Below are 81003 nucleotides of genomic sequence, written 5' to 3'. Positions count from 1 at the left end.
CTATTCGGGTTCACTTCAAACTATTTGTTCATACTGGGTGTTTTTATCCCATATTAACGGGGATGCCCCCGATTGATTACAATTTCACCTTATATTGTTGGAATATTTTTCTCATAATATTCTTCTGCAATTTCTTCGTAAAAAGCTGCAGATGTTGTATAGAAATATGGAATTAACCATAAGAATCCAATTCCTAATGTAATACAACTTAATATAAACCAACCAATAAAACTTAAACATAAAATGAAATACTCCATCTTATGTCCATCCATCATACGACGACTTTCTGTAATAGCTTGGTTCAGCGAATACTCAGGATGATCATTTATAATGAAATACGTCATTGCATAAGAAAATGATTTAATAATACCTGGAATAATGAACAATAGCGTCCATAAGAAAAGATAAAGATTTACTAATAAATATAATAAAAATGATTTTAGAAATCTCTTTCCCTCTGAAAACCAAATGAATACATTACCGATACTAGCTTGCTTTTCACGAAGGATATTTAAACCAAGGTAATATCCACCTAAAGTTAACGGTCCAGTAACAAAAAATGTAAGAATATTTATTGGAAGTGAACCATTTGTTTTTTGCCAACCAAAAATTAAAGAAAATCCCCAATCAACACTAAAATCAAAAGCTGTGATAAGAATTGAAATGAGTAGTGTAGCCCCGACAGCTAATCCCCATTTCCCTTCTAATGAATCTAGTGCTTCTCCTTTTAAATCACTAATCATACGTAGCCTCGCCTCCTATACACAATAATTCTATTAGTATAGCATGTTCCTATTGCAATTCGCCTTTTGAAATGTAGCGATAAAAGTGTGCTGTCGTTGTACTCATATACGGACTAAGCCAAAGAAATCCTATTCCAAAAGTAAGAAGCGCTAAAACAGCCCATCCTATGAAGCTCAGCCATAAAAGAAACAAATCTAACTTATGATCCTTCATAAGATTCTTACTCTCCTTCATCGCCTGCGAAACACTATATTCTGGATTTTCAATCATCACATAGTACGTCAGCGCATAAGAAAAATACATCACAATCATACCACCAATTGAAATTGCTAATAGTACGAAGAAAGCTATTGCAAATGACGTATTTCCTTCTTCACCTAACAATGCGAATAAGCCTATTAACAACATCGGAATCCATGTACCTGTATATAACAAAATCGCAAGCATTGCCCACATTGTTTTCATCATTCTTTTAAAGCCACGAAACCCTTCGAATAAGTGATCTACTTTAGCATCTTCTCGTTTACTAATCTGCAAAAATACATTCGTATAACCATATGATGTAATTCCATAAGATGCATTACTCAAAATTATCATAACGCAATAAAAAATCCCAAATGTAATACCTGCTCCAATTGACATCGTTTCCTTTTCAACTGATCCAGTTACGGTAACAACTAAGAAAAATATAATAATTCCTGGAATTAATAGTATAAGCATTGCAGCCATTGAAACGACATAACTTAAAATAAAATATAAAATCGTTGATCCAACACCTAGTCCCCATTTTCCCTTTAAAGAGTCCAACGCTTCTCGTTTCATTTCACCGATCATTGATTCATCCCCTTCATGAAATATAAATTGTTGTACACTTCTACTTATACAAGCATCAATATAATTATACCAGTTTTGTAAAATTATCCATAAAATTCACATAAAAAAATCCGTAAAGGCAAAGCCCTTACGGATTTTTTTATTTCATATCGGAAACGTTTAAACGGTTCACGGCACGTTGCAAGGCCATTTCTGCACGTTTAAAGTCAACATGTGCTTGTTTATCTTGCATACGTTGCTCAGCGCGACGCTTCGCTTCATTTGCGCGATGGATATCGATATGGTTTGCTTCTTCAGCAGATGATGATAATACAGTCACTTTATCTGGACGAACTTCGATAAAGCCACCGCTTACTGCTACATAATCAGTGTGTCCACCATTTTTCAGACGAACTGCACTAATTTTTAATGGTGCAACAGTTGGAATGTGACCTGGTAAGATCCCCATTTCCCCACTCTCTGCTTTTACACTTACCATTTCTACTTCTTTTTCGTAAACCGGTCCATCAGGAGTTACAATACTGACTGGAAATGTCTTCATACTTCGTCCCTCCTAAGGCCTTACGCCATCATTTTCTTCGCGTTTTCAATAACTTCTTCAATGCCACCAACTAAACGGAATGCATCTTCTGGAAGGTCATCATATTTTCCTTCTAGAATTTCTTTGAAACCACTAACTGTATTTTTTACAGGTACATAAGAACCTTTTTGACCTGTAAACTGCTCAGCTACGTGGAAGTTCTGAGATAAGAAGAATTGAATACGACGAGCACGATGTACAACTAACTTATCTTCTTCAGATAACTCATCCATACCTAAGATAGCGATGATATCTTGAAGCTCTTTGTAACGTTGTAAAGTTTGCTGTACTTGACGAGCTACTTCATAATGCTCTTCTCCTACGATTTCTGGAGAAAGTGCACGAGATGTAGATGCTAATGGATCTACGGCTGGGTAAATACCCATTTGTGTTAAACGACGCTCTAAGTTTGTTGTTGCATCTAAGTGAGCGAACGTTGTAGCTGGTGCTGGATCAGTATAGTCATCGGCTGGTACATATACCGCTTGGATAGACGTGATAGACCCTTTATTTGTAGATGTAATACGCTCTTGTAATTGACCCATTTCTGTTGCAAGTGTTGGTTGGTAACCTACCGCAGATGGCATACGACCAAGAAGGGCAGATACTTCAGAACCCGCTTGCGTGAAACGGAAGATGTTATCGATGAACAATAATACGTCTTGTCCTTGCTCATCACGGAAATGCTCAGCCATTGTTAAACCTGTTAATGCAACACGTTGACGTGCTCCAGGTGGCTCGTTCATTTGTCCGAATACCATCGCAGTTTTCTTGATTACGCCAGAATCGCTCATTTCGTGGTATAAGTCATTACCCTCACGAGTACGCTCACCTACACCAGCGAATACAGAGATACCACCGTGCTCTTGTGCGATGTTATTGATTAACTCCTGAATTAATACTGTTTTACCTACACCGGCACCACCGAATAGACCAATCTTACCACCCTTAATATAAGGAGCAAGTAAGTCTACTACTTTAATACCAGTTTCAAGAATTTCTACTTTAGTAGATAATTCTTCGAATGCAGGTGCTTGACGGTGAATTGGATCACGACGTACATCCGCAGGAACATCACCATCTAAGTCAATTGCATCACCTAATACGTTGAATACACGACCAAGTGTTGCATCACCAACTGGTACAGAGATTGCTTTACCAGTATCTTCTACTTCTGTGCCACGAACAAGTCCATCTGTGGAAGACATCGCAACTGTACGAACTGTGTCATCACCTAAATGAAGTGCAACTTCAAATGTTAAGTTAATGCTTGCTCCGTTTTCGTTGCTTTGTTTTACCGTAAGGGCGTTGTAGATTTCTGGTAGCTTTCCGCCATCAAACTTAACGTCTACAACCGGACCCATGATTTGCGTAACGCGCCCTTTATTCATCGGGTTCCCTCCTAGCTTTCTTTTAATTAGCCAGCTTTCTAAGAGAAGTCGGCTTTTAATTTTTTATTAGTTTAGCTTACGCGACTCTTTTGAAAGAGCCGCTTCCACTTTTTATTACTATTCTAACGCTGCTGCTCCACCAACGATTTCCGTAATTTCTTGCGTAATCGCTGCCTGACGCGCACGGTTGAATGAAAGTGTAAGTGAATCGATAACTTCCATTGCGTTGTCTGTAGCACTCTTCATTGCTGTCATACGCGCTGCGTGCTCACTTGCTTTACCATCTAGTAATGCACCGTACACTAAGCTTTCTGCGTATTGTGGCAATAGTACTTTTAAAATTTCTTCTTCAGAAGGTTCGAATTCATAAGCTGTCGTCGGTTTATCAGACGCCACATCAGTAAGCGGTAAAATTTTATTTTCCGTTACTTCTTGTGAAATTTTACTTACGTAATGGTTGTAGTAAATATACAGCTCATCATAAGCACCATCTGCAAACATCGCAATTGCTCGAGAAGCAAGATCTTTAATATCAGTAAATGATGGGTGGTCAGATAATCCAACTACTTCATCAATGATGTTAAAGCCGCGACGTTTTAAATAATCACGTCCTAGTCGTCCAAGCACAATAATTGAATATTGGTTTGAATCCATATTATGACGTTCACGAATTACGTTACTCACTGTACGTAATACGTTACTGTTATAACCACCTGCTAGTCCGCGATCAGATGTAATAACGATGTATCCTGTACGCTTTACAGGACGCGCATTTAGCATCGGATGATTAATCCCTTTGCTTCCTTGCGCAATGCTCGCTACTACTTCTTGAATCTTTTCCATATACGGAACGAAAGATTTAGCATTTTGTTCTGCACGATTTAACTTAGATGCAGATACCATCTCCATCGCTTTCGTAATTTGACTCGTCTTCTTTGTCGAGGTAATCTTCGCTTTTATATCGCGTAAAGATGCCACAGGTTTTCACCACCTTTTTTCCGGAAGTTGGCACGATTAGTAAGAATTCTCTTCCTAATCTACGTTGCAAGATATTCTTGCTCATGATTGAAGGAAAAGAATAGGTGCACCTACTCTTTTCCTTTACATAACCGTCAGCAATCTCAAAGCCTGAGATGCCTATATATATTATTATCTAGCTCCAGCGGCTTGAATGTTCGGTGGCTTCACTTCTTCCTACGAGGCAAAGACCGCCTCTTCGTCAGAAGCTCCATCCCCCTCACATTCAGGACGAGCCGCTTCCGCTTTTATTATTCAGAAGCTACGAATACTTTTTTAAATCCATTAATAGCTGCTGCAAATTTGTCGTCATCCGCAAGTTTCTTAGTTGTGCGGATTTCTTCTAATAAGTCAGTCGCATTAGAATCTAACCAAGCATGGAATTCTTCTTCGAAACGAGTGATATCTACTACTGGGATATCATCTAGGAATCCACGTGTTAAAGCATAAAGAATGATAACTTGTTTCTCTACACGTAACGGTTTGTGTAATCCTTGTTTTAATACCTCAACAGTACGAGCACCACGGTTTAATTTCGCTTGAGTTGCTTTATCAAGGTCAGAACCGAACTGAGCGAACGCTTCTAACTCACGGTAAGATGCAAGGTCAAGACGAAGTGTACCTGATACTTTACTCATTGCTTTAATCTGAGCAGATCCACCAACACGAGATACAGAAGTACCCGCATCGATCGCTGGACGTACGCCAGAGAAGAATAGGTCAGATTGTAAGAAGATTTGTCCATCCGTAATCGAGATTACGTTTGTTGGGATGTAAGCTGATACGTCCCCTGCTTGTGTTTCGATGAAAGGTAGTGCAGTTAAAGAACCGCCGCCTCTTGCATCACTTAATTTTGCTGCACGCTCTAATAAGCGAGAATGTAAGTAGAATACATCCCCTGGATATGCTTCACGACCTGGAGGACGACGTAATAGTAATGAAAGCTCACGGTAAGCCGCTGCTTGTTTTGATAAGTCATCATATACTACTAATACGTGTTTACCATTGTACATGAACTCTTCACCCATTGTTACACCAGCATAAGCCGCTAAGTATAATAATGGAGCTGGTTGAGAAGCTGATGCAGTTACAACGATTGTGTAATCTAATGCACCGTGCTTACGTAGTGTTTCTACTACGTTACGTACAGTTGACTCTTTTTGTCCGATAGCTACATAGATACAAATCATATCTTCATCTTTTTGGTTAATGATTGTATCAAGTGCAACTGCTGTTTTACCTGTTTGGCGGTCACCAATGATTAACTCACGTTGACCACGGCCAATTGGTACAAGAGCATCAATCGCTTTAATACCTGTTTGAAGTGGCTCATGAACAGATTTACGATCCATTACACCTGGTGCTGGGCTTTCGATTGGACGAGTGTTTGTTGTATTGATTGGGCCTAAACCATCAACTGGTTGACCTAATGGGTTTACAACACGACCGATTAGTTCTTTTCCTACTGGTACTTGCATGATGCGACCAGTACGACGAACTTCATCACCTTCACGGATTTCTGTGTAAGGTCCTAAAATAATGATACCTACGTTGTTTTCCTCTAAGTTTTGTGCTAGTCCCATAACGCCGTTAGAGAACTCTACAAGTTCACCAGCCATAACGTTATCAAGACCATGAGCACGCGCAATACCGTCACCAACTTGGATAACTGTACCAACATCACTCACTTCGATTTCAGACTGATAGTTCTCAATTTGTTGCTTTATCAGTGCGCTAATTTCTTCAGCTCTGATGCTCATGTGCTTCACCCCTATCTATTCTTCATTAATTCACGCTGAATACGTGCTAATTTGCCTTGTAAACTTCCGTCATAAATGCGATTTCCAATACGTACTTTAATACCGCCTAGTAAATCTTCATCTACAACATTTTTCACGCGAATTGCATCTTTTCCTGTTTTTTTTGCAAATGCTTCTGCAATGTTAAGCTTCTCTTCTTCCGATAGAAGACGAATAGAATATACAGTTGCATCCGCTACGTTACGTTCTTCATTAGCAAGAACAACATATTCATCTGCAATTTCAGGTAAGATATCAATACGCTTGTTATCAATTAAAATATATAACGTATTTAAAATAGATTCAGAAACAGATCCGAATACGTTTGCAAGAAACGTTTTCTTCTGCTCTTTTGAAATGTTCGGTTGCGTTAAAAAGCTATGTAGTTCTCCGTTCTTTACATAAACGTTTTGTACAAGGCGTAATTCCTCTTCAAACATTTCTAATACGTGTTTTTCTTTTGCAATTTTAAAAAGAGCGACAGCATAACGTTTTGCTACAATCCCATTGCTCATCGCGCTTCTCCTACTTCTTTAATATAATCGCGAATTAACTTAACTTGATCTTCTTCTTTTAATTCTTTTTCAATTACTTTAGAAGCAATTTGAACAGATAAAGAAGCGACTTGTTCTTGTAAAGCAGCAATCGCTTGCTCTTTTTCGCGTTGAATTTCTTGTACAGCAGATGCTTTAATTGATTCTGCTTCTTCTTTCGCAGCAGCAACAATAACATCTTTTTGATCTACAGCTTGTTTTTTCGCTCTTTCGATTAACTCTTGTGCTTCAACACGTGATTGTTTTAACATTTCACGTTGTTCTTCTACTAACTTCTTCGCTTCAGCGTTACTTCTTTCTGCAGCGTCGATTTCATTAGTAACATGCTCTTCACGTTCTTTCATAATTCCCATTAAAGGACCCCACGCAAATTTGCGTAGCATTACTAATAGAATTAAGAAAATGAACAATGTATAAGCAATCGTTCCAAATGGAATGGAAGCTCCTAATAATAAAGTTGGCACAAGGATTCACTCCCTTCAAAATATCTAAATTGATCATATGAAAAAAAAAGACATACGTTTCGTTCATAAAGCAATGGCGAAGAAAGTTCGAAAAAACACTCTTCGCCATCTATGTAAGGGGAGTCTCCCTTATTTGTTCATTACGATGAATGCAATAACTACACCGATGATTGGAAGTGCCTCAACTAAAGCAACCCCGATGAACATAATTGTTTGAAGTGCGCCTTTTAATTCTGGTTGACGAGCAACACCTTCGATTGTACGTGATACGATAAGACCGTTACCAATACCTGCACCTAATGCTGATAAACCAATTGCAATTGCAGCTGCGATTACACCTAAACTCATTTAATTTGTCCTCCTTTGTATTATAAAAAAATAAATTTTTTCTTACTTAAATTATATTAATGGTCATGGCTTACTTTATGAGCCATATAAACCATCGTTAACATAACAAAAATAAATGCTTGGATTGATCCAACGAATACACTGAATCCCATCCATGCTAACATTGGTACAAGCGCACCTAATGCCCCAAGGACTGATGCTCCGCCCAACTTAGCAAGTAATCCTAATAAGATCTCACCTGCATAAATGTTACCAAATAAACGAAGACCTAACGTTAATGTGTTAGCAAACTCCTCAATAACCTTTAATGGGAATAAGAATTTCATAGGTTGGAAATAACCTTTTACGTATTCTTTCGTACCCTTCATCTTAATTCCATAATAATGGGTGAGGGTAACTACCATCACGGCTAATGTTAATGTAACTGCTGGATCAGACGTTGGTGATCTCCACCATGCAATATGTTCGCCAGCTTCAGTTGCTGAATACATGAATGGTAAACCAAGGAAGTTCGATACGATGATAAACATGATAAGCGTAACGCCAAGCGTTAAGAAACGTCCACCTGTTTTCCAGTCCATCGTACTATTGATAATCCCTTTCACGAAGTCAAACACCCATTCCATGAAGTTTTGCATCCCGGTTGGGCGAAGAGCTAAGCTGCGAGTTCCGATAACAGCGATTAAGAAAACAATAACTGCTGCTACAGTAACCATCATAACTGATGACAAATCGAACGTTAAACCTAGAAATTCAACTAATTTACCGTGTTCCACTAGTAATTCACCTCTCTTCCCTGCTCTTATACTCTAAATAAAGAAAATCTATGATCATGACAAGGTATCCTGTCAGCAATCCTACACCTAAGCCCCACATCGCAATTAACTCTTGATATTTGGCTGCAAATAAAATTAATAACCCAATCGTGGCGAATCTTGAATATGTACTTACAGCTGTCGCCTTAAACTTCACGTTTTCTCCATTTGTTACGCGATCTAACAGCTTGTCTGTTCTACGTGCAATGATGCGCAAACTAAGAAAACTGAAAATCGTTCCGATAATCAGCCCAAGAAATACATCCTTGTAAGAGGTAAATCCCCATCCTAGCACTAGAAGCGCAAGCAAGTAGTACATATATTTCTTTTGTCTTTGGACAAGTCCATGTACGTCTATCATCATTGCTCTCCCGAATAGTAATGTCGAATGAGTCGAATCATTGCGTATACCCCTGTTCCTAACCCGAGTAATAACCCTATAATAAGAAACAATGGAAACGTTCCAACCTTATTATCAATCCACTGCCCACCAAAGATTCCAACAAGTATAGAACCAACTAACTGAGCAAGAATTCCTGACATTAAAGCATATGCTTTTATATGGCTGCGATCGTTTTTTTGCAAGGATTCATCCCTCCAATATGTAACCCTCATTCACGATGTGTTAATAATAACTCATTTTTTTGCATAAATCCTATACAAAACAAAAAGTTTACATTTTCGTCACGGAATAGATGTAATTTTGTCACTGAAAGCCCTACCATCTATCCCCGTTGTTAGCATACAATAGGGTATTAACAGTGTCAACGAGAAATCGTAAAAAATCTAAAAATTTGAGTATTAGGCATTTCCTCCCAAAAATGAAAACGTTCCCCTTCTAAATACTGGTTAGATATATGCAATTTCTAACAGTTTTCTCTTTATAATAGAAGGAAATGTTCACAAGTTTGTCACTATTATATTTTCGAGATATAACGCTTTTCTTCCATAATATAGTGTTCCTCAGACGTAAGACTTCTATATTATATGTGATGTGTATGCAACTTATGTTGTATATACGATGTATATTTATCCTCCCCCTCCCCTACTTGCTTACAGCAAAAAAAGACGAGCCGGGGAATCCCCCCTGCTCGTCAGTTGTCTTACTTCGTTCCGAATAAACGGTCACCAGCATCACCAAGACCTGGTACTACATATCCGTGGTCATTTAATTTCTCATCTAATGCTGCTACATAAATATCAACATCAGGATGTTCTTCTTGCACTACTTTTACCCCTTCTGGAGCTGCAACGATACACATTAATTTAATTTGTTTCGCACCGCGCTTTTTCAGAGAGTTAATTGCTTCAGCTGCAGAACCACCTGTTGCTAGCATCGGATCTAGTACGATAAAGTCACGCTCTTCTACATCCGTTGGAAGTTTCACATAGTATTCTACCGGTTGCAATGTTTCAGGGTCACGGTATAAACCAACGTGTCCTACTTTTGCTGCTGGAATTAATTTCAGAATTCCATCAACCATTCCTAAACCTGCACGTAAAATCGGAATTAAACCAAGTTTTTTACCAGCGATCACTTTTGTTGTCGCTTTGCTTACAGGCGTTTCAATTTCAATGTCTTTAAGTGGAAGGTCGCGAGTAATTTCGAAAGCCATTAAACTTGCTACTTCGTCCACTAATTCACGAAAATCTTTCGTACCTGTATTCTTATCGCGAATATATGTAATCTTATGTTGAATTAACGGGTGATCAAATACATACAGTTTTCCCATGTGAATCTCTCCTTTAGATGATATTCATGCGTTTGCACGCTTTTTTACACTATTTACGATTGTAAAGAAAACGCTACTAATATTCAAGGGCAAATTTGGCAAAATCATCATTTTACGATGAATCTATCTAGTATCTTTACCAATTATGGGAGCTGTATCCTTCATTATATCGCCAAAATTTATTCATCATTTGTATACATACTTTAAAAATAATATATGTCCACAAAAAAGACTGCCAAAACAATTACGTTTCAGCAGTCTTCTTCAATCTATTATAGATTTGGATACATTGAGAATTTGCTCGTTAACGCTTCTACACGCTTACGTGCTTCTTCTAATGCAGCTTCATTTTCATGATTTTTTAATGTATAAGCAATAAGTGACGCAATTTCATCCATTTCTTCTAAACCGAAACCACGAGATGTTACAGCTGCTGTACCGATACGTACACCACTTGTTACAAATGGGCTTGCTGTTTCAAATGGAATTGTATTTTTGTTCACTGTAATACCAACTTCATCTAATACGTGCTCTGCTAATTTACCTGTGATTTCTAGGTTACGAACATCAATCAAGATTAAGTGATTGTCTGTTCCGCCAGAAACAAGTGTAAGTCCTTCTTTTTGAAGACCTTCAGCTAAGCGGTTCGCATTGTTAATAATATTTTGTGCATACGTTTTGAAATCCTCTTGAAGTGTTTCACCAAATGCAACAGCTTTTGCAGCGATTACGTGCATAAGTGGACCACCTTGAATACCAGGGAAGATTGATTTATCAATTTGTTTTGCAAACTTCTCTTCACATAAAATCATACCACCGCGCGGACCACGTAATGTTTTATGTGTTGTTGTTGTAACGAAATGTGCATGTGGCACTGGATTTGGATGTAAACCAGCCGCTACTAAACCAGCGATATGTGCCATATCAACCATTAAGTATGCGCCCACTTCATCTGCAATCTCACGGAATCGTTTGAAATCGATAACACGAGGGTACGCACTTGCACCTGCAACGATTAATTTTGGTTTATGTTCTTTCGCTTTTGCTAATACATCATCGTAATTAATACGGTGAGATTCAGCATCCACGCCATATTCTACGAAATTATATTGTACTCCACTGAAGTTAACAGGGCTTCCGTGTGTTAAGTGACCACCATGAGATAAATTCATACCAAGTACGGTATCGCCTTGCTCTAAAATCGTGAAGTATACTGCCATGTTCGCTTGTGCACCAGAATGCGGTTGAACATTTACGTGCTCTGCACCAAAAATTTCTTTTACGCGGTCACGTGCGATATCTTCTACTACGTCTACGTGTTCACAACCACCATAGTAACGTTTTCCAGGATATCCTTCAGCATACTTATTCGTTAAAACAGAACCTTGCGCTTCCATTACTGCTTCACTTACGAAGTTCTCCGAAGCAATTAATTCAATCTTTGAACGCTGTCTTCCTAGTTCTGCCTCAATTGCAGCAAATACCTTTTCATCTTGACGTTTTAAATGATCCACCAAAATCCCCCTTTTCTGAACGAATTACATCGATTCCCAACAGTTTTTTCTTATTTATTCAGAAAAAACGAAAATTCAGGTTGTAATTCTTTCGAACCTTCATGTTTTCAACTACATTCTAACATGACTTTCTATATCATAAAAGAAAAAAAAGACCGAAAATCGGTCTTTTCTTTCTTCTATGATAAAGTCAGACAACATACCTTATTCGTAGGATACAATGAAATTTTAACGGCAAGTGATAGTCTCTTCAGCCACCGCATAAACAGCACGCGCTCCACCAATTAGTTTTCCACGTGTTGTTGCCATCGTTACATGCGCACTTCCAATTTCCTTCACACTTGTACGAACCGGAACAGCTACATGCTTTAAATGCATACCGATAAATGTATCACCAATATCCATTCCTGCATCTGCTTTAATAAACTCAATTACTACCGGATCTTTCAAATTGTGATAAGCATATGTTGCTAATGCACCACCTGCTGATCTAACAGGCGTAACTGTTACAATTTCAAATTGATATTTCATCGCCAACTCTCTCTCAACTACTAAAGCACGGTTTAAATGCTCACAACATTGAAACGCCAATTCAATACCTGTTTGCCCTTGAAATTGTTTTAACTCAGAAAAAATCGCCTCTGCTACTTCCATCGTTCCTGATGTTCCAATTCTTTCACCTAGCACTTCGCTCGTGCTACACCCCACTACAAAAATTTGACCACTTTGCAGCGTGGCTTGTTCTTGGAAATCAGAAAGTGACATTTGTAGCTGTTCCCTTACCTTTACGATTTCTGTCATTACGCCTCTTCCTTTCACAGGTTGGTTCACCAAATTATATTTCGCACTACTTCCAGTTAGAATCTATTACTTTGTTTCGTATGTTTTAATTTTTCCTACGCGGTTTTCGTGACGGCCACCTTCATAGTCAGTTGTTAACCAAATTTTCGCGATATCACGCGCTAGACCAGCACCAATTACACGCTCTCCCATTGCTAGCATGTTAGTGTCATTATGCTCTCTCGTTGCTTTCGCACTGAAAGTATCATGAACTAACGCACAACGAATACCATTTACTTTGTTTGCCGCGATTGACATACCAATGCCTGTCCCACAAACTAAAATACCACGATCCACTTCACCATTTGCTACCATTTCCGCTGCTGGAAATGCAAAATCAGGGTAATCAACAGAACCAGCTTCACATTCACAACCTAAATCAATATATTCAATATTTAATTCTTCTAATAAACTTACAAGTTCTTTGCGGATATTCATACCGCCGTGATCAGATGCTACTACTACTTTCATTTTTACCCCTCCAAAGTTTCAATCAATTATCTTCATTTCACACTCGCTACCTCAATAGGACGAAGTGATCTCCAATATCGTATTATACACGAAACATCAACCTTCTGAATGTTTTTTCAGTAAAGTTTGTACAAGTTTTTCCATCTCATCTAACGTTTCTTTATAAATAGAAAGAGAGCCTCCAAATGGATCTGAAATGTCCTTGCCTATACCTTCAGTTAATCCATATAATGTATTCAATTTCTTTTCAACACTCGGATAATGCCCAAGTACAATTTGTTTATGATTTTCTGTCATCGTTACGACAATATCAGCCCAATCAAGCAAAGTTTCGTTTACCTGCTGCGCGGCATGATCAATTGAAATTCCTTTTTCAGCTAAAGCTTCCTTCGCATGTACCGATGCATTGCTCCCAGGATAGGCAAAAACACCAGCAGATTGCACTTCAAACTTATCTCCTCCGTGATGACGAAGCAACGCCTCAGCCATGGGACTACGACATGTATTGCCAGTACAAACAAATAACACTCGTTTCATCTAAACCCACCCCTATATTCGCTTTCTTATCACTCATCATAACTTACATTAGAATAGAACAAAAGAAATGTGAATATACAAAAGGCGCACTTCTCTTATATTTTTTCTAAGAAAAATGCGCCTTATCCACATATATGTGAAACCCTATTTCCAAGTGCCTAGAGTATTTTAACATACCTACTAAACATACAACAAAAATAAGGAATCCATTTCATACGAAACGGATTCCTCTTATACAACAATTATTTCATTGTAACTTTCATTACTTCTGTTGAACCTTTTGTAGCTGTTACGCCTACAGTTGTCTTAATAGACTCAGCTGCATCTGTGTTTGTAATAACGATTGGAGTAATTGTGCTTTTCGCTTTTTCACGGATTAATTCTAAGTCGAATGAGATTAATTTATCTCCAGCTTTTACAGCTTGACCTTCAGAAACGTGAGCTTCGAAACCTTCGCCTTCCATTTTTACAGTTTCTAATCCAACGTGAATTAAAATTTCTGTACCGTTTTTCGCTTTAATTCCGATAGCATGTTTTGTGTGGAATAATTGTACGATTTCACCATCAACTGGAGATACAACTACACCTTCAGTAGGATCGATTGCAACACCGTCACCCATCATACGACCAGCGAATACTGGATCTGGTACTTCTTCAATATTTTTCACTGCTCCAGTTAATGGAGCTACGATTGTTTCTTCATTTGTTTTTGAACCAAGACCGAATAATTTTTTAAACATAGGATAGTCCTCCTTATAATTTACCTAAAAGTTTATAGGGCAATCCCTAGTAAAGCTCGGGATACATGTAAGACTTCATACTTCGAATATTATACTGTAAAAACGCTTTCGAAATAAATTACGTCGTTACTAATAGACTCTTATTGTAGCGCTTCACAAAATTCCAGTCAATTCTGATTGTCTGAATAACAATAAGAAGTTAACTTCTATTTATATTTTCTCTTTTTTTGCCCAACTTGTCTAGAGGTCTTTACTACATTTTGTTTTTTGTTGTTAATTTGTAAAATTTAATTCAAACTTTTTTCAAAATCCACTTGACTAAAGTAAGTAACTATTTTATCATTACTTACATAAGGTAAGTTAATAACTTTTAGGAGGTTTTCAAAAATGATGGATTTCGGTCTTCTTATTATTCGTCTTATTATAGGAATTACATTCATGGGTCATGGCGCTCAAAAATTATTTGGTTGGTTCGGCGGTTACGGTTTAAAAGGAACAGGTGGCTGGATGGAGTCAATCGGTTTACGTCCTGGTGTATTTATGGCATTTATGGCTGGCGCAACTGAATTACTAGGTGGTTTCTTATTTGCATCAGGTATTTTCATTGTAGTCGGTTCATTATTTATCGTTGGAACAATGTTAATGGCTATCTTCACTGTTCACGGAAAAAATGGTTACTGGGTGACACAAAACGGATACGAATATAACTTAATGTTAATTGCTGTTGCTGTTGGTGTAGCTTTAATCGGACCTGGCGCATACGTTTTACTTTAATTAACATTTAAATTTTAATATGCTCGTTAAAATCTGCATCCCCCAAGAAATCATCTTGGGGGATTTCAGTATTGCTTTAATCTATCATTTTTTTCACTAGGAAAATCCAATACTTTTCATTGAGGAGATTTTTAAATTCCAACTCATAGGACAACCCCCAATCACACTTAAAAACCAAACATATGCTACAAGTATTAAATATAATAAGGGGGAAAATCTTATGAAAAACTACGATAAAAAACTTCTAGAAGATGAAATGGATCCAACTAACGAAAATGATAATGAAAGCAAAGTAAAAGCGAAGGCCAAAAACAAAAATAAGAATAAAAACAATAATAATCTTGCGAATCAAGGTGGACAAGCTGGACTCGAATTGACAGCGACTGGTGGTGGACAAATTAGTGGAAAAGCTGGAACAAACGTAAGTCAAGGTGGACAAATTGCTAAAAAAGGCGGACAGAATGCGAATCAAATGGGACAAGTTGCTAGAGAGGATAGTGAAAACATAATCAAAAGAAGCGAATTCGAAGCTGGTGTTGCCGACAGCGAAGAAAGCGCTGATGAAAACATCTCAACACCGGCGGAAGATGAGCTTTAAGCTGAGCAGAAAAAAAGATAGGAGCGAACATTCTTATGGCGAACCGTCATTCTCAAAAATATAAAAACACTAACACAGAAAAAACAGAAGCAACCTCCTCCTTCAAACTCAGCAAAGATGATCTTCCAATTGAAATTCACATCCACGTCAACATTTACAACTACAATGATAACAACAATAATCTTGCAAATCAGGGTGGAAAAGCTGGATTTACAATAACAGCGGATCGAAATGGGCAAATTAGCGGAAACGCCGGCTCAAACGCCAATCAAGGTGGACAAATCGCTAAGAAAGGCGGACAAAACACAAGGCAAACAGGACAAGCTTCTAAAGAAAAGGGCGAAAATGAAATGCAAGAATCGCGTCCTACACTTTTTTTACCACCATTCTCTTAATTGGCATCCTACTGATGAAGTTTTCACTTTGTCTTAATTCCATGATTGTTTGTCATTTATAAATTAAATCTTTATTTAGCATATAAATGGCAAACATATTTTTATCGCATCAAAATAGTAATATTAATTTTTCTCAACGTACGAATTCTTTTTAACTCATTTACAAAAATGTTAAAAAAATATTTGTCCAGCAGGATTTTCCCACCGATATCTTGTAAACAAACAATAAGTATTCATATTTAGAAAGGGGATTACAAGCATGTTATCCATTAATCCAAATGAACAAACTGAAAAAGATAATTACAAATTACTTACCGGGAGTATTATCCCTCGCCCTGTCGCATTCGTTACTTCTGTGACAAAAGAAGGCGTATTAAACGGCGCACCGTATAGTTATTTCAATATCGTTGCTGCAAACCCACCACTTATCTCAGTTTCCGTACAACGGAAAGAAGGAGAGCGAAAGGACACTTCTCGAAACGCAATTGAAAAAGGAGAATTTGTCGTACATATTTCTGATGAATCATATGTAGCAGCAATTAACGAAACAGCAGCTAATCTCCCGCCAAATGAAAGTGAAATTGAACTAGCAAAACTAACACCAATTGAAAGTGAAGTCATCTCCGTTCCAGGTGTAAAAGAAGCAAATATTCGAATGGAATGCGTATTAGAACGTGCAATTCCACTTGGCGGAACGGAAGACTCACCAGCTTGTGATCTACTAATTGGACGCATCGTTCGTTTCCACGTTGCCGAACATCTATATGAAAAAGGACGCATTCACGCAGAAGGACTCCAACCAGTAAGCCGCCTAGCAGGACACAACTACGCAAAACTAGGAGAACAATTTGAATTAGTGAGGCCAGTTTAAAAGCGGAAGCGGCTCGTTTAGAATGTGAGGAGGATGGAGCTTCTGACGTAGAGGCGCTTTTTGCCTCGCAGGAAGACGCGAAGCCACCGACCATTCTAGCCGCTGAAGCTGGATATATAAAAAGTGGAAGCGGCTCGTTCATCTCCATCACTCAAACATAAAATCCCCTGCTTTTTAGCAGGGGATTTTATCATTGTAATTCTTCCTTCTTTTCCTCTAAAGTAGGCATTTTCTCTTTTTTCGGTTTCCCTAGCTTAATTACGAAGAAGTATAGGGAAAGTAATGTAATAAGAAAAACAATTAAAAACGGGTACGGAGAGTAAAAGGCACGCGCCGCCTCAGTCTTTCCTGCAACAAATTTCAATGACTCAATATCTAAAAACTCAGCAAACATTTGTACACCGAGCATACTAAACCAAAAAACAAAAAAACTAATAATAATACCAAAAACTTGCTTCAATCTCGTCATTCATCTCATCCTTTCTATATCTGTAATTTTTAGTGCAATAAATATAGTACAAACAAAATATGCACAGAAAGGAATTATCTCACCATTCACGAATTAACTTAATCCAACCTAACATCGAAATTTGCAAAATAATACCCCAAATTATAAGTCTTCTTAGCCATCGAGGAAAGAAGGTTAAAAACTTAACATACCATTCCAATAGCTTGTTCATAATTCCCTCCTACATAAAATTATATAGGAAAAAGGATATATAATCCAAATCCAACCAAAATGATACCACCTACTATTTCACCATATGTACCGAGCATATCTTTCGCATGTCTACCAATTAATAAGCCAATCCATGCTAATAACATGCTAACAAATCCAAAAAGTAATATCGTAATAATCGTTTGCGCCCCATAAATACCAAGACTAAGCCCTACCGAGAAACTATCTATACTGACACCAAATGCAAATACGAATAAACTAATTCCAACAGGGGCAGTTCTAGTCTCTTCATTTTGTAAAATGGTCGAATATACGATATAAAACCCTAGTCCGATTAATAAAATAGCACCCGCAAAATGTGCAATATCTCCATACTTCTCTGATAAAAAACGACCTAGTACCATCCCTATAAACGGCATAATAATATGAAATATTCCTATCGTCATACCAATATACAGGATTTGTCTTAACTTTAAGGGCATCATCCCCATACCAAGACTCACCGAAAATGCATCCATCCCTAAGGCGAATGCCATAATTATTAAAGGTATTAGCTGTTCAAACGTCATTCATGCCCCTCCTTGGACGTGCTACTTCACAATATGCTTATCCAAGGAGAAATATTCTGTTTGCTAATCGTACCTCATCATTCAATAATAATATGATGTCCTGCCGCTTTTGTTAAACGATTCATAATAGCATTCCCTATTCCTTCATTAGGGAATGACTCACTAAAAATAACATCCACTTCACTTGCATCAAATGTTCTAAGTACATCATATAATTTAGTCGCAACGCTAGCTAAGTCACTTCGAACACCACAAGATAATATAACATCTGCGCTATATACATGCTGATACTCTTCTGTCGTTAATACGCCTACTTTAAATCCTTCTTCCTTTTTCTTATCCACAAGATGCTGAATAAACTCACGTGAGCCCTCAACAATACTAAGTGGCGCTTTCGGCGCATAATGTGTGTATTTCATTCCAGGTGATTTCGGTTTTTCCTTCTCATCCTTTAAAGCCGGATCTAAAGAAACAGCACCTATCACCGCTTCTAATTGTTCTTTCGTAATCCCACCTGGACGTAATATTGTTGGAACAGTGCTTGTACAATCAATTACAGTTGATTCAACACCTACTCCAGTTGCACCACCATCAACAATACCTGCAATCTTCCCATTCAAATCTTCATATACGTGAGAAGCTAATGTCGGACTTGGACGCCCAGAACGATTCGCACTTGGTGCCGCAACAGGTACATTTGCCTCTTCAATAAGGGCAAGCGCAACTGGATGATCCGGCATTCTTACGCCAACCGTATTAAGGCCTGCCGTCACCTTCTCTGAAATCCCTTCTTTTCTAGGTAAAATAATTGTTAACGGACCTGGCCAAAAGTGCTCCATTAACTTCTCAGCAACTGGTGGAATTTCCGTCACAATCCCATCTAACTGAGATTTTGTACCTATGTGGACAATCAGTGGATTATCACTCGGTCTTCCTTTCGCTTCAAAAATCTTCGCAATCGCTTCATCATTCATCGCGTTCGCACCTAGTCCATATACTGTTTCTGTAGGGAAGGCAATCGCCTCGTTTTCCTTTAATAATTTTGCCGCTTCTTGTAACTGTGGATAATATTTTTTTCTTTCCACAACATTATCCACAACCCACATATTTGTATGCATTTTTTCCCACGTCCTTTTCTGCCATGAAATACTTGTCTATTTTTAGTTTACTATGAGGTTTATCCAAAAGACAAACAAGGTTTATCCACAAAATGTGGATAAACCTAATTAATCCGTGGATAACTTTGTGAATAGCTGACAATTTAGTATTATTGCATTTGGCTCTTTTATATTTTTACAAAAGTGTTCTAACTGTCGAATTCCCTCTGGCACATTTTCTTTTTCTATAGTCACAAAGTCAAAAAACTGAAAGATTGTTATAGATTGTAGATGGTTTGTTAGTAAGTACAATTGTCGAATATTTTTTTCTTTCATATACTGCAAAAACATTTCAAAAAAATATAAGAAAGTCTGTTTATCCACATGAGGTGTGAATAAACAAGAACGAATAAGTACATCTTCCCCACTTTGTTCATAACCAATTACAGCTCGTATTTCTTCCGCCTCTTCCAAAACCATAAATTGTGCGTACAACTCATTTATTTTATCATCTTTTTTATTAGCTTGTCCGAAAAAAGAATGTAATCTTTCCACATCTGCTTTCGTAGCAAAATACACTTTCTTCATAATAAATCCCTCCTCATTTTTATATATGAGAAGGGATTTATGAATAGTACTATTTAGAGAATAAAGATGTAAAAGCTTCTACAATAAACAATTTAACTTCTGGCTTTTCCTCTTCCTCTTCTACTTTTACATACTCATTTTTCTTTTCTTGTTTTTTCTCCACAGGTTTCTCCACTTTTTCCACAGTTTTTGTTTCTTCTTTACTTACAGGCTGCTCTTCGACTTTTGTTTCATTTTTTACTACTTTCTTTTCAGAAGCTGTTACTTTTTTTCCTACTTCCTGCTTTATAACTTTCGTTTCTTTTACCTTATCCACTTTCTTCTCTTCTGTATCTACTACTTCCTCATCTAGTTGTTTCACCTGCTCCTCTTCAGTAGATTCTGCTTTCACAACATGCTCTTCTTTTCTTACAGCTGTCCCGCTCGAAAAATCTAAGAAACACATTGGTGGAAATAATACACACCACCAGTTCGCCCCTTCACCTTTTCCAATTGTGATCAGTACCGCTTCATATTCTCCTGCTGGATAAATAAAATTCCCATATACCTTTGTAGGAAACTTTACATTCTTACTAAATTTCACTTGAAATGCCTCTTTACTACCTTCTCTTTTTAACGTATTTTCCACCGTTTTCTCGATTTCTGGAATATGACTTTGAATTACTTTGCGTGCCTCTTCAAATGATGTTAAATCCGCTACCCATCCATCTATTTGCGCTTTTACTTCATCACGCACTTTACGCTTTAATGCCTGGTCTTTATCTGAATCACTATTTGCTAAAATCCGTAATCGAACGGCCTCTTTCGGAATAACTGAAGGTCCTTTCGCATCAGCTTTCATATATCCAAACTGCACAAGTAACTGTGCACCAATTAATAATATAAGAAGATAAGCAATAACTTGTTTTTTCATTTCCTCCACCGTCCCCTCTACAAACAGTGTGGACAGACTTTCATCTTTCTAAACTATTAAATTCAAAATCTATATGAATTTTCCCCACAAAAAATAGAGTAAGGTGTAAACCTTACTCCATCTCTGCAAATACCATACGGTCTTTTCCGTTAATGTCAAAAACAACTTCAACATGAGCATGTGGAAAAGCTTGTTGTAACAGCCTCTTTACATCCTCACCTTGTCCCACTCCGATTTCAAACGCTACAATTGCTTTCTTCTGCAACACATTCGGCAATTCTTCCATAAAACGGCGATAGAAATCTAATCCGTCTTCACCACCAACAAGCGCTCTTTTCGGCTCATGCTCTTTCACAACAGGAGAAAGACCTCGCCAGTCTTCTTCTGGTATATATGGAGGGTTTGAAACAACAACATCTAGCTTTTGACCTGTTTTATCAAATGGTGACAATAAATCACCGTGATAGAATGTCACTTCTGCACCTAAAGATTTTGCATTTTCTTTTGCAACTTCAATCGATCCCTGTGCAATATCTACTGTATACACTTGAAGATTTTTATTTTCTAAAGCAAGCGTAATAGAAATCGCTCCACTACCTGTACCTATATCTGCTACATGTAGTTTCTTATCGCCAAAATGGCGCTCAATTCTTTCTAATACTCCTACTATAAGCTCTTCTGTTTCCGGTCTTGGTATTAATACTTCTTCATTCACAAAGAACGACCGGCCATAAAACATTTCATAACCAATCATATATTGAATCGGAATACCTTCTACATGCTTGTGGATAAACTCTGCAAAACTTGTTTCTTGTTCCACAGTTATTTCTTCACGCATATTCATAAGTAATCCTGTTCTGTTCGTCTTTAATACATGACAAAGGACAATTTCTCCCGCATTTTCATCTCGTCCATTTTCCTGTAAAAAAGAAGAAGCCCATTTCAGGGCTTCATAGACACGCATTACTCAGCTGCCTCCATCCTTTGAGCCTGATCTTCCATCACTAAGGCATTGATGAAATCATCTAACTTACCTTGTAAGATTTGATCTAGCTTTTGAATCGTTAAACCGATTCGATGGTCTGTAACACGGTTTTGCGGGAAGTTATACGTACGAATACGCTCTGAACGATCACCCGTACCAACAGCTTGTTTACGGTTTTGATCATATTCAGCTTGTGCTTCTTGTCTAAACTTATCATAAACACGTGCGCGTAATACTTTCATCGCTTTTTCTTTATTCTTAATTTGTGATTTCTCATCCTGACAAGATACAACTACACCAGTCGGTAAATGCGTTAAACGTACCGCTGACATCGTTGTATTAACACTTTGTCCACCAGGACCACTAGAAGCGAATGTATCAACACGAACATCTTTCTCGTGAATATCGATTTCCACTTCTTCTGCCTCTGGTAATACAGCTACAGTTGCTGTAGATGTATGAATACGTCCACCAGATTCCGTTTCAGGAACACGTTGTACACGGTGAGCACCATTCTCGAATTTCAGCTTCGCGAAAGCACCTTTACCGTTAATCATAAAGATAATCTCTTTATATCCACCTAACTCTGTATAGCTAGCCTCGATAATTTCTGTTTTCCAACCTTGAACCTCAGCGTAACGGCTATACATGCGGTATAAGTCACCAGCAAATAAAGCGGCCTCGTCGCCACCAGCAGCTCCACGAACCTCAACGATAACGTTCTTATCATCATTAGGGTCCTTTGGAACAAGTAAAATTTTCAGACGTTCTGATAACGTTTTATCTTGTCCTTCTAATTCAGAAACCTCTTCTTTTACCATGTCACGCATTTCTGCGTCTAACTTCTCTTCTAACATTGCTTTCGCATCTCGTAATTGCTCACGAACATCCTTATACTCACGATACACCTCTACCGTTTCCTGTATATCAGACTGTTCCTTTGAATATTCACGAAGCTTATTTGTATCGCTAATAACCTCTGGGTCACTTAACAATTCATTTAACTTCTCATAACGATTTTCTACAGCTTGCAAACGATCTAACACATCATTCACCTCTACATCCTAGTATCTAATACAAATAGTATATGGTACTTACTCAAAAAAACGCAAATTATATTTAAAAGCGGAGCCGACTTCTTAGGTCCAGTGGCTAAGGTTCTCTCGTACAGAAGACGCTTTTTGTCTTCTCGTGCGGGAGGTTCTTAGACGCAAGGACCTAGGAGGCGGAGCTAGCTAATATCTAAAAGCGTAAGCGGCTCACACCGCCCACACTCTCTATTCTGAAAAAAACCCGCCTTGCGCAGCGAGTTTTACTTATCTTTGTTTGTAGGAACTGCATGACAATGACGACAACGTGGTTCGTACGATTCTGAAGCTCCAACTAAAATAATCGGATCATTAAATGCCGCCGGCTCTCCATCAATTAATCGTTGTGTACGACTTGCCGGAGATCCGCATGCAGAACATACTGCTTGCAGTTTTGTTACGTGTTCAGCAATCGCCATCAGCTGAGGAACTTGTCCAAATGGTAGACCACGGAAATCTTGGTCTAAACCAGCTACAATGACACGATAGCCACGATTTGCCAATACTTGCACCACTTCCACAATGTCCCCATCAAAAAATTGCACCTCATCGATCGCAATAACATCCAACTCTTCTGTAATATGTTCAAATATATCCTTTGAAGCTGAAACAGGAACTGCTTTTACCTTTAATCCGTTATGTGATACAACATCTTCTTCACTATAACGATTATCAATACATGGTTTAAATACAATTGCATGTTGTTTCGCAAATTGCGTACGACGTACACGGCGGATAAGCTCTTCTGATTTACCAGAAAACATACTACCGCAAATCACTTCAATCCAGCCATTTTGATTTATTAAGTACATGAAGCTCTCCTTTCATCTACTTTTTAGTTAAAAGTAGGGTAAAGGTATAATATTTTCGCAAAAAAAACAGACAAGCGAATACATACACTTGCCTGTTTTATGTTTTTATTACTTGATACCGTATTTCTTATTGAAGCGATCAACGCGTCCGTCTGCAGTAGCAAACTTCTGACGTCCAGTGTAGAATGGGTGAGAATCAGAACTGATCTCAACTTTTAGTAATGGATAAGTGTTACCATCTTCCCACTCAACAGTTTCGCTAGAGCCTTTAGTAGACCCGCTTAAGAATTTGAAGCCTGTGTTTGTGTCCATGAATACAACTTTCTTGTAATCTGGGTGAATTCCTGCTTTCATTCTTTTCATCTCCTTCCGCCCTGAATCATTTTCGAAACAGAGTTTTTCATCTTCAGCTGCATACACAACTATATTGATGAAACACATATGATGAAATTATAACAAGGCTAACTTCATTTTGCAACTACCTGTTTTTGTCTTTTTAATTTTAAAAGCGCAACCGGCTCGTTTAGAACGGGAGGGGGATGGAGCTTCTGACGTAGAGGCGCTTTTTGCCTCGTAGGAAGACACGAAGCCACCGACCGTTCTAGCCGCTGGAGCTAAGGTTCTTCCACTTATTTCTCTCTTTAATATCACCTAAACAGCATAAAAAACTCGCTTACTATAAAATAAGCGAGTCCCAATCTTTTCCCTTTACTTAGTTGTTACATACCTTTTCGAGTCTGCAACAATGTTTTGTAAAAATTCTTCATTTGTCTTCGTTTGACGAAGCTTACGTAAGAAACTTTCAACAAAGTCTGGTGTATCACGCATTGTTTTACGAATACCCCATAACTTGTCTAAATGTTCTTTTGGAATTAATAGATCTTCTTTACGTGTACCGGAACGACGAATATCAATCGCTGGGAAGATACGACGTTCAGCTAACGAACGATCTAAGTGAAGTTCCATATTTCCAGTTCCTTTAAATTCCTCGTAAATAACATCATCCATACGAGATCCTGTATCAACAAGGGCTGTTGCTAAAATCGTTAAGCTACCGCCTTCTTCAATATTACGTGCAGCTCCAAAGAAACGCTTCGGTCTATGGAAGGCAGCTGGGTCGATACCACCCGATAATGTTCTACCACTTGGTGGAATAACAAGGTTGTAAGCTCGCGCTAAACGGGTAATACTATCCATTAAAATGATAACATCTTTTTTGTGCTCTACAAGACGCATTGCACGTTCTAACACAAGTTCAGCTACTTTAATATGATTTTCTGGTACTTCATCAAAAGTAGAACTCACAACATCGCCCTTAACAGAACGTTCAATGTCTGTTACTTCCTCTGGACGCTCATCAATTAAAAGCACAATTAATTCTGCTTCTGGATGATTTGTTGTAACACTGTGCGCGATTTCTTTTAATAGACTTGTTTTACCAGCCTTTGGAGGCGCGACAATTAAACCACGTTGTCCAAATCCAACTGGTGCGATTAAATCCATGATGCGTGTCGGTAACTTTTTCGGTTCCGTTTCCAACTTCATTTGGCGATCTGGGTATAATGGTGTTAATGCAGGGAAATGCACACGCTCTTTTGCTGAATCTGGATCATCTCCGTTTACAGCTTCAACTTGTAATAACCCAAAATAGCGTTCATTCTCTTTCGGAGGTCGTACTTTACCAGAAACCTTGTCTCCATTACGTAAATCGAAACGACGAATTTGCGAAGCTGAGATATAAATATCTTCTGAGCTTGGAGAATAGTTGATAGGACGTAGGAATCCAAATCCTTCTGATTGAATAATTTCTAATACGCCTTCCATGAAAAAGAAACCTTCTTTTTCTGCTCGGGCTTTCAAAATAGAAAAGATTAACTCTTTTTTCGTTAACTTGCTATAATACGAAATCTTAAATTCTTTCGCAAGCTCGTATAACTCTTTTAATTTCATGTTTTCTAATGCTGCAATTGACAAATTCATTCAGACACCACACTTTAACGTTATTCTCTTTTTTCATGGGTAAAGGGAAAAATACGGAAGGCAAATAATTAATAATGAAAGGCAATAAGTTCAAGTAGGGTAATATTCACTATTGTAACCCTTTTATCTAGTTTTAATCAATACGTTGGAACACAAATACAAGAAGCGAAGACAAGAAAATTTGTCTTCGCTTCTTATTTAATTTAGTTCCAGATTCGATAGTTAGAAAGGTCGACCATTTTAACCATTCTGAACGAGCCGCTTACGCTTTACTCAATCCAGCTTCAGCAACTAGAATGGTCGGTGGCTTCACTTCTTCCTACGAGGCAAAAAGCGCCTCTACGTCAGAAGCTCCATCCCCCTCCCATTCTGAACAAGTTGCTTACGCTTTTTATTTAATAACCAAATTTGGTTTTTTATTTAAGCTATGGCGTCCGTCCACGAAGCGGACTGTACCTGATTTTGCACGCATAACAAGAGATTGCGTTGTCCCAACGCTACCTTTAAATTGAACACCACGTAATAGTTCACCATCTGTTACACCTGTTGCTGCAAAGATTGCATCGTCACCTTTTACTAAGTCCTCCATGCGAAGGATACGATTAATGTCTTCTATGCCCATTTTTTTACAACGCGCTAATTCAGCTTCGTTTTGTGGCAATAGTTTTCCGTGAATCTCTCCACCTAAACATTTTAAAGCAACTGCTGCTAATACACCTTCAGGTGCTCCACCAGATCCAAATAGAATATCTACACCTGTACGGTCAAACGCTGTATTAATTGCTCCAGCTACATCTCCATCGTTAATTAATTTAATACGAGCACCAGCCTTACGAATTTCTTCGATAATCGCTTGGTGACGCGGACGGTTTAAAACTGTTGCTACAACATCTTCAATGTCTTTATTTTTCGCTTTCGCAACTGCACGTAAGTTATCAATAATAGGCGCATCAATGTCGACTGCCCCAACTGCTTCTGGGCCAACCGCGATTTTATCCATGTACATGTCAGGAGCATGTAACAAATTACCGTGATCTGCAATTGCAATAACAGCAAGAGCATTCCAGCCACCAGCTGCTACGATGTTTGTCCCCTCTAAAGGATCAACCGCAACGTCTACACGTGGTCCATATCCTGTACCTAATTTCTCTCCGATATATAGCATTGGTGCTTCATCCATCTCACCTTCACCAATGACAACTGTACCTTTCATCGGAATTGTATCAAATACATCACGCATAGCTGATGTTGCTGCACCGTCTGCCTCATCCTTTTTCCCGCGCCCCATCCAACGCGCTGATGATAATGCTGCAGCCTCTGTTACACGTACTAACTCCATAGATAAACTTCTTTCCACGATAATCCCTCTCCTTTAAGTCTTTATATTTCTGCCGTATTTTGTGAACCGTGTTTTTCTATAAAGTGTACTTCCGCAAGTAGTGATGCTTCGCTTCCCCCTTACGGAAGTATCACTTATGCGTTCTTCATCTCTTCAATTTCTTGCTTTGTCATTTGTTCTCGCCAAATGTTTGCTCCAAGCCCTTTAAGCTTGTCCACTATATTCTCATAACCTCGATCAATATGCTCAAGTCCTGTTACTTCTGTAATTCCATCTGCCATTAACCCTGCAATAACAAGTGCCGCCCCCGCTCGTAAATCACTAGCTTTCACTTTTGCACCTTGCAACAACACAGGACCAGTTACAATTGCCGAACGACCCTCTACTTTAATTTGAGCATTCATACGACGTAATTCATCAATGTGTTTGAAACGGGCACCGTAAATTGTATCTGTTACAACTCCCGTCCCGTGCGCCTTTGTTAAAAGCGTCGTAAACGGCTGTTGTAAATCTGTTGGAAAACCTGGATATACAAGCGTTTTGATATCAACTACTTTTAACTTTCTATTACCGTTCACTGTAATTTGATCATCGTTCGTTTCAACTTGAACACCAGCTTCTCTTAGCTTAGCAGTAACTGATTCTAAATGCTGAGGAATAACGTTATCAACCGTTACTTCTCCTCCTGATGCAGCTCCTAGAATCATATACGTACCAGCTTCAATACGATCTGGGATGATAGTATGGTGACAACCATGTAAAGAGTCCACACCATCTATTCGGATTACATCTGTACCAGCACCTTTAATACGTGCTCCCATGCTTGTTAACAATGTAGCTACATCAATAATCTCAGGCTCTTTCGCTGCATTTTCAATAACAGTTCTACCTTTTGCTCGTACAGCTGCTAGCATAATATTAATCGTAGCCCCTACACTAACAACATCTAAATAAATACGTGCCCCGCGCAATTCATCTGCTCTTAAATAGATGGCACCTTGTTCATTCGTAACATGTGCACCTAGCGCTTCGAACCCTTTGATATGCTGATCAATCGGCCTCGGCCCTAAATGACATCCACCCGGAAGCCCAATAACAGCTTTTTTAAAACGGCCAAGCATCGCACCCATTAAATAATAAGAAGCACGCAACTTTTTCACTTTTCCATTTGGCAAAGGCATTGCAACCATGTTAGAAGGATCGACTACCATCTCTTCCTCCTGTCCATAAGTTACTTTCCCTCCAATTTCCTCTAGTAAGTCTCCTAACATTTTTACGTCCGAAATATTAGGGACACCACCAATAGTTACTGGAGTATCTGCTAAAATTGTCGCTGGAATTAATGCAACGGCACTGTTCTTTGCACCACTTACTCGAATTGTTCCATTTAAAGCTCTTCCGCCTTCAATAAGCAATTTTTCCATATTGAGCTCCCTTCTCGTGAATGTATTTACTTTCTATCTTTTTATAGAAAGCTCCCCTTAAGAATCTCAATCACTCTTTCCATCCCAAAACTCAATAAATAGGAAATCATTATCTTCATTTCTCCTGTAGCACGAATAGATAAAGATCAACTATTCATCGAATTCACTTTATCAATTTAGATACGTTATCACATTTATTAATAGGACTATGCACATTATTTTCTATTTTAAACACAAAAATAATAAAATCTTTAGACTTGTTCACGCTTTCATTATACAACGAAAGGAAACCGTCTAAAAGACTAGACGGTTTCCAAAACGGAATTTTATTCTTACGCTTTACCGTTAGAACCGAACTCACGCATTTTACCAGCAACAGTTGCTTTGATAGCTTCGCGGCCAGGTCCAATATATTTACGAGGATCGTAAACTTCTTGGTCTTTGTTTAATGCTTCACGAACAGCTTTTGTAAACTCAATTTGGTTCTCAGTGTTTACGTTAATTTTTGAAGTACCTAAAGAAATAGCTTTTACGATATCAGCAGTTGGGATACCAGTACCACCGTGTAATACTAAAGGTACGCCAGTGAAGTCGCGAACTTCTTCCATTTCTTTGAATCCTAAGTTAGGCTCACCTTTGTAAGGACCGTGTACAGAACCTAAAGCTGGAGCTAGGCAATCGATACCTGTTGCTTCAACAAGGTGCTTACACTCTGCAGGATCAGCGTAAATTACGCCTTCAGCGATAATGTCGTCTTCTTGTCCGCCAACTGTTCCAAGCTCAGCTTCAACAGATACGTTACGAGCGTGTGCGTATTCTACTACTTTTTTAGTAGTTTCAACGTTTTCTTCGAATGGGTGGTGAGAAGCGTCGATCATTACAGATGTGAAACCTGCATCGATTGCTTCTTTACATTTTTCGAAGCTTGAACCATGGTCAAGGTGAATAGCTACAGGAACAGTGATGTGCATTTCTTCGATTAAAGCTTTAACCATAGCTACAACTGTTTTGAAACCAGTCATATGACGAGCTGCACCCTCAGATACACCTAAGATTACAGGAGATTTTTCTTCTTCCGCAGCAGCTAAGATAGCTTGAGTCCACTCTAAGTTGTTCATGTTGAATTGACCAACTGCGTATTTTCCTTCTAGTGCTGTGTTTAGCATTTCTTTCATAGAAACTAAAGGCATGGTGAATCCTCCTAAAAAACGTTTTTTGTATCCGATAAATTCTTATCGCTGGTAGTATGACCAGGATAAGGTAAATTATGTATATTTACCTACCGGACTTTTTTCTACACTCAATAGGATAACAACTTGTACTCAAAAACTCAACTGTATTCACTTGCTCAATAGTCCATGTAAACGCTTTTTTCCATATTTTTTATAAAAAATTCATTTTTTACGCCTCTACAGCAAGCTGCTCTCTCACAGCTTGACGAATTTCATCAATATCAAACGGTTTAGCAAAATGCATTAAAGCTCCTAAATCTTTTGCTTCTTGGATCATATCAAGCTCTCCATAAGCAGTCATTAAAATTACTTTAATACTCTCATCAATTTCTTTTACATGCTTTAAAATCTCTATACCATCCATGCCTGGAATTTTCATATCTAACACTACTAAATCTGGATTATCTTTTTTCACGATATCTAAAGCTTGAAATCCATTCGCTGCTTGGAATGTCTGATAACCTTCTTTTTGGAACACTTCATGTAATAACACACGAATCCCATATTGATCATCAACGATTAAAATTTTACCTTCCATAATTCCCAACCTTTCTGTGTAAATACAAGATTTAAAGCTTCTTATATCTTAACGATTTAATTTCGCTATTCTTTGGCAAATTCCTTCCTATTCTTTCTTATTTTACCGTTTCCTATTTTGTTATGCTACCCTACTATTTCACCTTTCTAAAAAAATAAACTATAATGAAAGCCGGCAAACACGTACGAAGGGAGTAACATTATGTTAAAAATTTTTTCAACTCAATTAAGTGGTTATTTCTCCAGAGTTTCTCAAAAAGAGGAAATGAATATAGAAGATAGTGCTCGTTTACTTGCTCAAGCACTAGTTGGCGATGGTTTCATTTATTTATATGGTACCAATGAAATGGAGGGCGTTGTTGCTGAAGCACTATTCGGTGTTGAACCAATGAAGCAAGCAAAACGCTTATTTGAAAATGGTAAAGAAGTAGAAGTAACCTCTGCAGATCGTGTACTTCTTATTAGCCGTTTTTCAACAGATGAAGAAATTATAGCAATAGCAAAAAAACTTCAAGCAGATGGACACTCTATCGTTGGCATCTCTGCTCTTCAAGAAGGTACGGAATCACTGGAACAATATACAGACGTACATATTGATACAAAACTGCTAAAAGGTCTTATTCCAGACGATGAAGGTAATCGCTACGGGTTCCCAAGCTTAATAGTAGCTTTATTTGCTTATCACGGAATCAAATTTACAATCGATGAAATGTTAAACGAATATTAAAAAAAGCGCCGTCACTTTAAAGTGACGGCGCTTTTTTTATTACTTGCTCTCTTTATTCGTAATAGAAGCTCTTACGAAGTCATGGAACAATGGTTGTGGACGGTTTGGACGAGAAACAAGTTCTGGGTGGAACTGTGCTGCCACGAACCAAGGGTGGTCTTTTAATTCAATGATTTCAACTAGACGGCCGTCTGGGCTTGTACCAGAGAATACAAATCCTTCTTTTTCCATATCCGGACGGAACTGATTGTTGAACTCATAACGATGACGATGACGCTCATATACAACCGGCTCATTATAAGCATTGTAAGCATTTGTTTCTTCAGCAAGCTTACATGGGTATAGACCAAGACGAAGTGTACCACCTAGGTCCTCTACATCTTTTTGTTCTGGTAATAAATCGATGATTGCATATGGTGTGTCAGGGTTGATTTCAGAAGAGTTGGCACCTTCTAAACCTAATACATTACGTGCGAATTCGATTGATGCAAGTTGCATACCTAAGCAAATTCCTAAGAATGGAACTTTGTTTTCACGAGCATATTGAATCGCAACGATTTTACCTTCTACACCACGATCGCCGAAGCCACCTGGTACAAGGATACCATCTGTATCGCCAACTAATTCTTTTACGTTTTCTGCTGTTACGTGCTCAGCATTTACCCACTTTACTTCTACATCTGTGTCGAATGAGTAACCAGCATGACGAAGTGCTTCTACAACAGAAATGTATGCATCTTGAAGCTCTACGTATTTACCAACAAGAGCGATTTTTGTTTTCTTAGAAAGGTTACGCACTTTGTTAACTAGCGCAGTCCACTCTGTCATATCTGCAGCTGGATTGTCTAATTTTAAGTGATCGCAAACGATTTGGTCCATGTTTTGCTCTTGAAGAGATAATGGAACCGCGTATAAAGTATCTGCATCGCGTGCTTCGATAACTGCTTTTGTATCGATGTCACAGAATAATGCAAGCTTGTCTTTCATATCTTGAGAAACAGGCAGTTCTGTACGAACAACGATAATATTTGGTTGAATACCTAAGCTACGAAGCTCTTTAACGCTATGTTGCGTTGGTTTTGTTTTCATTTCACCCGCTGCTTTTAAGTACGGGATTAACGTACAGTGAATGTACATTACATTGTCACGACCGATGTCGCTCTTAATTTGACGGATTGCTTCTAAGAATGGTAGAGACTCGATATCACCAACAGTTCCACCAATTTCTGTAATAACAACATCCGCATTTGTTTCGCGACCAGAACGGTATACGCGCTCTTTAATTTCGTTAGTAATGTGAGGAATAACCTGAACTGTTCCTCCTAAATATTCACCGCGACGCTCTTTTTGAAGAACTGAAGAGTAAATTTTACCTGTTGTTACGTTGCTGTATTTGTTTAAGTTAATATCGATGAAACGCTCATAGTGACCAAGGTCTAAGTCAGTTTCTGCGCCATCATCTGTTACGAATACCTCACCGTGTTGGTATGGGCTCATAGTCCCTGGGTCTACGTTAATGTATGGATCAAACTTTTGAATCGTTACGTTTAAACCACGGTTTTTTAAAAGTCTTCCAAGTGATGCTGCTGTAATACCTTTTCCTAAAGACGATACTACACCGCCTGTTACAAAAATATACTTAGTCATGAAAAAGCTCCCTTCTATTTTGCTGTTATATAATCACCGTTGCAAAGCGCAACGTATGTAGATAACACTGTATCCATCTTATTGTTAGACTCTTTTTATTTTCTAAACAAAAAACAAAAAAGAAAATTGCTCCCCTCATCACATAAAGTAATAAGTAGGGAGCAATTTTCTTTTATATTTACACTTTAAAAGTATTATCGTCCTTTTTTAAAGAGCCCAAAAATGATTCTACATGGACGATAATGAAAAGTCAAGAACTACAGTTCTTCCTCTTCTTCTTCTTCAGTTTCATCATACTCAAGTTCTTCTTCAGCGAAGTCGTCTTCTTCATCTTCATCTAAATCATCAAGATCATCATCGTCGTCTCCGTCTTCATCTTCAAGAACCTTGTCCAAATCTTCTACATCTTCTTCTGCATTTCCGTCTGCATCGTCAAAGTCATCTTCATCTTCTTCAATGTAGTCGTCAAAACCGTCTTCTTCAACTTTACGTTTTTTCTTCGGTTTTGGCTGCGGTAAGATTTCTTCATCAATTTGCTCATATGGGTACCAGCTGCGTAGTCCCCAACGATTTTCTCCTAAATTAATGAAACGTCCATCGATGTTTAAGTCTGTATAAAATTGTGCGAGTTTCGCATTAACTTGCTCTTGAGATAGTCCCAGCACTTGAGCGATTTCTTGAACCAACTCGTTGAATGTCGTTGCTTGTCTTTTATCCCCTAAAACGCTATGTACAACTTCAATCATTGAACATTCTTTTAGCTCTTCTGGTGAATATTGCTTAAAATTCACTTATGCGGCACTTCCTTTCTTCAAATATAACCTTATATATAACGGTCTGCCTAAAAAAATCCATACTATTCATTATAAACAAAAGTCGCACAAATATGCTACAAAAAAAACGGGAAACTTTTATATGGTAATAAAATTAATAATTTGTCCATTCCTTATTTCGGAAGCATATGGGCCCCCTGCAGTACATACCTAATTTGCATTTCTGTATATTCCTCGAGCGTATACAGTTTTTGCAGCGCCCAGCGTCTAAACCCCCACATTTGTCCTTGTATAAAAATATTATGTGCAAGAAGCTGTATTTCTTTTTTATTTAATATAAATGTTCCATTTTCCGTACACTGTTCTAAAATATCCTCAAACATTCCCACCATTTGAAACTCTTTTTCTAATACATATGGGAGAGATTCTTTCGGTAAAAAACGTACTTCTTGATACATAATTAATACTTCTTCTTGTAATTCGTCCATCACTTTAAAGTAATTCGTTATCGCTATCTTTAAACTTTCTATACTTCCTTTTTCTGTACACACTACTTCCTCTAATCGTTCTTTTACATGTTCATATATACTATCACAAACTAAATACAAAACATCATCTTTCGTACGAATGTACTCATAAAGTGTCCCTATACTAAATCCAGCCGCTTTTGCAATCTCTCTCGTTGTTGTACGCGGAAATCCTTTTTGTTTAAACAGTTGCACCGCACCTTTAATCATTTGTTCACGTCTTAACGCGACTAATTTTTCATCTTTCACCGATGCATGTACGTTATGTTTAACCATCCCCTTCACCTCTCTCTATTATTTTTTGGAAGGAAAAAGCGTAGGAAAATACCTACGCTTTCGTTCCTACTTCGTTAACATACGAGAAATTACAAGCCTCTGAATCTCTTGTGTTCCTTCATATATTTGTGTAATCTTTGCATCTCGCATATAACGCTCTACTGGATAATCTTTCGTATAACCGTAACCACCAAATACTTGCACCGCTTCAGTCGTCACCTTCATCGCTGTATCACCTGCAAATACTTTTGACATCGCTGATTCTTTCCCATACGGAAGCCCTTCTGATTCAAGCCAAGCCGCTTGATATGTTAAAAGGCGTGCTGCTTCTACATCTGTTGCCATATCCGCAAGTTTAAAGCCAATCCCTTGCTGCGCCGCAATCGGCTTTCCAAATTGATAGCGCTCTCTTGCATATTCTACAGAAGCATCTAAAGCCCCTTGTGCAATACCAACAGCTTGCGCCGCAATACCATTACGGCCACCATCTAATGTTTGCATCGCAACCTTAAATCCTTGTCCCTCTTCCCCAAGTAGATTCTCTACAGGTATACGGCAATCTTCAAACATAATTTCAGTTGTTGGTGAAGAGCGAATCCCTAACTTGCTTTCCTTCTTCCCAACTGAAAACCCTGGCGTATCACTTTCTACAATAAATGCGCTCGTGCCGCGCTGCTTCGATTCAGGATCAGTTAATGCAAAAACAACATAAATATCGGCAATTCCGCCATTTGTAATAAAGATTTTTGATCCATTTAATACGTAATGGTCCCCATCTCTCTTTGCAATCGTCTTCATTCCACCAGCATCCGATCCAGATCCTGGCTCCGTTAAGCCATATGCGCCAATTTTCTTTCCTTCAGCCATCGGTCGTAAAAACTTTTGCTTTTGTTCTTCCGTCCCAAATTTAAAAACTGGCCAACCAGCGAGTGAAGTATGTGCTGACAGTGTTACACCTGTTGAAGCACAAACGCGAGATAATTCTTCAATGGCGATTACGTACGCTAAGTAATCGCTTCCAATTCCACCGTACTCTTCAGGCCATGGAATACCGGTTAAACCAAGCTCTGCCATTTGATCAAATAACTTTCGATCAAATCGCTCTTCCTCATCACGCTCAGCTGCCGTTGGCGCTACTTCGTTCTTAGCAAAATCTCGAACCATTTTTCTTATCATTTCATGTTCTTCTGATAGTTTAAAATGCATCTCCGTCTCCCCCTCGTCCTGTTATAAAGCACGGCTAATAACAAGTTTCTGTATTTCACTCGTTCCTTCATATATTTGCGTGATTTTCGCATCACGGAAAAATCTTTCTACTGGATAGTCTTTTGTATAACCGTAACCACCAAATACTTGCACCGCCTCAATCGCGACTTCAACCGCTGTCTTAGAAGCAAATAATTTTGCAATAGATGCTTCTTTACCGCATGGTAATCCTTGTGCCCTAAGAGATGCCGCTCTATATACGAGTAATCGCGCTGCCTCGACGCTTGTTGCCATATCTGCAAGTTTGAAGCCAATCCCTTGCTGCGCCGCAATCGGCTTCCCAAATTGCTCTCGTTCTTTTGCATAATCAATCGCACATGCAAGCGCCGCTTCAGCAATTCCTAACGCCTGTGCACCGATTCCAATTCGCCCAACATCTAAATTCGCCATCGCCACCTTGAATCCTTGTCCTTCTTCCCCAAGTAAATTCTCAGCTGGCACTTTCATGTCTTCAAACGTAAGTTGTACTGTACGAGAACCGAGAAGCCCCATCTTATGTTCATCTTTTCCGATGATTAGACCAGGTGTATCTTTCTCTACTATAAATGCAGAAATACCACTTTTTCCTGCCTCTGGATTTGTAGAAGCGAATACAATGTATGTACTTGCTTCACCACCATTGGTAATAAACACTTTCGATCCATTAATAATGTAATGATCACCTTTTTTTACAGCTCTTGATTTCAAACTCCCTGCATCTGATCCTGCATTTGGCTCAGTTAAAGCAAATCCGCCTAGATATTCCCCAGTTGCAAGTTTAGAAACATACTTTTTCTTCTGTTCTTCTGTTCCGAAATATAAAATCGGATTCATTCCAACTGACGTATGTACAGCTAAAATTACACCAACTGTTGCGCTTACCTTTGAAATTTCCTCAATTGCTAGAATGTAAGACATAAAATCCATTTCTGCGCCGCCGTATTTTGCAGGCGCTGGAATACCCATTAATCCAAGCTCACCCATCTTTTGCAAAATCTCTTTCGGGAAAACCCCTTGTTCCATACTAGGAACAAAGGGAGCTATTTCCTTCTGCGCAAAATCCCGAACCATTTTCCTCATCATTTGCTGCTCTTCATTAAAACGAAAGTTCATATACTCCGCCTCCATTTGCTATATATCCTTTTAACAATTTGGTAAGACCACTATTTTGTAACAAAGGGGGAATTTATTCGTAAACGTAGAATCCACGACCTGTTTTACGTCCTAACCATCCCGCATTCACATACTTACGTAATAACGGACATGGGCGATATTTACTATCTCCTAATCCTTCATGCAACACTTCCATAATGTATAAACACGTATCTAAACCGATAAAATCAGCGAGCGTCAAAGGCCCCATCGGATGGTTCATACCAAGCTTCATTACTTCATCAATGGCTTCTTTCGTCGCCACACCCTCATATAACGTATAAATTGCTTCATTAATCATTGGTAGCAAAATGCGGTTTGATACAAAACCTGGGAAATCATTTACTTCAACTGGTACTTTACCGATTTTTTTCGTAATATCTTCAATTGCTTCATATACCGCATCATCTGTAGCCAAACCACGAATAATCTCAACAAGCTTCATAACTGGAACTGGATTCATAAAGTGCATACCGATTACCTTTTCCGGACGTTTTGTTACCGCTGCAATTTCTGTAATTGGTAGAGATGACGTATTCGTTGCTAAAATAGCGTGATCTGGTGCGATTTCATCTAGATTCGCAAAGATTTTCTTTTTAATATCCATCTTCTCAACAGCCGCTTCAATAACAAGGTCCGCTTCTTTCACACAATCTAAATCAAGCGTTACCGTAAGACGATTTAAAGTTGCCTCTTTCTCTTCTTCCTTCATGCGTCCTTTTTCTACTTGGCGCGCTAAGTTTTTCGTAATGATAGCCAATCCTCTATCTAATTGCTCTTGTTTTAAATCTTGTACCTTCACATCATATCCTGCCATTGCACATACTTGTGCAATTCCCGATCCCATTTGTCCTGCACCAATTACAACAATCTTTTGTACACCCATTTTTTTCTTCCCCCTTAATTGTTAATAAATTTTATACCCTCGAACTTTAATTAGTGAACTTCAATCATCACTGCGTCACCTTGACCGCCACCGCTACAAATTGAGGCAATTCCAATTCCACCACCGCGCTGCTTTAATGCATGAATAAGTGTAACGATAATACGCGCTCCACTTGCTCCAATCGGATGTCCCATCGCTACTGCACCGCCATTTACATTCAATTTTTCTGGATCAATTCCTGCAATCTCTGTACTTGCAATTGCTACCGCTGCAAATGCTTCATTAATCTCGAATAAATCGATGTCTTCAATTGTCTTTCCTGTTTTTTTCAACAATTCGTTAATTGCATAACCTGGCGTTCTTGGGAAATCCTTTGATTCTACTGCAATTGCCGTATGTGCTAAAATTGTCGCTAATGGCTTTCTTCCTTCTTGCTTCGCTCTGTCTTCGCTCATTAATACAAGCGCAGCACCGCCATCATTCAATCCTGGAGCATTACCAGCTGTTACTGCCGACGTCTGGTCAAATACAGGTTTTAATTTCGCTAACTTTTCAATTGTTGTATCCTCGCGTGGTGCCTCATCCTTTGCAACAACGATAGGATCGCCTTTTCTTTGCGGAATTGTTACGGGGACAATTTCCTCTTCAAAACGTCCTTCTTTATGTGCTGAAACCGCGCGTTGATGGCTACGATATGCCCACTCATCTTGCGCTTCGCGAGAGATCCCATCTTCCTTCGCAACTTCTCCGCCATAAACGCCCATGTGTACACCTGAAAATGCGCATGTTAAACCGTCAGCAACGTTTAAATCGATAACTTCGTTGTTACCCATTCTGTATCCCCATCTTGCCCCGCGTAAAATGTAAGGACTGTTACTCATTGATTCCATTCCACCAGCTACAATCAGTGATTGATCACCAGTACGAATAATTTGGTCTGCTAATGTAACCGCACGAAGTCCTGATGCACAAACTTTATTTACTGTTTCCGTCTGCACTTCCCAAGGGATTCCCGCAGCTCTCGCAGCTTGGCGCGATGGAATTTGCCCCTGCCCACCTTGAATAACCGTTCCAAATATAACTTCCTCCACATCACTAGCAGAAACATTTGCTCTTTCAAGCGCCGCTTTAATTGCAATTCCTCCAAGTTCCGTCGCTTTTACATCTTTTAAAGATCCTCCAAATTTTCCAACTGGTGTTCTTGCAGCACTTAAAATAACTGTTTTACTCATGTTTTTTCCCCCATTTCATTTTTTAACACTGAGCGCTCGCTCGGTATCCCTACGTTGAGAAGAGGTGCAAACATTGCACCTCTTTCTAAAGTTGTATACATCCTTACAAACTACATCGCTTCTTTTTTCTGTCCAATAACAGATCGTTCTAAAATCTCTGTCACATCAAGAGTTTGAACTTTCTCTTCTACTTCTTTCGCTTTCGTTCCATCACTGATCATCGTTAAGCAATATGGACACCCTGTACCAATAATGGATGGCTGCACAGCTAGTGCTTGTTCTGTACGAGCAACGTTAATACGAGAGCCTGCTGTTTCCTCCATCCACATTAAGCCGCCACCTGCGCCACAACACATTCCCGTTTCACGGTTACGTGCCATTTCTACAAGGTTCACACCAGGAATTGCTTTCAAAATGTCGCGTGGCGCTTCGTATACTTCGTTGTATCTTCCTAAATAACAGGAATCATGGTACGTAACTGTTTCCTCGATAGCGTGAACAGGCTTTAAGCGCCCCTCTTTCACCCACTGAGCTAACAATTCTGTATGATGATAGACCTCTGCTTGCAAGCCAAAGTCCGGATACTCATTTTTAAATGTGTTATAAGCATGAGGATCAATCGTAACGATTTTCTTTACTCCTGCTTTTTCAAATTCTTCGATATTCTTTGTCGCCATCTCTTGGAATACAAATTCATTTCCAAGACGGCGCGGTGTATCTCCAGAGTTCTTTTCTTTATTACCGAGAATCGCGAATGAGATGCCTGCTTCATTCATTAATTTCGCAAACGATATCGCAATCTTCTGACTACGATTATCATATGATCCCATTGAACCAACCCAGAATAAATACTCGAATTCCTCACCAGCTTTTGATTTTTCTTTTACCGTTGGAACTGTTACTTCGTCATCACCTTGGCGCCATGTTTCACGCTCTTTACGGTTCAGACCCCACGGATTTCCTTGACGTTCTATGTTTGTCATCGCGCGTTGTGCTTCCGCATCCATTTTTCCTTCTGTTAAAACAAGATAGCGGCGTAAATCAATAATTTTATCAACATGCTCATTCATAACCGGACATTGATCTTCACAGTTACGACACGTTGTACAAGCCCAAATCTCTTCTTCTGTAATAACATCTCCGATTAAACTCGGATCGTAAGCAAGCGTTGTAGCCGCTGATTCTTGTTGTCCTTTTCCAGCCGCCATCATCGCTAACTGATTTCCTTGTGTATTATTAAAAGCTACTACTGGAACCCACGGTGCTTTTGATGTTACCGCAGCTCCTTTATCAGTTAAATGATCGCGAAGTTTTAAAATTAAGTCCATCGGCGATAACATTTTTCCTGTGCCTGTTGCCGGACACATATTTGTACAACGACCACACTCTACACAAGCGTATAAGTCAATAAGTTGATTTTGTCTAAAGTCTTCAATTTTACCAACACCAAATGTTTCTTGCGTTTCATCTTCAAAATCAATCTTTTCAAGCTTCCCTGGGTTTGAAAGACGACCGAAGAATACATTAGCTGGTCCCGCAATTAAATGCGCATGTTTTGATTGTGGAACATACACTAAAAACGTTAACAAAATTAGTAAATGCACCCACCAAGAGAAATAGAACACTGAAATGGCTACGGTTTCATTTATCCCGCTAAAAACGTAAGCGATTGCAGAAGCAATTGGTTCACTCCATGAAAGCTCCTCGCCATGCCATATAAGTCCCATACCGTTACCAAGTAGCACAGAAATCATTAAGCCACCGATAAAGATAAGAACAAGACCTGATTTGAAGTTACGTTTTAAACGAACAAGCTTTTCTACATAACGTCTATGAAAAGCCCAAAATACTGCAATTAAAATAACAAGTGTGACAATTTCCTGGAAGAATGTAAATGCAGGGTATAGTGGTCCAAGTGGAAGATGTGATCCTGGTGCGAGTCCTTTCCAAACGAAGTCAATTGCTCCAAATTGGACAAGAATAAATCCGTAAAAGAACATAACGTGAATGATGCCGCTTTTCTTATCTTTCAGCAGCTTTTTCTGACCGAAAACATTGACCTTAAGGAGATCCCAACGCTCTTTAAAACGGCGGTCAAATTCAATCTTTTTTCCTAATTGTATGTAGGCCATCCTCGTCCGTATAAGATATACAAACAAATATCCTGCATAAGCAATAACAGCAATGGCAGCCAGCCAATTAATGATCAGTAAGTTATTCATTTTTATGCTACCCCTCTCTTTGTAAGCCCTCTTTCTTTTTAGAATCTTCGAAAATATATAATTTTCTGAATTATATCCCCTATCCCCATTATATAATGAGTGAGCATTCAGTCAACAGTTTTTTGTTATAGAACAACACATTTTTTCATAAAGCTGTTTATTTCGGTGAAACTATAAAGTGAAACTTTAATCAGTAAGGGGTGGTTCATCCCCCGCTGATTATTAGTTGAACCAATCGGACTTTTACGGGCAGTTGATTTCCACACTATCTTCTACTTATTCATCAAATTTTAAGGTGGGAGGTTTACTGCCCGTTAAAGCGGGATAAAGTGAAACTTAATCAGTACAAAATACTATCTTCTGATGAAATTTATAATAACAGCCGTGCTACCCGTATCATTTGTAACACACTGAAGGTGAAAAGAATGCGAAGGAGGGAATTCACTGATGCTCTACTTATCTCTCTTGTTAATATCCGTTGCTCTTTGGATTACAATTGACCTTTCATACGGGAGACTTCTTCATTTAAAACGGGTACGCTCTCGCACTTTCCCTTTACGTCAAAGTGATTTTCACCTTTATACATACGGGAAAGATTTATATGACGCTTTATTTACTGATATAAAACAAGCACAGCACCACATTCATGTTTTATTCTTCATTGTAAAAAACGATAAAATCAGTCGTGAATTTTTAAAGTTATTGATTGATAAGGCTCAGGAAGGAATTGAAGTACGACTTTTACTTGATCGGTTTGGCAGCCATTCTTTATCAAACGAAGCTATTCGCTCCCTGCAAAAACATGGTGTATCTTTTTCATTTTGTCATAAGGTAAAATTTCCTCTTCCTTTCTTTTCTGCCAATCAAAGAAATCATAGGAAAATTACAGTGATTGATGGGAAAACCGGCTATATTGGGGGATTTAATATCGGAGAAGAGTATCTAGGGCATAATGAACGCTTAGGATTATGGCGAGACTATCATTTACGTCTTACGGGAGAAGGGGTTCAAGATTTACAAAAGCAATTTTTGCATGACTGGTTTGATGATACAAAACAGAATTTCTTGGATGCTTCTCTTTATTTTCCGAAACAACACCCAGGTACCATTCTACATCAATTTATTCCGACTGATGGTGCTTATTTACAACATACTTTTTTACACTTAATTGAGGGGGCAAAAAAAGAGCTCTTTATCGGTACTCCATATTTTATTCCTGGAAAAAAAATTATGAATGCCTTATTAAAAGCAAGAGAAAGAGGCGTTCAAATCACAATTCTTGTTCCCGAAAAAGCTGATCACCCTCTCGTTCGAGAAGCAAAATTCCCGTACTGCCGAAAATTAATACAGGCTGGTTGCAATATTTACGCATTTCAACAAGGGTTTTTTCACGCCAAAATTATTATAGTGGACGATGATGTTTGTGATATTGGAACCGCAAACTTTGATATGAGAAGTTTATATATTAACCATGAAATAAACTGCCTTTTATATAATAAACATTTCATTCAAACAGTAAAAAATAAATTCCATGAAGATTTAGAGAATGCATCCGTACTTTCCTATAGAGATGTAAGCCCGTTTTCTCTTATCGATAGGGGAAAGGAATGGATTGGAACAATGTTTGCTTTCTTTTTATAGGAAAGACAATGAATAAAAGAGGTGTACCTTATATGATTATGCGGTTTGGATATGTCTCACATGCAATGGCACTCTGGGACTGTTCTCCTGCCAAAACAATGACGTTTACAAGCTTTAAAAAACTAGGCAAACAAGAGCGAGAAGACAAACTGTACCATATTATAAGGCAAAATTTAGAGCACACAATACGTATCCTTCATTACAATATAGCGCATGAAATTTCACTATATCGCCTATCGTCTTCCATCGTCCCACTTGCAACACATCCCGAGGTCGAGTTTGACTATATTGAGGGATTTACACCACTTTGGCGTAAAATAGGGGCTTTAATTAAAGAACACAATTTACGAATTAGTTTTCATCCAAATCAATTTACGCTATTTACAAGCGACAAGCCACACATTACTACTAACGCTATTACGGATATGACTTATCATTATAAAATATTGGATGCTATAGGCATTGCAGATTCTTCTTACATTAATATTCATGTAGGTGGAGCCTATGGAAATAAAGAAAAAGCAATTGAGCGCTTCCATGAAAACATAAAAAAACTTCCTGCACATATAAAAAAACAAATGACTCTTGAAAACGATGATAAAACATATACAACTTCTGAAACTTTATCAATTTGCCAAAAAGAAAATATCCCATTTGTATTTGATTATCATCATCATATGGCCAATCTTTGCGAGGAACCACTAGAAGATTTGCTTCCTGCAATTTTTGAAACTTGGTCACATACAAATATCTCTCCTAAAGTTCACATTTCCTCCCCTAGGTCGAAAAAAGAATTTAGGGCTCATGCTGAATATATCGATTTAGAGTTTATTAAGCCATTCTTACACATTGCAAAAAAAAACAATCATAATTTCGATATTATGATTGAAAGTAAACAAAAAGACTTAGCGCTATTCCAATTAATAGATGAGCTTTCTGCTATAAGAGGAATTAAACGAATAGGTGGTGCAAAGTTACAGTGGTAAATTGTAGCTTTGCACCATTTTTTTCAAAAAGTGATTTTTATAATCAAAAACATCCTATTTTATATGCTATTATTTAAATTAGCATTTCCCCCGAGATTCAACTTTATTGAAACGGAGTCATAATATGATTAATCAAAAAAAGTATATACAATCTGTCATAATATACATATTTATATTTGCTCTTTGGATATTCCTTATTCCAAATGAATCGAATATAAAAGAAATCGGGATTCTTTTCTTATTCTGTTTCGCTGCACTTTTTTCTTGCTATTGCTTATATAAAGCAATTAGGAAAATGACGCATGGCGATAAATTATTTTGGATTTTATTATTGTGTACTTGCCTATGCGGATTAGCTATGGAGATAACTTTATTCCTTCATTCACATTCTATTCATGAGCAAGCCATATTCTCATATAAAGCATTACCTTTTTTTATCATACAATATATTTTGCTCTTTGTTGGATTTGCTATAAAATTCATAAAAAATTACTCTATTAAGGGGCTTGCTCAATTTTCATTCGATAGCATCTTTATTGTTATTATGAACATTTATTTCACCTTAACTTTTATCTTAGATCTTTCAAGCTTCCGTATGTTAACAAAGGATACTTGGATTTTAATGGGGTATTTTATTGCACAATCATTAGTAATTTACGCCGTTATTAGTCTATATAGAAGAGAACAATATTCTTCTAGTAGAATTGCATTAATTATCGGTTTCACTATTATACTCGTATACGGTTATATTCATCTGTTTCAATTAAATTTTGGGATTCAAACTTCGACTGAAATTAATTATTTAATACACACTGCTTCCATGTTATTAATTGGACTTTCTTCCATACTATATATTTTGGATAAACCAATGCAACATGAAACGAAAGCGAAATATTATCGATTCGATTATGTACGCTTTATACTACCTTATGTTAGTATCATTATTACTTTTTCCTTTATTATCATTCAACCTTGGGATGATAAATTCATGTTAATCGGTCTCGTATTATCACTTATTTTGTTATTCTTGAGACAACTTTACATGTGGAAAGATAATCAAGCACTAATCCATACATTTGAACAGTTGACTACACAACTAGAGGATGAAGTTGAAGAAGGTGCATTTGCATTATCAAAAAGTGAACAACGCTATAAATCTTTATTCGAAGATCATCCCGATGCCGTTTTCTCTTTAAATATGAATGGCATTTTTCAACAATCTAATAAAGCATGCGAAAGCTTATTTACCGCCTATTATTGCGAAGTGGCAAGCTATTCTCTGCTACACTTCATCGATTCAAAAGACCATGAACTACTAAAGAAGGCTTTACAAATTACAAAAGAAGGTAGGCCACAAACGTTAGAAGTTCGTACAAAAGAACAAGAAGGCTATTATTATTATCTCCATATTACACTTATCCCTACTTTTATAAACAAAGAAGTGGTCGGAATGTTTGGGATAGCGCGTGATATTACCACTTTATATGAAAAACAAAAACAAGTGGAACATTTAGCCTTTCACGATGCACTTACTGGATTACCAAATCGCCGAAAGTTTGAAAAAGATTTAAAGACCATTTTAAATACAGCTCAAACTAATGCAAATGATGTCGCCGTCATATTCCTTGATTTAGATCGATTTAAAAAAATTAACGATAGACTTGGTCATGACGTCGGAGATTTATTATTAATTGAAGTAGCAAAAAGATTACGCAGTTGCCTACGTTCAAAAGATGTCGTCGCTCGCCAAGGTGGAGATGAGTTTACAATTCTATTACCAGATATGTACTCAGAAAAAAGTGCAATTTTTATAGCTGAACAGATTTTAACTATTTTAAACAAACCATTCTTCATTCAAGGCGAAGAACTCTCTATTACACCAAGTATCGGAATTGCGATGTACCCTGATTGCGGAACTGATGTAACTGAGTTAATGAAAAATGCTGATATGGCGATGTATTGTGCAAAAGCAAATGGAAAAAACAGATTTGTTTTCTTCTCAAAAGAAATGAGTATCGCTCAAAGTGAAATTCAATTCTTAGAAGGTGAACTTTCAAAAGCATTACAACAAAATGAATTTTTCCTTGAATATCAGCCACAAGTAAGTACAAAAACAAAACAAATTATCGGTTTTGAAGCATTAATACGTTGGAAACATCCGAAACTCGGCATCGTATCGCCTGCCCAATTTATTCCTCTAGCAGAGGAAACTGGTTTTATTATTGAACTTGGTAATTGGATTTTACGTACTGCCTGTTTAGAGGCAAAAAGATGGCATAATCAAGGTTTTTCTCACTTAAAAGTTGGTGTGAATTTATCTGTTGTTCAATTTAACCATGCACATTTAATCCCAACTATTTCAAAGGTGTTGGAAGAAACAGAGCTGAAACCAGAAGCACTAGATATTGAAATTACGGAAAGCATCGCAATTAATCAAAATCAATCTGTAGTTGCAAAACTAGAACAGCTTCAAGATCTCGGTATTCAAATTTCAATCGATGACTTCGGAACTGGTTATAGCTCTTTAGCTTATTTAACAAAATATCCAATCAACACATTAAAAATTGCTCGAGAGTTTATTTGTGGAATTACAACTAGTCCTTTAGAGGAAGCAATCATCTCCTCCATTATTACATTATCAAAAGAATTAAATTTAGAAGTTATTGCAGAAGGTGTAGAAACGGAAGAACAATGGAAGTTTTTACATGATCAAAACTGCGACCACATTCAAGGATTCTTTATTAGCAAACCTGTTTCTAGTAAAGACGTTTGGATGTTACTCCATAAAAAAACAACCGTCTAAGTAAGACGGTTGTTTTTTAGAACTCAAAAGGTACTTCACTAGCTAATTGTACCTCTTGATTATTATGAGAAATTATTTTATTTTTCTCTAATGCTGTATCTCCTAATGAAATACCCCATGCCATCGCTAACGTTAATAAACTACCAATAAGTAGTTTTTTCATATTCCATCACCCGCATTTTTTTCTTTAAATATATCATGAAAAATTATCCAGACTTTATGCAATTATGCATATTTGTTCTTTATGTCTTTTTTATTTCTTCATTTTTTTTATAAGTGATTCTTTTAATTCATGGTTTCCTAATATATCAAAAAAGAAGCATGCTTTTTCGTAAGCATCTTCAATTTCTGCTCTATCACACCCAAGTTTTACTAGGCATTCACCTTTTCTAAAGTATAACTGTCCAATCAATGTCATACTGTTAATTCGACACGATAGTTCAATGGCTTTATTTGCGTGACAAAGTGCTTCTTCGTATTGATTATCTATGTATAATGCTTTTGCATGATTATGTCTCACCTTCACATCAAACTCTTTATTATCATGCAATTCCTCTAATTGTTTTAATATATTTTCAAACAAATCAATCCCCTGCTTCAAATAGCCATTTTCAGCATAAATGTTTGCAATTGCGTTTTCAATATAAAGGTTCTGATATACATCTATTCCTACCAATTGTTGATTGAGCAATTTCTTTAATTCTAAAATACAATATTCGTAATCAATTCTTTTCAATACGTAAGCAGCTACATAATATTGCCATTGAAGAAATTGCTGAAGCTCGGGATGATATTCTTCCTTTTTCAATTCATTGCATACTTTATTATAAATTTCTTTATATTTTTTTTGCTTACAAAGCAGAATAATTTGATCTTTTAACTGCTTATTCCTCTCAATATCAGAATAAATGAGTACCTCATAAAAATGAATGATGGGAACTTGTAATTTTGCTGCAATACCTTGCAATATATCCATACTTGGGTATACCGCGCCCGATTCAATTCGGCTCACTTCCGATTGATGACATATGTTCTCGGATAACTGTTTTTGTGTTAATCCTCTCATCACCCTAATTTTCTTAATTTCACTTCCTAATTTTTCTGCGTGCATACTTACTCACCATCCCATTATAACAATCTAGTTTTTTAAGTTGTCATACCACTACAATAATGTGAATTCGACAATTTTTGATATGAAATAATGCATAATATATATATAATTCGGCAAATTTTTCATACAATTCATCTCACATACAATAATAGATTAGGAGTGTTATAGATGAATTATAGAAAACTTGCCAGTGCATTCATTACGTTCGGTCTCCTTTGTCCTTTATCAACAAAAGCTATTCATGCCCAAGAATTAGATAAAAATGAAATAAAAGTTGAAATTGCTCAGCCTGGTTTAACAATTGGAAAATTAACAGAACCTCAAAATGATACGAAAGAAAATATTGCAAAAAAGTATTTAAAAGGTGAGGTAAACGGGGCTAAAGCTCAACAAGAGCAAGTAACAACTGAAAAAAACGTAGATTTCCAACCTACAAATAAAGAAACAAAAGAAAATCAAACCGAAGTTCGCCTTGCACAAACATATAAAAACTATAAAGTATATGGCCAAGATCTCATTGTAAAAGTAGATAAAAATGGAGTGATCACAACTGTTAGTGGTAAAGTTGTTCAAAATTTAGATCAACAACCTAATCTTACTATAACAAATTTTTTGTCGAAAAATGAAGTAAAATCTAAATTACGCGATATAGTTCAAATTTCAAGTGATGCAGCTGAGACGGAATTCTCTAGCGAAACCGTTGTTTATAAGAAAAAAGATGGCTATTATACATTCGCAACTGTTATTACATTTACTTATGAAAACAATGAACAAATTATAAACGGAAATGCCATCGTTGATTTAAAAACTGGCGAATTACTTTTCCAAGAAAAATTCATCAAAAACAAAGAGAATAAGACTATAAATCAAGCAACATCACCTAGATTATCCCCTGCAAGTGAGCAAGGAATCGGGAAAAATGCTCTACAAGAAAACGTCTCTTTCAATATCGCCAAAGGGACTGATGGAAAATTTTATTTAGCTGATTTATCACGCGGAAATGGTATTTATATTTATAATGCAAACTACGCCGATTCTCTCGGTGGATATAGTCAAGCAGGTTACCCGGGAACACTAATTTCAAGTAGCACTCCTAATTTTGCAGATAAAGAAGCCGCGGGTGCTATGAAGAACATGAGTGATATTTATGATTACTTTAAGAAAGAACATAATCTAAAAAGTTATGACAATAAAGATTCAAAAGTTATTGCTAGTGTACACGGTTTTGATTCTACTGAAGTTAGTGATGGTATAAAAGAAGACTATGTAAATGCGTTTTGGCATCCCGCTTGGAACCAAATGGTATTTGGTGACGGTTTAAACGGGAAACTAACATCAGCTCTTGATGTAACAGCTCATGAATTTGGACATGCTGTATTCAGTGGCACTACCAAAAATAAAATTGTGAGATATCCAAGCGCTGAAACATCTGCACTAAACGAGGGATTAGCAGATTTCTGGGGTACACAAATCGAGTATTACGTAAAGAAAGATAAAGGAAATTGGATTATGGGCGATACATTAGGTGGCCTAACAATTCGTGACATCCCAAGGGAAATTGGTGACGGCGGTCATAAATTATATACAAATTTACAAGATTTCTATAACGATGGTAATAATCAAGAATCACACGTGAATTCTGGTATTATCAGCCACGTATTATATCAATTAGCTGAAGGTAAAACATATAACGGTGTTGCTGTTCAAAAACAAGGCAATGAAAAAGTAAGTAAAGTAGTTATGCGTACATTGCAAAATTACGCAACTTCCGCCGAAGACTTTGAATCACTTCAATCTCACATCGTACAAGCTGCAAAAGATCTATATGGCACTACCGTATCAAATGAATTTGCAAAAGCATTTGAAGCACATGGTTACAAAACGTTACAAAAAGTAAATAAGGTAATAGAAGTACAATAACAAAGAAGAAGTTTACCTCTTATAGGTAAACTTCTTCTTATATCCAGCCCTTTTCTTCCGCAATTGTAATTGCCTCAATTCTATTTTTTGCATCGAGCTTCGTTAATACTTCAGAAATATAATTACGTACTGTACCAGGTGAAAGATAAAGTGCTTTCGCAATTTCGTTTGCCGTCTTTCCTTCTTTCGCAAGTAACAATACCTCTTTTTCGCGATCTGATAACGGATTTTGCTCCTGCCATAAGCCGAACATTAAATCTTGAGAGACCTCTCGTTTCCCTTTCATTACATTACGAATTGCTGCCGCTAAATCTTCACTTGGGCTATCCTTTAACAAATAGCCGTGCACACCAGCTTTCATTGCTCTTTCAAAATACCCCGGCCGTGCAAATGTTGTTAAAATCATTACTTTACATGATGATTTTTCTTTCTTTAAAGTTTCAGCGACATCTAATCCACTTTGAATTGGCATTTCAATATCCATAATGCTTATGTCCGGTTTTAACGATTTAATTAATTTTAGCGCCTCTTCCCCATTCGCTGCTTGCCCAATTACTTCGATATCATCTTCTAGATCAAGTAGAGCCCCTAACGCACCACGAAGCATCCGCTGATCTTCTGCAATAATAATTCGAATCATGCCCTCACCTCATCTTTTCCTGTTCTAATAACAACTGGAACTTTTACTGTTAACAGCGTCCCTGGATTGATTGTATCTAGTTCAACAAATCCATCAATAAGAGCAATTCGTTCTTTCATGCCGCGGATACCATTTCCATCATGATTTTGATCCATTAAGCCAATTCCGTTATCTTCTACTTTCAAAATCAACTCACCTTGCGATTCTAATACAGAAACTGCGCACCGCGTTGCCTTACTATGTTTTACAACATTCGTAACAGCCTCACGTAAACACATCCCTACAATATTTTGTTCAATCGGCGATAACGAACTTGAGCTTGCTTCTTGCTTCACTTCTAATTCAATATTAGCTGCTTGTAAGATCGCTTTTATTTGCTCCAGCTCTTCTTCTACCGTAATCATACGCATATCAGAAATTAATTCTCTCAGCTGCTTTAAAGCTGTACGAGACGTTTGTGTAATTTCCTTTGCTTCCACACTTGCACGCTCTGGATTTTTCACAATTAACTTCTCAACGAGTTGGCTTTTTAAAGTAATGAGAGATAACGTATGCCCTAATGTGTCATGAAGATCCCTTGCAATTCGCTGGCGTTCCTCTCGCTTTACTAAATCTTTAATTTGTTCATTCGCTTCATTTAATTGATTTCTTAATATCTTTTTTTGATTAAAATTGCGCATCCCAAAAGGCGCAACAAGCATTAAAATAAGCATCGGTACAGTATTTATAAAGCTTGTAAATGAAAAACCCGCACCATATACAAATGTTATAAGCGTTACAACTAATAAGCCCAATAATATTCGAAATATTTTTTTCGTAGGTGCAAATGCTATGGCATTTGATGTGAAAAAACATAAAAAAATAAGATACGGACTATAAAAAAAGCTAAATACCAAGGCTATAACCATTTGCATACAAGCCCACATTGCGAACATTTTTGTAACAAAATACAACTGCCGGTATGCTAATACAAAAAGAATTAGCATGCCAGCCCCAAACATTAACCTTGATCCCTCCTCTTGTACAAGTGCATAAATCGGAAACGCTAAATACACAAGCCACATATACGGGAAGAAACCCATATGTTTCGGAAAAATCTCAATCCTCTTCTTCTCTATCATTTATACCGCTTCCTGTCTTTTTCTTATATATATTGATACTACAACAAATATAAGGAAATAACCTCCTAGTACCGCGATATTTTCCCAACCAACTGATTTTCCAGCTACAATATCCCATGCACCGCTTCCGAAGTGGTATGTCGGTGTCCATTCACCGATAGATCTTAATATTTTCGGGAATACTTCGATTGGCATCCATAGCCCACCAACTATAGCTAAACTCATATTTAAAATATTTGCTAATCCTGCTGCTGCGTCCGCCTTCTTAATGGAACCTATTACTGTTCCTAATGCCAAAAATGGTGTTACCCCTAACAATAACCATAATCCGGCACCAATCCATTGCCCTACTGTTAGCTCAACATGATTAATCAATATCCCTGCTATAAAAATAACTAAGATTGAAAAAGCATTCACCACTGTTTGGGCAATAATTTTAGCAGTTATATACGCACCCTCTGGAAGTGGTGTAATTTTCAAAAGATGTGTCCATCCTTGTCCTCTTTCCTGAGAAAGTCTCACACCGAAACTAAAAAGTGCAGTCCCTACAATACTGAAAGTTGCCATCGAAATTAAATAGTGTGCTTTCCACGCATCTCCATTTTGTGGTACTTGAACAACATTTGTGAAAATGTAGTAAAACATAACTGGCATTAATAATGAGAAAAAGATAAATAATTTATTACGGAACGTACGTAAAATTTCTATTTTGCATTGCATCCATAATGCTCTCATGCGATTTCCCCCTCCTGATTTGCGACGAACTGTTCAAATGCTTCATCAAGGCTTCCACGTTCAACTGAAACGTCTGTTACAGGTAAACTCCTTTGATAAATAGCTTGTAAAGTTGCATCCGTATCCTCCGTTGTTAAAGTGAAACGTCCTTCGTTTGACTGTACTTCTGTTACATTTGGTAATTCCTTTAGTAATTTTGTAGGAATGCTTTCCTTCGAGTAAAATGTGATTGTTTTTCGCGAAATCGTCGCTTTCATTTCGTCTGGTGTACCATTTGCGATAATCTTTCCGTTCGCAAATAATAAGATACGATTCGCTAAAGCATCTGCTTCTTCTAAATAATGCGTCGTTAAAATAATCGTTTTTCCTTCACTTGCTAACTTTCGAATTGTTTCCCAAAACGTTCTTCGAGACGTAATATCCATTCCAACTGTCGGCTCATCTAAAAATAGCAAATCCGGATTTCCTGCAAGCGCGAGCGCAAAGTTTAATCTTCTCTTTTGCCCACCTGATAATTTTTCACATCTTTGCTTTCGCTCTGATTCTAAGTTTGATAACTGTAGTAACGTTTCTTTCGCTACTGGATTTGTATAATAACTACGGAATAACTCAATTGCCTCTTCCACTGTGATGCTATCAATGACACTTACTTCTTGTAACATTGCACCAAGGCTATTACGAACATTTCTATGCTTTGGACTTTTTCCAAATATAGAGACCGTACCTTCCGTTGGGTCCTTTAATCCAAGCATCATTGACATCGTCGTTGTTTTACCCGCACCATTCGGACCAAGCAACGCTACGATTTCCCCTTTATTTACATGAAATGAAACGTTATTTACTGCTTTTTTATGTTTAAATGTTTTAGAAACATCATTTACTTCAATAATCTTTTCCATCTCTCCACCCCCGCTGTTTCTTATATTTACATTGTATTACTTGGAAAACTTAGGAAACAGTATGATGCGTCATGACATCGATATGACAATTGTCATGTATTCTTTATGAGAGGAATCAATCCGCATACTGCAAGCGAGTAGCAGGACGAAAATAAACATGATACAATCGGGTAAGATATATATTCGAGGAAGGACAGTGGTTTTCATGATTATTCGTAATGAACAAGATTTAGAAGGCTTACGAAAAATCGGCCGCATCGTTGCGCTTGCACGTGAAGAAATGAAAAAAGAAGCGAAGCCAGGTATGACAACGAAAGAGCTTGATTTGATCGGTAAAAAAGTATTAGATGAGCATGGTGCTATTTCTGCACCTGAAAAAGAATATGATTTTCCAGGTGTAACTTGCATTAGTGTAAACGAAGAAGTTGCTCACGGTATTCCAGGAGATCGTGTATTAAAAGAAGGCGACTTAGTAAACGTCGACGTATCTGCTGCACTTGATGGTTATTATGCGGATACAGGTATTTCCTTTGTACTTGGAGAAGACGAAGCAAAAGAGAAGCTTTGCCAAGCAGCAGTTGATGCATTTTGGGCAGCAATGAAAAAGGTGAAAGCTGGCTCAAAACAAAATCAAATTGGTCGTGCCGTTTCAAACTTCGCACATAAAAGTGGATACAATGTTATTCAAAACTTAACTGGTCACGGCATTGGTCTTAGCTTACATGAAGCACCAAACCACATTTTAAGCTATTATGATCCAATGGATAATGCGCTTCTAAAAGACGGTCTTGTTATCGCTGTAGAACCATTCATCTCTATGAAAGCTGATCATATTATTGAGCGCGGTGACGATGGTTGGACATTCGTTACACCTGATAAAAGTCTTGTTGCACAATGTGAACATACCGTTGTCGTAACACGTGGTGAACCAATAATCTTAACAGAAATCTAATACAAAAAAACGGCTGTTTTGTAGAGTTATTCCACATAAAAACAGCCGTTTTTTAATTTTTGGAAAATATGTTAACCATTGTTGAACTCTTTATCATTTAAGTATATAATCTTTAGCGGAGGTTATTCATGATATCTTCAAGAGAAGATATCACTATTACCAAAAGGGATAACTTCTTTTTTATTATGTAAAACAGCTTCAAAAATGACCGCAGTAATGATTTAGTCGAATATTATAAATACCTTATATTATACTAAATCCAAAAGGAACTGTACCATCTTAACTTCGGTCCACAAATTGTACAGCTCTCTAGGCAAAAAGTTAATTTTCATAAATGTAATAAATGAACTTCCTAAGATACAATTATTTCAATTCCATATTACATAAATGAATATTTTCAAAGTACATATTGTCTTTAACCTAACCAAAATCAACCCTATCAGATTTTTTCCACACAACTTTAAAGCAAATACAAACTTTCAACTTGGGATACATTACTTTGGTTAGCATGTATCGTAAAACTTACCTTTATAACTATTCAGTTCATAACACATTCACAAGAAAATACTCGTGTATATAAAGGTCTGATATCGTTCCTTTTATCAGTATGCTTTCGACATTTTTTGTCGAACTATGTATATTCCAGATTTTTACGTTACATTATATATGCCTTTGATTTAGCGTCTATTCTGTCAGAGAACGTACATAGAAACGGAGGGATAGTAGAAACAAATACTTTATAACAATTAACTTTTTTTATATTCCATTTGTTCATGTGGCATATATTCCTCAGTGAACAAATGCATGTTCAAAGGAGGCAAAATGAAAAAACTTTTCAATATATGTTTAATTGTATTTGTACTATTTTCACAGTTTATTAGTTTCCCGTACAATCAAGCAAAAGCTGAGACTTTAAAGGAAACTTCATTATTTGACACTGTTGAAATGAAAGATGCAACAGATCATATTATTGACGAAGCAAAAAATCCTAACAACTTAATAAAGATAGGATCAACCATTCAAGTAGAATACGCTTGGTCAATAAAAGATCAACAAGTTGTACATGCAAACGATACAGCAGTAATTCAAATACCACTTGCATTAAAAATATCTAAAGACTTGCAAGGAGATTTAGTAACAGATCAAAAAAATATTGGTCAATATTTTATAACAGCTAAAGATAATAAATTAAAACTAATATTTAATGATCAAGTAGAAAAGCCGAAAGATGCTAAAGGAAAAATTAAAATTGATACTGTCTTTAACCCAACTTTAAAAACTGGAGAAAAATCAGTTCAAATCGCTTTTCCTTTAGGAACACTGGTTCAGTCTATATCGGTTCCTGTTCAAGTAGAAAAGCCGAAAGAAGATGGCACCAAACAGGATACTAATAAACAAGCACAAGATCCAGCAGCTAAACCTGTTACTGACAATCCGGAACAAAACCCAGCAACTAAACCTGTTACTGATAATCTAGAACAAAATTCAGCAACTAAACCTGCTACTGACAATCCGGAACAAAACCCAGCAACTAAACCTGCTACTGACAATCTGGAACAAAACCCAGCAACTAAACCTGCTACTGACAATCTGGAACAAAATCCAGCAACTAAACCTGCTACTGACAATCCGGAACAAAATCCAGCAACTAAACCTGCTACTGACAATCCGGAACAAAAGCTAGCAAGCGACCCTGCTGAGAATACAAATTCAGGTCCAAAGCAAATAACAACAAACATTTTAACGGGCGTAAAGTTAACGGACAAAGATGGAAAACCATTTACAGAGGATAATCGTCCAAGTACAGATTCCCCTGCCAACATTGAGTTTACATGGGAACTTTTAAACTCGATGAATGTTAAAAGTGGAGATTACTATATTTTTGATCTTCCTAAACATTTTAAGATTTACAACACAATTAACAGTCCTTTATATGATAATGAAAACCACCCTATTGGGAACTTTACTGTTACAAAAGACGGCAAAGTCACAATGACATTCAACGATTATGCTGAAAAACATCCAGATCTTGTTGGTAACCTAAAATTAAAGACAGAATTTAATAAAGCTGAAATTAAAGGTACAACAACACAAGAAATTCCTTTCCCAATTAAAGATAAAGATGTTTCTATTACAGTGGACTTTAAGCCTAATGTACAAACAGCCACGAATAAAAAAGGGTTACCCGATAGACCAATTAATACAAATGAGATTAATTGGACAGTAGAGATGAATAAAACGAAAGACACTCTTAAAAACGCTGTTTTTAAAGATAACATCCCACAAGGTACAAGCTTAAATAAAGATTCTATTAAAGTTTATTATTTAGAAGTTGATGTTAACGGAAATGTAACACGTGGTAAAGAAGCTGAACCAGCAGATTATAAGATTATTTCATCAGATGGTTCAAAACTGGAGATTGCTTTTAAAGATAGCATCAATAAAGCATATCAAATTGAATATGCCACAAAAATTACTGACGAAAATATTAAAAATTTCCAAAATAACGTTACGATAACGAGTGATAATCAAAAGCAACAAAACGCAAGCTCTACTGTAACGGTTTCTCGTGGTACACATTTAAACAAAACAAGTAAATATGATCCAAAAACGCAAACAATTGAGTGGACAATTACTTACAATGGTGATCAAAGAGAGATCAAAAAAACAGATGCGATTTTAAAAGATATTTTTGATGATACACATGAACTAGATGCAAATTCTATCGTTGTGAAAAACGCTTCATATAATGAAAGAGGAAAGCTTGTAACAGGAGACGCTGTTAATAATTACACTGTAAGTAACAAGAAGAATGGATTCGATTTACAGTTTAATGAGGATATTAATAGTGCTTATGTAATTACCTATAAAACCAAGCCAACTAATAAAGTTATAGAAGATGGAAAAGTAAAAAATAAAGTTACGGCTGATAATAATTCAAGTAAAGAAAATGAAGCTAGCTTCAAGCAGCAAAACATTATTAAATCTAATAATAAAGCTGAAACAAATTATAAAGACAAAACAACAACTTGGACAATTATAGTAAATAATAACAACTATCCATTAAACAACGCGATCATTACCGATACCTTTGATCATGGTGGATTACAATTAAAAGATAAGAAACTAGAAATTAAAGACGGAGATTATACCCTTCAAGCTGGGACTGACTACGTTTTAGATGTAACCGATAAAGGTTTCAAAATTACCCTTATAGGTACATATCAGTCTAATATGACAAAGACATTAGTCGTAAAATATACGACAGACTTTGATTATACAAAATTAGAAAGTGGTAAAACTTCATTTAAAAATACAGGTAACCTATCTTGGATAGATACGGATTCTAATCCACAATCAAATAAAGTTGAAGCTAATTTTGATCCTGATGCTTTCACAAAGGCAAATGGTTATAAATACGGTTCTTATAACGCCCAAACGAAGGAAATTACTTGGATAATAGGCTTTAACTATAATAATGTTGAGATTAAAGATCCTTATGTTATAGACGTAATACAAGATAAACAAAAGCTAGTGCCAGGATCCATTGAAGTGCGCGATATGATTTTAAATGGAAGTCCTGATAATGCACAACCTGGTAATGCTGTACCAACTGAGAAATATGAACTTGAAGAACCTACAGAGAAAAATAAAAACACCCTAAAGGTTCATTTCAAGCAATCAATTAATTCACCTTACTATATAATCTTTAAAACAAGCCTTGATGGTGAACTTATCCAAGGCACCTACAAAAACGAGGCAGATTTAAAAGATGGCTCTACAATTGTTAACACTCTTAAAGGTGACACTCAAGTAAATAAAGGTGGCAGCTTTGTCACAAAAAAAGCTGTACAAGATGACAACTACATTAATTGGAGTATTGCAATTAATGAAAGCCAATCAACCATTGCAGACGCAGTTGTAACAGACGATCCAACAGACAATCAAGTACTTGTGGAAGATTCATTCCACTTATATCCTACAACTGTCGATTACTATGGAAATGTAACAAAAGATACAGCAAACGAATTAAAAGAAGGAACAGACTATAAACTCAAAATAACAACAGACAATAATACCGGAAAGCAACATTTCGAAATTGCCTTCTTGAAAAAAATTGATCGAGCTTATATTTTAGAATATCGTTCACTTATTAATGCAGACGATAAAGAAAAAGTAAGTAATAAGGCGAAAATTGCAGGCAATAAGTTAACGGTAAAGAATACAGAAACTACCGAAACGATTGAAGTACGAATGTCTTCCGGTTCGGGCGGAGGATCTGCTACTCAAGGTCGTGGAAACCTTGAAATTATAAAGGTAGATAACGACAATAAGAACGCTCTATTAGCTGGGGCAGAATTTACTTTATACGATCGTACAGGTAAAACTGTTATCCGTAAAATCACAACAGACAAAGACGGTATCGCTAAATTTAATAACTTAAAACGCGATAAATATTTATTAAAAGAAACAAAAGCTCCTGAAGGCTATGTAATTAGCTGGGATTTAAAACAAGGGAGAATTGTTGAACTTGGTAAGCAAGAGACTACAACATATACACTTATAAATAAGAAGTTTGTCGGGAAAGTAGTTTTAACAAAGTCTGATGACCTGAATAAAAATGCAACACTACAAGGTGCCGTTTTCACACTACTAGATAAAGACAAAAAAGTAATTCCAGAACACAAGGAATTAACAACAAATAATAACGGACAAATTATTATAGATAAACTAAAACCAGGAACTTACTACTTACAAGAAACGAAGGCTCCTGAGCATTATCAATTAGATAGCAAACTAATTCCGTTTACTATTTCTGAAGATCAAACAACAGTAGTAAACCTAACTGCGACAAATAGTTTAACTAAAGGATCTGCTCTTTTAACAAAAGTGGATAATTATAATAAAACTTTAGCAGGAGCAGAGTTTACTGTTCAGGATCGCAACGGAAAAAATATTCCTGGATATGAAAAATTAACAACAAATGAACATGGACAAATAGAAGCAAAAGATTTACGTCCGGGTAAATACCAGTTTGTCGAAACAAAAGCTCCTGAGCATTATGAATTAGACAAAACGCCTATTCTATTTGAAATAGAAAAAAGCCAAACTACAGCCGCTTCTGTTACAGCAAAAAACGCTTTAATTAAAGGTGGCGTTACGTTAACAAAAGTGGATGATATTGATGGCACTACCCTTGAAGGTGCGGTATTCAACATTGTTAACGACAAAAATGAAAATGTCCGTACAAACTTAAAAACAGAAAAGGATGGAACTTTAACCGTTAAAGATTTAGATCCTGGTGATTATCAATTTATTGAAACAACACCACCTAAATACTATGACTTAAATAAAGAACCAATTCCGTTTACAATCGAGAAAAGTCAAACAAGCATTATCTCCATTACTGCAAAAAACAGTTTAACAACAGGTGCTGTTGAGCTATTAAAAGTCGACGAATTTGATAAAAAGACTCCTCTTGCTGGAGCTATATTCAAAATCGTGAATGACAAGAACGAAGACGTTCGTACAGAATTAACTACCGATACAAACGGAACTGTTAAAGCTTCAGACTTACGTCCAGGCAAATACAAATTTATTGAAACGAAAGCTCCTGAACATTATGAACTGCGATCAACACCAATTGAATTTACAATTGAGAAAGGTCAAAAAACACCGATTGTTATTACAGCTGAAAATGGTCTACTACCAGGCGATGTTGAACTAACAAAACTCGATGATACTGATGGCACTGCACTTACAGGTGCCGTATTCAAAATTGTTAATAATAAAAATGAAGATGTCCGTACAGAGTTAGTTACGAATCAGGAAGGTAAAATTATTGCTACTGGTTTACGTCCAGGTAACTATAAATTTATCGAAATGAAAGCTCCTGAGCATTATGCCTTAAATAAAACACCGATTGAATTTACAATTAAGGAGAGCCAAGCGACTGCTATTAACGTTACAGCTACTAATAGCTTAATAAAAGGCGGTATTGAATTAACAAAAGTTGATTCTGTAAATGCTAAGGAAACCCTTGAAGGTGCAGTATTTAAAATTGTTAATGACAAAGGTGAGGATGTTCGTACGGAACTTACTACTGATAAAGACGGTAAATTAGTGGTTCAAGACTTACGTCCGGGTAATTATAAGCTAATCGAGACGAAGGCTCCTACTTATTACGATGTAAATGAAGAACCAATCGAATTTACGATTGAAAAGAGCCAACAAAAACTCATCCCTATTACTTTCAAAAATAATTTAACGAAAGGAAAAGTTAAATTAATTAAAGAAGATGACGTGGAGAGCGCGAAAGCTCTTGCCGGCGCTGTATTCACATTACAAGACGCAACTGGCAAAGAAATTATGAACGATTTAACAACAGATGCATACGGAGTATTAGTCATCCCTGATTTAGCACCAGGCGATTATCAATTTATTGAAGTGAAAGCTCCTGAACATTATAAATTAGATCAAACACCTATTAAGTTCACAATTAAAAAAGGTAGCAAGGAAGATCTTCCTGTCCCTGTCATTGTAAAAAACAGTTTACTTACAGGTGGCGTCACTTTAACAAAAGTTGATGACGTTGACGGCACTACTCTTGAAGGTGCAGAATTTATAATTGTTGATGCTCATGACACTAAAAAGGTAATTCGCAAAGGTTTAACGACTGATAAACACGGTAAAATTACTGCTTCTGATTTACGTCCTGGAGACTATCAATTTGTTGAAGTAAAAGCTCCAAAAGACTATACGTTAAGTAAAGATTCTATTCCGTTCACGATCGGAAAGAGTCAACAAGAAAACATTACTGTTACTGCTACTAACAGCTTAAAGAAAGGTGCAGTCACTTTAACAAAAATTGATGACATCGATCGTACAATGCTCAAAGGTGCAATCTTTAAGATTGTGGATATGAACGGTAACGAAGTTCATACAAATCTTGTTACAGATAAAAATGGAAAAATCTCTGTTTCTGATTTACGCCCTGGAGACTATCAGTTCATTGAAACAAAAGCTCCTGAGCACTATGTATTAGACGAAACACCGATTCCATTTACAATTGAAAGAAGTCAAACGAAAGAAATCAATGTTACAGGTAAAAACACTTTGAAAAAAGGTAGCGTTGAACTAACAAAGATTGACGATATTGATGTAAATACAAAACTTGCTAACGCCGTATTTAATTTATTGGATGCAGACGGAGAGCTAGTTAAAGAAGGCTTAAAAACAAATAATGAAGGGAAAATTGTTGTTGAAAACCTACGTCCTGGTACGTATCAATTCGTTGAGACAACAGCCCCTGAACATTATGATTTAGATGCAAAACCTATCATATTTACAATTAAGAAAAGCCAAGTTGAAACTCTTCATGTTACTGCTACAAACGCTTTAACAAAGGGTGCAGTTGAACTTTCTAAAACAGATGATGTTGATGGCACTTCTCTTGTAGGTGCAGTATTTAAAATTGTTAATATGAATGGTGATGTAATTCATAAAGACCTTGTTACAAATGAGCAAGGGAAAATCGAAGTTAAAGACCTACGTCCTGGTGAGTACCAATTCATCGAAACGAAAGCTCCGAAGCATTACGTTTTAGATGAAACTCCTATTAGTTTCACTATAGAAAAAGGACAGAAAAAAGCTATTTCTTTAACTGCTAAAAATAGCTTACAACAAGGTAGTATCGAACTACTTAAAGTCGATGATCTAAACAATCAAACAAAACTTGCCGATGCGGTATTTAATTTACTAGATCAAAATGGCAAAGTACTTAAAACAGATTTAAAAACAAACAGTGAAGGTAAAATCGTTGTCGAAAACCTACGTCCTGGTACGTATCAATTCGTTGAAACAACGGCTCCTGAACACTATGATTTAGACAAAAAGCCAATTATATTTACAATTGAAAAAAGCCAGAAAGATATTGCTACCGTTACTATGAAAAATAGTTTAACAAAAGGCGGCGTGGAACTTTCTAAAGTGGATGATGTCGATGGCACTACTCTTGAAGGCGCAGTATTTAAAATTGTGGATATGAATGGCACTGTAATTCGCAAAGATCTTGTTACGAATCAACAAGGTAAAATTAACGTTTCTGACCTACGTCCTGGTGATTATCAATTCATCGAGACAACGGCTCCGAAACACTACGATTTAAATAAAGAGCCAATTCCATTCACAATCACAAAAAGCCAAGCTGGCCCTATCTCTGTTACAGCTACAAATAGCTTAACGAAAGGCGCTGTTGAGCTGTCTAAAGCGGATGATGTCGATGGTACCGCTCTTAAAGATGCAGTATTTAAAATTACTGATATAAATGGTAACGACATTCGCACTGAGCTTACAACAGATGTACATGGAAAAATTTCCGTTTCTGATTTACGTCCTGGGGACTATCAGTTTGTTGAAACGAAAGCTCCTGAACACTATAAATTAGATAGTACACCTATTAAGTTTACAATTAAGAAAAGCCAAAAAGAAAAGTTCCAAGTTACTGCTACAAATAGCTTAACTGAGGGTTCTGTAGAATTAATAAAAGTGGATGATATAAATCCAGATACAAAACTTTCTGATGCAGTGTTTAACATCGTCGATGCGAAAGGTAAAATTGTTCGTTCTGATTTAACTACTGATAAAGATGGTAAGATTTCTGCTACGAATTTACGCCCAGGAGACTATCAATTCATTGAAACAAAAGCTCCTAAGCATTACGATTTAAATAAAACACCTATTGATTTCACTATCGAGAAAAGCCAACTAACTCACGTTTCTGTTACTGCCAAGAATGGCCTAACAAAAGGTGGCGTGGAATTAACGAAAGTTGACTCTATAGATAAGAAAGAAATGCTAGAAGGTGCGGTATTTAAAATTACTGATATGAATGGTAACGACATTCGCACGAATTTAGTTACAAATAAAGATGGTAAAATCATCGCTAAAGACTTACAACCAGGAGACTATCAATTTATTGAGACGAAAGCTCCGAAACATTACGACTTAAATGAAGAACCACTTAAGTTCACAATTGAAAGAAGTCAAACAAAGCACGTCTTCGTTACAGCTATTAATAGCTTAACAAAAGGTAGTGTGGAGTTAATTAAAGTAGATGATATTGAACAAAACACAACACTTGAAGGCGCAGTATTTAAAATTGTTAACAAGGATGGACACGACGTCCGTACCGATTTAACTACTGATAAAAATGGCCGTTTAGTCGTTGATGAATTACCACCAGGAGACTATGAGTTTATCGAAACAAAAGCTCCTGAACACTATGACTTAAACGAAACACCTATTAAGTTCACAGTTAAAAAAGGCCAAGAAAAAATTGCCTCTGTTACTGCTACGAATAGCTTAACGAAAGGTGCAGTTGAATTAACTAAAGTCGATGATATCGATGGCACTACTCTTGAAGGAGCTATCTTTAAAATTGTGGATATGGACGGCAAAGATGTTCGTTCTGATTTAACTACTGATAAAGATGGTAAGATTTCTGTTTCTGATTTACATCCGGGAGATTATCAGTTCATTGAAACGAAAGCTCCAACTGGCTATGATTTAAACGTTAAACCAATTCCTTTCACAATTATGAAAGGACAATCTCAGGTTACCTCTGTTACAGCTTTAAATAGTTTAACAACAGGTTCTATTGAGTTAACTAAAGTTGATATTGATCACCATGGAACACTTGAAGGTGCCATTTTCAATATTTTAGACCAAGATGGAAAAGTTATCCGAGAAGGTTTAAAAACAGACCAACACGGAAAAATCATCGTAAATGATTTGAAGCCTGGTAATTATCAATTAGTAGAAACAAAGGCTCCTAAAGGCTATCAATTAGATGCATCATCAATAAACTTTACAATTGATAAAGCCCAAGCTACGCCACTACAAATTACAGTTTCAAATAAAAAGATTGAATCTTCGTCAGGTGGAGATGACAAGCCAGTTACTCCTCCAAATAAAGAAGAAAACAAAGGCAATGAAACATCTGAGAAACACGAAAACGGAACTTCTGAAGAACAAAGTAATGAAACGCCTGAGAAACAAGGCAACGGAACTTCCGAAGGAACATCAAATAAAACAGATAACAAACAGCAAGATGATCGAAATACGGATAAACACCTTCCAAATACAGGTCATAAAGAAGATCCTACACAAACAGTAGGTATTGTTCTTCTACTAGCTGGATTGTTAAGTATTTTAGCTACAAAACGCAAAAAACATTATTAATAATTTTTTCACATCCAATCAATCTCTCAATTGATTGGATGTTTTTTTATACAAAAAGGACGATACATAAAGTATCGTCCTTTTAACGGGGTGAGGCTGCCCAAAAGTACGGAAAACCTTTGAACAGCCTCTTATTTTCATATGGATGCCTTACATATATCACTGATAATAATTATGAAATGCGGAAACATAATTACCATCAACTGATTCAAACATGAGAAATGAAATCCTACAGTGATTCCATTTCCCTACATAATCTAAAGTTTGGGTACACTAGATTCATGCAATGCAGGAGCTTTCAGAGTAGAAAGCGAACCTTCGTTTAAAATGATAGCATACATATCTCCCTCAAAAATATGCAAATATGCATATATAGTTTTTATTTCTCAATGTCAGAATATTGAAAATTATGAGTCGTGAAGGTAAAATAAAGTCATTATCCGTCTTCTTTTGTCAGTCATAGAGAATAGAAGAATAGGAGAGGAAAAAATGAAAAAATCATTGAAACAAAAAATAGTAAGCTCTCTGCTTGCTGTATCACTCGCTGTTAGCTTAGCTCCAGTTGGGCAAGCAAAAGCAGATTCTACGTCAGGAATTACACAAACTCCATCTATTACAAAACAGATTGATCCAAACCGTGCCATTGAACATATTCGTTTCTTATCTGAAACAATTGGTCCTCGTCCCGGTGGAACAAAATCCGAAGAATGGGCTTCTCGCTACATTGGTATGCAGTTTAAATCAATGGGCTACGAAGTAGAATATCAGCCGTTTCAGGTGCCCGATCAATACGTTGGATTCATTGAATCACCACTATCCACACAACGTAATTGGCAAGCTGGTGCTGCTCCTAATGCACTAATTTCTACAGAAGCTGTTACAGCCCCCCTTATCTTTGTTCAAGGTGGGACAAAATTAGAAGATATTCCAAATGAAGTAAATGGAAAAATTGTTTTATTTGAAAGAGGAACTACAGCCTCTGATTATAATAAACAAGTTGAAAATGCCGTGAGCAAAGGTGCAAAAGGTGTTCTCTTATACAGTTTAATTGGGGGACGTGGCAACTATGGGCAAACTTTCAATCCTCGTTTAACGAAAAAACAACCTGTACCTGTGTTTGGCCTTGCTTATGCTCAAGGAAATGCATTTAAAGAAGAAATTGCGAAAAAAGGAACAACAATCCTTTCCCTAAAAGCGAGACATGAAGCTAATTTAACATCTCTAAATGTTATCGCCAAAAAGAAACCAAAAAAGAGTGACGGTAATGAAAAAGCAGTTGTTGTAAGTTCGCACTATGATAGTGTTGTCGGAGCACCTGGTGCAAACGATAATGCTTCTGGAACTGGGTTAGTATTAGAACTAGCTCGTGCTTTTCAAAATGTAGAAACTGATAAAGAAATTCGCTTTATTACCTTTGGTTCTGAAGAAACGGGGTTACTTGGTTCGGATTATTATGTGAATGGTTTATCGCAAAAAGAACGTGACCGTATTTTAGGTGTCTTTAACGCTGATATGGTTGCAACTAATTATGATAAAGCAAAGAATTTGTACGCTATGACACCTGATGGATCTAAAAATTTTGTGACAGATGCTGCCTTGCAAGCAGGTAAACAATTAAATAATAACCTCGTCCTACAAGGTAAATTCGGTTCTAGTGATCACGTGCCATTTGCTGAAGCTGGTATTCCTGCTGCTCTATTTATTTGGATGGGTGTCGATAGTTGGAATCCATTAATCTATCATATTGAGAAGGTATACCATACGCCTCAAGATAACGTGTTAGAAAATATTTCACCTGAACGCATGAAAATGGCATTAGACGTTATCGGAACAGGGGTTTATAACTCACTTCAAAAACCTGTTAGCCAAACTGAACAAAAAGCTGCTTAATCCTTTAAAAGACCACTGATTTTTATCAGTGGTCTTTTATTGAGAAAAAATATATATGCATAAAAGCATATTTTATCCTACTCATTATCGTATACAATATTAACTGTAACGATATTGATTACAACTAATAAGGAGGCTTTTTCTACTATGAAAAAAATGGTTTTAGCAGGTGCGTTAACTTTAGCAGGAATTACTGGAGCTACCGCGTTTATTCCTGAAACAAAAGTTTCTGCTGCCGCTCAAGAACAAAGCTTTACAAAATTTTATTCTTTGCAAGCTGGAGGTAGTTCTGAACAAGAACCTATTTTTCTTCAAAAAGGACAAGAACTAACAATTCATCCCAACAGCAAAACCCCTAGCTATAGCGTTTATGATGCAGATCATAATCTTATCGGCCGATATTCTGATGGTTACGGAAGAATTTTCACTGCAAAAACAGATGGAAATATGTATGTTCAATTTCATGCACCTTACGTTTACTATAGTCCTGTTAGTTTTTCTGTTACGTATACAATTCAATAAAAAAGAGGCCTTTTACGAGGCCTTTTTTATTTCTCTTCCCAATTTATTTTTACAAATCCATCTTTCACTTTTAATCCACTTATATTAAATACATACTTTTCATTTGCTTTTAATGTAACTGTAAAATCCCCTTTTTTCGATTCGCAGATCTCTTTTAACTCTTTAATACTTTCCCCTTGTCTTTCATACAAACTAAAGCACAAGTTACCACGTTTTGCATCTGTCTCATAAGAAAATGTCACGTTTGTATCCTTCTCGTACTGCAGTTCAATATCTTTCCCCTCAATATCCCATGATGAGAACTTCGCCTCGTAACTAGTCTTCCCTTGCTTCTCACTTTCTAAATATATATCACCGGCTCTCCACGCATCATCTAACGTTTGCACAAAAGTAAAACCACTAAGCAATACAAACATTGTACTTGCCAATATCGCAACTAATGTTACTTTCTGTTTTTTAACAAAATCCAGCTTATATTCTCCTTCTACTTTCTTTTTACTTCTTCGCACCATATATAATAAAAATCCAATAAAGAATGGCAATATAATTGCTAAAACACTCCACCCTTTACTCATTTGATGTGCTTTAGTATCTGTATATACCCATGATGCAACACATATTAAAAGCACTATAAAAGCACAGAACATGATAACTCCAGCTGTCTCAAATGTAATAATTGAATTAACGAACTCTTTCATGTAATTTATACTCCTTTTTCAAAAATGTTTGTATTACAACGTATATGGGAATATATACGTGTATCATAATAACTATCGCTATAATGATGGGAATTTTGTGCTCCAAATGCGTAACAAATTGTTCTATAACAACTGTTAACAAGACGATCCAAACGACGTGAATGCAAATCAGCCATCTCTTCTCTAACTTTTGAGCCTTTCGCACGCCCTGCTTCGTATTATTTATCAGCTCTTCACTTGGAATTATCTCTTCTGCTAAGCTACTCTTTATCTTCTGTTCAAATTTATCTTCCTTCATGAACGAACCCCTCCAAATGTTCTCGCATTTTCTTTTTTGCATAATTAAGACGATACTTCACCGTACCAATCGGTATATTTAATATTTCACTCATTTCCTTATAAGAATATTGTTCATAGTAATAGAGTACGAGTACTGTTTTATATTTTTCATTTAATAATTGCATAACTTCCCGTATCATTTCCGCTTCTACCCTTTGAATAATTTCCTCTGATATATTCACTTCATCTACAAACTCTACTTCGCCACCATCTTCTTTATCAAATAAATCTAACACGCGATCTTTCCATCTTTTCTTTTTTCGATAAAAATCATAAAATGTACGAACACAAATTGTAGTAATCCACTTTTTATAATTCTCCACGTAAGAAAGTTGGTGCCTAGAGGAAAAAACCTTTATCCACGTCTCTTGAAAAATATCTTCCGCATCTTCTTTCGTTTTCGCTAACTTATAGCATAAGGAATATATTTGCTGCTTATATATATCAATTAATTCTTCTACCTTTTCTTCCATCGTAAGCCTCCTGTCATTTATATAAGACGACGCAAATTCCTCTTTTGTTTGATAAAATTTTATTTTTTTATTATCTCCATACAAAAAGGCAATCACAACATCGTGTGATTGCCTTTTACTTAAAGCGAACAGTCGGCTCCGCTTTTCTTTATTGTCCAGCTCCAGCAGCTAGAATACTCGGTGGCTTCGCGCCTTCCTCCGAGGCAAAGTACGCCTCTCTGTCAGGAGCTCCATCCCCCTCCTATTCTAAACGAGCTGCTTCCGCTTTTCTTCATTACATTTTTTCTGGTGCAGATACCCCTACGATTGCTAATGCATTTTGAAGTGTAGTGCGTACTGCTTTCATTAACTCGTAACGAGCTTTACTTAATTCTAAGTTATCTTGGTTTAATACTTTTTCTGCATTGTAGAAGCTGTGTAATGCTGCTGCTAATTCAAATGCATAGCTTGTAATGCGGTGTGGCAGACGTTTTTGTGCTGCATCCGCAACTACAGCTGGGAATTCACCAAGTTTTTTCAGTAACTCTACTTCTTTCTCAGAAGTAACAAGTTTGTAATTCACGTCTCCGCCTGTAGCTAGTCCAAGCTCTTCACCTTGACGAAGGATGCTGCATACACGAGCATGAGCGTATTGTGCATAGTATACTGGGTTTTCATTAGATGTTGATACAGCTAAGTCCATATCGAAGTCTAAATGAGAATCACCGCTACGCATTGCGAAGAAGTAACGCATTGCGTCCACGCCTACTTCTTCCATAAGCTCACGAAGTGTAACTGCTTTACCTGTACGCTTACTCATCTTCATTTTTTCACCATTTTGATACAGTTGTACCATTTGGATGATTTCTACTTCAAGCGTGTCTTTATCGTAACCAAGCGCTTGAATAGCAGCTTTCATACGAGGAATGTAACCGTGGTGGTCAGCACCCCAAATGTTAATTAATTTATCAAAACCACGCTCTAATTTATCACGGTGATAAGCAATATCTGGCGTTAAGTATGTGTAAGAACCGTCGTTTTTAATTAGTACACGGTTTTTGTCATCGCCGTAAGTCATTGAACGGAACCAAGTTGCGCCGTCCTCTTCAAAAATTTCTTCACGCTCTTTTAATACAGCAAGAGCTTGATCGATTTTTCCGTTTTTGTATAATGATGTTTCAGAGAACCATACATCAAATTTAACACGGAAGCTTTCTAAGTCCTTTTGAAGTTTTGCTAATTCATATTTCAAACCGTATGAACGATAGAACTCATAGCTTTCCTCTGCATCAGCTTTTGCATAACGATCACCAAACTCTTCCGCTAAACGTTTACCGATTCCAATGATGTCTGCACCATGGTAACCATCTTCTGGCATTTCTTTCTCTAAACCTAATGCTTGCATGTAACGAGCTTCAACAGAAAGAGCTAAGTTATTAATTTGGTTACCCGCATCGTTAATGTAGTACTCACGAGATACATCGTATCCTGCTTTCGCTAATACGTTACATAAAGTGTCACCTACTGCAGCACCGCGTGCATGTCCTAAGTGAAGGTCACCTGTTGGGTTCGCAGATACGAACTCAATTTGTACTTTTTCACCTTTACCAGTGTTCGTCTCACCGTAAGCTTCACCAGCGTTAACGATTGTTGGGATTAAGTCTGTTAAGTAGCTATTATCCATGTAGAAGTTAATGAAACCTGGACCAGCAATTTCAATTTTTTCAATAGAAGCTTTTGCTTTATCGAAGTTTGCAACTAATTCTTCTGCAATCATACGAGGTGCTTTTTTTGCAACGCGTGCAAGTTGCATTGCCATATTTGTAGAGAAATCACCATTTGTTTTATCTTTTGGAGATTCTAATATAACGTTTGGAATCTGTTCTTCTGTTGCTAATTCAGCCTTTAATACAGCGGCTTGAATTTCTTCTTTAATCAATCCTTTTACTTGCTCTAAAGAATTCATTATTTTGCCTCCTTCAAATTAATTGTAATTGTATATCTGCCAGCTTCTTGTTCACTTAGAAGCAATGCGTACGTTAAGAAGAGTTGTCCTTTTTTCTTTTCATCCGACCATTTAAAAAGAACGTTATCAGTTTTCGTTTGCAATGCAAACGTACCAAGTTCACTCGTATACGTACCCGTTGTCCATTCACCTTTCACATGCGTCTGACGCATAGAAATAGCACCTGAACGCATAATGAGAACTTGTTCATCTTGAATTTTAATAATTGTTTTCACTTCGCCTTGTTCGTTCGGCTCTTGGAATGTTACATATGTACCTTGACCTTTTACATAGTATTGACCATTTGCTTCAAAAGCAACGGTTTCCTTCCTCGCCCCTTCACGGATTTCTGTTACGAAATGAACGTGTACCGGCAAGCCTGCAAGTTGTTTCTTCACGTCTTGCACACCTTTCAAATGTTATAGATATTAAATACTACTTATAATAAATCACTTTTCCTATCATATCAAAAAAAGACGCTGTCTGTCTGCTGAAAAATCAGGAAAACTCCATTTCAAAAAATAATTCACTTCTACTTTATTTCATATGATAAAATATTTTTTAAATCTAAATATTCTTTTAATTATAGAGGTGAATTCAGTGATACCAACAAAGTTAAAAAAGGGCGATGAAATACGCGTGATTTCACCATCCTGTAGTTTAAGTATTGTTTCAAATGAAAATAGAAAACTTGCTATAAAAAGATTAACTGACATGGGCTTTCAAGTAACATTCTCAAAATATGCCGATGAGATAGATCGATTTGCTTCCTCTTCTATTTCTTCCCGCATTCAAGACCTCCATGAAGCATTTAGAGACCCTAATGTAAAAGCTATTTTGACGACACTTGGTGGATACAACTCGAATGGTTTATTGAAACATCTCAATTATGATTTAATTCGTGAAAACCCGAAATTTTTCTGTGGCTATTCTGACATTACTGCCTTAAATAATGCAATTTACGCAAAAACGGGTCTCGTTACATATTCGGGTCCCCACTTCTCTTCATTTGGAATGGAAAAAGGACTCCATTACACGGCTGATTACTTTTTACAAAGCTTAACCGCTAATGGGCCTATTGAAATCATTCCGGCGGAAACGTGGAGCGATGATTCTTGGTATATGGATCAGGAAAATCGAGAATTTATTAAAAATGAAGGATATGTTCCAATTCAAGAAGGAGAAGCGGCAGGAGATATTATCGGTGGCAATATGAGCACACTTAATTTACTACAAGGCACACCATATATGCCAAACTTACAAGGCAAAATTTTATTCCTTGAAGAAGACAGCTTAACAGGAAAATCTACACTTAAAACTTTTGATCGCTATTTACATTCACTTATGCAGCAAGCCGATTTTGAGCATGTAAAAGGCATTGTTATCGGAAGAATGCAGAAGGGAGCGGAATGTACACTAGAAGACATTCAAGAAATGATCGCTTCAAAGCCTGAACTTACACACATACCTATCATTGCAAATGCTAGTTTTGGACATACAACACCAATTTTCACTTTCCCAATTGGCGGACGTGCAAAAATCATTGCTAACAAAGAAAATACATCTATCACTATTTTAACGCACTAAAAAAGGAGCGAACGATTCGCTCCTTTTATGGTTTTTCTATTTTTTGCAACGCTTTTTGCGGGATTGACTCTTTCGGTATTTCAGCCCATCCTTTTCCTTGCATACCTTTTGCATAAATTTTTATAAAAGCACCTGCGTGCAATTCACGATTTACAATTCTTTTAATAACTTGTTGCTTCCCGTCCTCTGTATACCCTGTAAATGTATACAAATATTCGCCGTCTTTTTTCTCACCTTTATCTACAACCGCATAATAATCTTGAATTTCTTTATTTGAAAAGAAGTTGTCTACAAAAGCATGTACACCTTCTGTTTTTGTGTTTAAATAATACGCTGTTCCCCCTAAAATGATGGCAAATACAGCTAAAACTTTAATTACCAATTTCATACATGCGCCTCCTGTTTGCACTTCTTTCTCACTAGTATTATATCTATACTTGTATTATACGGAAAAGAGCATACTATACTCTATCGAAAAGTCTTACACTTTCCTTACATTATTGTAAGGGATTTTTTCTTACAGCAATTTCCCAAGAAAAAATTTTTCCGTTTCATACACTTTTATATTATTATTAAATGATACGAATTTTTATCCCGCATTAACGGGCAGTAAGACTCCCACCCCCAAATGCGGTGAATACGGGAAAAGTCGGTGGGAAACAACTGCCCGTAAATGCCCGATTGGTTCAACTAATAATCAGTGGGAAGGGACAAAACACCCACTGATTAAAGTTTCACTTTATTACAAAAATCAAAGGAGACAATTTTCAAATGGCTATCTTGCAAGGTTTAGCACTATTACTTGTTGTACTTTGTCTATTTACACTTTTCAGTTACCGTGCTCCTTACGGAATGAAAGCAATGGGTGCTTTAGCTAATGCAGCAATCGCAAGTTTTCTTATTGAAGCATTTCACCGTTATATTGGTGGAGAAATGTTTCATAATAACTTTTTACAATCAGTAGGGGAAGCTTCTGGTAGTATGAGCGGTGTCGCAGCAGCGATTTTAGTCGCATTAGCAATCGGTGTTTCACCCGTATACGCTGTTTTAATCGGTATCGCTACTAGCGGATTCGGTATTTTACCAGGATTTTTCGCTGGATACGTTTGTGCATTCATCGTGAAATTTCTCGAAAAGAAATTACCAGCTGGTGTAGAATTTTTAGCAATTCTATTTATCGCTGCACCAATCTCACGCGGGATGGCAATGCTTATGGATCCACTCGTTAACGCCACACTCGGTAAAATCGGTTCTATGATTTCAGTTGCAACTACAGAAAGTCCTATCATTATGGGTATTATGCTTGGCGGATTAATCACCGTTATTTCTACATCTCCACTGAGTTCTATGGCACTAACTGCCATGCTTGGATTAACAGGTTTACCAATGGCAATTGGTAGTCTTGCCGTAGCAGCTTCAGCCCCAATGAACTTTATTTTCTTTAAACGATTAAAGATTTGTTCAAAGAAAGATACAATTGCTGTAGCAATCGAGCCTTTAACACAAGCCGATGTTGTCTCAGCAAATCCAATTCCAATTTATATGACAAACTTCGTTGGCGGTGCACTTGCCGGTATTATTACATCGCTATTCCAGCTCGTTAATAATGCGCCAGGAACAGCATCACCAATTCCAGGTCTTCTTGTCCTATTCGGATTTAATGACGTTATAAAAGTAACGATCGCTGCCGTACTATGTGGAATCGTTACCACTATTGTTGGTTACGTTGGATCAATTGTATTCCGCAAATATCCAATCCGCTCTGCCGATGAAATTCGCGGCATTAATTCGGAAGAGAAAGTTGCATAAGAAAAAGAGTTGTTCTCAAATGATGAGAATAACTCTTTTTTTGTCCAGCTACAGCGGCTAGAATGGTCGGTGGCTTCGCTTCTTCCTTCGAGGCAAAAAGCGCCTCTACGTCTGAAGCTCCATCCCCCTCACATTCTGAGCGAGCCGCTTCCGCTTTTACTTTATCCAGCTACAGCGGCTAGAATGGTCGGTGGCTTCACTTCTTCCTTCGAGGCAAAAAGCACCTCTACGTCTGAAGCTCCATCCCCCTCACATTCTGAGCGAGCCGCTTCCGCTTTTATTTCTATCCAGTTACGCCTCCTAGACCCTTGCGTCTAAGAAACTTAGTCACCGGGTCTAAACAGTCGGTTTCACTTTTACTTCACCCAACCGAGCAGCATTTCCCGCACGAATTTGCTTGCTGCGACTGGTGTTTGATCACTATGGTCGTAGACAGGAGCTACCTCAACTAAGTCTGCTCCAACTACATTTATATTTGAATTTGCAATTGCTACGATGGAATCTAATAATTCTTTAGATGTGATACCTCCAGCTTCTAACGTTCCTGTTCCTGGAGCGTGAGCTGGGTCTAATACGTCAATGTCAATTGTGACATAGACTGGGCGTCCTGCTAGTTTCGGTAATACTTCTTTTAACGGTTCTAATACGTCAAATTTGTATAAGTTCATACCTACTTCTTTCGCCCATTCAAACTCTTCCTTCATTCCAGAACGAATTCCGAAAGAATATACGTTTTCCGGACCAATTAAATCACACACTTTACGAATTGGTGTAGAGTGGGATAAAGGCTCCCCTTCATACGATTCACGTAAATCAGTATGAGCATCCATGTGGATGATTGCTAAATCCGGATATTTTTTTGCCATTGCCTTAAAAATTGGCCAAGACACTAAGTGCTCACCGCCGAGACCTAGTGGAAACTTATCGGCATCTAAAAGTTTTGATACATACTCTTCAATCATGTCTATGCTGCGTTGTGCGTTTCCGAATGGTAATGGGATATCACCCGCATCAAAATATTTTACCTCTTCTAGTTCACGATCTAAATACGGACTATATTCTTCAAGACCGATTGATACTTCACGAATACGTGCAGGGCCAAAACGAGATCCTGGACGGTAGCTTACTGTCCAATCCATAGGCATCCCATAAATAACTACCTTTGACTCTTCAAAACTTGGATGACTTTTAATAAATACTTTACCTGAATAAGCTTCATCAAAACGCATATTCTTTTCCTCCTTATGTGGAACTTAAGGTATCCCAACCTTTCACTATTTCTCAAATTTGGAGCGAATTGCTCCTCTTTCTCGATTTACCGGGGTCTTCTTTTTAACAACAAGAAGACGATTTCCTCTACAGAAGTGTAAGTAGCTAGCATGTTCAAGTCTTCTGGACAAACACCTTAAATGAGCTACTCACACTTTATTTGTTCAAATTCGATTTTCTTACTTAATTAAATCGCCAACAAATTTCGGTAATGCGAATGCTGCATTGTGCAATTCTTTTGTGTAGTATTTCGTTTCGATTTCGTGGAAACGCTCTTCACTTACTTCTAATGGATCATGTTTTTTAGATCCGATTGTGAACGTCCAAAGACCACTTGGGTATGTTGGAATGTTCGCTGTGTATAAACGAGTAATTGGGAAAATCTCTTTTACATCTTTAAACACAGTTGTAATTAACTCTGGTGTGAACCAAGGGTTGTCCGTTTGTGCAACGAAAATACCGTCTTCTTTTAATGCTTTAGAGATTCCAGCGTAGAAACCTTTCGTAAATAAGTTTACTGCTGGTCCTACTGGCTCAGTAGAATCTACCATGATTACGTCGTATTCATTTTCGCTTTCTGCGATGTGTAGGAAACCGTCCCCTACTTTTACTTCTACACGCTCATTATCTAATGCGCCTGCGATTGATGGTAAGTATTGTTTAGAGTACTCAATTACTTTTCCATCAATTTCAACAAGAGTTGCTTTCTTTACGCTTGGGTGTTTTAGCACTTCACGAATAACACCGCCATCGCCACCACCAACAACTAATACGTTCTCAGGGTTTGGATGTGTAAATAAAGGTACGTGCGCTACCATTTCATGATAAACGAACTCGTCTTTTTCTGTTGTCATAACCATGCCGTCTAAAATAAGCATGTTTCCGAACTCTTCCGTTTCAACCATATCAAGTTTCTGGAATTCTGTTTGCTCCGTATGTAATGTGCGGTTAATACGCGCCGTAATCCCAAAATGTTTTGTTTGTTTCTCAGTGAACCATAGTTCCATCGTACAATCACGCCTTTCAATGCAAATTTATAATGAGGACATCATTAATGTCCCCTAACAAAAATAAAACAAAACATCCAAAAAGTATAGTTAAAAGTACAAAAATACCGAAAATATATTTTAGTCAGAGGGTTCTAACATATATGCATAAAGAAAACCCTTTCTTAAGAAAGGGCCTTTGTCTCTAGTTCTACTGGTTTACGAATTGGAATTAGGATCATAATACAACCAACTAACACAACAATTCCCCCAACTAAAAATGGACTTTGTGGTGAAACTGTGTGCCCGATAACTCCTGATAGAATTGGAGCAATTGCTCCACCTAGCCAACGAACGAAGTTATAAACACCTGATGTAACAGATCTTTCATAAGGTGAAATATCCATTACATAACTTGTATATAATGCATTGTTTAAGCCTGATGCCAATCCTGATAAAACGATAAGAGTAATTTGTAACCACATAATTTGAACAAAGAATAATGCAATTAATAAAATGGCAAATACAAGTAGACTAGCTTTCAATAATGTTTTCGGTTCATACTTCCCTTCTAGCTTATGTGCTAAAATTGCCGAACCGTAAGCTAACGCTAATCCCCATCCACAAAATACAAATCCTAATTGAATAGCAGATAAATGCATAATAAGTGGTGAATACGCTAACACGACGAAAAATCCGTAGTAGTATAACATCCCTGAAATAGCACCTTGCATAAAGGGTTTATACTTCACTAGGTTAACTAATTCCCCTACACCTGCCGCCTTACGTTTCACTTTTCGCTCCGGCTCTTTTACAAAAAAGAATACTAAAATAAACGCTAAGAAAATTAAAATACTCGTTGCGAAAAACGGATAACGCCAAGAATGACCACCTAATATTCCACCTAATAACGGTCCGCCAGCCATACCTAAGCCGATAGCTGCTTCGTATAATCCTACTGCTTCATGAACTTCTTTACTTAATGCTATTAACAGTGTCATTGCTGTAGCAAAAAACATCGCATTTCCTAATCCCCATCCAGCGCGGAAAAGAGATAATTGAGCAATCGTTTGCGATATACCACATATAAACGCAAATACAGTCACAATCGCAAGACCAATTGTCATCATCCGTTTATCACCAAATCTCGATGCAAATATGCCAGCTGGTAACATCATGATTGCCATCGTTAAAATATAAGCGGTAAATAACATTTCAACTTGCCAATGCGTTGCGCCAATTTTCTCAGCAATAATCGGCAAAATCGGGTCGACTACTCCTATACCCGAAAAGGCAAGGAAGGTAGCCACCACTGTAATCAATCTCCCTAGTTTTTGTTTTCTCTCCATTTTAATTACTCTCCTTTTGTGCTCTCTAAAAATGTTACTGCACGATGTAAACTATCTTCAAGTTCTGCCTTTACACGCTGCATTTGCTCCATTTTTTCGTCTAACGTTTGCACTTGATTTTCAAGCATATCTTTAATTTCTTGAATCACTTCACGGTCTCGAGGGTTCTCGCTATTTCTTCTTTGTTCCATTCTTTCTTTTAGTGATAAGAAATGCTGCATTTCTTGAAGTGTGATTCCTAGCACTTCTTTCGCTTCTACAATTCTTTTAATTCTTGCAATATCCTCATCCGTATACAGACGAATATTCCCCTCACTACGTTCTGGAGGATGAATTAAACCAATTTCCTCATAATAACGAAGTGTACGTTTTGTTAAACCGACTTGCTTTGTTACTTCATCAATTTTATACATGTTTATTCCTCCCTTCACTTGATTATTACATTTTACGTTAACGTTAACTTTTCTGCAACTGTTAGACTTTTGTAAATGTTTGTCCTATTAAATTGTATTTTTTCCAAAGCAGTTTCATAATGAAAGAAAAGAGATGATAAGGAGAATTTCACATGAGTAAACCACTTATTTTCGCTCACCGCGGAGTAAAAGGAACACATCCCGAAAATACGATGATTGCCTTCCAAGAAGCTGAACGCATTGGCTCTCACGGAATTGAACTCGATGTCCACCTATCAAAAGATGGTGAACTTGTCGTAATTCACGATGAAACCGTTGAGCGTACAACAAATGGCGTTGGACTTGTTTCGGAAAAAACGGTAGAGGAACTACAATCATTGGACGCCGGTAGCTATAAAGACCCTTCTTTCCATGAAGCAAAAATCCCAACGTTGCGCGAGGTTTTTATTTGGCTTTCCACAACGAACTTACAACTAAATATTGAATTAAAGACAGATGTTATTCATTACCCAAATATTGAGGAAAAAGCTGTTGCACTTGTGCGTGAATTTCATCTTTCTAATCAAATTGTATTTTCATCATTTAACCATGACTCTGTTTCATTATTAGCAGAAATTGCTCCTGAAATCCCAAGAGCAATTTTATATGATACACCGATTGCTGATCCAATTGCCGAGGCAAAACGTAGAGAAGCAAGTGGATTACATCCAAACTTCCAGCTATTAACGAAAGAATTTGTACGATTAGCACAAGAACAAGGATATGTTTTCCGTCCGTATACAATTAACGAATACAAAGATTTACAAACTATGATTGATTATGGTGTAGATGTCATCATTACCGATTGGCCTGCACGTGCCTTTGAGCTCCTTTCTTAATTGAAGGAGCTTTTTTATTTTCGAAATTTCATTGTTTAAAATAAACGAAAATCCTCAATACTAATACAATAACGCTTGTATTAATGAGGGGCTGAAAAAAGATGGATCAAACTATGAATCCAAAACTTAAAAAATATAAACGTCTTTTCTTCACCGCAATGTTTTCTTGCGTCCTTTTCTTCGTTTTTTCCTTTTTTGTTATTATTATAGTTGCAAAAATCATGGGACCTCCCCCTGTTGCGGTCCCGCAAACAAGCGTCTTTTACGCAAACGATGATACTGTTATTGGACAAAGTAATGAAATTCAAAAGCGTTACAATGTCTCTCTTAATGAAATTTCACCTTATGTAAAAGAAGCGACTCTTTCTATCGAAGATCAAAGGTTTTATAAACATCATGGCTTCGATATGAAACGGATTGCAGGTGCAATTGTTGCTGATTTAAAAGCGATGGCAAAAGTACAAGGAGCTAGTACGATTACACAACAATACGCGCGTAATCTGTATTTAGATCATGATAAAACGTGGAAACGGAAATTATTAGAGGCAATGTACACTGTCCGCCTTGAAGTGAACTATAATAAAAATCATATTTTAGAAGGATATTTAAATACAATTTATTACGGGCATGGCGCTTACGGCATTGAAGCTGCGTCCCGTCTATATTTCGATAAAACAGCAAAAGAGTTAACATTAGCAGAAGCTAGCATGCTCGCTGGTATTCCAAAAGGCCCAAGTGTCTATTCTCCTTTTTTGAAAGAGGATCGTGCTAAAGGACGACAAGCTCTCATATTAGATGAAATGGTAGAACAGGGCTATATTACGAAGCAACAAGCAGCTTTAGCAAAGAAAGAGCCGCTAACTTTTGCCTCATTAGATACGAAAAAAGTAGCAGAGGTCGCACCATATTTCCAAGATGCTGTACAAGCTTCGCTTCTTCGTGACGTTGGATTAGACGAACAAGCTTTACAACGAGGTGGCTTGCGAATTTACACAACGCTAGATCCTAAACTACAAGCTGTAGCAGAGCAAGCTGTAAAAGATCATATACCTGACACAACAAACATACAAACTGCTCTCGTCTCTATGAATCCAACGACAGGTGAAGTGGCTGCTCTTGTTGGTGGAACTGATTATAATACGAGTCAATTTAACAGGGCCACACAAGCCGTTCGTCAGCCTGGTTCTACATTCAAGCCATTTCTGTATTATGCAGCATTAGAACGAGGATTCACGCCTGCTACGCGCTTAAAAAGCGAATATACTGTATTTACTTTAGGTGACGGCGTTTCAAAGTATAAACCGAAAAACTATAAAGATTATTATGCAGATGATTTCGTAACGATGGCACAAGCTCTCGCAGTCTCTGATAACATATATGCTGTAAAAACGAATTTATTTTTAGGAGATGACACGCTCGCAAAAACAGCGAAACAATTTGGTATTACAAGCGCATTAAAAGATGTACCTTCTCTAGCTCTCGGCACATCACCCGTAAAACCAATTGAAATGGTTAACGCTTATAGCATGTTCGCAAACGGTGGAAAAGAAGTAAAACCAACTTTCATTCGCCGCATTATGGATCATGAAGGAAATATATTATACGATGCTCATTTGGAGAGTAAACAAGTTCTCGACAAGAGCAAAGCGTTTGTAATGGAAGAAATGATGACTGGTATGTTTAATAAAAAACTAAGCAGCTATGCTGCTGTGACTGGTCAATCAATGTTATCAAAATTATCAAGAACATATGCCGGCAAATCTGGTTCTACCGAAACGGATAGTTGGATGATTGGATTTACCCCACAAATCGTAACTGGTGTATGGGTTGGATACGATCAACCTAAATCTATTTCAAACGTAGCAGAACAAGGATATGCAAAGAAAATATGGACCGATACGATGGAGAAAGGCTTAGATGGACAGCCTAAAAAAGAATTTAAACAACCAGGTGACGTCGTAGCGGTTAATATAAACCCAGAAAATGGTAAAATCGCTACAAAAAATTGTCCTATTTCTGTGAAAATGTATTTCGCAAAAGGTACAGAACCAACTGAATATTGTATGGATCATGTTGATGATAAAGAAGAGTTTGAAAAGACAACTGAAGAAAAGAAAAAAACAAGTTGGTGGAAAAAATATCTTCCTTGGTAAAAAAATAGCTGACGGGCATCCGTCAGCTATTTTTTATTCACTTAATAATGCACGGCGCAATTCTTCACTAGATTCGTTCCAAATTGCTTCATTATGTTCTTTCAAGAACGTACCAAGTACTTTTTTAGATGATTCATCCATATGGTCAACCATAATGTGACGCTTCATTGATTTATCCATTTTGTTTACGTGCTCTGGAAGTGATTTATATCCGCGGCGAATTTCACGGTCAACTGTCATTTCACAAGCTGTTACACCTGCGTAATAAGCACCTGTTGCAGTTCTTTCAATCGTTACCCATACAAGCCAAAATGGTTTTCCGTTTGGAACTTCATCTTTATTTGTTAAAAACTTAATACCTTTTTCTACTGTACTACGCGCATGCATCGCACCGATATCAACGAATGCAGTCTTCTCTAGTACATCAACAAATACAGGTGAAATGTTTTCTAAACTTAATGCCCCAACGCCAAATCCACCATGTCCATCTGTTGAATCATTTTTCACGATATTAAAACCGATTTTTTTCTTTTTCTCTGTCATATGTAAGCTCCTCCTCTTTTAAAGGCCGAAAATAGGCGCAATGATATTCTGTAAAAATATTAATACATACGGAATAACAACATTGAAAATAGGCTGGATTGTGTAATTACT

Annotated in this window: 76 protein-coding genes and 1 pseudogene (1 of these 77 cut by a window edge); 17 read left to right on the top strand and 60 right to left on the bottom strand. The window is 37.1% G+C overall.

The window, feature by feature from the left end; all coding sequences use genetic code 11:
- Positions 1-89 precede the first annotated feature (89 nt).
- From COK05_RS26210 to COK05_RS26115, 19 genes are all read right to left on the bottom strand, one after another.
- The gene (locus COK05_RS26210) at positions 90-743 is read right to left on the bottom strand and encodes a DUF975 family protein (RefSeq protein WP_098614870.1); all 654 of its coding nucleotides are present in this window, start codon (positions 741-743) and stop codon (positions 90-92) included.
- Positions 744-792: 49 nt separating this feature from the next.
- Positions 793-1578, bottom strand: a complete 786-nt coding sequence (locus tag COK05_RS26205) for a DUF975 family protein (protein ID WP_098614869.1) — start codon at positions 1576-1578, stop codon at positions 793-795.
- A 139-nt stretch (positions 1579-1717) separates the two neighbouring features.
- Entirely contained in the window at positions 1718-2119 is a 402-nt protein-coding gene (atpC, locus tag COK05_RS26200) for a F0F1 ATP synthase subunit epsilon (RefSeq protein ID WP_000847214.1), read from the bottom strand.
- A gap of 20 nt (positions 2120-2139) precedes the next feature.
- Positions 2140-3549, bottom strand: a complete 1410-nt coding sequence (atpD, locus tag COK05_RS26195; protein ID WP_001032589.1) for a F0F1 ATP synthase subunit beta — start codon at positions 3547-3549, stop codon at positions 2140-2142.
- A gap of 117 nt (positions 3550-3666) precedes the next feature.
- Complete coding sequence (gene atpG / locus COK05_RS26190; protein ID WP_000157703.1) at positions 3667-4527, bottom strand: F0F1 ATP synthase subunit gamma; 861 nt, start codon at positions 4525-4527, stop codon at positions 3667-3669.
- A gap of 290 nt (positions 4528-4817) precedes the next feature.
- On the bottom strand, positions 4818-6326 hold the full coding sequence (gene atpA, locus COK05_RS26185; protein ID WP_000027511.1) for a F0F1 ATP synthase subunit alpha: 1509 nt from the start codon (positions 6324-6326) through the stop codon (positions 4818-4820).
- 11 nt (positions 6327-6337) lie between these two features.
- Entirely contained in the window at positions 6338-6880 is a 543-nt protein-coding gene (atpH, locus tag COK05_RS26180) for a F0F1 ATP synthase subunit delta (RefSeq protein WP_098614868.1), read from the bottom strand.
- Positions 6877-7383: a F0F1 ATP synthase subunit B gene (gene atpF, locus COK05_RS26175; RefSeq protein ID WP_001142622.1), complete on the bottom strand. Its 507-nt coding sequence runs from the start codon at positions 7381-7383 to the stop codon at positions 6877-6879. The genes atpH and atpF overlap by 4 nt, the downstream gene beginning before the upstream one ends.
- 129 nt (positions 7384-7512) lie before the next feature.
- Complete coding sequence (gene atpE / locus COK05_RS26170; RefSeq protein ID WP_000052064.1) at positions 7513-7731, bottom strand: F0F1 ATP synthase subunit C; 219 nt, start codon at positions 7729-7731, stop codon at positions 7513-7515.
- Between the two features lie 56 nt (positions 7732-7787).
- Positions 7788-8507: a F0F1 ATP synthase subunit A gene (atpB, locus tag COK05_RS26165; RefSeq protein ID WP_000399871.1), complete on the bottom strand. Its 720-nt coding sequence runs from the start codon at positions 8505-8507 to the stop codon at positions 7788-7790.
- A 7-nt stretch (positions 8508-8514) separates the two neighbouring features.
- Entirely contained in the window at positions 8515-8907 is a 393-nt protein-coding gene (locus COK05_RS26160; protein ID WP_000567600.1) for an ATP synthase subunit I, read from the bottom strand.
- Positions 8907-9131, bottom strand: coding sequence for an AtpZ/AtpI family protein (locus tag COK05_RS26155; RefSeq protein ID WP_001171223.1), 225 nt, complete (start codon positions 9129-9131; stop codon positions 8907-8909). The genes COK05_RS26160 and COK05_RS26155 overlap by 1 nt, the downstream gene beginning before the upstream one ends.
- A 26-nt stretch (positions 9132-9157) precedes the next feature.
- Positions 9158-9271 (bottom strand): DUF4024 domain-containing protein, encoded by a 114-nt coding sequence (locus COK05_RS26150; protein ID WP_000232962.1) that lies wholly within the window; start codon positions 9269-9271, stop codon positions 9158-9160.
- A 378-nt stretch (positions 9272-9649) separates the two neighbouring features.
- Positions 9650-10279: a uracil phosphoribosyltransferase gene (gene upp, locus COK05_RS26145; protein ID WP_000517536.1), complete on the bottom strand. Its 630-nt coding sequence runs from the start codon at positions 10277-10279 to the stop codon at positions 9650-9652.
- 272 nt (positions 10280-10551) lie between these two features.
- A complete protein-coding gene (glyA, locus tag COK05_RS26140) occupies positions 10552-11793 on the bottom strand; it encodes a serine hydroxymethyltransferase (RefSeq protein WP_141539260.1) in 1242 nt (413 codons plus the stop codon).
- 228 nt (positions 11794-12021) lie between these two features.
- On the bottom strand, positions 12022-12594 hold the full coding sequence (locus tag COK05_RS26135; protein WP_098614866.1) for a TIGR01440 family protein: 573 nt from the start codon (positions 12592-12594) through the stop codon (positions 12022-12024).
- A 66-nt stretch (positions 12595-12660) separates the two neighbouring features.
- Positions 12661-13104: a ribose 5-phosphate isomerase B gene (gene rpiB, locus COK05_RS26130; RefSeq protein ID WP_000869917.1), complete on the bottom strand. Its 444-nt coding sequence runs from the start codon at positions 13102-13104 to the stop codon at positions 12661-12663.
- 96 nt (positions 13105-13200) lie between these two features.
- Positions 13201-13641, bottom strand: a complete 441-nt coding sequence (locus COK05_RS26125) for a low molecular weight protein arginine phosphatase (protein WP_098614865.1) — start codon at positions 13639-13641, stop codon at positions 13201-13203.
- A gap of 242 nt (positions 13642-13883) precedes the next feature.
- Positions 13884-14381 carry a PTS sugar transporter subunit IIA gene (locus tag COK05_RS26115; protein WP_000473666.1) on the bottom strand — a complete coding sequence of 166 codons (498 nt, stop codon included), beginning with the start codon at positions 14379-14381 and terminating at the stop codon, positions 13884-13886.
- 387 nt (positions 14382-14768) lie between these two features.
- Between COK05_RS26115 and COK05_RS26110 the strand changes: the two genes are divergently transcribed.
- The 4 genes from COK05_RS26110 (at position 14769) to COK05_RS26095 (ending at position 17019) form a co-directional block, all read left to right on the top strand.
- Positions 14769-15155 carry a DoxX family protein gene (locus COK05_RS26110; protein WP_000968616.1) on the top strand — a complete coding sequence of 129 codons (387 nt, stop codon included), beginning with the start codon at positions 14769-14771 and terminating at the stop codon, positions 15153-15155.
- A gap of 220 nt (positions 15156-15375) precedes the next feature.
- The gene (locus COK05_RS26105) at positions 15376-15753 is read left to right on the top strand and encodes a hypothetical protein (RefSeq protein WP_098614864.1); all 378 of its coding nucleotides are present in this window, start codon (positions 15376-15378) and stop codon (positions 15751-15753) included.
- 35 nt (positions 15754-15788) lie between these two features.
- Complete coding sequence (locus tag COK05_RS26100) at positions 15789-16148, top strand: hypothetical protein (RefSeq protein ID WP_098614863.1); 360 nt, start codon at positions 15789-15791, stop codon at positions 16146-16148.
- A gap of 259 nt (positions 16149-16407) precedes the next feature.
- Positions 16408-17019 carry a flavin reductase family protein gene (locus tag COK05_RS26095; RefSeq protein WP_098614862.1) on the top strand — a complete coding sequence of 204 codons (612 nt, stop codon included), beginning with the start codon at positions 16408-16410 and terminating at the stop codon, positions 17017-17019.
- A gap of 190 nt (positions 17020-17209) precedes the next feature.
- Here the strand turns inward: COK05_RS26095 and COK05_RS26085 are convergent, their stop codons facing one another.
- The 15 genes from COK05_RS26085 to spo0F all read right to left on the bottom strand — a co-directional run bounded on the left by COK05_RS26085 (position 17210) and on the right by spo0F (position 30263).
- Complete coding sequence (locus COK05_RS26085) at positions 17210-17488, bottom strand: DUF3935 domain-containing protein (RefSeq protein WP_000197472.1); 279 nt, start codon at positions 17486-17488, stop codon at positions 17210-17212.
- A 79-nt stretch (positions 17489-17567) separates the two neighbouring features.
- Positions 17568-17699: a hypothetical protein gene (locus tag COK05_RS31895; protein WP_001037634.1), complete on the bottom strand. Its 132-nt coding sequence runs from the start codon at positions 17697-17699 to the stop codon at positions 17568-17570.
- A gap of 19 nt (positions 17700-17718) precedes the next feature.
- On the bottom strand, positions 17719-18267 hold the full coding sequence (locus tag COK05_RS26080) for a manganese efflux pump MntP (protein WP_098614861.1): 549 nt from the start codon (positions 18265-18267) through the stop codon (positions 17719-17721).
- Positions 18268-18344: 77 nt separating this feature from the next.
- Positions 18345-19385 (bottom strand): L-threonylcarbamoyladenylate synthase, encoded by a 1041-nt coding sequence (locus tag COK05_RS26075; RefSeq protein WP_098614860.1) that lies wholly within the window; start codon positions 19383-19385, stop codon positions 18345-18347.
- A gap of 108 nt (positions 19386-19493) precedes the next feature.
- The gene (locus COK05_RS26070; RefSeq protein WP_098614859.1) at positions 19494-19952 is read right to left on the bottom strand and encodes a mechanosensitive ion channel protein; all 459 of its coding nucleotides are present in this window, start codon (positions 19950-19952) and stop codon (positions 19494-19496) included.
- Positions 19953-20001: 49 nt separating this feature from the next.
- The gene (spoIIR, locus tag COK05_RS26065) at positions 20002-20865 is read right to left on the bottom strand and encodes a stage II sporulation protein R (protein WP_098614858.1); all 864 of its coding nucleotides are present in this window, start codon (positions 20863-20865) and stop codon (positions 20002-20004) included.
- A gap of 112 nt (positions 20866-20977) precedes the next feature.
- Positions 20978-21829, bottom strand: coding sequence for a peptide chain release factor N(5)-glutamine methyltransferase (gene prmC, locus COK05_RS26060; RefSeq protein WP_098614857.1), 852 nt, complete (start codon positions 21827-21829; stop codon positions 20978-20980).
- Positions 21829-22896 (bottom strand): peptide chain release factor 1, encoded by a 1068-nt coding sequence (gene prfA / locus COK05_RS26055; RefSeq protein ID WP_141539262.1) that lies wholly within the window; start codon positions 22894-22896, stop codon positions 21829-21831. The genes prmC and prfA overlap by 1 nt, the downstream gene beginning before the upstream one ends.
- Before the next feature lie 266 nt (positions 22897-23162).
- Complete coding sequence (locus tag COK05_RS26050) at positions 23163-23750, bottom strand: thymidine kinase (RefSeq protein WP_098614855.1); 588 nt, start codon at positions 23748-23750, stop codon at positions 23163-23165.
- Between the two features lie 108 nt (positions 23751-23858).
- Complete coding sequence (locus COK05_RS26045; RefSeq protein ID WP_000643435.1) at positions 23859-24104, bottom strand: type B 50S ribosomal protein L31; 246 nt, start codon at positions 24102-24104, stop codon at positions 23859-23861.
- A 354-nt stretch (positions 24105-24458) separates the two neighbouring features.
- Positions 24459-25730 carry a transcription termination factor Rho gene (rho, locus tag COK05_RS26040; protein WP_001053903.1) on the bottom strand — a complete coding sequence of 424 codons (1272 nt, stop codon included), beginning with the start codon at positions 25728-25730 and terminating at the stop codon, positions 24459-24461.
- 391 nt (positions 25731-26121) lie between these two features.
- The gene (gene glpX, locus COK05_RS26030; RefSeq protein ID WP_000442336.1) at positions 26122-27087 is read right to left on the bottom strand and encodes a class II fructose-bisphosphatase; all 966 of its coding nucleotides are present in this window, start codon (positions 27085-27087) and stop codon (positions 26122-26124) included.
- Between the two features lie 116 nt (positions 27088-27203).
- Complete coding sequence (gene murA / locus COK05_RS26020; protein ID WP_000413254.1) at positions 27204-28493, bottom strand: UDP-N-acetylglucosamine 1-carboxyvinyltransferase; 1290 nt, start codon at positions 28491-28493, stop codon at positions 27204-27206.
- A gap of 332 nt (positions 28494-28825) precedes the next feature.
- Positions 28826-29683 carry a class II fructose-bisphosphate aldolase gene (locus COK05_RS26015; RefSeq protein WP_098614854.1) on the bottom strand — a complete coding sequence of 286 codons (858 nt, stop codon included), beginning with the start codon at positions 29681-29683 and terminating at the stop codon, positions 28826-28828.
- A gap of 211 nt (positions 29684-29894) precedes the next feature.
- Positions 29895-30263 carry a sporulation initiation phosphotransferase Spo0F gene (spo0F, locus tag COK05_RS26010; RefSeq protein ID WP_000398593.1) on the bottom strand — a complete coding sequence of 123 codons (369 nt, stop codon included), beginning with the start codon at positions 30261-30263 and terminating at the stop codon, positions 29895-29897.
- A gap of 201 nt (positions 30264-30464) precedes the next feature.
- Between spo0F and COK05_RS26005 the strand changes: the two genes are divergently transcribed.
- A complete protein-coding gene (locus tag COK05_RS26005) occupies positions 30465-30989 on the top strand; it encodes a DUF2529 domain-containing protein (RefSeq protein ID WP_098614853.1) in 525 nt (174 codons plus the stop codon).
- Positions 30990-31028: 39 nt separating this feature from the next.
- Here COK05_RS26005 and pyrG read toward each other — a convergent pair whose 3' ends face one another.
- The 8 genes and pseudogenes from pyrG to COK05_RS25965 all read right to left on the bottom strand — a co-directional run bounded on the left by pyrG (position 31029) and on the right by COK05_RS25965 (position 40949).
- Positions 31029-32636: a CTP synthase gene (gene pyrG / locus COK05_RS26000; protein WP_000170447.1), complete on the bottom strand. Its 1608-nt coding sequence runs from the start codon at positions 32634-32636 to the stop codon at positions 31029-31031.
- Between the two features lie 257 nt (positions 32637-32893).
- Positions 32894-33427: a DNA-directed RNA polymerase subunit delta gene (rpoE, locus tag COK05_RS25995; RefSeq protein WP_098614852.1), complete on the bottom strand. Its 534-nt coding sequence runs from the start codon at positions 33425-33427 to the stop codon at positions 32894-32896.
- Positions 33428-33582: 155 nt separating this feature from the next.
- Positions 33583-34212, bottom strand: coding sequence for a TetR/AcrR family transcriptional regulator (locus tag COK05_RS25990; protein ID WP_000238594.1), 630 nt, complete (start codon positions 34210-34212; stop codon positions 33583-33585).
- Positions 34213-34278: 66 nt separating this feature from the next.
- On the bottom strand, positions 34279-35418 hold the full coding sequence (gene acdA, locus COK05_RS25985) for an acyl-CoA dehydrogenase AcdA (protein ID WP_098614851.1): 1140 nt from the start codon (positions 35416-35418) through the stop codon (positions 34279-34281).
- Positions 35419-35439: 21 nt separating this feature from the next.
- Positions 35440-36570, bottom strand: a complete 1131-nt coding sequence (locus COK05_RS25980; protein ID WP_098614850.1) for an acyl-CoA dehydrogenase — start codon at positions 36568-36570, stop codon at positions 35440-35442.
- A 73-nt stretch (positions 36571-36643) separates the two neighbouring features.
- Complete coding sequence (locus tag COK05_RS25975) at positions 36644-37495, bottom strand: 3-hydroxybutyryl-CoA dehydrogenase (RefSeq protein ID WP_098614849.1); 852 nt, start codon at positions 37493-37495, stop codon at positions 36644-36646.
- A gap of 50 nt (positions 37496-37545) precedes the next feature.
- Positions 37546-38828: pseudogene (locus tag COK05_RS25970) on the bottom strand (acetyl-CoA C-acetyltransferase).
- Positions 38829-38837: 9 nt separating this feature from the next.
- On the bottom strand, positions 38838-40949 hold the full coding sequence (locus tag COK05_RS25965) for a heterodisulfide reductase-related iron-sulfur binding cluster (RefSeq protein WP_098614847.1): 2112 nt from the start codon (positions 40947-40949) through the stop codon (positions 38838-38840).
- Positions 40950-41396: 447 nt separating this feature from the next.
- Between COK05_RS25965 and cls the strand changes: the two genes are divergently transcribed.
- The 3 genes from cls to COK05_RS25950 all read left to right on the top strand — a co-directional run bounded on the left by cls (position 41397) and on the right by COK05_RS25950 (position 46379).
- A complete protein-coding gene (cls, locus tag COK05_RS25960; RefSeq protein WP_098614846.1) occupies positions 41397-42590 on the top strand; it encodes a cardiolipin synthase in 1194 nt (397 codons plus the stop codon).
- Positions 42591-42622: 32 nt separating this feature from the next.
- Complete coding sequence (uvsE, locus tag COK05_RS25955) at positions 42623-43576, top strand: UV DNA damage repair endonuclease UvsE (protein ID WP_098614874.1); 954 nt, start codon at positions 42623-42625, stop codon at positions 43574-43576.
- A 124-nt stretch (positions 43577-43700) separates the two neighbouring features.
- Entirely contained in the window at positions 43701-46379 is a 2679-nt protein-coding gene (locus tag COK05_RS25950; protein WP_098614845.1) for a DUF4084 domain-containing protein, read from the top strand.
- A 16-nt stretch (positions 46380-46395) separates the two neighbouring features.
- Here the strand turns inward: COK05_RS25950 and COK05_RS25945 are convergent, their stop codons facing one another.
- Together COK05_RS25945 and COK05_RS25940 are read right to left on the bottom strand one after the other, a co-directional pair.
- The gene (locus COK05_RS25945) at positions 46396-46542 is read right to left on the bottom strand and encodes a quorum-sensing peptide PapR (RefSeq protein WP_098614844.1); all 147 of its coding nucleotides are present in this window, start codon (positions 46540-46542) and stop codon (positions 46396-46398) included.
- Positions 46543-46632: 90 nt separating this feature from the next.
- Positions 46633-47490, bottom strand: a complete 858-nt coding sequence (locus COK05_RS25940; protein ID WP_098614843.1) for a helix-turn-helix domain-containing protein — start codon at positions 47488-47490, stop codon at positions 46633-46635.
- Between the two features lie 168 nt (positions 47491-47658).
- Here COK05_RS25940 and COK05_RS25935 point away from each other — a divergent pair, with 168 nt between their 5' ends.
- The gene (locus COK05_RS25935; RefSeq protein WP_098614842.1) at positions 47659-49410 is read left to right on the top strand and encodes a M4 family metallopeptidase; all 1752 of its coding nucleotides are present in this window, start codon (positions 47659-47661) and stop codon (positions 49408-49410) included.
- 37 nt (positions 49411-49447) lie between these two features.
- On the opposite strand, the gene COK05_RS25930 is transcribed toward COK05_RS25935, so the two are convergent.
- Genes COK05_RS25930 through COK05_RS25915 form a run of 4 tightly spaced genes read right to left on the bottom strand, consistent with a single transcriptional unit; the run spans position 49448 to position 52805 of the window.
- The gene (locus tag COK05_RS25930) at positions 49448-50050 is read right to left on the bottom strand and encodes a response regulator transcription factor (protein WP_098614841.1); all 603 of its coding nucleotides are present in this window, start codon (positions 50048-50050) and stop codon (positions 49448-49450) included.
- A complete protein-coding gene (locus COK05_RS25925; protein WP_098614840.1) occupies positions 50047-51171 on the bottom strand; it encodes a sensor histidine kinase in 1125 nt (374 codons plus the stop codon). The genes COK05_RS25930 and COK05_RS25925 overlap by 4 nt, the downstream gene beginning before the upstream one ends.
- Positions 51172-51906 (bottom strand): ABC transporter permease, encoded by a 735-nt coding sequence (locus tag COK05_RS25920; RefSeq protein ID WP_098614839.1) that lies wholly within the window; start codon positions 51904-51906, stop codon positions 51172-51174.
- Complete coding sequence (locus COK05_RS25915) at positions 51903-52805, bottom strand: ABC transporter ATP-binding protein (RefSeq protein WP_098614838.1); 903 nt, start codon at positions 52803-52805, stop codon at positions 51903-51905. Before COK05_RS25915 ends, COK05_RS25920 begins: the two co-directional genes overlap by 4 nt.
- A 157-nt stretch (positions 52806-52962) precedes the next feature.
- Here COK05_RS25915 and map point away from each other — a divergent pair, with 157 nt between their 5' ends.
- From map to COK05_RS25890, 4 genes are all read left to right on the top strand, one after another.
- Entirely contained in the window at positions 52963-53757 is a 795-nt protein-coding gene (gene map / locus COK05_RS25910) for a type I methionyl aminopeptidase (protein ID WP_016079625.1), read from the top strand.
- An 822-nt stretch (positions 53758-54579) separates the two neighbouring features.
- Positions 54580-63999: a SpaA isopeptide-forming pilin-related protein gene (locus COK05_RS25905; protein ID WP_141539258.1), complete on the top strand. Its 9420-nt coding sequence runs from the start codon at positions 54580-54582 to the stop codon at positions 63997-63999.
- A 489-nt stretch (positions 64000-64488) separates the two neighbouring features.
- On the top strand, positions 64489-65889 hold the full coding sequence (locus COK05_RS25895) for a M28 family metallopeptidase (RefSeq protein WP_098614835.1): 1401 nt from the start codon (positions 64489-64491) through the stop codon (positions 65887-65889).
- Positions 65890-66036: 147 nt separating this feature from the next.
- A complete protein-coding gene (locus COK05_RS25890; protein ID WP_098614834.1) occupies positions 66037-66411 on the top strand; it encodes a hypothetical protein in 375 nt (124 codons plus the stop codon).
- A gap of 26 nt (positions 66412-66437) precedes the next feature.
- On the opposite strand, the gene COK05_RS25885 is transcribed toward COK05_RS25890, so the two are convergent.
- The 5 genes from COK05_RS25885 to COK05_RS25860 form a co-directional block, all read right to left on the bottom strand.
- Entirely contained in the window at positions 66438-67109 is a 672-nt protein-coding gene (locus COK05_RS25885) for an anti-sigma factor (protein WP_098614833.1), read from the bottom strand.
- Positions 67093-67407, bottom strand: coding sequence for an anti-sigma factor (locus tag COK05_RS25880; protein WP_098614832.1), 315 nt, complete (start codon positions 67405-67407; stop codon positions 67093-67095). Before COK05_RS25880 ends, COK05_RS25885 begins: the two co-directional genes overlap by 17 nt.
- A complete protein-coding gene (locus COK05_RS25875) occupies positions 67394-67921 on the bottom strand; it encodes an RNA polymerase sigma factor (protein ID WP_098614831.1) in 528 nt (175 codons plus the stop codon). The genes COK05_RS25880 and COK05_RS25875 overlap by 14 nt, the downstream gene beginning before the upstream one ends.
- A gap of 274 nt (positions 67922-68195) precedes the next feature.
- Positions 68196-69866 carry an arginine--tRNA ligase gene (gene argS / locus COK05_RS25865; RefSeq protein ID WP_098614830.1) on the bottom strand — a complete coding sequence of 557 codons (1671 nt, stop codon included), beginning with the start codon at positions 69864-69866 and terminating at the stop codon, positions 68196-68198.
- Positions 69866-70303 (bottom strand): DUF1934 domain-containing protein, encoded by a 438-nt coding sequence (locus COK05_RS25860; RefSeq protein ID WP_000744343.1) that lies wholly within the window; start codon positions 70301-70303, stop codon positions 69866-69868. The genes argS and COK05_RS25860 overlap by 1 nt, the downstream gene beginning before the upstream one ends.
- A gap of 202 nt (positions 70304-70505) precedes the next feature.
- Here COK05_RS25860 and COK05_RS25855 point away from each other — a divergent pair, with 202 nt between their 5' ends.
- On the top strand, positions 70506-71492 hold the full coding sequence (locus COK05_RS25855; protein ID WP_098614829.1) for a S66 family peptidase: 987 nt from the start codon (positions 70506-70508) through the stop codon (positions 71490-71492).
- A 25-nt stretch (positions 71493-71517) separates the two neighbouring features.
- Here the strand turns inward: COK05_RS25855 and COK05_RS25850 are convergent, their stop codons facing one another.
- Positions 71518-71880, bottom strand: a complete 363-nt coding sequence (locus COK05_RS25850) for a YxeA family protein (RefSeq protein ID WP_098614828.1) — start codon at positions 71878-71880, stop codon at positions 71518-71520.
- 383 nt (positions 71881-72263) lie between these two features.
- Between COK05_RS25850 and COK05_RS25840 the strand changes: the two genes are divergently transcribed.
- Complete coding sequence (locus tag COK05_RS25840; protein WP_098614827.1) at positions 72264-73301, top strand: PTS sugar transporter subunit IIC; 1038 nt, start codon at positions 72264-72266, stop codon at positions 73299-73301.
- A gap of 356 nt (positions 73302-73657) precedes the next feature.
- Here COK05_RS25840 and speB read toward each other — a convergent pair whose 3' ends face one another.
- From speB to COK05_RS25810, 4 genes are all read right to left on the bottom strand, one after another.
- Entirely contained in the window at positions 73658-74530 is an 873-nt protein-coding gene (gene speB / locus COK05_RS25825) for an agmatinase (protein ID WP_060632990.1), read from the bottom strand.
- A gap of 219 nt (positions 74531-74749) precedes the next feature.
- Positions 74750-75577, bottom strand: coding sequence for a polyamine aminopropyltransferase (gene speE, locus COK05_RS25820; RefSeq protein ID WP_000424696.1), 828 nt, complete (start codon positions 75575-75577; stop codon positions 74750-74752).
- A gap of 164 nt (positions 75578-75741) precedes the next feature.
- Entirely contained in the window at positions 75742-76905 is a 1164-nt protein-coding gene (locus tag COK05_RS25815) for an MFS transporter (RefSeq protein WP_098614826.1), read from the bottom strand.
- A 5-nt stretch (positions 76906-76910) separates the two neighbouring features.
- On the bottom strand, positions 76911-77318 hold the full coding sequence (locus tag COK05_RS25810; RefSeq protein ID WP_098614825.1) for a MerR family transcriptional regulator: 408 nt from the start codon (positions 77316-77318) through the stop codon (positions 76911-76913).
- Between the two features lie 152 nt (positions 77319-77470).
- Here COK05_RS25810 and COK05_RS25805 point away from each other — a divergent pair, with 152 nt between their 5' ends.
- Together COK05_RS25805 and COK05_RS25800 are read left to right on the top strand one after the other, a co-directional pair.
- A complete protein-coding gene (locus COK05_RS25805) occupies positions 77471-78196 on the top strand; it encodes a glycerophosphodiester phosphodiesterase (RefSeq protein WP_098614824.1) in 726 nt (241 codons plus the stop codon).
- 101 nt (positions 78197-78297) lie between these two features.
- Positions 78298-80349, top strand: coding sequence for a transglycosylase domain-containing protein (locus COK05_RS25800; RefSeq protein WP_098614823.1), 2052 nt, complete (start codon positions 78298-78300; stop codon positions 80347-80349).
- Positions 80350-80382: 33 nt separating this feature from the next.
- Here COK05_RS25800 and COK05_RS25795 read toward each other — a convergent pair whose 3' ends face one another.
- Both COK05_RS25795 and COK05_RS25790 read right to left on the bottom strand, forming a co-directional pair.
- The gene (locus tag COK05_RS25795; protein ID WP_000136683.1) at positions 80383-80892 is read right to left on the bottom strand and encodes a YwhD family protein; all 510 of its coding nucleotides are present in this window, start codon (positions 80890-80892) and stop codon (positions 80383-80385) included.
- A gap of 18 nt (positions 80893-80910) precedes the next feature.
- Positions 80911-81003: the 3' portion of a site-2 protease family protein gene (locus COK05_RS25790; RefSeq protein WP_098614822.1), read on the bottom strand. It continues 579 nt past the right edge of the window; 93 of the gene's 672 nt are visible here — the last part of the coding sequence; the start codon falls outside the window, past its right edge; the stop codon is at positions 80911-80913.

The sequence above is a fragment of the Bacillus cereus genome, from assembly GCF_002567495.1.
Taxonomy (GTDB): Bacteria; Bacillota; Bacilli; order Bacillales; family Bacillaceae_G; genus Bacillus_A; species Bacillus_A cereus_AQ.
This window is presented reverse-complemented; position numbering and strand designations above follow the sequence as displayed.

Coding starts and splice junctions, on each gene's coding strand:
- COK05_RS26210 (WP_098614870.1), bottom strand. CDS start 743: ATGATTAGTGATTTAAAAGGAGAAGCACTAGATTCATTAGAAGGGAAA.
- COK05_RS26205 (WP_098614869.1), bottom strand. CDS start 1,578: ATGATCGGTGAAATGAAACGAGAAGCGTTGGACTCTTTAAAGGGAAAA.
- atpC (WP_000847214.1), bottom strand. CDS start 2,119: ATGAAGACATTTCCAGTCAGTATTGTAACTCCTGATGGACCGGTTTAC.
- atpD (WP_001032589.1), bottom strand. CDS start 3,549: ATGAATAAAGGGCGCGTTACGCAAATCATGGGTCCGGTTGTAGACGTT.
- atpA (WP_000027511.1), bottom strand. CDS start 6,326: ATGAGCATCAGAGCTGAAGAAATTAGCGCACTGATAAAGCAACAAATT.
- atpH (WP_098614868.1), bottom strand. CDS start 6,880: ATGAGCAATGGGATTGTAGCAAAACGTTATGCTGTCGCTCTTTTTAAA.
- atpE (WP_000052064.1), bottom strand. CDS start 7,731: ATGAGTTTAGGTGTAATCGCAGCTGCAATTGCAATTGGTTTATCAGCA.
- COK05_RS26160 (WP_000567600.1), bottom strand. CDS start 8,907: ATGATAGACGTACATGGACTTGTCCAAAGACAAAAGAAATATATGTAC.
- COK05_RS26150 (WP_000232962.1), bottom strand. CDS start 9,271: ATGGTAGGGCTTTCAGTGACAAAATTACATCTATTCCGTGACGAAAAT.
- upp (WP_000517536.1), bottom strand. CDS start 10,279: ATGGGAAAACTGTATGTATTTGATCACCCGTTAATTCAACATAAGATT.
- COK05_RS26135 (WP_098614866.1), bottom strand. CDS start 12,594: ATGACAGAAATCGTAAAGGTAAGGGAACAGCTACAAATGTCACTTTCT.
- rpiB (WP_000869917.1), bottom strand. CDS start 13,104: ATGAAAGTAGTAGTAGCATCTGATCACGGCGGTATGAATATCCGCAAA.
- COK05_RS26125 (WP_098614865.1), bottom strand. CDS start 13,641: ATGAAACGAGTGTTATTTGTTTGTACTGGCAATACATGTCGTAGTCCC.
- COK05_RS26115 (WP_000473666.1), bottom strand. CDS start 14,381: ATGTTTAAAAAATTATTCGGTCTTGGTTCAAAAACAAATGAAGAAACA.
- COK05_RS26110 (WP_000968616.1), top strand. CDS start 14,769: ATGATGGATTTCGGTCTTCTTATTATTCGTCTTATTATAGGAATTACA.
- COK05_RS26105 (WP_098614864.1), top strand. CDS start 15,376: ATGAAAAACTACGATAAAAAACTTCTAGAAGATGAAATGGATCCAACT.
- COK05_RS26100 (WP_098614863.1), top strand. CDS start 15,789: ATGGCGAACCGTCATTCTCAAAAATATAAAAACACTAACACAGAAAAA.
- COK05_RS26095 (WP_098614862.1), top strand. CDS start 16,408: ATGTTATCCATTAATCCAAATGAACAAACTGAAAAAGATAATTACAAA.
- COK05_RS26085 (WP_000197472.1), bottom strand. CDS start 17,488: ATGACGAGATTGAAGCAAGTTTTTGGTATTATTATTAGTTTTTTTGTT.
- COK05_RS31895 (WP_001037634.1), bottom strand. CDS start 17,699: ATGAACAAGCTATTGGAATGGTATGTTAAGTTTTTAACCTTCTTTCCT.
- COK05_RS26080 (WP_098614861.1), bottom strand. CDS start 18,267: ATGACGTTTGAACAGCTAATACCTTTAATAATTATGGCATTCGCCTTA.
- COK05_RS26075 (WP_098614860.1), bottom strand. CDS start 19,385: ATGCATACAAATATGTGGGTTGTGGATAATGTTGTGGAAAGAAAAAAA.
- COK05_RS26070 (WP_098614859.1), bottom strand. CDS start 19,952: ATGAAGAAAGTGTATTTTGCTACGAAAGCAGATGTGGAAAGATTACAT.
- spoIIR (WP_098614858.1), bottom strand. CDS start 20,865: ATGAAAAAACAAGTTATTGCTTATCTTCTTATATTATTAATTGGTGCA.
- prmC (WP_098614857.1), bottom strand. CDS start 21,829: ATGCGTGTCTATGAAGCCCTGAAATGGGCTTCTTCTTTTTTACAGGAA.
- COK05_RS26050 (WP_098614855.1), bottom strand. CDS start 23,750: ATGTACTTAATAAATCAAAATGGCTGGATTGAAGTGATTTGCGGTAGT.
- COK05_RS26045 (WP_000643435.1), bottom strand. CDS start 24,104: ATGAAAGCAGGAATTCACCCAGATTACAAGAAAGTTGTATTCATGGAC.
- rho (WP_001053903.1), bottom strand. CDS start 25,730: ATGAATTTGTCAATTGCAGCATTAGAAAACATGAAATTAAAAGAGTTA.
- murA (WP_000413254.1), bottom strand. CDS start 28,493: ATGGAAAAATTGCTTATTGAAGGCGGAAGAGCTTTAAATGGAACAATT.
- COK05_RS26015 (WP_098614854.1), bottom strand. CDS start 29,683: ATGCCTTTAGTTTCTATGAAAGAAATGCTAAACACAGCACTAGAAGGA.
- spo0F (WP_000398593.1), bottom strand. CDS start 30,263: ATGGAAGGTAAAATTTTAATCGTTGATGATCAATATGGGATTCGTGTG.
- COK05_RS26005 (WP_098614853.1), top strand. CDS start 30,465: ATGTTAAAAATTTTTTCAACTCAATTAAGTGGTTATTTCTCCAGAGTT.
- pyrG (WP_000170447.1), bottom strand. CDS start 32,636: ATGACTAAGTATATTTTTGTAACAGGCGGTGTAGTATCGTCTTTAGGA.
- COK05_RS25990 (WP_000238594.1), bottom strand. CDS start 34,212: ATGGTTAAACATAACGTACATGCATCGGTGAAAGATGAAAAATTAGTC.
- acdA (WP_098614851.1), bottom strand. CDS start 35,418: ATGCATTTTAAACTATCAGAAGAACATGAAATGATAAGAAAAATGGTT.
- COK05_RS25980 (WP_098614850.1), bottom strand. CDS start 36,570: ATGAACTTTCGTTTTAATGAAGAGCAGCAAATGATGAGGAAAATGGTT.
- COK05_RS25975 (WP_098614849.1), bottom strand. CDS start 37,495: ATGGGTGTACAAAAGATTGTTGTAATTGGTGCAGGACAAATGGGATCG.
- COK05_RS25965 (WP_098614847.1), bottom strand. CDS start 40,949: ATGAATAACTTACTGATCATTAATTGGCTGGCTGCCATTGCTGTTATT.
- cls (WP_098614846.1), top strand. CDS start 41,397: ATGCTCTACTTATCTCTCTTGTTAATATCCGTTGCTCTTTGGATTACA.
- uvsE (WP_098614874.1), top strand. CDS start 42,623: ATGATTATGCGGTTTGGATATGTCTCACATGCAATGGCACTCTGGGAC.
- COK05_RS25950 (WP_098614845.1), top strand. CDS start 43,701: ATGATTAATCAAAAAAAGTATATACAATCTGTCATAATATACATATTT.
- COK05_RS25945 (WP_098614844.1), bottom strand. CDS start 46,542: ATGAAAAAACTACTTATTGGTAGTTTATTAACGTTAGCGATGGCATGG.
- COK05_RS25940 (WP_098614843.1), bottom strand. CDS start 47,490: ATGCACGCAGAAAAATTAGGAAGTGAAATTAAGAAAATTAGGGTGATG.
- COK05_RS25935 (WP_098614842.1), top strand. CDS start 47,659: ATGAATTATAGAAAACTTGCCAGTGCATTCATTACGTTCGGTCTCCTT.
- COK05_RS25930 (WP_098614841.1), bottom strand. CDS start 50,050: ATGATTCGAATTATTATTGCAGAAGATCAGCGGATGCTTCGTGGTGCG.
- COK05_RS25925 (WP_098614840.1), bottom strand. CDS start 51,171: ATGATAGAGAAGAAGAGGATTGAGATTTTTCCGAAACATATGGGTTTC.
- COK05_RS25920 (WP_098614839.1), bottom strand. CDS start 51,906: ATGAGAGCATTATGGATGCAATGCAAAATAGAAATTTTACGTACGTTC.
- COK05_RS25915 (WP_098614838.1), bottom strand. CDS start 52,805: ATGGAAAAGATTATTGAAGTAAATGATGTTTCTAAAACATTTAAACAT.
- map (WP_016079625.1), top strand. CDS start 52,963: ATGATACAATCGGGTAAGATATATATTCGAGGAAGGACAGTGGTTTTC.
- COK05_RS25905 (WP_141539258.1), top strand. CDS start 54,580: ATGAAAAAACTTTTCAATATATGTTTAATTGTATTTGTACTATTTTCA.
- COK05_RS25895 (WP_098614835.1), top strand. CDS start 64,489: ATGAAAAAATCATTGAAACAAAAAATAGTAAGCTCTCTGCTTGCTGTA.
- COK05_RS25890 (WP_098614834.1), top strand. CDS start 66,037: ATGAAAAAAATGGTTTTAGCAGGTGCGTTAACTTTAGCAGGAATTACT.
- COK05_RS25885 (WP_098614833.1), bottom strand. CDS start 67,109: ATGAAAGAGTTCGTTAATTCAATTATTACATTTGAGACAGCTGGAGTT.
- COK05_RS25880 (WP_098614832.1), bottom strand. CDS start 67,407: ATGAAGGAAGATAAATTTGAACAGAAGATAAAGAGTAGCTTAGCAGAA.
- COK05_RS25875 (WP_098614831.1), bottom strand. CDS start 67,921: ATGGAAGAAAAGGTAGAAGAATTAATTGATATATATAAGCAGCAAATA.
- argS (WP_098614830.1), bottom strand. CDS start 69,866: ATGAATTCTTTAGAGCAAGTAAAAGGATTGATTAAAGAAGAAATTCAA.
- COK05_RS25850 (WP_098614828.1), bottom strand. CDS start 71,880: ATGAAATTGGTAATTAAAGTTTTAGCTGTATTTGCCATCATTTTAGGG.
- COK05_RS25840 (WP_098614827.1), top strand. CDS start 72,264: ATGGCTATCTTGCAAGGTTTAGCACTATTACTTGTTGTACTTTGTCTA.
- speB (WP_060632990.1), bottom strand. CDS start 74,530: ATGCGTTTTGATGAAGCTTATTCAGGTAAAGTATTTATTAAAAGTCAT.
- speE (WP_000424696.1), bottom strand. CDS start 75,577: ATGGAACTATGGTTCACTGAGAAACAAACAAAACATTTTGGGATTACG.
- COK05_RS25815 (WP_098614826.1), bottom strand. CDS start 76,905: ATGGAGAGAAAACAAAAACTAGGGAGATTGATTACAGTGGTGGCTACC.
- COK05_RS25810 (WP_098614825.1), bottom strand. CDS start 77,318: ATGTATAAAATTGATGAAGTAACAAAGCAAGTCGGTTTAACAAAACGT.
- COK05_RS25805 (WP_098614824.1), top strand. CDS start 77,471: ATGAGTAAACCACTTATTTTCGCTCACCGCGGAGTAAAAGGAACACAT.
- COK05_RS25800 (WP_098614823.1), top strand. CDS start 78,298: ATGGATCAAACTATGAATCCAAAACTTAAAAAATATAAACGTCTTTTC.
- COK05_RS25795 (WP_000136683.1), bottom strand. CDS start 80,892: ATGACAGAGAAAAAGAAAAAAATCGGTTTTAATATCGTGAAAAATGAT.